104 protein-coding genes and 1 riboswitch (1 of these 105 cut by a window edge) are annotated in these 113845 nt (G+C 57.1%); of the genes, 43 read left to right on the top strand and 61 right to left on the bottom strand.

Features of this window, described 5'->3' with window-relative positions:
• The 3 genes in view from PFY00_RS16365 to PFY00_RS16355 are tightly spaced (at most 56 nt apart) and all read left to right on the top strand, a layout consistent with a single transcriptional unit that may run on beyond the window.
• Window positions 1-47: the 3' portion of a DUF484 family protein gene (locus PFY00_RS16365; RefSeq protein ID WP_271433666.1), read on the top strand. 661 nt of this gene lie to the left of the window's left edge; 47 of the gene's 708 nt are visible here — the last part of the coding sequence; its start codon lies beyond the left edge, outside the window; its stop codon occupies window positions 45-47.
• Window positions 48-103: 56 nt separating this feature from the next.
• Window positions 104-1030, top strand: coding sequence for a tyrosine recombinase XerC (locus PFY00_RS16360; protein ID WP_271433665.1), 927 nt, complete (start codon window positions 104-106; stop codon window positions 1028-1030).
• 51 nt (window positions 1031-1081) lie between these two features.
• On the top strand, window positions 1082-1690 hold the full coding sequence (locus tag PFY00_RS16355; RefSeq protein ID WP_271433664.1) for a glutathione S-transferase: 609 nt from the start codon (window positions 1082-1084) through the stop codon (window positions 1688-1690).
• 37 nt (window positions 1691-1727) lie between these two features.
• Here PFY00_RS16355 and PFY00_RS16350 read toward each other — a convergent pair whose 3' ends face one another.
• On the bottom strand, window positions 1728-2381 hold the full coding sequence (locus tag PFY00_RS16350; protein ID WP_271433663.1) for an outer membrane protein: 654 nt from the start codon (window positions 2379-2381) through the stop codon (window positions 1728-1730).
• A 210-nt stretch (window positions 2382-2591) separates the two neighbouring features.
• Here PFY00_RS16350 and petA point away from each other — a divergent pair, with 210 nt between their 5' ends.
• The 3 genes from petA to PFY00_RS16335 are packed head-to-tail and all read left to right on the top strand — an operon-like array spanning window position 2592 to window position 5322.
• Window positions 2592-3155, top strand: coding sequence for a ubiquinol-cytochrome c reductase iron-sulfur subunit (gene petA, locus PFY00_RS16345; RefSeq protein ID WP_271433662.1), 564 nt, complete (start codon window positions 2592-2594; stop codon window positions 3153-3155).
• A gap of 11 nt (window positions 3156-3166) precedes the next feature.
• Window positions 3167-4513 carry a cytochrome b gene (gene petB, locus PFY00_RS16340; protein WP_271433661.1) on the top strand — a complete coding sequence of 449 codons (1347 nt, stop codon included), beginning with the start codon at window positions 3167-3169 and terminating at the stop codon, window positions 4511-4513.
• A 17-nt stretch (window positions 4514-4530) separates the two neighbouring features.
• Window positions 4531-5322, top strand: coding sequence for a cytochrome c1 (locus PFY00_RS16335; RefSeq protein ID WP_271433660.1), 792 nt, complete (start codon window positions 4531-4533; stop codon window positions 5320-5322).
• An 83-nt stretch (window positions 5323-5405) separates the two neighbouring features.
• Here PFY00_RS16335 and PFY00_RS16330 read toward each other — a convergent pair whose 3' ends face one another.
• From PFY00_RS16330 to PFY00_RS16320, 3 genes are read right to left on the bottom strand one after another with little or no spacing between them, the layout of a single operon-like run.
• Window positions 5406-6110, bottom strand: coding sequence for a thiamine ABC transporter ATP-binding protein (locus PFY00_RS16330; RefSeq protein WP_271433659.1), 705 nt, complete (start codon window positions 6108-6110; stop codon window positions 5406-5408).
• A complete protein-coding gene (locus tag PFY00_RS16325; protein ID WP_271433658.1) occupies window positions 6097-7608 on the bottom strand; it encodes a thiamine/thiamine pyrophosphate ABC transporter permease ThiP in 1512 nt (503 codons plus the stop codon). Before PFY00_RS16325 ends, PFY00_RS16330 begins: the two co-directional genes overlap by 14 nt.
• Window positions 7584-8582: a thiamine ABC transporter substrate-binding protein gene (locus PFY00_RS16320; protein ID WP_408648475.1), complete on the bottom strand. Its 999-nt coding sequence runs from the start codon at window positions 8580-8582 to the stop codon at window positions 7584-7586. The genes PFY00_RS16325 and PFY00_RS16320 overlap by 25 nt, the downstream gene beginning before the upstream one ends.
• A gap of 38 nt (window positions 8583-8620) precedes the next feature.
• A riboswitch (TPP riboswitch) is annotated at window positions 8621-8731 on the bottom strand.
• Between the two features lie 100 nt (window positions 8732-8831).
• On the opposite strand from PFY00_RS16320, the gene aroC reads away from it, so the two are divergent.
• Window positions 8832-9932, top strand: coding sequence for a chorismate synthase (gene aroC, locus PFY00_RS16315; RefSeq protein WP_271433657.1), 1101 nt, complete (start codon window positions 8832-8834; stop codon window positions 9930-9932).
• Window positions 9933-9963: 31 nt separating this feature from the next.
• Here the strand turns inward: aroC and PFY00_RS16310 are convergent, their stop codons facing one another.
• From PFY00_RS16310 to PFY00_RS16285, 6 genes are all read right to left on the bottom strand, one after another.
• On the bottom strand, window positions 9964-10839 hold the full coding sequence (locus tag PFY00_RS16310) for a DMT family transporter (RefSeq protein WP_271433656.1): 876 nt from the start codon (window positions 10837-10839) through the stop codon (window positions 9964-9966).
• 152 nt (window positions 10840-10991) lie between these two features.
• Window positions 10992-12107, bottom strand: a complete 1116-nt coding sequence (locus tag PFY00_RS16305) for a site-specific DNA-methyltransferase (protein WP_271433655.1) — start codon at window positions 12105-12107, stop codon at window positions 10992-10994.
• 89 nt (window positions 12108-12196) lie between these two features.
• Window positions 12197-12823: a ribonuclease HII gene (locus tag PFY00_RS16300; RefSeq protein WP_271433654.1), complete on the bottom strand. Its 627-nt coding sequence runs from the start codon at window positions 12821-12823 to the stop codon at window positions 12197-12199.
• Between the two features lie 165 nt (window positions 12824-12988).
• Window positions 12989-14632 (bottom strand): chaperonin GroEL, encoded by a 1644-nt coding sequence (gene groL, locus PFY00_RS16295; RefSeq protein ID WP_271433653.1) that lies wholly within the window; start codon window positions 14630-14632, stop codon window positions 12989-12991.
• Between the two features lie 69 nt (window positions 14633-14701).
• A complete protein-coding gene (locus PFY00_RS16290; RefSeq protein ID WP_271433652.1) occupies window positions 14702-14989 on the bottom strand; it encodes a co-chaperone GroES in 288 nt (95 codons plus the stop codon).
• Window positions 14990-15167: 178 nt separating this feature from the next.
• Window positions 15168-15839, bottom strand: a complete 672-nt coding sequence (locus PFY00_RS16285) for a DUF2161 domain-containing phosphodiesterase (RefSeq protein WP_271433651.1) — start codon at window positions 15837-15839, stop codon at window positions 15168-15170.
• Between the two features lie 83 nt (window positions 15840-15922).
• Here PFY00_RS16285 and PFY00_RS16280 point away from each other — a divergent pair, with 83 nt between their 5' ends.
• A complete protein-coding gene (locus PFY00_RS16280) occupies window positions 15923-16927 on the top strand; it encodes a TraB/GumN family protein (protein WP_271433650.1) in 1005 nt (334 codons plus the stop codon).
• 20 nt (window positions 16928-16947) lie between these two features.
• Here the strand turns inward: PFY00_RS16280 and PFY00_RS16275 are convergent, their stop codons facing one another.
• The 6 genes from PFY00_RS16275 to PFY00_RS16250 all read right to left on the bottom strand — a co-directional run bounded on the left by PFY00_RS16275 (window position 16948) and on the right by PFY00_RS16250 (window position 23543).
• Window positions 16948-18969 carry a M3 family metallopeptidase gene (locus PFY00_RS16275; protein WP_271433649.1) on the bottom strand — a complete coding sequence of 674 codons (2022 nt, stop codon included), beginning with the start codon at window positions 18967-18969 and terminating at the stop codon, window positions 16948-16950.
• A 96-nt stretch (window positions 18970-19065) separates the two neighbouring features.
• A complete protein-coding gene (locus PFY00_RS16270; protein WP_271433648.1) occupies window positions 19066-20130 on the bottom strand; it encodes a HesA/MoeB/ThiF family protein in 1065 nt (354 codons plus the stop codon).
• A complete protein-coding gene (dut, locus tag PFY00_RS16265; protein ID WP_271433647.1) occupies window positions 20130-20606 on the bottom strand; it encodes a dUTP diphosphatase in 477 nt (158 codons plus the stop codon). The genes PFY00_RS16270 and dut overlap by 1 nt, the downstream gene beginning before the upstream one ends.
• Before the next feature lie 16 nt (window positions 20607-20622).
• On the bottom strand, window positions 20623-21816 hold the full coding sequence (gene coaBC, locus PFY00_RS16260) for a bifunctional phosphopantothenoylcysteine decarboxylase/phosphopantothenate--cysteine ligase CoaBC (RefSeq protein ID WP_271433646.1): 1194 nt from the start codon (window positions 21814-21816) through the stop codon (window positions 20623-20625).
• Window positions 21817-21885: 69 nt separating this feature from the next.
• On the bottom strand, window positions 21886-22668 hold the full coding sequence (locus tag PFY00_RS16255) for a ChaN family lipoprotein (protein WP_271433645.1): 783 nt from the start codon (window positions 22666-22668) through the stop codon (window positions 21886-21888).
• Window positions 22665-23543 (bottom strand): RNA polymerase factor sigma-32, encoded by an 879-nt coding sequence (locus PFY00_RS16250; RefSeq protein WP_271433644.1) that lies wholly within the window; start codon window positions 23541-23543, stop codon window positions 22665-22667. Before PFY00_RS16250 ends, PFY00_RS16255 begins: the two co-directional genes overlap by 4 nt.
• Before the next feature lie 227 nt (window positions 23544-23770).
• On the opposite strand from PFY00_RS16250, the gene PFY00_RS16245 reads away from it, so the two are divergent.
• On the top strand, window positions 23771-24631 hold the full coding sequence (locus tag PFY00_RS16245) for a glutathione S-transferase (RefSeq protein ID WP_271433643.1): 861 nt from the start codon (window positions 23771-23773) through the stop codon (window positions 24629-24631).
• A gap of 124 nt (window positions 24632-24755) precedes the next feature.
• A complete protein-coding gene (locus PFY00_RS16240) occupies window positions 24756-26270 on the top strand; it encodes a YifB family Mg chelatase-like AAA ATPase (protein WP_271433642.1) in 1515 nt (504 codons plus the stop codon).
• Here PFY00_RS16240 and PFY00_RS16235 read toward each other — a convergent pair.
• Genes PFY00_RS16235 through rsmI form a run of 4 tightly spaced genes read right to left on the bottom strand, consistent with a single transcriptional unit; the run spans window position 26236 to window position 29429 of the window.
• Window positions 26236-27138 (bottom strand): alpha/beta hydrolase, encoded by a 903-nt coding sequence (locus PFY00_RS16235; RefSeq protein ID WP_271433641.1) that lies wholly within the window; start codon window positions 27136-27138, stop codon window positions 26236-26238. The two genes, PFY00_RS16240 and PFY00_RS16235, sit on opposite strands and share 35 nt — an antisense overlap.
• Window positions 27135-28070, bottom strand: a complete 936-nt coding sequence (gshB, locus tag PFY00_RS16230) for a glutathione synthase (RefSeq protein ID WP_271433640.1) — start codon at window positions 28068-28070, stop codon at window positions 27135-27137. Before gshB ends, PFY00_RS16235 begins: the two co-directional genes overlap by 4 nt.
• Before the next feature lie 56 nt (window positions 28071-28126).
• Window positions 28127-28534 carry a YraN family protein gene (locus PFY00_RS16225; RefSeq protein ID WP_271433639.1) on the bottom strand — a complete coding sequence of 136 codons (408 nt, stop codon included), beginning with the start codon at window positions 28532-28534 and terminating at the stop codon, window positions 28127-28129.
• 22 nt (window positions 28535-28556) lie between these two features.
• Window positions 28557-29429, bottom strand: a complete 873-nt coding sequence (gene rsmI, locus PFY00_RS16220; protein ID WP_271433638.1) for a 16S rRNA (cytidine(1402)-2'-O)-methyltransferase — start codon at window positions 29427-29429, stop codon at window positions 28557-28559.
• An 86-nt stretch (window positions 29430-29515) separates the two neighbouring features.
• Between rsmI and PFY00_RS16215 the strand changes: the two genes are divergently transcribed.
• Both PFY00_RS16215 and PFY00_RS16210 read left to right on the top strand, forming a co-directional pair.
• Entirely contained in the window at window positions 29516-30700 is a 1185-nt protein-coding gene (locus PFY00_RS16215; protein ID WP_271433637.1) for a penicillin-binding protein activator, read from the top strand.
• Between the two features lie 16 nt (window positions 30701-30716).
• Window positions 30717-33461: a [protein-PII] uridylyltransferase gene (locus PFY00_RS16210; RefSeq protein WP_271433727.1), complete on the top strand. Its 2745-nt coding sequence runs from the start codon at window positions 30717-30719 to the stop codon at window positions 33459-33461.
• Here the strand turns inward: PFY00_RS16210 and PFY00_RS16205 are convergent.
• Window positions 33458-34129, bottom strand: coding sequence for a peptidoglycan recognition protein family protein (locus PFY00_RS16205; protein WP_271433636.1), 672 nt, complete (start codon window positions 34127-34129; stop codon window positions 33458-33460). The genes PFY00_RS16210 and PFY00_RS16205 overlap by 4 nt on opposite strands.
• Before the next feature lie 129 nt (window positions 34130-34258).
• On the opposite strand from PFY00_RS16205, the gene murJ reads away from it, so the two are divergent.
• Both murJ and PFY00_RS16195 read left to right on the top strand, forming a co-directional pair.
• Window positions 34259-35815: a murein biosynthesis integral membrane protein MurJ gene (gene murJ, locus PFY00_RS16200; RefSeq protein ID WP_271433635.1), complete on the top strand. Its 1557-nt coding sequence runs from the start codon at window positions 34259-34261 to the stop codon at window positions 35813-35815.
• A complete protein-coding gene (locus PFY00_RS16195) occupies window positions 35812-37251 on the top strand; it encodes a phospholipase D family protein (RefSeq protein WP_271433634.1) in 1440 nt (479 codons plus the stop codon). Before murJ ends, PFY00_RS16195 begins: the two co-directional genes overlap by 4 nt.
• An 18-nt stretch (window positions 37252-37269) precedes the next feature.
• Here the strand turns inward: PFY00_RS16195 and PFY00_RS16190 are convergent, their stop codons facing one another.
• Window positions 37270-37956, bottom strand: coding sequence for a rhomboid family intramembrane serine protease (locus PFY00_RS16190; protein ID WP_271433633.1), 687 nt, complete (start codon window positions 37954-37956; stop codon window positions 37270-37272).
• 76 nt (window positions 37957-38032) lie between these two features.
• Here PFY00_RS16190 and trpS point away from each other — a divergent pair, with 76 nt between their 5' ends.
• Entirely contained in the window at window positions 38033-39061 is a 1029-nt protein-coding gene (gene trpS / locus PFY00_RS16185) for a tryptophan--tRNA ligase (protein ID WP_271433632.1), read from the top strand.
• Window positions 39062-39104: 43 nt separating this feature from the next.
• Here trpS and PFY00_RS16180 read toward each other — a convergent pair whose 3' ends face one another.
• The 5 genes from PFY00_RS16180 to ruvC form a co-directional block, all read right to left on the bottom strand.
• Window positions 39105-39467, bottom strand: a complete 363-nt coding sequence (locus PFY00_RS16180; protein ID WP_271433631.1) for a SpoIIAA family protein — start codon at window positions 39465-39467, stop codon at window positions 39105-39107.
• Between the two features lie 72 nt (window positions 39468-39539).
• Complete coding sequence (locus PFY00_RS16175) at window positions 39540-40178, bottom strand: hypothetical protein (protein WP_271433630.1); 639 nt, start codon at window positions 40176-40178, stop codon at window positions 39540-39542.
• A gap of 46 nt (window positions 40179-40224) precedes the next feature.
• Window positions 40225-41253, bottom strand: coding sequence for a Holliday junction branch migration DNA helicase RuvB (gene ruvB, locus PFY00_RS16170; protein WP_271433629.1), 1029 nt, complete (start codon window positions 41251-41253; stop codon window positions 40225-40227).
• A gap of 3 nt (window positions 41254-41256) precedes the next feature.
• The gene (ruvA, locus tag PFY00_RS16165) at window positions 41257-41928 is read right to left on the bottom strand and encodes a Holliday junction branch migration protein RuvA (RefSeq protein ID WP_271433628.1); all 672 of its coding nucleotides are present in this window, start codon (window positions 41926-41928) and stop codon (window positions 41257-41259) included.
• Entirely contained in the window at window positions 41925-42413 is a 489-nt protein-coding gene (gene ruvC, locus PFY00_RS16160) for a crossover junction endodeoxyribonuclease RuvC (RefSeq protein WP_271433726.1), read from the bottom strand. Before ruvC ends, ruvA begins: the two co-directional genes overlap by 4 nt.
• Before the next feature lie 318 nt (window positions 42414-42731).
• On the opposite strand from ruvC, the gene PFY00_RS16155 reads away from it, so the two are divergent.
• Window positions 42732-42935 (top strand): DUF1127 domain-containing protein, encoded by a 204-nt coding sequence (locus tag PFY00_RS16155; RefSeq protein ID WP_271433627.1) that lies wholly within the window; start codon window positions 42732-42734, stop codon window positions 42933-42935.
• 77 nt (window positions 42936-43012) lie between these two features.
• Here PFY00_RS16155 and PFY00_RS16150 read toward each other — a convergent pair whose 3' ends face one another.
• From PFY00_RS16150 to PFY00_RS16140, 3 genes are all read right to left on the bottom strand, one after another.
• Entirely contained in the window at window positions 43013-43357 is a 345-nt protein-coding gene (locus PFY00_RS16150) for a hypothetical protein (protein WP_271433626.1), read from the bottom strand.
• 106 nt (window positions 43358-43463) lie between these two features.
• Entirely contained in the window at window positions 43464-44339 is an 876-nt protein-coding gene (locus PFY00_RS16145; protein ID WP_271433625.1) for a 50S ribosomal protein L11 methyltransferase, read from the bottom strand.
• Window positions 44340-44362: 23 nt separating this feature from the next.
• Window positions 44363-45595 carry an MFS transporter gene (locus PFY00_RS16140; RefSeq protein WP_271433624.1) on the bottom strand — a complete coding sequence of 411 codons (1233 nt, stop codon included), beginning with the start codon at window positions 45593-45595 and terminating at the stop codon, window positions 44363-44365.
• A 108-nt stretch (window positions 45596-45703) separates the two neighbouring features.
• On the opposite strand from PFY00_RS16140, the gene PFY00_RS16135 reads away from it, so the two are divergent.
• Window positions 45704-46765, top strand: a complete 1062-nt coding sequence (locus PFY00_RS16135) for a YeeE/YedE family protein (RefSeq protein ID WP_271433623.1) — start codon at window positions 45704-45706, stop codon at window positions 46763-46765.
• 10 nt (window positions 46766-46775) lie between these two features.
• On the opposite strand, the gene PFY00_RS16130 is transcribed toward PFY00_RS16135, so the two are convergent.
• Window positions 46776-47537 (bottom strand): ABC transporter permease, encoded by a 762-nt coding sequence (locus PFY00_RS16130; protein WP_271433622.1) that lies wholly within the window; start codon window positions 47535-47537, stop codon window positions 46776-46778.
• Window positions 47534-48469, bottom strand: coding sequence for an ABC transporter ATP-binding protein (locus PFY00_RS16125; RefSeq protein ID WP_271433621.1), 936 nt, complete (start codon window positions 48467-48469; stop codon window positions 47534-47536). Before PFY00_RS16125 ends, PFY00_RS16130 begins: the two co-directional genes overlap by 4 nt.
• A gap of 109 nt (window positions 48470-48578) precedes the next feature.
• Between PFY00_RS16125 and PFY00_RS16120 the strand changes: the two genes are divergently transcribed.
• Both PFY00_RS16120 and PFY00_RS16115 read left to right on the top strand, forming a co-directional pair.
• Window positions 48579-49556, top strand: coding sequence for a DMT family transporter (locus PFY00_RS16120; protein ID WP_271433620.1), 978 nt, complete (start codon window positions 48579-48581; stop codon window positions 49554-49556).
• A 100-nt stretch (window positions 49557-49656) separates the two neighbouring features.
• Window positions 49657-51402 carry an alpha/beta hydrolase gene (locus PFY00_RS16115; protein WP_271433619.1) on the top strand — a complete coding sequence of 582 codons (1746 nt, stop codon included), beginning with the start codon at window positions 49657-49659 and terminating at the stop codon, window positions 51400-51402.
• 10 nt (window positions 51403-51412) lie between these two features.
• Here the strand turns inward: PFY00_RS16115 and PFY00_RS16110 are convergent, their stop codons facing one another.
• The gene (locus PFY00_RS16110) at window positions 51413-52915 is read right to left on the bottom strand and encodes a D-alanyl-D-alanine carboxypeptidase family protein (protein WP_271433618.1); all 1503 of its coding nucleotides are present in this window, start codon (window positions 52913-52915) and stop codon (window positions 51413-51415) included.
• A 270-nt stretch (window positions 52916-53185) separates the two neighbouring features.
• Window positions 53186-53881, bottom strand: coding sequence for an HAD family hydrolase (locus PFY00_RS16105; protein WP_271433617.1), 696 nt, complete (start codon window positions 53879-53881; stop codon window positions 53186-53188).
• Between the two features lie 97 nt (window positions 53882-53978).
• Here PFY00_RS16105 and clpS point away from each other — a divergent pair, with 97 nt between their 5' ends.
• The 4 genes from clpS (at window position 53979) to hemF (ending at window position 57164) form a co-directional block, all read left to right on the top strand.
• Entirely contained in the window at window positions 53979-54341 is a 363-nt protein-coding gene (clpS, locus tag PFY00_RS16100; protein WP_271433616.1) for an ATP-dependent Clp protease adapter ClpS, read from the top strand.
• Window positions 54342-54358: 17 nt separating this feature from the next.
• Complete coding sequence (locus PFY00_RS16095) at window positions 54359-55354, top strand: methyltransferase (RefSeq protein WP_271433615.1); 996 nt, start codon at window positions 54359-54361, stop codon at window positions 55352-55354.
• Between the two features lie 39 nt (window positions 55355-55393).
• On the top strand, window positions 55394-56194 hold the full coding sequence (locus PFY00_RS16090; protein WP_271433614.1) for an SDR family NAD(P)-dependent oxidoreductase: 801 nt from the start codon (window positions 55394-55396) through the stop codon (window positions 56192-56194).
• A 79-nt stretch (window positions 56195-56273) separates the two neighbouring features.
• Window positions 56274-57164 (top strand): oxygen-dependent coproporphyrinogen oxidase, encoded by an 891-nt coding sequence (gene hemF, locus PFY00_RS16085; protein ID WP_271433613.1) that lies wholly within the window; start codon window positions 56274-56276, stop codon window positions 57162-57164.
• An 87-nt stretch (window positions 57165-57251) separates the two neighbouring features.
• On the opposite strand, the gene PFY00_RS16080 is transcribed toward hemF, so the two are convergent.
• Window positions 57252-57797 carry a pseudouridine synthase gene (locus PFY00_RS16080; RefSeq protein ID WP_271433612.1) on the bottom strand — a complete coding sequence of 182 codons (546 nt, stop codon included), beginning with the start codon at window positions 57795-57797 and terminating at the stop codon, window positions 57252-57254.
• Window positions 57794-58246: a nucleoside deaminase gene (locus PFY00_RS16075; RefSeq protein WP_271433611.1), complete on the bottom strand. Its 453-nt coding sequence runs from the start codon at window positions 58244-58246 to the stop codon at window positions 57794-57796. The genes PFY00_RS16080 and PFY00_RS16075 overlap by 4 nt, the downstream gene beginning before the upstream one ends.
• Before the next feature lie 94 nt (window positions 58247-58340).
• On the opposite strand from PFY00_RS16075, the gene PFY00_RS16070 reads away from it, so the two are divergent.
• The 7 genes from PFY00_RS16070 (at window position 58341) to PFY00_RS16040 (ending at window position 64935) form a co-directional block, all read left to right on the top strand.
• A complete protein-coding gene (locus PFY00_RS16070) occupies window positions 58341-59285 on the top strand; it encodes a pseudouridine synthase (protein WP_271433610.1) in 945 nt (314 codons plus the stop codon).
• Between the two features lie 126 nt (window positions 59286-59411).
• Window positions 59412-59558, top strand: coding sequence for a hypothetical protein (locus PFY00_RS16065; RefSeq protein WP_271433609.1), 147 nt, complete (start codon window positions 59412-59414; stop codon window positions 59556-59558).
• Window positions 59559-59636: 78 nt separating this feature from the next.
• Entirely contained in the window at window positions 59637-60410 is a 774-nt protein-coding gene (locus tag PFY00_RS16060) for a hypothetical protein (RefSeq protein WP_271433608.1), read from the top strand.
• A 175-nt stretch (window positions 60411-60585) separates the two neighbouring features.
• Window positions 60586-61482 carry a 5-bromo-4-chloroindolyl phosphate hydrolysis family protein gene (locus tag PFY00_RS16055; protein ID WP_271433607.1) on the top strand — a complete coding sequence of 299 codons (897 nt, stop codon included), beginning with the start codon at window positions 60586-60588 and terminating at the stop codon, window positions 61480-61482.
• A 26-nt stretch (window positions 61483-61508) separates the two neighbouring features.
• Window positions 61509-62705: a toxic anion resistance protein gene (locus tag PFY00_RS16050; RefSeq protein WP_271433606.1), complete on the top strand. Its 1197-nt coding sequence runs from the start codon at window positions 61509-61511 to the stop codon at window positions 62703-62705.
• On the top strand, window positions 62665-63684 hold the full coding sequence (locus PFY00_RS16045; RefSeq protein WP_408648473.1) for a DUF2927 domain-containing protein: 1020 nt from the start codon (window positions 62665-62667) through the stop codon (window positions 63682-63684). The genes PFY00_RS16050 and PFY00_RS16045 overlap by 41 nt, the downstream gene beginning before the upstream one ends.
• A 132-nt stretch (window positions 63685-63816) precedes the next feature.
• Window positions 63817-64935, top strand: coding sequence for an SPFH domain-containing protein (locus PFY00_RS16040; RefSeq protein WP_271433605.1), 1119 nt, complete (start codon window positions 63817-63819; stop codon window positions 64933-64935).
• Between the two features lie 92 nt (window positions 64936-65027).
• On the opposite strand, the gene PFY00_RS16035 is transcribed toward PFY00_RS16040, so the two are convergent.
• Complete coding sequence (locus tag PFY00_RS16035) at window positions 65028-65534, bottom strand: hypothetical protein (protein ID WP_271433604.1); 507 nt, start codon at window positions 65532-65534, stop codon at window positions 65028-65030.
• Window positions 65535-65669: 135 nt separating this feature from the next.
• Between PFY00_RS16035 and PFY00_RS16030 the strand changes: the two genes are divergently transcribed.
• The 3 genes from PFY00_RS16030 (at window position 65670) to dtd (ending at window position 68166) form a co-directional block, all read left to right on the top strand.
• Window positions 65670-66755, top strand: a complete 1086-nt coding sequence (locus PFY00_RS16030; protein WP_271433603.1) for a TFIIB-type zinc finger domain-containing protein — start codon at window positions 65670-65672, stop codon at window positions 66753-66755.
• 71 nt (window positions 66756-66826) lie between these two features.
• A complete protein-coding gene (locus tag PFY00_RS16025; RefSeq protein WP_271433602.1) occupies window positions 66827-67726 on the top strand; it encodes a carbohydrate kinase family protein in 900 nt (299 codons plus the stop codon).
• Window positions 67723-68166 (top strand): D-aminoacyl-tRNA deacylase, encoded by a 444-nt coding sequence (gene dtd, locus PFY00_RS16020; RefSeq protein WP_271433601.1) that lies wholly within the window; start codon window positions 67723-67725, stop codon window positions 68164-68166. The genes PFY00_RS16025 and dtd overlap by 4 nt, the downstream gene beginning before the upstream one ends.
• A 19-nt stretch (window positions 68167-68185) precedes the next feature.
• Here the strand turns inward: dtd and PFY00_RS16015 are convergent, their stop codons facing one another.
• The 6 genes from PFY00_RS16015 to PFY00_RS15990 all read right to left on the bottom strand — a co-directional run bounded on the left by PFY00_RS16015 (window position 68186) and on the right by PFY00_RS15990 (window position 78797).
• Window positions 68186-69367: an HlyD family type I secretion periplasmic adaptor subunit gene (locus PFY00_RS16015; protein WP_271433600.1), complete on the bottom strand. Its 1182-nt coding sequence runs from the start codon at window positions 69365-69367 to the stop codon at window positions 68186-68188.
• Window positions 69367-71565 carry an ATP-binding cassette domain-containing protein gene (locus PFY00_RS16010; protein ID WP_271433724.1) on the bottom strand — a complete coding sequence of 733 codons (2199 nt, stop codon included), beginning with the start codon at window positions 71563-71565 and terminating at the stop codon, window positions 69367-69369. Before PFY00_RS16010 ends, PFY00_RS16015 begins: the two co-directional genes overlap by 1 nt.
• 20 nt (window positions 71566-71585) lie before the next feature.
• Window positions 71586-72818 carry a TolC family protein gene (locus PFY00_RS16005; RefSeq protein WP_271433599.1) on the bottom strand — a complete coding sequence of 411 codons (1233 nt, stop codon included), beginning with the start codon at window positions 72816-72818 and terminating at the stop codon, window positions 71586-71588.
• 166 nt (window positions 72819-72984) lie between these two features.
• Window positions 72985-76785 carry an Ig-like domain-containing protein gene (locus PFY00_RS16000; RefSeq protein WP_271433598.1) on the bottom strand — a complete coding sequence of 1267 codons (3801 nt, stop codon included), beginning with the start codon at window positions 76783-76785 and terminating at the stop codon, window positions 72985-72987.
• Between the two features lie 203 nt (window positions 76786-76988).
• Window positions 76989-78083 (bottom strand): Gfo/Idh/MocA family protein, encoded by a 1095-nt coding sequence (locus PFY00_RS15995; protein WP_271433597.1) that lies wholly within the window; start codon window positions 78081-78083, stop codon window positions 76989-76991.
• A 12-nt stretch (window positions 78084-78095) separates the two neighbouring features.
• Window positions 78096-78797, bottom strand: a complete 702-nt coding sequence (locus tag PFY00_RS15990; protein ID WP_271433596.1) for a GntR family transcriptional regulator — start codon at window positions 78795-78797, stop codon at window positions 78096-78098.
• A gap of 90 nt (window positions 78798-78887) precedes the next feature.
• Here PFY00_RS15990 and PFY00_RS15985 point away from each other — a divergent pair, with 90 nt between their 5' ends.
• From PFY00_RS15985 to PFY00_RS15955, 7 genes are all read left to right on the top strand, one after another.
• On the top strand, window positions 78888-80045 hold the full coding sequence (locus PFY00_RS15985) for an LLM class flavin-dependent oxidoreductase (RefSeq protein WP_271433595.1): 1158 nt from the start codon (window positions 78888-78890) through the stop codon (window positions 80043-80045).
• Complete coding sequence (locus tag PFY00_RS15980) at window positions 80046-80933, top strand: aldo/keto reductase (protein WP_271433594.1); 888 nt, start codon at window positions 80046-80048, stop codon at window positions 80931-80933. It begins immediately after the preceding gene.
• Between the two features lie 9 nt (window positions 80934-80942).
• The gene (locus PFY00_RS15975; RefSeq protein ID WP_271433593.1) at window positions 80943-81449 is read left to right on the top strand and encodes a flavin reductase family protein; all 507 of its coding nucleotides are present in this window, start codon (window positions 80943-80945) and stop codon (window positions 81447-81449) included.
• Window positions 81450-81503: 54 nt separating this feature from the next.
• Complete coding sequence (locus PFY00_RS15970) at window positions 81504-82163, top strand: TRAP transporter small permease (protein WP_271433592.1); 660 nt, start codon at window positions 81504-81506, stop codon at window positions 82161-82163.
• Entirely contained in the window at window positions 82163-83452 is a 1290-nt protein-coding gene (locus PFY00_RS15965; RefSeq protein WP_271433591.1) for a TRAP transporter large permease, read from the top strand. The genes PFY00_RS15970 and PFY00_RS15965 overlap by 1 nt, the downstream gene beginning before the upstream one ends.
• A 54-nt stretch (window positions 83453-83506) precedes the next feature.
• Window positions 83507-84571: a TRAP transporter substrate-binding protein DctP gene (gene dctP, locus PFY00_RS15960; protein ID WP_271433590.1), complete on the top strand. Its 1065-nt coding sequence runs from the start codon at window positions 83507-83509 to the stop codon at window positions 84569-84571.
• A gap of 160 nt (window positions 84572-84731) precedes the next feature.
• The gene (locus PFY00_RS15955; protein ID WP_271433589.1) at window positions 84732-85745 is read left to right on the top strand and encodes an HlyD family efflux transporter periplasmic adaptor subunit; all 1014 of its coding nucleotides are present in this window, start codon (window positions 84732-84734) and stop codon (window positions 85743-85745) included.
• Between the two features lie 147 nt (window positions 85746-85892).
• Here PFY00_RS15955 and PFY00_RS15950 read toward each other — a convergent pair whose 3' ends face one another.
• Entirely contained in the window at window positions 85893-86288 is a 396-nt protein-coding gene (locus PFY00_RS15950) for a tetratricopeptide repeat protein (protein WP_271433723.1), read from the bottom strand.
• A gap of 111 nt (window positions 86289-86399) precedes the next feature.
• Here PFY00_RS15950 and PFY00_RS15945 point away from each other — a divergent pair, with 111 nt between their 5' ends.
• Complete coding sequence (locus PFY00_RS15945; RefSeq protein ID WP_271433588.1) at window positions 86400-87686, top strand: cytochrome-c peroxidase; 1287 nt, start codon at window positions 86400-86402, stop codon at window positions 87684-87686.
• A 15-nt stretch (window positions 87687-87701) separates the two neighbouring features.
• Here the strand turns inward: PFY00_RS15945 and PFY00_RS15940 are convergent, their stop codons facing one another.
• From PFY00_RS15940 to PFY00_RS15920, 5 genes are all read right to left on the bottom strand, one after another.
• Window positions 87702-88127, bottom strand: a complete 426-nt coding sequence (locus PFY00_RS15940; RefSeq protein WP_271433587.1) for an NUDIX hydrolase — start codon at window positions 88125-88127, stop codon at window positions 87702-87704.
• A 182-nt stretch (window positions 88128-88309) separates the two neighbouring features.
• Window positions 88310-89296, bottom strand: a complete 987-nt coding sequence (locus PFY00_RS15935) for a cyclodeaminase (protein WP_271433586.1) — start codon at window positions 89294-89296, stop codon at window positions 88310-88312.
• Between the two features lie 257 nt (window positions 89297-89553).
• A complete protein-coding gene (locus PFY00_RS15930; protein ID WP_271433585.1) occupies window positions 89554-90357 on the bottom strand; it encodes a sulfotransferase family 2 domain-containing protein in 804 nt (267 codons plus the stop codon).
• The gene (locus tag PFY00_RS15925; RefSeq protein WP_271433584.1) at window positions 90354-94013 is read right to left on the bottom strand and encodes an amino acid adenylation domain-containing protein; all 3660 of its coding nucleotides are present in this window, start codon (window positions 94011-94013) and stop codon (window positions 90354-90356) included. Before PFY00_RS15925 ends, PFY00_RS15930 begins: the two co-directional genes overlap by 4 nt.
• A 13-nt stretch (window positions 94014-94026) precedes the next feature.
• Complete coding sequence (locus tag PFY00_RS15920; RefSeq protein ID WP_271433583.1) at window positions 94027-94965, bottom strand: sulfotransferase; 939 nt, start codon at window positions 94963-94965, stop codon at window positions 94027-94029.
• A gap of 129 nt (window positions 94966-95094) precedes the next feature.
• On the opposite strand from PFY00_RS15920, the gene PFY00_RS15915 reads away from it, so the two are divergent.
• Window positions 95095-95952, top strand: a complete 858-nt coding sequence (locus PFY00_RS15915; RefSeq protein WP_271433582.1) for a shikimate dehydrogenase family protein — start codon at window positions 95095-95097, stop codon at window positions 95950-95952.
• A gap of 260 nt (window positions 95953-96212) precedes the next feature.
• Window positions 96213-97766 (top strand): trimethylamine methyltransferase family protein, encoded by a 1554-nt coding sequence (locus tag PFY00_RS15910; protein ID WP_271433581.1) that lies wholly within the window; start codon window positions 96213-96215, stop codon window positions 97764-97766.
• 41 nt (window positions 97767-97807) lie between these two features.
• Here the strand turns inward: PFY00_RS15910 and PFY00_RS15905 are convergent, their stop codons facing one another.
• The 12 genes from PFY00_RS15905 to hsdR all read right to left on the bottom strand — a co-directional run bounded on the left by PFY00_RS15905 (window position 97808) and on the right by hsdR (window position 113582).
• Complete coding sequence (locus PFY00_RS15905) at window positions 97808-99148, bottom strand: NAD(P)/FAD-dependent oxidoreductase (RefSeq protein ID WP_271433580.1); 1341 nt, start codon at window positions 99146-99148, stop codon at window positions 97808-97810.
• The gene (locus tag PFY00_RS15900) at window positions 99145-100641 is read right to left on the bottom strand and encodes an aldehyde dehydrogenase (protein WP_271433579.1); all 1497 of its coding nucleotides are present in this window, start codon (window positions 100639-100641) and stop codon (window positions 99145-99147) included. Before PFY00_RS15900 ends, PFY00_RS15905 begins: the two co-directional genes overlap by 4 nt.
• A 2-nt stretch (window positions 100642-100643) precedes the next feature.
• Entirely contained in the window at window positions 100644-101561 is a 918-nt protein-coding gene (locus PFY00_RS15895; protein WP_271433578.1) for a dihydrodipicolinate synthase family protein, read from the bottom strand.
• Between the two features lie 7 nt (window positions 101562-101568).
• Window positions 101569-102243 (bottom strand): GntR family transcriptional regulator, encoded by a 675-nt coding sequence (locus tag PFY00_RS15890; protein WP_271433577.1) that lies wholly within the window; start codon window positions 102241-102243, stop codon window positions 101569-101571.
• A 354-nt stretch (window positions 102244-102597) separates the two neighbouring features.
• The gene (locus PFY00_RS15885; RefSeq protein WP_271433576.1) at window positions 102598-104043 is read right to left on the bottom strand and encodes a S1 family peptidase; all 1446 of its coding nucleotides are present in this window, start codon (window positions 104041-104043) and stop codon (window positions 102598-102600) included.
• Between the two features lie 562 nt (window positions 104044-104605).
• Window positions 104606-105022: a hypothetical protein gene (locus PFY00_RS15880; protein WP_271433575.1), complete on the bottom strand. Its 417-nt coding sequence runs from the start codon at window positions 105020-105022 to the stop codon at window positions 104606-104608.
• Window positions 105023-105273: 251 nt separating this feature from the next.
• Entirely contained in the window at window positions 105274-106215 is a 942-nt protein-coding gene (locus PFY00_RS15875) for a GIY-YIG nuclease family protein (protein ID WP_271433574.1), read from the bottom strand.
• A 34-nt stretch (window positions 106216-106249) separates the two neighbouring features.
• On the bottom strand, window positions 106250-106720 hold the full coding sequence (locus tag PFY00_RS15870; protein ID WP_271433573.1) for a DUF6998 domain-containing protein: 471 nt from the start codon (window positions 106718-106720) through the stop codon (window positions 106250-106252).
• Window positions 106721-106835: 115 nt separating this feature from the next.
• Entirely contained in the window at window positions 106836-107987 is a 1152-nt protein-coding gene (locus PFY00_RS15865) for a hypothetical protein (RefSeq protein WP_271433572.1), read from the bottom strand.
• Window positions 107984-109684 (bottom strand): restriction endonuclease subunit S, encoded by a 1701-nt coding sequence (locus PFY00_RS15860; RefSeq protein ID WP_271433571.1) that lies wholly within the window; start codon window positions 109682-109684, stop codon window positions 107984-107986. The genes PFY00_RS15865 and PFY00_RS15860 overlap by 4 nt, the downstream gene beginning before the upstream one ends.
• On the bottom strand, window positions 109681-111126 hold the full coding sequence (locus PFY00_RS15855; RefSeq protein ID WP_271433570.1) for a class I SAM-dependent DNA methyltransferase: 1446 nt from the start codon (window positions 111124-111126) through the stop codon (window positions 109681-109683). The genes PFY00_RS15860 and PFY00_RS15855 overlap by 4 nt, the downstream gene beginning before the upstream one ends.
• Window positions 111127-111131: 5 nt before the next feature.
• Complete coding sequence (gene hsdR / locus PFY00_RS15850) at window positions 111132-113582, bottom strand: EcoAI/FtnUII family type I restriction enzme subunit R (RefSeq protein WP_408648472.1); 2451 nt, start codon at window positions 113580-113582, stop codon at window positions 111132-111134.
• Between the last annotated feature and the right edge of the window lie 263 nt (window positions 113583-113845).

Here is a 113845-nt window from a genome sequence, read left to right as displayed (position 1 = left end):
TTTTTGGCGGCGTTTTCGAACGGGCAATGCGCCGTTGGCTTAGCTGACACGTGTCGGTGCAACACCAGAGCCGGACATTTTGCCCGTGCATCGGTGATTGGTCATGAGCATCGGGATATCACCGGCTGCAGGAGAGGCGCTTGCTGACTGGCTGGAAGCGTCAAGGGCGCTCAAATCCGCATCCGACAACACAATCACGGCCTATCGGGCAGATGTTCTGGATTTCATCGCATTTCTGACTGCGCATCACGCAGAACCTCAGGGCCTTGCACCCCTGTCTCGAGTGACCACCACTGACATGCGGTCCTGGATGGCGCATTTGCGAAATGACGGCTGTGCCCCTCGGTCCATGGCGCGCAAACTTTCAGCTGTCAAAAGCTTTTACCGCTGGCTTTCGGAACGCGAAGGCTTTGAACCCACCGCGGTGCTGTCCGCCCGAGCGCCCAAGTTTCAAAAGAAGCTTCCGCGCCCTCTGACCGAAGAGGCAGCCCGGGCGATGATCGACACAGTAGAGCTGCAATCTTCTGACGGATGGATCGGGGCGCGGGACGCCGCAGTCATTACGCTGCTCTATGGATGCGGGCTGCGCATATCTGAAGCTTTGGGCCTTTGCGGCCGTGATTTGCCAATCGGCCAAACACTTCGCATTCTTGGCAAGGGCCGCAAAGAGCGGATCGTGCCGGTCCTTCCTGTCGCCCAGTCGGCGGTGCAAAACTATTTGCAGCTGTGCCCCTACGATCAGGAAGCCGATGTTCCCATCTTCAGGGGTGCGCGCGGCGGGCCATTGAACCCGCGGCTGATCCAGAAAGTGACCGAAAAAGCGCGTATGCAACTCGGGCTCCCCGCGACAGCGACACCGCATGCCATGCGCCACAGCTTTGCGACCCATTTGCTCGCGGCGGGTGGGGATTTGCGCGCAATCCAAGAGCTTTTGGGGCATTCGTCGCTTTCCACGACGCAGGCCTATACGTCCGTGGACGAAGTGCATCTGATGAAAGTCTACGATGCGACCCATCCAAAAGCTGGCTGACAGCGGTTTTCTGTGCATTGATTGCCAGACATCATCTCAGGGAAGATTGCCATGAAACTCCACTACAGCCCCACTTCGCCCTACGTGCGCAAAGTCATGATGATCCTGCATGAGACCGATCAACTGGCCGACGTAGATTTGGCCGACGCTTCGGGGACACCGCTGGCACCGGCAGACGGGCTGGCCTCGGCCAACCCTCTGACCAAGGTACCCGCCCTTGAACGCCCCGATGGATGCACGCTGTTCGACAGCCGGGTCATTTGCCAGTTTCTCGACGCACGGTCGGGTGCCGGACTTTACCCCGATGGCGCGCGCCGTTGGGAAGTCATGACACTGGAGGCATTGGCAGATGGTATTCTGGATGCCGCGCTTTTGATGACCTACGAGGTCAGATTGCGCCCGGAAGACCGCCAAATGCCTGCTTTCGTCGACTCGCAATGGGACAAGATTGCCCGCGCCTGTTCTGCGATCAACACCCGGTGGATGGCGCATTTGGCCGGACCACTGGACGCATCGCACATCGCAGTTGGTTGCGCTTTGGGATACGTCGATTTCCGCCATGACGCACGGGGCTGGAGAAACGGAAACGATGCACTGGCGGCATGGTACTCCGAATTCAGCGCAAGGGACTCCATGCAGGCGACGCAGCCCCCCGCTTGACACGCAAGCAGGAGGCGGCAGTCGTCATCAGGATGGATCAGAAGTTAAGCGAAAGGCCGAAGTTCAACGCGTTGGTTTTGATTTCGGTCTTCAGCGAACCGCCACCGTCCAATTCCGCTTCGTTGTTGGAATAGGTGAACTGGTATTCTCCAAAGATCGAGAATCGGTCGCTGAGCGGATAGCTCATACCAGCCGTCAATCGGGCCGCCGGACCGGTGACCTGATACCCAAAGGTGGTCGAACCCGACGCAGGATGAATCACATCGACGTGCGGAATGGCAACACCCAAGCCGCCACCGACATATGGGGTAATGTTGCCCCACTGATCGGGCCAGCGGTACATTGCGTTGACTGTCAGCACGTTGTGACCGTCAGTGAATTCCATGTCAGAAAAACCCAAGGCGGTTTTTTCCGCGTCGCGCGCATAGACCTTGGCATGAGTGAATTCGACGCCAAAACCCAAACGCTCAGTGCGCCACCAAGTACCGCGAATCCCGTAATAGGGCGGATTTTCAAAGGATTTTCCGTCCCAACCCATCAGGGCATTGTATGATCCCCCGCCCGGATAGTCCCCGGACACACGGCTGTGAGGCGCAGTTTGCCACCCAGTGTAGAACGAGAATTCCATCTCGGCACTGGCAGGCGAAACAAAGCCCAATACGGCTGCAACTGTTAGAATCAGTCGGGTCATGACTGCTCTCCCTTAGGTCAGGCCTCACATAAGCACTCAGACACCCCGGTTTCAACCGCGACACTTCCGCGCTAATCGCTTTGTTGTCGCGATGTGCGCTGGACGCCTCAAAGGTAGCCCGCTACATACCCGCTCGGTATGGCCGCAGCACGCGCGGCTGAGGAGAAAGTGAGGCTGATTCTGTCAGCCTGGAGCAATGGAGAAAACCTCGTGTCCCACGCAGACGATCACGAAGGAACCCGGAGGGATTTCCTCTACTATGCCACCGCGGGCGCCGGCGCTGTTACAGCAGGCGCGGCTGTGTGGCCTCTGGTCAATCAAATGAACCCCTCGGCTGACGTTCTGGCCCTGTCGACCATTCGTGTCGACGTGTCCGATGTCGCTGAAGGCACCCAGCTGACCGTGAAATGGCTGGGCAAGCCGGTCTTTATCCGTCGTCGGACGCCGGAAGAGATCGAAGAAGCACGCGCTGTCGAAATGGGCGATCTGCCTGACCCGATCGCACGGAACGAAAACCTCGACGGCGCAGCCGACGCGGAAGACCAGAACCGGACCATGGATGAAAACGGTGAATGGCTCGTCATGATGGGCGTCTGCACCCACTTGGGTTGCGTTCCACTGGGCGACGGCGCCGGTGAATACAATGGTTGGTTCTGCCCCTGCCACGGTTCGCACTACGACACCGCTGGCCGGATCCGCAAAGGGCCTGCACCGACAAACCTGCCGGTTCCACCGGCTGAGTTCGTCGACGAAACAACAATCCTGCTGGGATAAGGAGCTAAAACATGGCTGGTATTCCGCACGACCATTACGAACCAAAGTCAAACGGCGAAAAGTGGCTGCACAAGCGCCTGCCCATCGTGGGCCTGCTGTACGACACAATCATGATCCCTACACCCAAGAACCTGAACTGGATGTGGATCTGGGGCATTGTCCTGACCTTCTGTCTCGCTTTGCAGATCATCACGGGCATCGTGCTTGTCATGCACTACACCCCACATGTTGATCTGGCCTTTGCCAGCGTTGAGCACATCATGCGCAACGTAAACGGCGGCGCGATGCTGCGTTATCTGCACATGAACGGCGCGTCGCTGTTCTTTGTTGCGGTCTATGCGCATATCTTCCGCGGCCTGTACTACGGCTCATACAAAGCCCCGCGTGAGATCACGTGGATCATCGGCATGCTGATTTACCTGATGATGATGGGCACAGCCTTCATGGGCTACGTTCTGCCTTGGGGTCAGATGTCCTTCTGGGGCGCAACCGTGATCACCGGCCTGTTTGGCGCGATCCCCTTTGTAGGCGAGTCGCTGCAGACATGGCTGCTGGGCGGACCTGCCGTGGACAACGCCACGCTGAACCGCTTCTTCTCGCTGCACTATCTGCTGCCCTTCGTGATTGCAGGCCTCGTTGCCGTGCATATCTGGGCATTCCACACCACGGGCAACAACAACCCCACCGGTGTTGAAGTGCGCCGCACATCGAAGGCGGATGCCGAAAAGGACACCGTTCCTTTCTGGCCCTACTTTGTGATCAAGGACCTGTTCGCGCTGGCCGTGATCCTGCTGGTCTTCTTTGCAATCGTCGGCTTCATGCCCAACTACTTGGGCCACCCCGACAACTACATCGAAGCCAACCCGCTGGCGACGCCCGCGCACATCGTTCCTGAATGGTACTTCCTGCCCTTCTACGCGATCCTGCGTGCGTTCACTGCGGATGTTTGGGTCGTTATCATTGCGGAAACGCTGACCGGCGGCATCATCGACGCCAAGTTCTTTGGCGTGCTGGCGATGTTCGGTTCGATTGCCGTGATGGCGCTGGCGCCATGGCTGGACACATCCTCCGTTCGCTCGGGCCGCTATCGTCCAATGTTCAAGTGGTGGTTCTGGCTGCTGGTTATCGATTTCTTCGTGCTGATGTGGCTCGGTGCCATGCCCGCAGAAGAGCCCTATGCGACCTTCTCGCTGATCGCATCGGCCTATTGGTTCGCCTACTTCCTGGTGATCCTGCCGCTGCTGGGTGTCATCGAAAAGCCGCTGCCGCAGCCCGAAACCATCGAGGCCGACTTCGACGCGCACTACCCGCCGAAGGATGACGCCAAGGGCGCAACTGCCGCGACACCGGCAGAGTAAGAAAAGGACCGTTCGAGATGATCAAGAAACTTACCCTCTCGGCCCTGACGGCCCTGACCTTCACAGCTGGCGGTGCATTTGCCGCCGGCGGTGCTGGCCATGTCGAGGACTTCCAGTTCTCGTTTGAAGGCCCGTTCGGAACCTATGACCAAATGCAGCTGCAGCGCGGCCTCAAGGTGTACACCGAGGTTTGCTCTTCGTGCCACGGTCTGAAGTATGTCCCACTGCGTGCGCTGGAAGGCGACGGCGGTGTTGGCTGGTCCGAAGCACAGGTTCGCGCCTACGCCGAACAGACCTTTGAGATCTACGACGAAGAGCTGGAGGATTTCCGCCCTGCTCGTCCCGTTGATCACTTCCCGGCAAACACCGGTGCTGGCGCACCTGACTTGTCCTTGATGGCCAAGGCGCGCGCTGGTTTCCACGGGCCATATGGTCTGGGTCTGAACCAGCTCTTCAAAGGCATGGGCGGCGCAGAGTACATCGCATCTCTGCTGACCGGCTATACCGGCGAAGAAAAAGAAGAAGCGGGCACCATCCTGTATGAGAACAAAGCCTTCCCAGGCGGTTGGATCTCGATGGCACCGCCTCTTTACGGTGAAGACGTCGATTTCGACGACGGCCACAGCAATGACCTGCACCACGAAGCAGAAGACCTCGCGGCCTTCCTGATGTGGGCAGCAGAACCCAAGCTGACAGCCCGGAAAGAAGCAGGCTTTATCGGCGTGCTGTTCCTGGCAGTTCTGTCCGTCCTGCTCTACCTGACAAACAAGCGCATTTGGGCACCGATCAAGCGTAAAGACACAGCCTGATCTGTCGACATACCAAAAAGCAAAAGCCCCGCCATTGAGCGGGGCTTTTCATTTTTGAGGTTGGCAAATGCGATTACCCCGGATCAGTCTTCGGTCCCAAGATAGGCCCGCATCGCTTTTGGTGGATTGTCCAGAATGGACTGCGTTTCAACGGGCGGCAGCGCATTGCCATCCGCCACCAGAACCACCTGTTCAGCAAAGGCCCGCGCATCCTTTGGATCATGCGTCACCATCAGCGTCAGCGCGCCCAGACGGCCAGCAACATCTTTTACCAGTTCCAGCATCTCGGTTTTCATAGCAGGTCCAAGCGCAGCAAACGGTTCATCCAGAAGCAGGATCGGGCGCGCTTGCAACAGCACACGCGCCAAGGCAGCGCGACTCTGCTGGCCCCCGGACAAGGTGCCCGGTTTGCGGTTTTCCATGCCACCCAAACCAACCTGCCCCAAAGCGCCAATCAACCTGTCGGTTTGTGCAGAAGATAAACGGCCACCATCCGGGCGCAGCGCCAACCCGAGGTTCCGGCGCAAATCAAGATGCGGGAACAGATTGCCATCCTGAAACAGGATGGACACCGGACGCGCGGAGGGTGGCTCGGAGCTCATGTCAGATTTGTTCCAGTGCACTGCACCGGATGCCAGCGGGCGAAACCCTGCAATCGCATCCAGAAGCGTGGATTTGCCCGCACCCGAGGGGCCCAGCACGGCGACCCGAGCGCCTGGCTGCAAATCAAAACTGGCATTCAGAAACCGGTCATCCATGGCAATGGATGCGTTTTCAAGACGTAGCATTGGCGCGGCCTCCGCGATCAAAAATCCAGAACAGTGCGAAACTGAGCATGAGAAGCAACAGCGCCGCACCTGCCGCTTCCTCCATCTGATAACTGCCCATCAGCCGGTAAACCTGCAATGGCAAGGTGGTGCGATCGGGGTCGGCGAACAGTGCAATGACCCCAAGATCCCCCATCGCCAATGCCGCCGTAAGACCCGCAGCAAAGCCCAAGGGCCGCCGCAGTCTTGGCAGATAAACCAGTCGAAACCACGCCAGCGGCGTCATGCGCAGAGTGGCCCTGAGACGGCCAAAATCCTGTGTCAGGGCTTCGGCCTCTGGCCGCAGGATGCGCAGTGCAAACGGCAGAGCCATGAGCGCATTGACCAAGGCAGTCACTGGCAAAGCCATTGCGAATGGATTGACGAAAGGTCTGAGCATCAGAAAAAGCCCGGTGCCAAGAACCAGCGAAGACACCGAAATCGCACAAAGCGACAACAGCTCACCTCTGCGTGTGGCCAATGGCAATGCCCAGAGCAGACAGAGCGCAGTCGATACCAAAGCGACACCGATCGAATGCAGTGCCGCCTGCAGCGTGCCTCCGGACAGCATCGGTAATCCCGGTAGGCCGCGCAGGATGACCATCCCAAGGGGCACCAGCAAAAACGCAGCCGCCGCGAGGATGACCAGCGTATCCAGCGCTTTCCGGCCACGGCTATCCCAGCGCGGCACCACACGCCCGCGCCCAATGCCAAAGCCTTGTCCCAACGAAACCCGCAACGCGACGACCCCTGCACCCAACCCCAGCGCAAGCTGGACAAGCCCCAATGCCGCGGCACGACCAAGATCGAAATCGAAACGCATGGCCTGGTAGATTGCCAGTTCAACAGTGGTGGCCCGTGGACCGCCACCCAATGTCAGCGCAACGGCAAAACTGGTCAGGCAAATCACGAAGATGATCGCGAAGGCACCCGGCAGAATGCGTACCACCAAGGGCCATTCCAGAATTTTGAAATACGCCCATCTGCCAAGCCCGAGAGATGCGGCCAAACGAAACCGTTCGTCCGGAATCGCAAGCCATGCCTGCAACAGCATGCGGGTTGCCAAGGGTAAATTGAAAAACACATGGGCCAGAACCACTCCGTGTAACCCGTAGACATCCAGCTTTGGCAAACCAATAGCGCCCAACAACTGGTTCAGGATGCCCGACTGACCAAAAACCGCCAACAGACCCAGAATTGCGACGATGACAGGAAGGATGAACGGAGCCCCAAGAAGGGAAATCAAAAGACCGCGGCCACGGAAATTCTGGCGTGCCAGTGCGCGGGCCAGAGGCACCGCCAGCAATACACTTGTACCCGCCGACAAAAAGGCCTGCCAAAGCGTAAAGCGGATTGCCTGATAATCGCCAGCCCCAAGCGCGGCCAAGCCGTTGGCCCGTGCCAGAACGGCAGCAACTGGCCCCAGCGTCAAAAGCGCCAGGGCCAGTCCAGCTATTATTGCGACAACGCGCGGCGCCATGCTTCGATTGCCTCGTCGCGCAGTGCGGCGGCTTCGTCCTCTGAATAGAAGAGCACCTTTTCAGGCAGATCGAGTTGCTGGAAACCTTCAGGCCAGCCGGATTTGTCCAAAGCAGCCGGGATCGACCAGTTGCCGGTCGCGATCATCGACTGGAAATCTGTGGACAGGATGAACGACAGAAACTCGTCCGCCAGTTCAGGCTGATCGGTTCCGGCCAGTTTCGCCGCCAGTTCAACCATGAAATAGTGGCCTTCGGGGAAGATCGCTGCTTTCTTGGTCAGGTCTTCTTCGGCAATAATGTGATAGGCAGGCGACGTGGTGTAGCTGAGCACCATATCCGCTTCGCCATCTGTGAACAGCCCATAGCTTTCCGACCAACCGCGCGTGACGGTCACGATTTTGGGCGCCAGCTTTTCCCAAGCGGCCTGCGCTTCGTCGCCATAGACGGATTGAACCCAAAGCACCAATGCCAGACCCGAGATCGAGCTGCGCGGATCCTGAATTACCAGACGCAGATCGTCGGGTGCATCGAGCAACGCATCAAAGCTGGCTGGCGCCTCGGCGAGTTTCTCGGTGTTATAGATGAATGCAGTATGCCCGTAGTTGAAGGGCAGGAAGGTATCGTCGGTCCAATCCAACGGCAGTGTCAGCGGCGACAAATCCTGCCCATGCGGGCCAAAGAGACCGGATTCGCGGGCTTTCTTTGTGACATCGGTGTTCAGACCAATCACAACGTCGGCTTCCGTGCGATCGCCCTCCAGCAAAACGCGGGGCAGCAGATCGCCGGGCTTGAACTGCAGATCGCATTCACAGCGCGCTTCAAAGAGTTCTTCGATCTTGGGGCCCGGGCCCCACTCGGATACGAAATAGTCAGGGGCATAGACTGTCAGCACGGGTGTTTCTGCCGCCGAGGCAGTTGCAAACATGCCTGCGACAAGGGTGCCCGCTGCAAGGTTAAAGGCTTTCATCAGCATCTCCATTCTTGCGACGGATGGGCAAGATCGGCTTGCGGGATGCGATGCCGTACCTTCCCTCCGCCGGTGTTAACCGGTTCAGGTTCAACGGGTTGATGCGCTCACGCAAATCTCAGCTGGATCAGGCTCCAGCACCCCGAGGTGCGGCAAGACTTAGACCTCAACCCGGTTCGCATCAAGCAAAATAACGCGCGCCCTCTTGAGGCCCCGCGCCCTGTGCCCTAGGACAATCGCAAAGGAGAAGCGCGCATGAGCCTCAACAGTTTTGGACATCTGTTTCGTGTGACCACGTGGGGCGAAAGCCACGGGCCTGCCTTGGGCGCTACTGTCGACGGCTGCCCTCCGGGCGTCGACATTGACGAGAGCGCGATTCAACAATGGCTGGACAAACGCAAACCCGGACAAAACAAATACACAACGCAGCGCCGCGAACCGGATGCTGTGCGAATTCTTTCGGGTGTCTTTGAGGGCAAGACCACCGGAACGCCAGTGCAGCTGATGATCGAGAATACTGATCAACGTTCCAAAGACTATGGCGACATCGCCGAGAAATTCCGCCCCGGTCACGCCGACATCACTTACTGGCAGAAGTACGGCATTCGGGACTATCGCGGCGGCGGTCGTTCTTCGGCCCGTGAAACCGCTGCGCGGGTTGCAGCGGGTGGCCTTGCACGTGCGGCACTGGGTGTTCTTGCGCCGACCATCCAGATCGAAGGATACATGGTGCAGATGGGATCGCATCGGGCCGATCCAGCCAAGTACGATATGGCGGAAATCCCACGCAATCCGTTCTGGTGCCCCGATGCGCAAGCCGCATCGGACTGGGCCGATTATCTCGATCGTCTCCGTAAATCGGGTGAAAGCGTTGGCGCCGTGATCGAAGTTGTCGCGCGCGGTGTGCCTGCCGGTTTGGGTGCGCCCATCTATGGGAAACTGGATACCGATCTGGCCTCTGCGATGATGAGCATAAACGCCGTCAAAGGCGTCGAGATCGGGGACGGCATGGCTGCAGCCGCGTTGACCGGCACAGAAAACGCCGACGAAATTCGGATGGGTCCGGATGGCCCTGTCTACGGATCAAACCATGCTGGTGGCATTTTGGGCGGCATCTCGACCGGTCAGGATCTTGTTGTCCGGTTCGCTGTCAAACCAACGTCATCGATCCTCAGCACCCGTCAGACCATCACGAAATCCGGCGAAGAAACCGAGATTATCACAAAGGGTCGCCATGATCCCTGCGTCGGCATTCGCGCCGTACCGGTTGGCGAAGCCATGATGGCCTGTGTTGTGCTGGATCACCTGCTGCTGCATCGCGGTCAGATTGGCGACGCCGGCGGCCAGATCGGCTAGGCTTGCCCGCCCGGCCTGACATTTGCCTATGTCAGCGCTGCGTGCCTTGGATCTTTGAAAGCTGCACGGCCAGAATACCCGCTGCAATGACGGCCACCCCGACCAGATCCAACGGTCCCAATGCCTCGCCCAACAGCAGAGCCGCAATCGCGACTCCGAAAAACGGGTTGAGAAAGTGGAACGTTGCGGCCCGAACGGCCCCGACGCGGTTGACCAAAATAAACCAGACGAACGTCGCTGCCAAACCGGGCACCAGAGTCGTGTAGGCAAAAGCCAGCACGAGCGTCCAAGACCAGTTGATCTCCAGGGTTTCCAGCAGGCCCGCAAAGGGAAACAGCACTGCGCTGCCTACAAGCATCTGCAAGCCAACCACCATCAGAAAGTTACCGCCGGAAATCGCACCGCGCACGGCCAGGGTCGCAACCGTCAGAGCGACCACGCCGATCACGCACAGGATCAGACCAAAGCCATCAACACCGCCGCCGAACCGCGTCCCCATGATCATGGCAACGCCAATGACGCCCGCAATCAAACCCGCAACGGCGAGCGGCTTGGGCTTTTCGCTGAAAAACGCCCAGCCAGCCAGCGCCACGAGCAAAGGCATGGTCGACGCAATGATCGCGGCCAGCGATGCTTCGATGGTTTGCATGGCGACAAAATTCAGACCCAGGTACAGAGCATTCTGGCAAATGCCAAAGATGATCGTTGCGCGCCACTGTGCCGGAGTCAATTTCCAGCTCTGCCCAAGTGCGCGGGCTATGATTACAGCCAGCAATCCCGAAATCAGAAACCGCAGTGCCAAAGCAGACAATGGCGGCGCCGCAGCGACGATGATCCGCGCCGAGGTGAAAGCCGAGGACCACATCACCGCGAAAGCGAGGCCCATGAAAATTGCACGGATATCCATGCCTTGGGTTTAGACCCGCAGGTGGCGGCTGTGAAGACATCTTTGCCCAGCAACCGAAAAAGCCCCGCCTGACCAGCAGGCGGGGTTAGTTAGTGCCTCTGCATGTGGCGAGGCACCGGCGGTGTTCAGAAAACTTTGGGTGGGGTCGCGGCCTAGTTCGGCCGCTCGCTCATTTCAGACCGGATTTGCTGGCGCAGAACGTCGATCGGCACAGTTTTGCCATCGCGTTTAAAGCACCAGTAGGTCCAGCCATTGCAGCTCGGCGCGCCTTCGAGGGCGGCACCAACCTGATGGATCGAGCCTTTGACATCGTCCCCGATCAGCGTGCCGTCAGCGCGCACCTTGACCTTGTGACGACCATTCATGCTCATCAACTCTTCGCCCGGACGCAGCATGCCGCGTTCAACCAGTTGGCCGAAGGGCACGCGTGGTTCGGCGCGTTTTGATTGCGTGACTTCCAGCGCAGCCTTATCAAAGCGGCGGATGTTATCGATGCGCTTTTGTGCGACCTTGCGATAGGCTTCTTCGCGCTCGATCCCGATCCAGTCGCGACCCAGCATCTTGGCAACCGCACCGGTCGTGCCTGTACCAAAGAATGGGTCAAGAACCACATCTCCGGGTTTGGTGGATCCGACAAGCACACGATGCAGAAGCGAATGAGGTTTTTGCGTTGGATGGGCTTTGTCGCCACTTTCATCCTTGAGCCGCTCGCCACCGTTGCAGATAGGCAGGACCCAATCAGAGCGCATTTGAATGCCCTCGTTGAGCGCCTTCAGCGCCTCGTAGTTGAAGGTGTATTTCGCACCCTCAGACTTCGATGCCCAGATCATCGTTTCATGCGCATTGGTAAACCGTTTACCACGGAAGTTCGGCATTGGGTTGGATTTGCGCCAAACCACATCGTTCAGGATCCAGAACCCTGCATCCTGCATGGCGCTGCCGACCCGAAAGATGTTGTGATAGGAGCCGATTACCCAAATTGCCCCGTCGGGTTTGAGCAATCGGCGTGCCGCTTTGAGCCAGTCCTGGGTGAATCTGTCATATGCGGCAAAACTGGAAAACTGATCCCAATGATCGTCCACGGCATCAACCCGCGAATTGTCAGGCCGATGCAAGTCGCCTTTCAATTGAAGGTTGTATGGAGGATCCGCGAAAATTAGGTCAACCGAACCTTCGGGAAGACTGTTCATCACGTCGATGCAGTCCCCTTCCAGAATCGTGTTGAGAGGGAGCGCTTCGGCGCTCTTCAGCTTGGTCATTTTTGTCATTCTCTGCCTCTGTCCCCGGCGTGTTTTCACGCTCAGTTGTTGAGACGAATCTGATTCAAAGCCGAATCGCGGTCAATTGTTATTTTGAATCAATCAGTTGAGTTTTTCACTTGCCACAAGATATCGTGCACCGGCTTAAAGGAACGTCTATGGTGTGGGGTTACCCCAAGATTTCGAAGTGCAGATTTGTGACATTTTGTAGGATATCCGGCGTTCGTTTCCCAACCATACCCGGGATACTGTTGCGCGTTCATTTTCATGACATGATCCCGCCATGTTTTGGCCACAATTGACGCCGCCGCAATGGAAGGTGATTTGCCGTCACCCTTGATTATGGTTGTAGCGGGACAGGGCAAATCGGGTGGCAATCGGTTGCCATCGATCAACAGATGATCCGGTTTTTGAGACAGACCGGCGATGGCGCGCCGCATGGCAAGATAGGTTGCCTGCAAGATATTGATCTGATCGATCTCTGCCACGCTCGCCTCTGCGATCGAAACAACGGCCTGAGCGTGGATCACCTCGGCCAGAGCCTCACGCCGCGCGGCGTTCAACTTCTTCGAGTCGTTCAGCCCCTCTGGCAGGGCTTCACGGTCCAGAATGACCGCTGCAGCAACGACCGGCCCAGCCAGAGGTCCGCGCCCCACTTCATCGACACCCGCAATCCAGCGCGCGCCCTTGGCGTACTCAGCATCTTCGTAGGCCATGGTGAGCATGGTTGGTCCTTTCGTTGTTCTGCCTGACCCTATGAGGGCCTCAGAAAAAGGAAAAGGGCGCCCGGATCGAGCGCCCTTTCCAAACTTTCTGCGGTTGGGGCCGCGCACGCCTTTCTATCCGAAAAGCGCGAGCAGCCCGCAATCACGACCCTTACGGTGTCGTGATTACATCATGCCGCCCATGCCGCCCATGTCGGGCATGCCGCCGCCAGCAGCCGCGCCTTCTTTGGCCGGCTTGTCAGCGACCATGGCTTCGGTGGTGATCAGCAGACCAGCAACCGATGCCGCGTCCTGCAGAGCAGTGCGCACAACTTTGGCTGGGTCGATCACGCCGAATGCGAACATGTCACCATATTCTTCGGTCTGAGCGTTAAAGCCAAAGGAAGTGTCGTCGCTCTCGCGGATTTTGCCCGCAACAACCGAACCGTCAACACCGGAGTTTTCGGCGATCTGGCGCAGAGGTGCTTCGATGGCTTTGCGAATGATGCTGATACCAACGTTCTGGTCAGAGTTTGCACCTTCAACACCATCGAGCGACTTGCCGCCTTGGATCAGGGCAACACCGCCACCGACGACAACGCCTTCCTGCACAGCAGCGCGGGTTGCGTTCAGAGCATCGTCAACACGATCCTTACGCTCTTTTACTTCCACTTCGGACATGCCGCCGACGCGGATAACGGCAACACCACCGGCCAGCTTGGCCACGCGCTCTTGCAGCTTTTCACGGTCGTAATCGGAAGTTGTCTCTTCGATCTGAGTACGGATCTGGGAAACACGTGCTTCGATTTCGGCCTTCTCACCAGCGCCATCAACGATGGTGGTTTCGTCCTTGGTGATCTGAACCTTCTTGGCGGTGCCAAGCATGTCCATTGTGACGTTTTCCAGCTTCATGCCGAGATCGTCCGAGATCAGCTGACCACCGGTCAGGATCGCGATGTCCTGCAGCATCGCCTTGCGACGATCGCCGAAACCAGGTGCCTTAACGGCTGCAATCTTCAGGCCGCCACGCAGCTTGTTGACCACGAGTGTCGCCAGCGCTTCGCCTTCCACGTCTTCGGCAATGATCAGCAGCGGCTTTTGCGATTGGATCACGGACTCGAGCAGTGGAACCATTGGCTGCAGCGAAGAGAGTTTCTTCTCGTGCAGCAGGATCATGCAGTCATCAAGCTCTGCAATCATCTTGTCAGGGTTGGTGACAAAGTATGGGCTCAGGTAACCACGGTCGAACTGCATGCCTTCGACAACATCGGTTTCTGTTTCCAGACCCTTGTTTTCTTCGACGGTGATAACACCCTCGTTGCCGACTTTCTGCATCGCGTCAGCAATCTGACGGCCGATTTCAGCTTCGCCGTTTGCCGAGATGGTGCCGACCTGTGCAACTTCGTCAGAATCTTTGACTTCGCGTGCGGCCGACTTGATCGCGTCTACGACTTTGGCTGTCGCCATGTCGATGCCGCGCTTCAGGTCCATCGGGTTCATGCCAGCGGCAACCGACTTCATGCCTTCGCGAACGATCGCCTGAGCAAGAACAGTTGCAGTCGTGGTGCCGTCACCGGCCTCATCGTTGGTGCGGGAAGCAACTTCCTTCACCATCTGAGCGCCCATGTTCTCGAACTTGTCTTCCAGTTCGATTTCCTTGGCAACGGAAACACCGTCCTTGGTGATGCGCGGTGCGCCGAAGGACTTGTCCAGAACCACGTTACGGCCTTTGGGGCCGAGGGTCACTTTGACCGCGTCGGCCAGGATGTTCACACCCTTGAGCATCTTGCCGCGGGCTTCTGTATCGAATTTGACGTCCTTTGCAGACATATCGATCTCTCCTGAATTTCAGTATTTAGTTTAGAAAGCAGTGTGACGGGCAAAAAACCCGTCCATCCATCAGGCGATGATGCCGAGGATGTCGCTCTCTTTCATGATCAGCAGCTCTTCACCGTCGACGGTGACTTCTGTGCCGGACCACTTGCCGAACAGAACCTTGTCTCCTGCGGACACAGCCATTGCGATCAGTTCGCCGCTGTCTTTGCGGGCGCCTTCGCCACAAGCAACGATTTCACCTTCTGCAGGCTTTTCCTTAGCGCTGTCGGGAATGATCAGACCGCCGGCGGTCTTCTCGTCGCTTTCCACACGGCGCACCAGCACACGGTCATGAAGCGGTTTGAATGCCATCTTTGTAGCTCCTAGCTCAAAGTTTCTCTAACTGGACCCCTCGCTCCCCGAAGGATCGTTATCACTCACCAAGGGCGAGTGCTAACGGCGCATAGCTAGGGACCACGCGAGGGTGAGTCAACAACCCTTTTAGGGAAATTTTTCGCTGCGCCGCAGCATTATCAGGGTAATGAAGAAGTCAGTCTTCTTCCCAACTTCCGGCCCAGTCGACCAAACCCTGACGTCCGGCCTGTGTCAGCCCGTATATCCCGGTTTCAACCTTTTCAAACCAGCCATAGTGGTTGTCACGCATTATTCGGGTGGCTGCTGGAACGCCCGTCGCTTTTGCGACGATGGCACCTTTTTCCGGCCCTGTTTCGACAAGATACACAGCACAGCGCAAAGCATCCTGCCGATAGGCCGTGACCAGACCATGCCGCGTTGCACCGCCTTCATTGGGATCGCCGCGAAGTCGCTCAAATTCACGCAGCAGTCTGTCCTTGCGGCGTTTATTCTTTCGCGGCGCATATGGACCGGGATCACAATGCACTTCGGCGCGTCCATCAGGTCGCACGGTAATGAACCCGATTCCGAGGCGGCGACATAGTCCCAGATTGTCCTTAAGCGCCCTGCGCGCGGTCTTGCCGGTTGGCTTTGGCACCGCGATATAGACGTCGTCGGTCATGCTCAGGCGGGCCACCGCCTGATGAAACAACGCCAAAGTTATCCGCAGCTTGAGCTCGACAATAACGGGCGGCTGATCATCACGGACCGCCACAAGGTCTGCCGCCCCGACTTCGCCCTTCACAGAATAGCCCTGCGCCTCCAACAGACGCTTGACCGGCCCATAAAGTTCGCTTTCCCGTTTCATTTGTATAGCTTCTCCTGCCAGAACGGGCTTTGCAACGGGGCTTGGCGTGCATAGATTTGCGTCACACTCAGCCGGAGCAGTTCATGACGCCATTTTTACGTATCGCAAGTGCGGTTACTTTTCTTTTTCTGGGCGCGACCAGCCCGGCATGGTCTGTCTGTGCTGGCGATGATCTCAGGCAGAGCCTGACCGAGGCGGAAGCGACAGCGCTGGATGCCGCACTCAAGGACAAACCCTACCCCATTGGGAACCATTGGCGCGCCACGAAAGAGGACAAAGTCGTTCACCTGATCGGAACCATGCACCTGGACGACCCCCGTTTCGACACGATTGTTCCGGGGCTGGCCCCGATCGTGGAAACGGCGGATCTTTTGATGTTGGAGATGACCGACACCGAAGAAGAACAACTCAAGGCATCTCTGCAATCAGACCCCAGTCTCTTGATCCTGCAAGACACCAGCCTGCCCGAACTGATGGGCGACGAAGACTGGGCATTGCTGTCAGACGCCATGCGCGCGCGTTCGATGCCGCCCTTCATGGCCGCCAAATTTCAGCCTTGGTACGTTTCCATGCTTCTCAGCATTCCAACGTGCATGAGCCTGACAGACGCAGAAAGCGGTGGGTTGGATTCGCGGCTCGAATCCATTGCTGATGAGGCCGGTGTTCCCAAGGTCGCGCTCGAACCTTTTGAAACCGGGTTCAAAGCTTTTGCTTCTGTCTCGCTTGATACTCAAATTTCCATGCTGCGCGCTTCGCTGACGGCGCCCGACGCAAACGAGGATTTGTTTGCAACGATGCTGGCGGCCTATTTCGACGAAGAGAATGCGGCCAGCTGGGAACTGTCGATGGTACTCGCGCCACGTTTGTCCCCGCTGTCTGAAACAGAGAACGAGGCGATCTTTTCAACCATGAACCAAATGCTTCTGGTTCAGAGAAACCGAGCATGGATACCCGAAATCCTGAGCGCCCTGGATGGATCACAGGGACATGTGGTGGCCGCGTTTGGCGCGGCGCACCTTGCTGGAAACGATGGTGTATTGGCCTTGCTGGAACAAGAAGGTTTCAGCCTGACCCGGATGCCGTTTTAGAGACGCTTGGGGTTTGGCGGTTAGGCCGCCAGACCCCGCCCTTTCAGCAGCGCGTCGACACCGGGCATCTTGCCCCGGAACTGCATATACAACGCTTCGGCCTCTTCAGACCCGCCTTTTGACAGGATGAAACGCTCCAGCTTGTCAGCCATTTCAGGGTCAAACGCGCCGCCTGCTTCCTCAAAGGCTGCAAATGCATCTGCATCCATGACTTCGGACCACATGTAGCTGTAGTAGCCCGAGCTATACCCGTCCCCGGCAAAGACATGAGCGAAGTGCGGCGTTGCATGGCGCATTGTGATCGCATGCGGCATACCCATCTCGGCCAGAACTTCGGCCTGCTTTTGCATGGGATCTGCGGGTGGATTGCCGGAATGAAACTCAAGGTCAACCATGGCAGAGGCCACATATTCGACGGTCTGGAACCCCATGTCGAACGTCGCCGCAGCCAGCACACTGTCCAGCAAGGACTGCGGCATAGGTTCGCCCGTTTCTGCATGGGTTGCAAATTCAGCCAGCACTTCCGGTACTTCCAGCCAATGTTCATAAAGCTGGCTGGGAAGTTCCACAAAGTCACGGGCGACCGAAGTGCCCGAAACTGAACCGAATTCCACGTCACTCAGCATCTGGTGCAGCGCATGCCCAAATTCATGGAACAAGGTTCGTGCATCGTCATAGGACAGCAACGCCGAACTGCCTTCGGACGGTTTGGCAAAATTGCACACGTTCACCACGATCGGGGCGCGGGCTTTGGGCCGTTTGGCCTGGCTCTGGAAAGCCGAGCACCAAGCACCCGAGCGTTTAGACGCGCGCGCAAAGTAATCACCGATAAAAACAGCCACGTGTTTGCCGTCACGGGTCACACCCCAAGCCCGGCAATCGGGATGGTACAGCGGGACATCCAATGCATTGAATTCCAGCCCAAACAGTCGCCCAGCGCAGGCAAAGCTGGCCTCGATCATCCGGTCGAGTTGCAGATATGGTTTCAGTTCTGCTTCATCCAAGTCATGCAGCGATTTTCTCCGCATTTCCGCATAGTACCGCCAGTCCCAAGGCTCCAACGGAGCTTGCAAGCCGTCCGAACGCAGCAATTCTTCCATCTCTGCCGCATCGCGAAGTGCCGCCGCTCGCGCCGGCTTCCAGACGTCCATCAACAAGGCCCGGACATTGTCCGGCGTGCCCGCCATTTCGGTCTCAAGCTTGAAATGCGCAAAGTCGGGGTAGCCCAGCAGTTCCGCACGCTCTTTGCGCAGAGCAAGCGTTTCTGCTGCCAGCTCACGGTTGTCCGTCTCGCCACCGTTTTCACCACGCATGACCCAGGCACGCCAGGCTTTCTGCCGCAATTCACGCTTTGGGCTGAACTGCAGGAATGGCACGATCAAGGACCGCGAAAGCGTGACAACCGGGCCAGTTTGCTCCAAGGCTTTGCCCGCTGACCGGGCAGCATCGACAACGAAGTCAGGCAGCTCCTCCAGATCATCTTCTGCCAGCGTCATGAACCAGTCGGATTCATCCTTGAGCAAGTTCTGGGTGAACTGCGTGCCCAACACGGCCAAGCGGGATTTGACGTCCTTCATCCGATCTGCTGCCTCGCCGGTCAGCGCTGCGCCTGAACGTACAAACCCACGGTGCGTCAGATAGAGAACCCTGCTTTCCTCTTCTGTCAGACCAAGCGTGTCACGACGCGCCCACAGGTCTTCTATCCGCGCAAACAATGCTGCATTCGAATAGATCGCCGAACTATGCGCTGCCAGTTTCGGACTGAATTCCCGCTGCAAAGCCTGCCGTGCGTCATTGCTGTCCGCCCCGGACACATTGAAAAACACACTCAAAACCTTGTCCAGCGCTTCGCCCGATCCTTCCATCGCCTCAATGGTATTGGCAAAGCTTGGCGTTTCAGCATTGCCAGCGATGGCTTCGATTTCCGCCAGATGCTCTTCAAGGGCGGCCTCGAAAGCAGGGGCAAAATCCTCATCTGAGATCTTCTCGAACGGGGGCAGATCAAACGGCGTATCCCAATCGGACAGCAGAGGGTTGGTCATCGGGTTCTCCTTACGGGTTTTGCCAGACCTATGATATGGCCCCACACGTTTCAATTGCCACCGGACGTCAGGGGACGGCGGGCGGGGCGATGCGCCCTAGGCGCGAGCGCCGTTCTGCCGATCCGCGCACACCGGGCACTCCGGGCGCGGCTTTAAACCGATCTTGCGGGTTTCTCCCCACAGCGCATCGTAGATCAACATGTCACCGCGCAAGGCCTGACCAGCCTCCGCAATGATTTTCACTGTCTCTACTGCCATCATCGAACCAATCACACCCGGAAGCGGGCCAAGCACCCCTGCCTCGGCACAGGACGGAGCCAGTTCAGCGGCCGGCGCTTTTTCAAAAATGCACTGGTAACACGGAGCACCATTGGCCGGATCAAATACGCTGATTTGCCCCTCCCATTGGCTCAAGGCACCGGAAACCAACGGCTTGTCCAGCTCTACTGCAAAACGATTGGCGAGATAGCGCGTATCGAAGTTGTCTGTGCCATCAAGGATGACATCATAGTCCGAGAACAGGTCTTTAGCGATATCATCCGACAGACGGCGTTTGTATGGCCGCACTTCAATATAGGGGTTAATGGATTTCATCCGCTGTTCCGCGGAAAAGACCTTTGGCATACCGATGGCATCGTCACTGTGCACCACCTGCCTTTGCAGGTTGCCGCTGTCGACAACGTCGTCGTCAATCACGCCAATCGTACCGACACCGGCGGCCGCCAGATACATCAAGGCCGGAGATCCAAGCCCACCTGCCCCAATCACAAGCACCCGCGCATCCTTGAGCCGTTTCTGGCCCGGACCGCCCAGTTCGCGCAGCACGATGTGACGTGCATAGCGTTCAAGCTCACCATCGGCGAAGGCACCTGTTTTTTTCTGGGGCGCTTGTTCGGACAGCTTGTGATCGGCTTGCGTGCGCAGTCGTTTGATTATGGCCCCGTATCCTACGGCCAGACCGGTAAATCCTGCCAAGATCAGCCAAAGTGCGGGGCTTTCACCGGTGGCCAGTCGCACGGGGTGTCCATCGGGCAAAATCAGCTGCAAAGCCAGAACAAAGATGAACAACAGGCCAATCATGCAAAGCCGCGCATTGCGCGGGGCCTTCATCAGATGCCCGATGCCCCAAAGCATCGCTGCCAATCCAAGAACCAGGCCCATCAGCTCTTCCCTGTTGAACCGAACCCGCCGGCACCGCGATCAGTATCCGGTAGATTTTCCACGGCCTCAAACTCAGCCTGAACAACCGGCGCCACAACCAGTTGCGCGATCCTATCCCCGTGCTGCACAACAAAGGGGTCCGCTCCTGCGTTCATGACGATCACCCCCAGCGGACCGCGATAGTCGCTGTCGATCGTCCCGGGTGCATTTGGCAGCGTGATCCCATGCTTCAACGCAAGGCCAGAGCGCGGCCTGATCTGCGCTTCAAATCCGGCAGGAATCGCAATCCGCAAGCCCGTTGGCACGAGCGCGCGCGCACCGGGATCAAGCGTCAGACTGCCTTTGTCTGCAAAATTGGCGCGCAAGTCTGCGCCTGCCGCTCCGGCGGTTTCATACTGCGGCACACCAAGGGATTGGTCTGCCCCGTCGTCCCAGACAAACGTAATGGTCGTCACGTGGTCACCATTTCGGAACATGCCGGTTTGTAGATGATCATTTCAGCGCCTCGGCCACTCGCGAGGCCAATCGTTTTGCGACGTCCAGCTTGCCCATACGCGGCCATTCTTCTGCGCCTTGATCCGAAATCAGAACAACCGCATTTTCAGACCCACCCATAATCCCGGTTTCCGGGCTGACATCGTTTGCCATGATCCAATCGCAGCCCTTGCGCTTACGCTTGGCTGTTGCATGCGCAATCACGTCATCGGTTTCGGCGGCAAAGCCGACAACCAGTTGTGGGCGACCCTTTTTGAGCTGGGACACCTCAGCAAGGATGTCGGGATTTTCCGTAAAGGCGAGAGAGGGCAAGCCGTCCTTGGTTTTCTTGATCTTGGAGTCGGAAACACCGTCCACGCGCCAATCTGCCACCGCCGCGGCAAATATCCCGACTTCGACAGGAAGGGCTGACATCACAGCCTCATGCATTTGTTTTGCAGTCTCAACTTCCACAACCAATACGCCCTGCGGCCATGGCTCTGTGGCAGGGCCAGTAACAAAAACAACTTCCGCGCCAAGATCACGCAACGCCTGCGCGATGGCCGTACCTTGCGCTCCGGATGACCGGTTCGCGATATACCGCACCGGGTCGATCGGTTCATGCGTCGGACCGGATGTCACAAGAACGCGTTTGCCCCTCAGCGGACCGTCTTGCAAAGCTGTTTCAATCGCGCCGACTATTTCCATCGGTTCGGCCATCCGGCCGGGCCCATATTCACCACAGGCCATGTCACCCTCGTTTGGGCCAACAACGCTGACCCCATCAGCCCGCAAGGTGGCCAGATTGCGCTGGGTAGCGGGGTGTTCCCACATCCGTACATTCATGGACGGCGCAATCATGACCGGCGTGTCCGTTGCCAACAACAAGGTCGACGCGAGATCGTCAGCCTGCCCCGTCGCCATTTTGGCCATCAGGTCGGCCGTAGCGGGTGCGACAACAACCAGATCGGCAACGCGGCTCAGCTGGATGTGGCCCATTTCCGCCTCATCGGTCAGGTCAAAAAGGTCGGTGTAGACTTTCTCACCCGCAAGTGCCGACACGCTCAGCGGCGTAACGAATTCGGTTGCAGCACCTGTCAGAACAGGCGTCACGGATGCACCGCGCTCTCTAAGGCGGCGGATCAGGTCCAAGCCTTTGAACGCAGCGATGCCGCCGCCAAAGATCAACAATATCCGTCTACCGCTTAGCATCCTGCACTCCCATTTCTGGCATGACACTATGCGCGAGCAGGCACCCGCTGCAAGGGCGGACCGGTGCGGTTATTTGAACGCAGCACAAGGATCGTCGCGTTCAACATCTGACGCGATCTCGATCATATCGAAAGTGCCTGTCGGCGCGCCATGCGCCAACTCACCCTGCCCCAAGGCAGCTATACTCAGCTCAGGTGCGACGCGGCTAAGTGCAACCGGTGCGCCCCAATCGGTCCGCGCATGGCCATTTCCCGTGATCACAATCACCGAGCCGCCAGTTTTTTCACGCGCCTCCACGGCGGCACGTGCCAGAAACGCATCACGCAGCCGTTGAATGTCGACCATGACCGGCAGCATTTCCTGAGGCATTGCATCACAGTGGGCGGCCAGTTGAAGTGCCTCGCGTTCTTCCTGTTGATCGGCGGGAAGCGGTTCGGTCAGACCGTAAAGCCCAGCCTCATCACCAAAGATCGCTGTGACGCTTTCGGACATGACGCGCCGCGCTTCGCGTCGGGGTACCGCTGCGCCGAAATAGGCCGCATCTGGTGCTGCAGCAAATATCGGGTGGTACATCGAAAAATCCGGCCAGCCGGATTCTGACCAGCCCAGCGCAGCCTCGAGCTGGTCCTTATCTGCAATCAGTTCGGGTGTTACACGCGCGGCTTGTTCAGCGGTCAGCATTTCAAACACCAGAGCCGCAGGGCCGACCTCCGACACAATCTCGGCCTGCCGTTCGTGATGTGCGGGGTTGTCGTGCTGTTCCCCTAGGAACAGCACATCAGCATCAAATGCCACTTGCTCTGCGTGAACAGTCGGGGCGATCAGTAGAGCCGCGAGTGCAACATACTTCATGCGAGGAAGTGTTGCACCTCACGCGTCTGAGACTCAAGGGACTTGCGCATCTTGGCAAATGCAGCAGCTTCGAGCTGGCGCACGCGTTCCTTGGACAGGCCGAGCTCGTTTCCAAGACTTTCCAGCGTGCGGGACTCATCCCTCAGCTTGCGTTCGCGGACGATGAAACGCTCGCGCTCATTCAGCGCGCTCATCGCTTCAACAAGCCAATTGCGCAATTGCTCGCGATCATGGCTGTCCTCGACAATCTCGTCCGCCTGCGCGCTGTCATCCTCGAGCGCGTCAATCCATTCGCGGCCTTCATCTTCAGTCGATTGGGTCGCGTTCAGCGAATAGTCAGAACCGGACAAGCGGCCTTCCATCATTTCCACATCGTGCAAAGGCACACCAATCTCGGTCGAGATCATTTGGCGCAGCTGATGCCGATCAAGCGTTTCCCCGGCCGACGCGGCTTCACGCTCGATGCGTGCCTGTACCCGACGCATGTTGAAGAACAGCGACTTTTGGCTGCTGGTCGAACCGGTACGGACCATCGACCAATTGCGCATCACGTAGTCCTGAATGGATGCCTTGATCCACCATACTGCGTAGGTCGAAAAGCGAACACCGCGATCCGGATCAAATTTGTCTGCCGCTTTCATCAGCCCAAGGCCTGCCTCTTGGATCAGATCGTTCATGGGCGCACCATAGCGCTTGAACTTGGATGCCATGGAAATGGCCAGCCGCATGTACGCGGTAATCAGGCGGTGAAGAGCCGCTTCATCGCGCTGATCGCGCCATGCATAAGCGAGCCGCAATTCCGTCTCAGCATCAAGAAGTTCCGCCTTCATAGCGCGGCGGGACAGTGTCTGGTCGTTAAATCCGTCTAGTGCCATGGTCACTCCCCAGGGTTGTCGCCATTACGGGCGGATTTCTTTGGCCCTTTGATTATTCTTACGGAACCAATTGCGATCCGGATCACTGACAGTTCGAAAAACTTGGGATAGCTGGCGGGGCGCCAGACCGGTTCGATCCATGGATGTGATGAGGCAGCGCACAAATCGCGATGTAACTTTTGCGCTCTCAGAGGCTACAGTGCCCCTGTTAATTGTCGGAGCTTTCAATGTCTTACAAACTCATTTTGGGCGACTACGCCTATTCAAGCTGGTCCCTGCGCGGCTGGCTTTTGTTTCACCGCTTCGGGATTCCTGCAAAGATGGAATTTGTCGATTTCAACAGCATTGGCGTTGCCGAACAGCTCAAAAAATACTCTCCGGCTCGGACGGTTCCGACGGCCATCTGCGAGGATGGCGCTATTCTTTGGGACAGCCTCGCGCTTGCCGAAGAGATCGCCGAGCGTGAGCCGCAAGCCGGCCTTTGGCCAGAACAACCAGCCCTGCGCGGTCTGGGGCGTTCGCTTGCTTCGGAAATGCACAGCGGGTTTTCATCCTTGCGGAACGAATGTCCCATGAACCTGCGGGTTGCCTATAGCAGCTTTGTCCCTTCTGAGAGCACGCAGGCGGATGTCGAACGGCTGGATGAGGTCTGGTCCTACGCGCTGGAAAAAAGTGGCGGGCCGTGGCTCTGTGGGCGCTACTCGATCGCGGATGTGTTCTACGCCCCGGTCGCGGGCAGGATCGCTGGCTATGGAATTGGCATGAGCGATACCAGTCAGGACTATGTGGCCCGACACCTTGCGGATCCGGCGTTCAGACGCTGGCGCGCGATGGGTATGGTTCGGGGCGATACGCTGCCTTGGTACGCACGCGACTATGACACCCGCCCATGGCCGGGCCCTGCCGCCAAAGCCGCAATGGCCGTAGATGAAGGTAGGGCGGAAAACGAAACATGCCCCTACTCCGGTGGTAGCGTGAACCATTTGATGGAAATGGACGGACGCATCTTTGGTTTTTGCAACGCCTTCTGCCGCGACAAGACGGTGGCAGATCCCGAAGCGTGGCCAGATTTCATGAAACTGGTGTGAACCAGCCCCCTTCGATCCTAACAGTTTAAAATTCACTAAGAATGGCCGCTGATCGGGCGGCCATTAACCTTTCCTAAACCCCGGCGTCAGACAGTCACATTTGATTTACCGGGATTCAGTCACAATGGTTGCCCACGCCTATACGGTTGCGTTCGAGGGTGTCGAAGCCCGCTCGGTCGAGGTGCAATGCGCCGTGACACCGGGCTTGCCTGCATTTTCGATTGTAGGCCTCCCGGACAAGGCCGTTTCCGAGGCCCGCGACAGAGTGCGAACAGCCTTGTCATCGATGGCCATCGCGCTGCCTTCCAAGCGTATAACCATCAACCTGTCACCCGCCGATCTGCCCAAGGAAGGATCGCACTTTGATCTTCCAATCGCGCTTGGTCTGCTCGCTGCATTGGAGATCATTCCCAAGGACGCCGTTTCGCAAACCTGCGCTTTGGGTGAATTGTCTCTGGACGGATCGCTCGTGCCTGTGATCGGCGCGCTGCCCGCCGCCATGGCCGCGGCAAATGATGACCGGAGCTTGCTATGCCCTCGTGCCTCCGGTGCCGAAGCCGCTTGGGTGGGCGCATGTTCCGTCATCGGCGCGGCCAGCCTCTTGGATGTGGTTAAACACTTTAATGGGCAATCTGTTCTCGAAACGGCCTCACCCGGCGAAGTCACCGCAGACCCGACAGGGCGGGACCTGCGGGACGTTCGCGGGCAAGAGAGAGCCAAACGCGCGCTCGAAATTGCAGCAGCCGGACGGCACCATCTGATGATGATCGGAACACCGGGTTCCGGGAAATCCATGTTGGCCGCACGTTTGCCCGGAATTTTGCCCATACTTTCACCTCAAGAAGCTTTGGAAACCTCCATGATCCATTCGCTTGCGGGATTGCTGGATGAAGGGGGCATTTCGCGGCAACGCCCTTTTCGCGAACCGCACCACACGGCCTCCATGGCCGCGATTGTTGGTGGCGGGCGGGGCGCGAAACCCGGTGAAATCAGTCTCGCCCACAACGGCGTTCTATTTCTGGATGAATTTCCAGAATTCGCGCGCGCGGTCCTCGAGACGCTTCGGCAGCCGATCGAGACCGGAGAAGTGATGGTCGCGCGGGCCAACGCGCATGTGAAATACCCATGCCGCTTCATGCTCGTGGCCGCTGCCAATCCCTGCAAATGCGGCTACCTTCCCGATCCGGCGCGCGCGTGTTCACGCGCCCCGGTTTGCGGCGAAGACTATATGGCGCGCATTTCCGGGCCTTTGATGGATCGGTTCGATCTGCGCGTAGATGTGCCCCCCGTCAGTTTCACCGATCTCGACTTGCCAGCATCCGGTGATACCTCGCAGAGCGTGGCGCTTCGGGTGCAGGCCGCGCGCGATATCCAGACAGCCCGCTTTGAACATATCAGTGGTCTGCGCACTAATGCCGACACGGAGGGTCAGACACTGGAAGAGATCGCGCACCCAGATGCAGAAAGTCGCGCGCTGCTGCTCCGCGCTGCGGAACGTTTCGGCCTGTCTGCGCGTGGGTATCACCGTGTGTTACGGGTCGCCCGAACGATTGCTGATCTCGAACAATCCGCCACGATCCAGAGACCGCATATTGCAGAGGCACTCAGCTTTCGTTTGCCGGTCGGGGCAAGCGGTTGATCCAGTCGCTTACACCTTCCAGCGTGTGCCGCGCCTCCGGCAGGATGTTGTGAAACAGCGGCCAAACGTGCGGCAAATCGTATTCGATGCATTCGGTTACCGTGATACCCTGCGATCGCAGGTGTGATGCCATCCGCCGCGAGTCATCGAGCAGGATTTCCGTTGTCCCTGCACACAGCCAAATTGGTGGAGAGCCGGTGAAATCCGCCTCAATCGGAGAGGCCCTAGGGTCGGCACGGTCACCCGATCCCAGATATTGCTCCGCCATTTCTTCGACGCGTTCAGCAGGCAAAATCACATCCGCCTCCGCATTGTCACGCAGGCTTTCGGACCGAAACCGGAAATCGGTCAAAGGCGAAAAAACGAATGCGCCTCTGGGCTTGGGCAAGCCCAACCGCAATATTTCACCAAGCAAGGCCAAAACCAATCCGCCGCCTGCGCTGTCACCGCCCAGCACCACATCCGAGGGATTTTCAAGTGCCTTGTAGGCCTCAAGCGCGTCGTCTATGGCCGCTGGAAACGGATGCTCGGGCGCAAGCCGATACTGGGGAAGCAGACAAGGCGAACCCAGTTTTTTCGAAAGAACAGCAAGCATCGCAGAATGGGTTCGGGGCGAGCCAAAAACATATCCACCCCCGTGAAAGTACAACACCGACGCGTCGCCCTTTGACGTCTTGGCCGCTACGCGAAGGGCAGTTCGTGAACCCAGCTCGACGCTCTGCATGCGAGTGCCGAAAGGCGCATGAAAAAACAGCTTTGCATCCAGTTCGAGACGACGGCGAAGATCATGCTGTGTCTTGGCCCGCCGCATGTGCGGTTTTTGCGTAAGACGCAGCCAGACATTCAAAGGCCGCCGCATCAGGCTCATGCCAGCTTTGCCTCAATGGCCTGCCAAATGCGTTCGGCGACATTGATGCCGTCAAAGCGTTCCAGTTCCTGAATGCCCGTCGGCGACGTGACGTTGATTTCTGTCAGGTGCGTACCAATTACGTCGATCCCTACAAAAATCTGTCCTTGTTCGCGCAAGGTCGGGCCGATTGCTGCGCAGATCTCTTTGTCTCTCGCGCTCAGCGCCACTTTCTCGGGCCGACCACCCACATGCATGTTCGACCGAACTTCGCCTTTTGCCGGAACCCGGTTGATCGCGCCCACCGGCTCTCCGTCCACGAGGATTACGCGTTTGTCGCCCTCGGTCACAGCTGGAAGGTACTTCTGCACGATCAATGGCTCACGCGAGAAACCAGTGAACAACTCGTGCAGCGAACTGAGATTCTTATCGTCCTGCGTCAGTCGGAACACGCCGGCGCCGCCATTGCCATAGAGAGGCTTGAGAATGATGTCACCGTGCCTGGTGCGGAAGTCACGGATCGCGTCCAGATCACGGGCGATCATGGTCGGCGGGGTCAGTTCCGGGAAATTCAGAACCAACAGTTTTTCCGGGTAGTTCCGAACCCAGAAGGGATCATTCACCACCAGTGCTTTGCCCTTTAGCCAATCAAGAAGATGCGTGGTGGTAATGTAGTGCATGTCGAATGGCGGGTCTTGCCTCAGCCAGACAACATCCATGTCTGCCAGATCGACCTGTTGGGCTTCTTCTAGGATGGCAGGGTTTTGCGGATCGCGCTGGACCGTCATCCAATGGCCCCGCGCCAGAATGCGCCCCTCGTCAAAAACCAGTTGGTCCGGTCCGTAGTAGAAGAGGGTATGGCCGCGCTTCTGCGCTTCTTCAGCGAGCCGAAAGCTGCTGTCGGCGTTGATATCGACGGCTGTGATCGGGTCCATTTGAAAGGCGATTTTCATGACGACTCCCTGCGTTGTGAGCCATAGATGGCGCAACACGGGCGGGGGTGCAATGGTCAGGCCGCCAGTGCGTTTTCGATCACGACGACATGACCGCTGACATCAACTGCGGCCAGATCGAAACGCATGGGCGTCAAGGCACCGCGCGGCTGGGTGCCGAGAAATTCCTCTGCCGCAGCCAGAAGCCGCCGGATTTGTCGAGACCCGAGTGCGGCAACGGCCAGATCGATGCACCGGCTTTTCTTGACCTCAACGAATACGACTTCACCGGCCCTGACAAAGATCAGATCCACCTCACCAGCCCTACCGCGCCAACGATGGTGCAAGAGGTGATGGCCCGACTGGGTGTACTGCGCGATTACGCTGAATTCAGCACTTTGCCCGGCGTGATAGTTGGTTGCCCCGGCCCGGCGTCGTGCAGCGTTTTTTGCAGACCGTTCGGCAGGCTTTGGACAAACTGTCATCAAAGCCCCCTTTCTGAGCTGGCTATTCTTCGTTTCTTCGGGCCGCCGCGGCCATGGCCGCCTGATAAACCACGCGGCGCTTCAGCCCAAGTTTTGGCGCAAGCGTATCGGCAACGTCCCTGACCGACATGTGCTCCAATGCTTTTTCTATCTCGGCATTCATGAATTCTTCGCTAACGACCTCGGCTTCGCCTTTGCCGATCAAAACCACGATTTCACCTTTGGCTGCGTTTTCCTCGTAAAACGCGGCAAGCTCGTCCAAAGACCCCCGTCGCACTTCTTCGAATTTCTTTGTCAATTCACGGCAAACGGCTGCGGGCCGCGCACCGCCCAAAATCGCGGCGCCGTCGCGCAACATTGCCGCAAGCCGTTTTGGGGATTCGTAGAAAACCAGAGTCGCCTGAACATCCGTCAACCCGCGCAAGGCCTTTTCACGTGCGCCACGTGCATTCGGAAGAAACCCGGCGAACATGAATCTGTCGGTCGGCAACCCCGCCAAGGTCAGCGCATCCATCGCGGCAACAGCGCCGGGTGCCGCCGTGACGGGCAAATCAGCCTCAACCGCTGCGCGCAGCAAATCAAACCCGGGATCCGAGATCATAGGCGTTCCGGCCTCAGAGGCGTAGGCAACTGATTTTCCATCCTCAATCTGGCCAAGCAAGCGAGGGCGAACCCGACTTCCATTGTGGTCGTGATAGGCAATCATCGGCCTGTCACCCACCGGAATACCATGGATTTCCATCAATCGGCGCAAGCTTCGCGTGTCTTCTGCAGCGAGCACATCAGCGCTCGCCAGAATATCCAATGCACGCAGTGTTATGTCCCGCGCGTTGCCGATTGGTGTCGCCAAAAGAAAAAGACCCGGCGTCAATTCGCTCTTTTTGTGAATCGTCACTGGACCCCTCATCCCGCTCGTTTATGATTGCCGCAATGCCGCGCGGGTCCTCACCCCGCGTCTGACAACGAGGGAGTAGTTTGTCCATGTTTGCTGTTTTGTCCCCATTGCGCAAGGCTTTGCGCCCCTTTGCCTTGGCTCTTGGCGCTCTTGCGCTGACGGCCTGTGAACCCATTGACCTTGGTAGCCTCGGCGGCACCACCGGTGGCGGGCCACAGATTGACCCGAATGCCAAAGTGCAGGTTGCGCTTTTGGTTCCCAAAAGTGACCCGCAAGCGGGCAAACTGGGCGCGGAACTGGAAAATGCAGCCCGGCTGGCCATTGCCGATCTGGGTGCACAGATTGACCTGCGTGTTTATGACACTGCCGGGAACGCGACCACCGCCGCCGCACAGGCTCAGCGTGCCGTCGACGAAGGCGCAAAGATCATTCTTGGACCGCTGCGTCAGGAAACTGCGAACAGCGCCGGTTTGGCCGTTGTCGATGAAGGCATCAACGTTCTCGCTTTTTCGAACAACCCAACAATCGCCGGCGGAAACGTCTTTGTTTTGGGCCAGACGTTCAACAACATCGCTGATCGCCTGATGGGTTTCGCACGCAAGCAAGGCAAAAACAGTGTCGTTGTGGTGCATTCCGATGATGTGCCCGGACAGGTTGGTCGTAACGCCATTCAACAGGCAGCGACACGCAATGGTATCACTGTTGTATCCAGCCAAGGATACCAGTTGTCTATTGAGGGCGTAAACGCGACGGCCAAGTCAGCGGCTGCTGCGGCGACCAGCGGAAATGCGTCTTTGTTCATCACCACTGATGCAAACAATGCGGCTCTGCCGATGCTTCTGCAAACATTGCCCGACAACGGAGCGCAGCCCGGTGCCGTTCAGTACATTGGTTTGTCACGCTGGGATGTACGCCCAGACCTGTTTGGTCTGCCCGGCGCAGAGGGTGCATGGTTCACATTGCCGGATCAGGCACAGCAGACAGCTTTCACCGCCAAGTACCGCGCTGCACATGGCGCTGCACCGAACCCTCTGACAAGCCTTGGGTATGACGGTATGGCCGCCATTGCCGGTCTGATCAAAGCGGGCCGCAAGGATGCTTTGACCGCAAAGGCGCTGACGCGTCCGAATGGCTTCAGCGGCGCGAATGGCATGTTCCGACTGCTTCCAGATGGAACCAATCAACGTGCGCTGGCAATTGCCACCGTGCGCAACAATCAGATGGTGATCCTTGAACCAGCTCCAAAAAGCTTCGGCGGCGCCGGCTTCTAAAGCGCAAACCGACCAGCTGCCGGACGACCTAATCGCTCCGGCAGCCGAAATTTTCGATCTTCCAGAAATTCGGCAAACCCTGTTTGCGGCCATATCGCCAGACGCGAGTGAGGCTGAGGTACGATCAGCAACGGTCAAGGTTCTGATTGCCGCACAGAAGGAAGGCCGCGCTGCGATCGAGGCCGCCTTCAAAGCCGAACCATTCGGAGCGCGCAGAACAGCGCGTGCTTACACCTGGCTGACCGACGGAATGGTGCGTTTGGTCTTTGAAGTCGCCTCGCAGCGTTTGCACAGATTGCCCAATCCAACCGAAGGCGAACGCATCGCCGTTGTTGCAGTCGGCGGCTACGGGCGAGGGGAAATGGCCCCTTTCTCGGATGTCGATCTTCTGTTTCTGACGCCATACAAAATCACGCCTTGGGCCGAGAGTCTCATCGAGTCGATGCTCTACATGCTTTGGGACCTCAAACTGAAGGTCGGCCACAGTTCTCGCACGGTTCGTGATTGCCTCAGGTTGGGTGCAGAGGATTTCACCATTCGAACGGCAATGCTGGAAAACCGATTTGTGATCGGCCACCAGCCTTTGGCCGAAGAACTGGACGAGCGGCTCCACAAAGAACTTTTCGCCGGAACCGCCCGCGAGTTTGTCGAGGCCAAGCTGGAAGAACGCGATGCGCGTCACGACAAACAAGGCCAGCGTTATATGGTCGAGCCCAATGTGAAAGAGGGCAAAGGCGGGCTCCGTGATCTGCAATCTCTGTACTGGATCACGAAGTACATCCACGGCACGGATGACACATCGGAATTGGTCCGGCTGGGCGTTTTCAGACCCGAAGAATACGAAACATTCCAGACGGCAGAACGGTTTTTGTGGGCCGTACGCAGTCATCTTCATCTGGCTGCAAACCGAGCGGTCGAACAGTTGTCCTTTGATATGCAGGTCGAAGTGGCTTCGCGCATGGGATATTCTGACAAAGGCGGACGGCGCGCGGTGGAATGGTTCATGCAGGACTATTTCCGCAATGCGACGGCTGTTGGCGATCTAACTCGGATTTTCCTGACATCGCTGGAGGCAGACCATACCAAGGCTGCCCCCTTGCTGGTTCGGTTCTTCAAGCGCCAACCCAAGGTTAAACAGGGCTATCAGATCGAAAATGGCCGTCTTGCGATCAGCAACGATGCGGAATTTCTGGCCGACAAACTGAACATGCTTCGCCTTTTTGAAGAAGCGCTCAGAACCGGATTGCTGATCCATCCGGATGCGATGCGTCTGGTGAAGGCAAACCTCGATCTGATCGATGACGATTTGCGGTCAAGCAAAGAAGCGCGGCGTATTTTTCTGGATCTGCTGCTGAAGCACGGGAACCCGGATCGCGCGATCCGCCGGATGAATGAACTGGGCGTTCTGTCTGCACTGATCCCGGAATTCGCCCCGATCGTCGCCATGATGCAGTTCAATATGTATCATCACTACACGGTCGACGAACACACCATCCAGTGCATTTGGCATCTTTCAGAGATCGAGCATGAGAACCTTCTCGAAGAGTTGCCGGTCGCATCCACCATTCTGAAAGAAGGCGTCAATCGCCGCGTTCTTTATGTCGCCCTGCTCTTGCATGACATCGGCAAAGGCCGGGACGAAGATCACTCGGTTCTCGGCGCAAAAATCGCGCGGATGGTGGCGCCACGGCTGGGGCTGAACAAAAAGGAATGCGAGACGGTCGAATGGCTGGTTCGCTACCACCTTTTGATGTCTGACATGGCCCAGAAACGGGACATCGCGGATCCCAGAACCGTCCGGGATTTTGCCAAGCTCGTTCAGACCCGCGAGCGTCTGGACCTGCTGTGCGTTCTCACGGTGTGCGACATTCGCGGGGTTGGTCCTGGCACCTGGAACAATTGGAAGGCGGCCCTTATCCGAGCCCTGTATCGCCAAACCAGACGCGCCCTTGAGGACGGGATGGAGGCGCTCAATCGGGAAAATCGTGGCGCCGAAGCCAAGAAACTGCTGCGCGAAAGTCTCAAGGATTGGGACGGCAAGGACCTGCGCACGGAAACCGGACGCCACTATGCGCCTTATTGGCAGGGTCTGCATGTGACCGCCCATGTTGTGTTCGCGAACTTGCTGCGCGACATCGGCAACGACGAAATCCAAATCGACATCCATCCGGACGAAGACCGTGATGCGACCCGGGTCTGTTTTGCACTGCAGGACCACCCCGGTATCTTTTCACGCCTGTCTGGGGCTTTGGCATTGGTCGGGGCGAACGTTGTGGACGCACGGTCGTTCACAACCAAGGACGGCTATGTCACGGCGGCTTTCTGGATTCAGGATGGGGATGGCGCCCCCTATGACGAAATCCGCATTCCACGTTTGCGCGACATGATCCGCAAAACACTGGCTGGCGAAGTGATCGCGCGCGATGCCATCAAATCCAAGGATAAACTCAAGAAACGCGAGAAGGCATTCCGCGTACCGACGTCCATTACATTCGACAACGATGGTTCCGAAATCTTTACCATCATCGAAGTCGACACGCGGGATCGTCCCGGCCTGCTCTATGACCTGACCCGGACACTGGCCAATTCAAACGTCTACATCGCGTCTGCCGTGATCGCGACATATGGCGAACAAGTGGTCGATACGTTCTACGTCAAAGACATGTTCGGGCTGAAGTTCCATTCGGAAGGCAAACAAAAGACGCTCGAAAAACGCCTGCGCGAGGCGATAACAGCCGGTGTTGAACGGGCGCTGGATTAACCACGCCGCGCCTTGATCGCCTCGATGATCGCCGGCATTTGTCGGGTTAGAAGTTTGCCTGGACAGAGCGTCTGGGCAACGTCGCGATGCCCGCCAATGTTTTCGAGCGGGATATCGAAACGCGCGGACAATTCGTCCAGCAGAGCGATCAAAGCATTCAACTGCTCTTGGGTTGGCTCCGATCGCTCGAAATTGCCATCCAGTACAACTGTGATGTGTTGGGAAATGGGTGTGCTGTACGTCGTGTTGGAATAGGCCGCATACCGCAATTCGCGGCCTTCCCCGATTGAGCCATCGGCCGAGATAAAGAAATGGTATGGCAGGTCGCCCAGAAATATCTGCTTTTCCGTCCCGTTTCCGTAGTCGATCCGATAGGAAAACATCTGCCTTTGAAAGGACTTCAGGTTCTGAGCCAAGGGTTTGGCACTGGCTGTTCTGGCGGTGTGATGGACCGTCAGATACCGCGCTTCACCGCGCTTTGGCATGGCGTTCTCGGCCGCCACGCGCCTTGAACCAGTCGCACGGTTTTCTATGGGCTTCGCACGTTGCGTGACCGCGGGCGCCGCGCCCCATTGGCTGCGGTCCAGAATTTCCAGAGCGTCCGCACGGACAACTCCGACACCATTGACCACCAACAAAACGGCCAATGCCAAAATGCGCAGGATCATGACACTTCCAAATGCATGCAAATAATGTCCACCCTACTCCGCAAATCCCACCCGGGCAAACGCTGCCCGTTTACGGCGAAGGGGCAATAAGCTAGGCAAGGACTACGGGCACATAAAATTGGGCAGTCAATGAAACCCATCCGGCTAATTTCAGGCGTATTGACGGTAGGGTTCTGGACCCTGATGAGCCGAATACTGGGGGTTGTGCGCGAAGTGCTGATCCTTGGATTGATCGGCCCCGGCCCGGTCATGGATGCCTTTGTCGCCGCCTTTCGACTTCCGAACATGTTCCGCCGCTTTTTCGCGGAAGGCGCGTTCAATGCTGCCTTTGTTCCAATGTTTTCCAAGAAACTGGAAGCAGACGAAGACCCGATTGGATTTGCCCGAGATGCCATGAACGGCCTTGCCATGGTTCTGCTGGTTCTGACCGGTCTGGCCCTTGTCTTTATGCCCGCCCTTGTCTGGGCAACCGCAGGCGGATTTGCGAGCGACGACCGATTTGACCTGACCGTTGGCTATGGGCGCATCATCTTTCCCTATATCCTGCTGATATCCTTGGCAGCCCTGTTTTCAGGAGCGTTGAATGCTTCGGGCCGTTTCGCTGCCGCGGCCGCTGCGCCTGTCTTTCTCAATATCTTTGTAATCACCGCCATGCTGATCGCGCAGGCCACCGGAGGCGACGCGATCGTCTGGCTGGTCTGGACCATTCCGGTCGCGGGCATTGCCCAGCTTGCGCTAGTCTGGATTGCCGCTGACCGCGCAGGCATTCGGTTGCGCCCCGGACGACCACGCCTGACACCCGATATGAAGCGGCTTGTGGTCATCGCCATACCGGCGGCGCTTGCCGGAGGCGTGATGCAAATCAACCTTCTGGTTGGTCAACAAGTGGCCAGCCACTTCGAAAAAGCGGTTGGCTGGCTCTATGCGGCAGACCGTCTTTATCAGCTGCCGCTGGGTGTTGTTGGAATTGCCGTTGGCATCGTTCTGCTGCCTGACCTGTCCCGACGACTGAAGGCGCAGGATGATATGGGCGGCAAAGAGGCGTTTTCCCGAGCAGGAGAGCTTAGCCTCGCTCTTACGATCCCCTGTGCTGTGGCGCTGGTTGTCATTCCTTTGCCGCTGGTCTCGGTTCTGTTTGAACGTGGGGCGACCGGCGCAGACGACAGCGCGGCAATAGCGATGGCCGTGGCAATCTATGGACTGGGGTTGCCAGCCTTTGTTTTGCAAAAAGTGCTTCAGCCGCTTTTCTTTGCGCGCGAAGACACCCGCAGCCCGTTTCGCTATGCGGTGTGGGCGATGGCAATCAACGCCATTTTGGCGATCGGACTGGCGCCGGTGATCGGATGGATCGCGCCGGCCATTGCAACCACGGTGGCCGGTTGGGTCATGGTTGCGATGCTGGCCAGAGGGGCCAAGGGCCTTGGGAACGTGGCACAGTTTGATGCCCGATTTTTTGCCCGGCTCTGGCGCATCTGTCTGGCCTCGGCCTTTATGGGCGTTGTTCTATGGTTCGCTCAAAAACTGATGTGGAACTGGCTGATCGCTGACTACATTCGCTATGCCGCTTTAACCCTCTTGGTTGTGATCGGCATGTTTGCCTATGGTGTGTTCGGACAAATCGCAGGCGCTTTCAGTCTTTCAGAAATGCGCAGTGCGTTCCGCAGAGGAAGTCGTAAAAAAGAATGACCCCGAAATCCCTGATCACCGCTGATGAAAGCCTGCCGGCGCTGGAAAGACTGATCGCAAGCGCGCAAACCGAATTGCTCATGTCGTTCCCGGCGCTCGATCCCAATGCGCCGCTGTGCGAACAAGCTCTGCGCGAACGCGGATTGGAAACATGGGCCGATTTGATTGCCTTGGTGGCCCGGCGGGGCGTTCGCATTCAGATGCTGATCGCAGATTTTGATCCACAGTTCGCAAGCGCATCACACCGCAAAGCATGGGCCGCCGCATCGGGTTTTGCCGATGTGGCACAAGGGGACACACAAATTCTGTGTGCACCTCACACACATCGCGCAGGCGCGTTTTGGAACTTGTTCATGGGCAGATCGCTGCGCCGCGCAATCCGCGCAATCAAAGCGGATGACAGCACTGCCCTGACCCCAGTGCAGCGCCGGGTCCTGAGCACCGGACCAGAATTGAGACCGGCATTGGTGCGTCAGAAATTCGCCATTGCAGATGGTCATTCATCCGTGGTCGGTGGCGTGGACATCGAACATCATCAAACAATGCCGGATGACGATGTTTCAGCGCCGACCGAACTGCGGCATGACCTATCTGTATTGATAGAAGATGCTGACTATTGCGGGGCGCTCAGGTCTCATTTTGCAGAATGCTGGAACGCGGCAATCGATGCTGGTTTGAAATCGCTGGCGGCACATCCCACCCGTTTTGATACAGCCAAAAAACCACAAAGCCGCGCTGATCTGCGGCTCGTGCGAACGATGTCACAGCCTGCCAAAGGCTTTGCCCAGCTTGGTCCGAAACCCGTCGTGCGCGACCACGAAACAAACGTGCTGCGGATCGTGGAACAGGCACGGAGATATCTCTACATCGAAACCCAGTTTTTGCGTCATGGTCCAGTCATCGACGCGCTATGCGCCGCAGCCGCGGCCGTACCAGAGCTGCAAGTCGTCATCGTGTTGCCCGCTGCGTCAGCGCAAATCCACCCGGCGAGCGAGGCCGGATGGAACACGAGGCATGGTCACGCGTTGCAGGTTAAGGCGGTCGACAAGCTGCGTGCCAGCTTTGGCAAGCGTATCGCCTTTGTCTCACCCAAACACACTGCCACGCATCAAGAAAGCAAACCCAGTATCGGTTCAGGCGTCCTGATCTGTGATGATCGCCTTGCGATGGTGGGATCGTTCAATCTGAACGGCCGTTCAATGCTTTGGGACAGCGAAGTTTCTGTGCTGGTCAAGGACCCGGGTTTTGCCGCTGATCTGCTGTCCCGTTTGGCTGCAAAATGGATAGGCGATACAGCGTACGATCCACGACTTGCCGTGACTTGGGACACCGCAGCAGGGCTGAATGATCCTGGCGCGACAATCGCACCCTATGCTCACAAGGATGCCAAGCAGCTTGCACGGAAGGCCCGTCTACTGCCTGACGCCTTGTTCTGATCCAAACAGGCGCTGAACTTACTGACGCCGCACACGGCGCAAGAACCGTGTCCAGCCACCATCCACCATAACAACCGCCATCGCAAAGCCGGTGACGAAACCGGCTATGTCGGCCACCCAGTCCGAACCGCCGCCAAACAAGACGCCGAACACCAACTGGATGCCGAGCAAAAATGCAATCAGCGTGAACGCGCGTGTCTGCGGCGCGCCAGTTTCCCCCAAGCGCAGCCACAACTGATACGTAAACGCCCCGATCAGACCATAGACTGGCGGATACCCACCCACGAGAAAGCGTGGGTCATCCAGCAACAGGGCCCATACCAATGCGCCAACTATCCCAGAGATGACAAAGATCACGGCAACACGCAGGCCGCTCATCCCCTCCGAGACGATCTTGCCCATCGCCAGTAGGATAACGGCGGCAAACAGCATGTGATAAAAACTGCCATGAATAAATGGGTAAGTGACGAAGCGCACCAGATGATCCATTGGCCAACTGCCGGTGGTGACCATCCATTCGAACACCGTGTCCGAGAACCCATAGGTTTCGATGACCTGATTGCGCCAACCGACGGCGCCCCGGCCACCGATCAAGCCACGTGCCCCTAGGTTCAGTGCGATCTCGATCCCGACCATGAGCAAAAACATGGTGGCCACGAGCGGATTGATCGGATTGACCGGATTTTCATTGTGCGGATGGGTCATCGCGGGGCTCTTCCTTGACGGCATGTGTGGCCATGGGTAAGCCACCCGAACGCAAACTTCCAGACGGAGAGCTCTCATGACAGAGGCTTCGAATAATTCTGCTTTTACGCCACGCGTGTTTTCGGGCATCCAGCCTTCGGGTGGACTGACGCTTGGGAACTATCTTGGCGCGATTAAACGCTTTGTCGAAATGCAAGGGCAAGGCTTTGAAACCATCTATTGCATGGTGGATTTGCACGCGATCACAACCTGGCAGGATCCCGAAGTATTGCGCAACAACACGCGCGAGCTTTGCGCTGGCTATATTGCGTCCGGCATTGATCCCAAGCAGTCGATCCTATTCAACCAGAGCCAAGTTTCCCAACATGCGGAACTGGGCTGGATTTTCAATTGTGTCGCCCGGATGGGCTGGATGAAACGCATGACCCAGTTCAAGGACAAGGCTGGCAAGAATGCTGAGAACGCCTCGCTCGGGCTGTTTGGTTATCCTGCGCTGATGGCCGCGGATATCCTGATCTATCACGCGACGCATGTGCCCGTTGGCGAAGACCAAAAGCAACATCTGGAACTGACACGGGACGTAGCAGCCAAGTTCAACCACGATTTCGGCGTCGACTTCTTTCCTATGACTGAGCCGGTAATCGAGGGCGCGGCGACGCGCGTCATGAGCCTGCGCGACGGCACAAAGAAGATGTCCAAGTCTGATCCTTCGGACCTGAGCCGGATCAATATGACTGACGACGCCGACAGTATCGCGAACAAGATCCGCAAGGCGCGTACCGACCCTGATGGGTTGCCATCCGAAATTGAAGGCCTGGAAGGCCGTTCGGAGGCACGCAATCTGGTCAACATCTATGCAGCCCTGAACGAACAATCAGTCGAAGACGTTCTGCGCGACGTGGGCGGCAAACAGTTCTCGGAGTTCAAGCCGATGCTGTCTGATCTGGCTGTCAGCAAGCTCTCTCCGATTTCATCGGAAATGGCACGGTTGATGCAGGCCCCAGACGAGATTGACGCGATCCTGCGGGACGGTGCCGATCAGGCCCGTACGATAGCAGCTCCGATCCTCGACAAGACCTATGAAATCGTCGGAATGGTGCGCTAGTCGCGCGCCATTCCACAACGCGCTCAACTACGGGCTTTGAGCATCACGCCTGAACGACCCACTGTCTGGCATCGTCCAGTTCGCCCAATGCGAAGGTCCGCAGTCGTGTTGGCAACAACGCGCCAATTGCTTTGGACATCGGACTGATCCAGCCAATGTCCGACACGATTGCAACGTGGCTGACGTGGGACATGTTGCGAAGGTCAAAGCGGATCCCCGGCATCAGGATCGACTTGTCAAAACCATCAAAACTTTCGATCACTTCGATGACCTTTATGTCGCCCTGACTGTCGATAAAGCTCTGCAATGGTTTGATGATCGCTTCGAAATCATCAACCGTCACGCGGCCGTCCAGATGAATTTCAACGACACCGGTTTCTTCATTTTCCGTATAGCGTACCGTCATAGTTCAATCCTCCTTGGATGATTGAACGCTAGACCCTGCATAGATGCTCCGCCTTGATCCGGATCAGATCAGTTATTGCGTTGAGGCCGCAGAAAGACGTGCGGCAAGGCGCAGTGCATGACTGGCATCATCAGCGACAGCAGGCATCAGCGGGTCATATGCCGCGCGTATGACGCCCGCAATGTCAGGTCTCAGCACCACGCGCCCGTTTTCAAGCTGCCCCAGTGGCGACTGATCTGTGAACGCCTGATCTGACCAAAGCAACATCGTTTGAACAACCTGACTCAGCGCCAGAGTTTCAGCCGGAACGGCGCTGAGGTTCTTGTCCATGCGCAAGAATACGAAACACGCAAGAATGGCGCCCTGCGCATCAAACCGGAATACGCGGTACTGATTGGCATCGGCCTGATGCAAACGCTGTACAAGCGGCTCAAGCCCGTCAACCATCCGCCCCAGATCGGGAACCTCGAGCAGTTCGTGCCAGTCCCGAAAGAAGAAAACCATGACGTTCGCGCCAATCTCGGGATCGGTCTCGGCCATTTGATGCCCCGCCAACGCGCAGACAGCTTCGAAGGCACCCTTGATGACCGACAGGGTCTCATCCTCGACACCGAAAACGATCGGAACGATCGGACGACCCCAGCGTGCGCACAAATAGCTGCCATCCGATCGGGTGAACAAAGTTTCGATTTCAGATGCGGCAAGTGGCATGGCGCTCTCTCGTAACAGTCATGGCATAGAGCCGGACGCGCGGTGGCTAAACCTCAAAAAGGTCCGTTTGTCCGGGCGCTTTTGGCGGAGCAAGCCCCAAGTGGGTCCAGGCTTTTTGTGCCAACATGCGCCCGCGCGGGGTACGCTGGATCAAACCTTGCTGCAACAAATAAGGCTCCACAACTTCCTCTAGCGCATCGCGGCTTTCTGACAGTGCTGCCGACAGTGTTTCAATCCCAACCGGGCCGCCTTGGTAGTTTTCGGCGATCAGCGTCAGGTATCGTCGGTCTGCGCCATCCAATCCCAGAGAATCGACGCCCAACCGGGTCAGTGCGCTGTCTGCGAGCGCGCGGCTGACCACACCCCCGCCCTCAACCACTGCAAAGTCGACGACACGTCGCAACAATCGACCGGCGATACGGGGCGTACCCCGGGCACGGCGCGCGATTTCCAGCGCCCCGTCACCCTGCACTTCGACACCCAGTTTCACAGCGTTTCGTGCGACAATGGTTTCAAGCTCATCCACGGTGTAGAAATTTAGACGGGTCGGAATGCCAAAGCGATCCCGCAGCGGCGTGGTCAAGAGCCCCAAGCGCGTGGTTGCGCCCACCAAAGTGAAGGGTTGCAGTTCAATCCTGACAGTCCGCGCGGCCGGGCCTTCTCCGATGACGAGGTCCAGCTCGAAATCTTCCATCGCGGGGTAAAGCACTTCTTCGACAGCGGGGTTCAAGCGGTGGATTTCGTCTATGAACAGCACGTCGTTGCGTTCCAGATTGGTCAGGATCGCAGCAAGATCACCGGCCTTTGCCAAGACCGGGCCCGAGGTCATCCGAAAACCGACACCCAGCTCTCGTGACATGATCTGGGCCAGGGTGGTCTTGCCCAGTCCCGGAGGTCCGTGAAACAGCGTGTGGTCCATTGCCTCGGACCGCGCACGGGCGGATTGCACAAAGACCCGCAAATTGGCCCGCGCTTCGGCCTGCCCGATGAAATCATCGAGCATTTGCGGACGCAGGGCGCGATCCACGTCTTCCTTCATCGCTTCGGGCCGCAGTGTTGGGTCAGGCTCGGTCACGCGTTACCCTTTCGGTGCCAACAGCTTGAGTGCCGCACGGATCAGCGCCGCAGTATCGGCATCTGGGGCTTCGCCTGCCGCCTGCGCAACGGCGGCTGCAGCCTCACCCGGAGCATATCCAAGGTTGGACAAGGCGGACAGCGCCTCGGCCTGAGCGGCGCCACCAGCGGCTTGGGACGGTGCGGGCGCCGGGGTCGGCTTTGGTTCCATCGGTTCGATCACGGCATCGTCCGCCGTCGCCTGAGCCGGTGCGCCTGCCCCCATCGCCATGACTGTCGGGGCCTTGTCTTTAAGTTCGTTAACCACGCGCTGCGCCGTTTTCGGGCCAATTCCCTTGGCCGCTTTCACCGCATTCCAATCCCCCAGAGCGATGGCGCGGCTTACGCCATCCGGACCCAGCGTCCCGAGTATCGCAAGTGAGGCCTTGGCCCCCACGCCCTGAACGCTCATCAACAGGCGGTGCCATTCCTTTTCCACCAACGTCGGAAAACCGAACAGCTGCAAAATGTCTTCCCGCACGAGCAGATCCGTGAACAAAGCTGCAGCCTCACCTGCGGCTGGCAACCCGGCCATGGTTCTTTCAGAGCAGTAAACAACATAACCGACGCCCCTGACGTCGATCAGCACGTGATCTGTGGACTTGTATTCAATTCTGCCCGCTATACGACCAATCATGCTTTGACCTTCATGCGCTGAACCGATCCATGATGGGCATGACAAATCGCAATAGCGAGCGCATCAGCAGCATCAGGGCCCTCAATCTTGACCCCGGGCATTTGCATCCGGACCATGTGTGCGATTTGTGTCTTGTCGGCATGCCCTACGCCGACCACCGTTTTCTTGACGGTATTCGGAGCGTATTCGCCCACATCCAATCCAAACTGCGCCGGAACCAACATCGCAATGCCGCGTGCCTGCCCCAGCTTCAGAGTGCTGGCCCCGTCCTTGTTGACAAAGGTTTGTTCCACAGCAGCCTGCTGCGGTGCGTGTGTTTGGCAAATTTGGGTCAGTTGTTCATGTAGCGAACAGAGCCGTGCTGCCAGACTGTCACCCTGAGAACGACAAATACCGTTGGCGACATGTGCGATTCGGCTGCCATCGACATCGATCACCCCCCACCCGAGGTTCCGAAGACCCGGATCAATACCCAAAACCCGCATCGCTGCCCGCCATTGTTGCTTTGTCGCCACGACTAGCACGAAACGCGAACAAAGGCCAAGGTTAATGCGCCGCGGCCAAAAAACGACCACCGCTTTTCCACAAGCGACAACAAGGTTGAAAACCGACGTCGCTCATGTCGATTTCAGAACTTTGGAAAACAAGTTTTCGCCATATTTCACAAGGTGTTAACGCCAATCATAGCTATGCATTTTCAGCATAGAACCCATGCGATTTTAGCGCCTTGTTGCGCGTTCAAAGCAGGCCTAAGTGCGGATTCAGAAAGACAACATTCCAAACCCAAATCAAGGAGACCAGAAATGGCCGCTATTGACACGTCCCGCCCCTTCGCTGCTTCCGGCTCCACCGGCCGCATCGGCACTCTGTTCACTTCGATCTTCGCGACTGCTGCCGCGTGGAACGACGCGCGCCTGACCCGCAAGAGCCTCGAAGCACTGTCCGATCGTGAACTGGAAGACATCGGCCTGTGCCGTGGTGATATCGACGGTGTTGCACACCGCTAAAGGCAATTGCCTTACCTGTAAAAACGAAGGCCCGTGTTCACCGGAACACGGGCCTTTATTTCGTGAGAGGAGAGAATTCAGAGAAGAAAAGCCGCTGCCTGCTGCGAAAGCCAGGCTGTGACAGGATCAATCTGCATGAGCCAAGCGCCAGCCCGCTCATAGGTATTTCCGAGTTGCAATACGCTGACACGCTCCATGTAGAGCTCTTCACCAATTCCGGTCAGCAAAAGTACCTTGAAGGCCATGAACGCCAGAACGGCAAGAAACAGAATGCGGCTCAGATATCCGCCGATCTTGCTGTCCGGCTTTTGCATGATGACGCCATTGGCATTCATCTTGTTGCGATAGCCCTTGGCCATCCGCGTGTGTTTACGGCGAATGGCTTTCTGTCGTTTGTCAAAATCACGAAGTGCGCGATCCATGGCAGCCTCTGGTATATCCGGCCCCCACCAGACAAGGCTTTTTCTAGGCACAGATTGTGGCGGGATTAGGGCGAACGCCGCAAGTTTTCCCTAAAACCGCCCCTTATCAAGCCGCTTTGCGAAGCGTTAGCGTCACCCAGTCACCAATGTCGTCCTGCAGCTCAAGATTGATGCCATTTCGTGCATAAACTTCGATGACATCATTGGCTTGCCGCGTAAGAATCCCCGAAAGAATCGCATAACCGCCGGGCGCGAGGTGTCGGGCCATATGTGGGGCCAGATCGATCAGCGGTTGTTTGAGGATATTCGCAAAGACGAGATCGAAGGGCGCAGCGGCACCAATTTCGGGATGATCAAACCCAACCGCTTCGAGACAGGTCACCTTGTCATTCAGATCGTTTGCACGAACGTTCACTTCGGCAACTTCAACGGCAACAGCGTCAATATCCGAGGCAATCACCGGATCAGGCCAAATCCGCGCGGCTGCCATGGCCAAGACGGCTGTACCGCATCCGATGTCCGCCACTTTGGTGCCCTGGAAACCACCACTTGCCAATCGGTCGAGCGCCTTGAGGCATCCAAGCGTGGTGCCGTGATGGCCAGTTCCAAAGGCCATCGCCGCCTCAATGAGCAGCGGCTCAGCGCCTTCTGGGATCTTGTCAGCATCATGTGAGCCGTAGACAAAAAACCGTCCCGCCTCGACCGGGGTCAATTCGCGCCGGACCTTATCGACCCAATCGGTGTCAGGAACTTCGCTAACCACAAAGGGCTGGGCGTTGAACGCCGCCGCCAGCAAGGCCAGTTCGACGTCATCAGGTGCCTCAAGGAAATATCCACCGACTTCCCATGTCCCGCTTCCGTCTTCGATCTCGAAAACGCCGATACCAGTCGGTTCCGGGTCCAGAAGCTCCAATGCCTCGCCGAGCGCTTCGGCCTGCGGCTTTTCAGGAAGTTTGGTGAATGCAGTCCAGGTCGCAGCCATGTGTCGTCCTCTTTGTATCGGTTTTATTCTGCGGGTGCCGCAGGCATGTAACGTGAAAAAACGGTCTCATTTCCGGGCTCCGGATGCCTAGGGATCATCAGCGCCAACACGAGGCTGACCAAAGCCATACCAGCCGCAATAGCAAAGACCGCACCGGGCGATTTCAGCCAAAGATATCCCAGCACAGCGGGTAGGAAGACCGCCGCAATATGGTTTATCGTAAAGGCAACCGCTGCTGTCGGGGCAATGTCGCCCGGATCGGCAATCTTCTGAAAATAGGTTTTCAGTGCCAGAGCAAGCGCAAAGAAAATGTTGTTCGTGACATAGAGGACAGCCCCCAGCATGGCGCCCCAACCAAACCAATAGATGCCGCCATAAAGCGCAAAGACCGTCACCAGCCCAACGTATTCAAACGCCATCGCGTTGCGTTCACCAAAGCGGTGCACAACATGTCCCAACACCGGGGCAAGCACCATGTTCGCCACCAGTGTGACCAGCATCAGTTTGGTGATTTCGTCGACGGAATACCCGAACCGTTCGACCATCATGAAACCCGCGAAGACAACGAAAATTTGCCGCCGAGCCCCGGACATGAACTGAAGCGCATAGTAGAGCCAGTATCTGCGCCGCAGCACGAACTTCGTAACTTGAGGGTGGGGTGAGTCGAAATTCGGGATGACCAGAACGCAATAGGCCACAATCAAGAGCGTCAGCCCACCCGAGATCATGTAGACAAAGTTGTAGCTGAGGTCGAAGGTCCGCCATGTCATCACAATTGCGACGTAGGCAACCAAAGTCGCCGCCGATCCAGCCGCAATCAGCAGGCCAAGCATTTGCGGCGCCCGATCCTTGGGCAACCATTGCAGCTGCAGCGATTGGTTTACCGTTTCGTAGTAGTGAAACCCAAACGAGCTGATCAGCGTGACGAACAGCAGCCCGCCCATCGAAGGGAACTGCGCCGTGATAGCTGTCGCAACGCCCAGCAAAGCCAGCGAAATCATGGCCAGAGTCTGCTCGCGCACAAACAGAATGACGGCGATCACACCAACGGCGAAAAAGCCTGGTATCTCTCGAACTGTGTGCAGCCAGCCGATATCAGCGCCATCAAATTGGGCCGCCTCGATGACAAAATTGTTCAACAGCGCCGACCATGTCGCAAAACTGAGCGGCATGGCGATTGCCATCAAGAACAAGAGCGTCACAGGCCTACGCCAGATTGGCAGGTCACGGGCAGCAGAGAGCGATACCGGTTTCACGGCTTTGCCTTTACGCTCTTTGCCCCGACTTGGCGAGAGCCTGATCTGGATCAAAGTTTCGATGGACAAAAACGCCCATACCGCAACCAGCCAAGAGCTGGAGGCCCCATGGACATTATTTCACTTGTCGAGCGCATCGGCGAAGCACCGACCGCTGCCCTCTTTGGATTGCTTACCGGAATCCTTTTCGGGGTCGCAGCCCAGCGATCTCGGTTTTGTCTGCGCGCCGCCGTCGTTGAATTCGCGCGCGGGCAGATGAAAGACAAGGTTGCCGTCTGGCTGCTGACCTTTTCGACGGCTGTTGTGTGGGTTCAGGGCGCGCAGCTTTTGGGTCTGATCGACACTGCTGAGGCCCGTATGATGGCAGTTCCGGGCAGTTGGTCGGGGGCTGTGATCGGTGGAATGTTGTTTGGCGCTGGTATGGTTCTGGCGCGCGGGTGCTCCGGCCGCCTGCTGGTTCTGGCCGCCACGGGCAACTTGCGTTCCGTGGTTTCGGGTTTGATTTTCGCGGTCGTCGCGCAAATGACTTTGACCGGCTGGCTCGCTCCCGCACGGGACTACCTTGCCGGGCTTTCCATAACCGGCGGCGGTCGCAACACGGACCTCATTGCCGCGGCGCATCTGCCGGAACAGGCTGGATTGGTTTTTGGATTGCTGACCGCGCTGTTGGCATTAGAGCTGTCGCGCCGGAACCGGATTGGGGCAAGACGTTTGGTCTTTGCCTCAGGTGTTGGTTTTGCTGCTGCCTTGGGATGGGGCCTGACTTTCAGCCTCAGTCAGGTCAGCTTTGATCCGGTTCAGATCGAAAGCCTGACGTTCACAGGACCGTCGGCCAACACGCTGATGTTCTTTCTGGATCGGAACTCAGTGCTTGAATTCGATATTGGTCTGGTGCCCGGCGTTGTCATTGGATCCTTTTTGGCCGCTGCCTTCACCGGCGAACTGAAAGTTCAAGGTTTCGAAGGACCAAGCCCCATGCGCAATGCCATGATCGGCGCAGGCTTGATGGGCTTTGGCGGCATGCTGGCCGGTGGCTGCGCCATCGGTGCCGGGGTCAGTGGTGGGTCCATATTCGCCGGAACCGCATGGCTCGCGCTTTTTTGTATGTGGATCGGCGGCATGGCCACTGATCTGGCACTCGGCGGAAGACGCCAAGCCATTCCCGCCTGACGGCCCGGTGTCAGTTGCGAATGCGCCAGCCGGTCTTGAATATCCACCAAATCACAGCAAGGCAAAGCAGCGTGAAACCGCCAATCGCCAGAAGGCTAAGGCCGATGGGAACATCCGCCAGTCCGTAGAACGACCAGCGGAATCCAGAGATCAGGTAGACCACCGGGTTGAACAACGTGACGGTTTGCCAGAACGGCGGCAGCATCGAAATCGAATAGAAGGCCCCACCGAGGAAAACCAAGGGTGTGACGACCAAAAGAGGCACCAGCTGAAGCTGTTCAAAATTGCTGGCCCAGATCCCGATGATAAAGCCCAGCAAGGCAAAGCTGAGACAGGTCAGCAGCAAAAACGCGATCATCGCCAAAGGGTTCTGGATCACCACATCAACGAACAATGCAGCCGTGGCCAGAATGACAACGCCGATGAACAATGCCTTGGTTGCAGCGGCGCCGACATAGCCAAGGACAATTTCCAGAAAGCTCAGGGGTGCAGACAGCAATTCGTTGATCGTGCCGATGAATTTCGGGAAATAGATCCCGAAGGACGCATTGGATATGGCCTGCGTGATGACGCTTAGCATGATCAGCCCCGGCACGATGAAAGCGCCATAGCTGACGCCTTCAACCTGATCGATCCGGCTGCCAATCGCCGCACCAAAGACGACAAAGTAAAGTGATGTGGAAATCACCGGCGAAACGAAACTTTGCGTCAGGGTTCGAAAGAAACGGGCCATTTCGAACTTGTAAATTGCTACGACAGCACCCCAGTTCATGCCTCGTCCTCCTGTTTGGCCGAAACCAGGCCGACAAAAATATCTTCGAGTGAGTTCTGCACAGTGCTGACGTCGCGCACAGCGATCCCCGCATCGGTCAGGCCTGCCATCAACCGCGCGATACCCGTGCGCTCGGCAGACGTGTCATACGAATAGACCAAGGCTTTGCCATCTCTCTCGATCCGCAAATCAAAGCCGTCAAATCCGCCCGGCACCTCGGTCAGCGGCTCGTCCAGCTCTACCCTCAGTTCCTTGTGGCCCATCCGGTTCATCAGGCTGTCTTTTTCCTCGACCAGCAGGATTTGCCCCTTGTCGATTACCCCGACACGGTCTGCGATGGCCTCAGCCTCTTCGATATAATGCGTGGTCAGAATGATGGTGACGCCATCAGCCTTCAATTCATTCACGATGTCCCACATGTCCCGGCGCAACTCGACGTCGACACCGGCTGTCGGCTCGTCTAGAAACAACACGCGCGGTTCATGGGACAATGCCTTGGCAATCAGTACCCGCCGTTTCATCCCGCCAGACAGTGCGCGAATTGGTGTGTCGCGTTTGTCCCACAAGGACAGCTTTCGCAAAATACTTTCGATGCGGGCATCGTCCCGGGGCAAGCCGAACAAGCCGCGCGAAAAGCGGACCGTGTTGATCACCTTCTCAAAGGGTTCAAGCGTGATCTCCTGAGGCACCAAGCCGACAATGGAACGGGCCTGCCTGTACCGCTCGACCACATCATGCCCACCCACCGTGATGGTGCCGGAGGTTGGCAAAGTGATGCCACATATAGCCGAAATAAGCGTTGTTTTGCCTGCACCGTTTGGCCCCAGCAAAGCGAGGATCTCACCTTCTTTGATGTCAAGATTGACGCCCCCCAACGCCTGAAAACCACCATCGTAGGTTTTGAAAACGTCTCTGATCTCGACCATCGGCATAGGCAAACTCCTTTGGCCGCAATCTAAACGGACCAGTTCAGAACACAATGGCCACTCGCATGTCGTTTTTGGAGATGCCTTTACCGCACGAAAGGCGTAGCCAATCGGTATGTCATCCCAACCAATCAACCGGCCCGGAATGGGTATCCTGTTCATCTGCATCGGGATTCTCGCCATTTCAGTCAACGATCTGCTGATCAAAACGCTGTCTGGCGGCTATCCATTGCACCAGATGGTTTTCGTGCGCTCAGCCATTGGGCTGTTGTTCACGCTGGCCTTCGTCAGAATGGAAGGCGGATTGCGCATTCTCAAAACAAATCGCCCCGGCCTGCATTTGATGCGCGGGCTGCTGGTCGTTTTGGCAAACATGACGTTCTACGCGGCAGTCGCGGTTCTGCCACTTGGGCAGGCCACAGCGCTGTTCTTTGTTGCGCCTCTCTTCATCACCCTTCTCGCCATCCCGGTTCTTGGGGAAAAGGTCGGTGCGTTAAGGCTGGGCGCCGTGATCATTGGTTTTCTGGGCGTGGTTGTCATGCAAGAGCCATGGGCCGCCGATACCGAAACGGCACGTGCCGTCATGCTATTGCCGGTGGCCGCCGCAGCCTTTTACGCGGTGATGCAAGTCTTGACACGCCGATTGGGCATGACAACAGCCGCCTCGGCATTGGCCGTTTATATTCAGGGCACTTTTCTGGTGATATCGGCACTGTTCTACCTCGTGGCCGGCGATGGGCGATTTGCCGAAGGCGTTTCGAATGAAAGCCTTGTGTTTCTGCTGCGCGCCTGGGTCGTGCCAGACAGCGGCGATTGGTTGACCTTCCTCGGCTTGGGGCTGTGCGCGGGCGGCGTCGGCTATTGCCTGAGCGCAGCCTACCGCATGGCCAACGCCGCCACGATCGCGCCTTTTGAATACATCGGGCTGCCTTTGGCGATCCTTTGGGGCTGGCTGTTCTTTGGCGAATGGCCATCGGCGGCAACATGGGCCGGATGCGTACTGATCATTGGATCCGGTTTGTTCGTTTTCCTACGCGAACAAAAGCGCAAGGCGCCCCTGCCGGGACGGCGGACACGATGGGGACGTCGCTGACCAGCCTCTGGTTTGAACTGAGGTATTCCTGCCTTGTCTTTATGCCCACTGCTACCGCATTCTAATGGCATTTGACCGTTTGTACCGCCCAAGGTGATTCATGATCCGCTGCTTTCGCACTGCCACCCTTGCTTTGACCCTGATTGCCGGCCTGTTGCCCGCCACGTCGCAGGCACAGGATATTTCAAAGTTGATCAGTCTAGGCGTCTTGGCCGAAACCGATCCCAATGCCGCCTTGCAGGAAACGGATGCCGCCCTTCGCGATCCCGGTGTGCTGGGAACGCCGCCGGATGTGCGCATTCTGTTGGACCTGCTGGAACTGCGGGCAGCGCTACTTGAACAAACAGGTCAGCTGGAAGACGCCGCAAAAGTCTGGGCGCATGTCGGACGCACGCGCCTGTTTGCGCGCGCCGACGTGCGGGACGATCCGGTGCCAGCCTACGAACAGGCTGCTATCTTGTTTGAGCAAATCGGATCGGTCACGGCGGCCCGGCAGACGATTGAGGCCGCCATCGCCGCCGAGGCCGAAACCGGACGCGATGGCGCGGCGATGCAAAGGCTCTACGCCTCACTGCAAAGGCTGGCGGAGTTGGAAGGCGAGACAGAAATGGCCGATGCGGCCCGCGCCGCACTGGAAGAATTGGAAACGCCCAGCTTTGAATTTTCAGGCAAGTCCGAAGACGGTGGCTTTGCCGAGGTTGACGTCTACTATGCAACCGATCGCGCGCGCAGTGGTCGGCAGGATCCGACAGAATTCTACAGCGGCCGTCGCGGTAAAAAACTGGAACTCGGCATTGCGACCGTGACCATTCCGAACACGCATGTGCCGGGCACAGTCGAACGCCCGTCGGTCTGGAGGCTGGATTTCCGCCGCAATGCCTCGCGCCACGTTCTGTTGCAAAAGATTGAACCGTTGGACGACGGGTCCTTCTTTGGTCGCTTGCAGGGCGAATTCCGTGAAGACGCCGGTCGCGACATGTTTGTCTACATCCATGGCTTCAACCATGACTTTGAGTATGCCGCCCAGCGCGCCGCGCAATTGGCCTATGACATGGGCAGCGCCGCTGTGCCTGTGCTGTTCTCCTGGCCATCGCGAAACACGACCGTTGGTTACATCGCTGATGCAGCCGTCGTTCGTCTGTCAGGCCGGCGTCTCGCTGTCTTCCTGGAAGACCTTGTCGCTAAATCCGGTGCGGAAACCATTCACATTATCGCGCATTCCATGGGCAATCGGGCCCTGACGGATGCGTTGGAGATCATGGCGCTGGAACGGCGTGTGCAGCCGCAGGACGATCCGGTGTTTGGACAGGTTATGTTTGCAGCGCCAGATGTGGATGCGCAGCTTTTCGCGGCCATGGCACGCGTGTTCCGCCCATTGGCAAAGCGCATGACACTATACGCATCTTCCAAAGACTGGGCGCTGGTTTCTTCGCGCAAACTGCATGGATCGGCCCCACGCGCCGGGCTGGGAGGCGATGTTCTTTTGGCGGACAATCACTTTGACAGCATCGACATGAGCACCCTTGGCGAGGACATGTTGGCCCACAACTACTTCTCGAACGACAGTTCAGCGCTGGCAGATATGATGACGCTGTTTTGGCGTGATGCCCCACCGGAACACCGATGTGGTCTGACGCCGCGCGTCACAACCAGCGGAACAGTTTGGGAATATCTCGAAGGCCAGTGCCCCACCAACGACCTGATCGGCGTCATCGCCAACCTGAAGTCTCAGCGGCTAAGCGCGCCCGACGACATACGGGCCATGGTTCCAACACTTGTGCCGCAGCAAGCGCGGGCGAATTTGGTGATGCCGGTGCTCGACCGCATCCTGATCGGCGGTCAATAGAACGCGCCGATCAGCTTGGCCCGATCATAAAGCAGGTGACCTGACGGGCCTGCAGCCGCCGGCAGGCCAGATCAGCGCCTTCGCGGGTCAGTCCCATGAAGTTCGCATCAAAACCGCGTTTGCCCTGCACCACTTTGCGCAATGCTCCGCTCAGCGATGTGGTTTCGGACAGAGCAGTCTTCAGAAGGACTTTCTCAGCAGCAAAGCGGCTTGGATATCGACCAATATTCACACCCCAATGGCGGCCACCGGATGTTGACACGCGGGTGATGACCTCGGCCTTGCGGGCTGGTGTCGCAGGTGCGCGGGCCGCCGATGCAGCCAAGACGACCTGTTTGGGACGCACAACGGGCTTGACCGACTTTGCCGGGGCGCGTTGTTCAGTTGCTGCAGCGGCTGCGACAACCTCTTGCTTTGGGGCAGGCTCCACAACCTTTGCCACGACTTCTGGCTTCGCTTCAGGCTTTGTGGCCACCTCTGCCACTTGCTGAAGAACGCTTTCGATATCGTCCTGCACCCCGGCAACCAAGGGCGCAACCTCTTTGGCGGGGATCGGACGGGCCTTGGGACGCAGGCTGCGTTTGACTGCGGCATTGGCCACGCGGATCGATTTTGCCCGAGCGCCCGGTGCAGGGGCGTTGTTCGATGCCACCGTCACTGTCTTTTTGCTGACTTTACCCATGTATGGCGGCTTGCCCGGTGCACGCAGCGCCATACGCGACGGTGCGCGACGGAAACCCAAATCCAGAAGCTCAGCCACCTTAGCATTTCGCGATGCAGTGGACCGCCCGCCGAAAACCGTGGCGATCACGCGTTCGCGGCCGCGCTCGGCCGATGCGACAAGGTTGAAACCGGCTGCGCGGGTGTATCCTGTCTTGATCCCATCGGCCCCTTTGTAGCTGTCCAGCAGGCGCCTATTGGTATGTGCGACAGTACGCACCCCCGCATCAGCGGTGCGGCGAGAGAAGAGGTTGTAGTACTGCGGATAGTCATAGAGCACATGACGGCCCAGTATTGACATGTCGCGAGCCGTTGAAAGATGCCCCTTTTCAGTAAGCCCGTGGGCATTCTTGAAGGTCGTGCGGGTCATGCCCATGGCTTTGGCCGTGCGGTTCATTCTGCGGGCGAACGCCGCCTCTGACCCTGAAATTGCCTCGGCAATTGCGGTTGCGGCGTCGTTGGCTGACTTCACAGCAGCGGCGCGAACCAGATAGCGAAGCTTGATCTTCTGCCCGGCCCGCAGGCCAAGTTTAGACGGTGGCTCAGCAGCCGCCTTCTTGGACACCTTGACCAGGGTATCCATGGAAATCTCACCGTTTTGCACAGCTTCGAAGGCGACATAGAGTGTCATCATCTTTGTAAGCGAAGCAGGATGAAGGCGCGTGTCTGCATTGTCTGCATGCAGGACTTTGCCGTTTCGGGCGTCCATGACCATAGCCGCATAAGGCGCAGCAACAGCGCTGAGAGGTACAATCAACGCTAGCCAAATAAACGTGAATAGATACAGGCCCATTCGGCCCGTCTGCTGCCTGCGACGTCCCGTCACGATCTCTGCCTTTTTCTGCCTCATGCCCCCGAGTTTTCTCGGTGGGCTTATTTTTGTTGCGTTTACGCTAGCATGGATAGTGGATTCAGAAAACCCCGCAGCCGATTGATTTTCCGAAGTTTTTGTCGCAGCCCGCGTCTACATATAGCGCCCCATCGGCATGCCACCCCAAGACCCATGATTATGACTGGAATGTGGCGAATTGTGGCGGAAATAAGGCAGTCCTGTAGGCCATCTTCATCCGATTTCTGCAACCAGAGAGGGCAGCCCGGACAAATCCTGGACTTCCTTGAAGCGCGGGTGCTCCGGCGCTTCGGCATGTTCCAGATCCCAGCCCAGATCATGCGGAACAAAAACGCCCCAACAACCCGCCTCAATTGCCGGCCTCACATCGGATTTCATTGAGTTCCCAACCATCATCGAAGCCCCTGCCCCGCCGGGAACCGTCCCAAAAATCCGCTGGTAGGTCGCAATGGTCTTGTCCGATACGATTTCGACCCCGTCGAAAAGATCCCCCAGACCTGACTGGGCTAACTTCCGCTCCTGATGCAACAGATCGCCCTTAGTGATCAAAAGAACCCTGTGGGTCTGCGCAACGCTCTCCACCGCTTCTTGCGCATGGGGCAACAGCTCAACCGGATGGTCCAGCATTTCGCGGCCAGCGGACAGCAGTTCTGCAATCACGGTTCCGGGAACCCGCCCCTCGGTAACCTCCACGGCTGTTTCGATCATTGAAAGGACAAACCCTTTTACACCAAATCCATAGTGTCCAATGTTCCTGCGCTCGGCTTCCAACAGACGGTTCGACAGGTGATCCGGCTCTGCGTGATCTGCCAACAACTCTGCGAATCGTGCCTGCGTCAGCGAAAAGAACCGTTCATTGTGCCAAAGGGTATCATCCGCATCGAAAGCGATTGTTTGCAGATTTCGCATCCTAAAGCCCCTTTGGTTGCAATGCCCCCCTTTTCGCGGCGCACAGTCAGGTTATATACAAAGGCCAATTCCGCAAACGCAAAGCACCAATGACGCAATGACCAATGCACAGCAATATCGGATAGTTGCCGCAACAGGTGGACCGGACCTGCCCGATGATGGGCAGGGCGATGCAAGCGTGGTCGTGGATGTCAAACCCAAGACCAAACGCCCCCCTTTGTATAAAGTGCTTTTGCTTAACGACGATTACACCCCCATGGAGTTCGTCGTACACGTTCTGGAACGCTTTTTCGGCATGACACACGCTCAGGCCTTTGAGGTCATGTTGACCGTTCACAAAAAAGGCGTTGCCGTTGTCGGCGTCTTCAGCCACGAAATCGCCGAAACCAAGGTTGGTCAGGTGATGGATTTTGCACGGCGTCACCAGCACCCGCTGCAATGCACCATGGAAAAGGAATAGGCTCGAGAGCCGCCGCCATGAGTTCCGATCGATTGCTCTTTGCCCTTGAAACCGGGGGGCTTGCACTGCCGCAATCCGGCACACTCGCGCTTTGGCGCGCGTCCGGCGATATGGCTCTGTCTGGCCTCGATGCTGCGCGTTGTGAAGTCATCCACAGCTTCGCACCAGACTATGACAGCTGGGCACGCCGCGGCATGGCTGTCTCGGTTGCGCCCAAAGGCCCCTATGCCGCCAGCATCGTGTTCCTGCCCCGCGCCCGTGATCTGGCCGAAACCATGATCGCCGAGGCCGAGGCCGCAACACCGGACGGCCTTATCGTAATCAATGGAGCCAAGACCGACGGTATTGAATCAATTGCAAAAGCTTTGAAAAAGCGCGTGACTCTGGACGGCGTTGTTTCCAAGGCTCATGGCAAATGCCTCTGGTTCCGAGCACAGGGCGCGTTTTCAGATTGGGTGCGGCCGGTTATGTCTGCCAACACGCAGGGCGATATGACGGCACCCGGTATCTTTTCGGCGGATGCCGCCGATCCGGCCTCTGTTGCCTTGGCAGCCGCGCTGCCCGAGACACTCAAGGGGCAAGTAGCAGATCTTGGTGCAGGCTGGGGCTGGTTGTCCCGAGAGATTCTGAGCAAAGAGGGTGTGACCGCTCTGCATCTAGTCGAAGCCGAAGCTCATGCATTGGACTGTGCCCGCCAGAACGTAACGGACCCGCGCGCGCAATTTCATTGGGCTGATGCAACCACCTGGAAATCACCGTCGAAACCGCTGGACGGTGTGGTCATGAACCCGCCCTTCCATCAGGGCCGCAAAGCCGACCCACGTATCGGGCAGGCCTTCGTCACAGCAGCCGCACGCCTCTTGGCGCCGAACGGACAGTTGTGGATGGTCGCAAACCGCCACTTACCTTATGAAACCACGCTCGCAGCCAATTTTCGGGATGTTGCCGAAATCGCTGGCAATAATCGTTTCAAGATACTGCACGCCGCGCGGCCCTCTCGCCCGAAGCGGTGAAGTGTCGTAGCGTGACGACGAACCAAACAGGGATTCTCTATGAGCTTTTCCATCGAAGGAAAGACCGCGATTGTCACCGGAGCCGCCAATGGCGTCGGTCTCGCGATCGCGCGGCATTTTGTAAACAAGGGTGCCAATGTCATCTTCGCCGACATGGACGAAGAACAGCTGATCAAGGAATGCGGCGAGGCACAGGACGAAGGCAATGTCCGCTACTTTGCCGGTGACCTACGCGAGAGGCTTACCATGGCCAACCTGCTTTCCGCGACGCTGGATGCCTTTGACCGAGTGGACATTCTGGTCAACGGCTCCCGCCAGATGATGCCATCCGATCCTCTGGATATCGAAGACGATTCCGTGGAACGCATGCTTGGCCAAAATATGACAACAGCCCTGCGCATGACCCAATTAGTCAGCAAACGCATGATCAAACAGGCTGAGGGACAGGAAGAAGGACAGGTTGGTGCAATCGTCAATCTGTCCTCGATCGCAGCGCGGCGCTCTCACCCCTCCTTGCTGGGATATTCGGTGTCCTGTGCTGCACTGGATCAAATGACCCGGTCGATGGCGGTTGTCTTGGCCCCGGAACGGATCCGGGTGAACGCCGTGTCGTTTGGATCACTGATGTCCGCAAGTCTCAAGGATACGTTGCGCGAACACGCGGATTATCGTGACGACATCGAAGCCCACACACCTTTGGGGCGTATCGCCGGACCAAGGGAACTGGCCGAAGCGGTGCAATTTCTGTCAAGCGAGGCGGCCGGTTTTGTCACTGGTCAGATCATGACCATCGACGGTGGGCGCACCCTGCTGGATCCCGTGGCAGCTCCGGCACACTGAATCCCCGCAATAGGCAATCACCAAGTTGCTCTTGGACACAGGCTTGACTAGCATGGTGTCAACCAAAGAGGACACTTCGATGAAAGATATGTTGGACAGCGAACGCAGCCGCGCTGCTGAATGGTTCCGTACGCTTCGGGATGAAATCGTTGGCGCCTTTGAAAAGTTGGAAGACAATCACAGCGACGGCCCTTTCGCAGAGATGGATGCGGGCCGCTTTGAAGTAACCACGACCAAGCGCCATTCGGATGACGGATCAGACGCAGGTGGTGGCCTGATGAGCGTCATGCGCGGTGGCCGGGTGTTTGAGAAGGTCGGCGTGAATGTGTCGACGGTTTACGGGCAACTCGGACCGCAAGCGCAAAAAGCAATGGCAGCCCGCGGCGTTCCCGGCATGGAAGACGATCCCAGTTTCTGGGCCAGCGGCATCAGCCTCGTGGCTCATATGCAAAACCCGCACTGCCCTGCCGTACATATGAACACCCGGATGTTCTGGACCCCCCATGCTTGGTGGTTCGGAGGTGGGTCGGATCTGAACCCCTGCATCGAATACGACGAAGACACTGCCCATTTTCATGCCACGCAAAAGGCGCATCTGGATCCGCACGGAACCGAACACTACCCGCGCCTCAAGGAATGGGCCGACGAATACTTCTATGTTCCGCACCGGGGACGCGCACGTGGGGTCGGCGGAATTTTCATGGACGATCGGAACTCCGGCGATTGGGAAGCGGATTTCACCCTGACACAGGATATCGGCCGTGCCTTTCTTCCCGCCTATGTTCCACTGGTCGAAAAGCGCCGCGTGCAGGCATTCACCGATGCGGACAAGGACACTCAGCTCGTGCATCGCGGGTTGTACGCGGAATACAACCTTGTCTACGACCGCGGCACGAAATTTGGCCTTGCGACGGGGCATGATGCCAATGCTGTCCTGATGAGTCTTCCGCCATTGGCAAAGTGGGTTTGACGCAACCACATACGTGACATCCAGGCCTCTGGGTATTGGCGGGACGGCGGGCGGGGCGATGTTCCGGCCCAGCCGGAACGAGCGGCGTCAGGCGTCCCGCCACTGACCCTGTGCAAGCCCGTCGAGTGACCAGTCACCAACCGACCATCGCACCAGACGAAGACACGGCAGGCCGACATGCGCAGTCATCCGGCGCACCTGCCGGTTGCGCCCCTCGGTGATGGTCAGCTTTATCCAGCTATCCGGCACGGTCTTGCGGTAGCGTACAGGTGGATCACGCTCCCAGATGTCTGGCGGGTCGATTGCCTCGGTACACGCAGGCCGGGTCGGCCCATCCTTCAGCGTAACCCCGGCACGCAAGGCCTGCAGCTGTTCTTCGCTTACAAGACCCTCGACCTGAACAAGATAGGTTTTGGGTTTTTTGAACTTGGGGCTCGCGATCCTAGCCTGCAATCGACCATCGTCCGTCAGAACCATCAAGCCTTCACTATCGCGATCCAGACGCCCGGCCGGGTAAACGCCGGGCACGTCCACAAAATCGGACAAGGTTGGCCGTGGGCTGCCTTGGGTGCCCTTGTCAGTGAACTGGGACAAAACACCAAAGGGCTTGTTGAACAGGATCACGCGGCTCATGTCCGGCGTCCTGCAAAAAATTTGCGCAGTAATTCCGAAGCAGGTTCAGCAGACAGCCCGTCATAAATTTCGGGCATATGATGGCATTGTGCATGGGAAAAAACCCGTGCGCCCTGCGCCACCCCGCCGGATTTGGGATCGGCTGCGCCATAATAGAGCCGCCGAATCCGTGCGAATGAAATGGCGGCTGCGCACATTGGGCACGGTTCAAGCGTCACATAGAGGTCGTGATCAGGAAGACGCTCCTGCCCCAATGCCGCGCAAGCTTCCCGAATGGCGAGGATTTCGGCATGGGCTGTCGGATCATTCAGTTCGCGGGTGCGATTACCCGCCTGCGCGATGACAGTCCCATCGCTCGATGTCACCACAGCGCCCACCGGCACTTCGCCGCGCTGTGCGGCGGCCTGCGCTTCGGCAAGCGCGATATCCATATGGCTGGCAAAAGTCATGGCTGTATCTAGCCCTATCAAACGCCGTGTGAAAGCACCTGTCGCATCAAAGCGCCTTTGACAGCGCGGCGTGATACGTTAGACGGGCCGCATCATGTCCAGTTCCAACACACCAGAATCCCCCTCGAAAACGCCGCCGGGCGAACGCGTCGCCAAAGTGATCGCGCGATCCGGGCTAGCGTCGCGCAGAGAAGCAGAGCGCTTGATCGAGGCAGGGCGTGTATCCGTCAACGGCACAATCATTGATCGTGCGGCTTTGAACGTCACACCGAACGACAAGATCGTCGTAGATGGCAAACCACTGGACGCACCCGAAGAAGAACGGTTGTGGCTCTACCACAAACCAACCGGGCTGGTAACGACGAACAAGGACGAGCAAGGCAGACCCACGATCTATGATGATCTGCCGGACGATTTGCCTCGGGTCATGAGCGTCGGGCGTCTGGATCTCAACTCAGAAGGCCTGTTGCTGCTGACCAATGACGGTGGCGTCAAACGCAAACTTGAGCTGCCCTCGACCGGTTGGCTGCGCAAGTACCGCGTCCGGGTCAATGGCAGACCGAATGACACCATGTTGCAACCGCTTCGGGACGGTTTGGTTGTGGACGGCCAAAGATTTCAGCCGATGATCGTCACTCTGGATCGGCAACAGGGCGCGAATGCCTGGCTGACAGTCGGGCTGCGCGAAGGAAAGAATCGCGAGATTCGCCGCGCCATGACCGACATCGGTCTGAACGTGAATCGGTTGATCCGGGTGTCCTACGGACCATTCCAGCTGGGTCAGTTGAAACAAGGCGAGGTTCAGGAAGTCCGCCGCAAGATCTTGCGCGACCAGTTGGGCTTGGATGGCGCCAAGGCAGACCGTCCGGTTCCTCAGAGACGGCGCAGCGGCGCAAACGACACTAGCAAGTCTTTGAAATCTGGCAACAATCGCTCAAAGCCCAACAGCCAGGGACGGAACGCAGCGTCCGCCAAGCGATCGTTGAAGCCACGTCCCAAGACTGGCAAAAGTGGCGCAAACAAAGGCAGAAACGGCTAATCTGGCATTAACTCTTCCCAGTTTTTCCCGGCACTTGCCGGATTTTCGCCCGGATTCGCTGTCATCTTTGAGAGCATGATGTTTACGCTCATAGCTCTTGCGATCGGTTGTTTGTCGCTGTTTCTGATGCTTGGTGGTCTGCGCATGGCAGCCACCGATACATTCGAAATTTTGTCGAAAATGACGGTACGCGCCCGCAACGACGGGGAACTCGTTCCACGTCTCGCCTTTGTCATGCTCTGGGGCCTGATCTTTGTCCTGAGCTATTTCTGAGGGCGAACACTGATGGCTATGCAAGACATAAACGATCCACCCCCCCCGCTGCAGAAGACAGCTTTTTTGGGGTCCGGCTTGAACATTCTCTTTCTCGCTGCCTTTCCGCTGGTTCTTTGGATGTTCCAAGGATCTGCGGTGCTGATCGCCACTGCGGTATTGCAGTTGTTTCTGCTGTCCTGTGGATTGCGCTTGATAGCGCGCGGCCTGATATCCGAGGCGCGCTACGACGCGGCCATCGCCGCGCATGCACCCAAGTGGCCCCTAAAGCTGATGGGCGCCTGTTTGATCGGCGTGACCGTATTCCTTTTGGCCGGACATCATTTCTATACACTGTTCGTTCCCGCAATGCTGGGATTGGCTTCTGTTGGCCTGACGATTGCCGCTTTCGGGCTGGATCCAATGAAAGACAAGGGAATGGAAAACCGCGAGGAAGTCGCCTGCATGGTACTGGCCTCGCAAATCGATCAACACGAACTGGATTTGGCCAGTGCCGTTCATCGCATCGCCGGACTGGGCGATGCCGATCTGACACGGCGCACTGAAGCCGCCCAAGACCTTCTGTACAACACCATTGAAAGCGCCCGCGAGGACACAGAAATCCTTCAGCGCAGCCAAAAGCCAATCGCCAAGTTCGTCCGGATTATCGAGTCCGAAGTTGACCGGCTCGAAAACAGCTGGGAGGGCGATGACTATCTTTTCGCGCGCCGACGGTTTGTTGCCAAGCTGGACGTTCTGATTGAAAGCTTTGGGTCCTTTGCTCGCAAGAGTGGCGCACTGGAAGACAAGGACTTTCTGGACGATGAGGCCGAGCTTCTCTTGGATCGCATGCCTCAGGAATCCGCCGCCTGACGGCATTTGAGCCGACTTCCCCCTAGCAAGCGCAGAAAATAGCCCTTAAGTTCGCCTCAAAGCCATTGCTTCCGAGGGTATAAATGTCTGGCACTGCCTTGCAGAAGGTTACTTACGTTCTTTTGATCCTTCTATTGTTCGGGATCACCTCTGGTCTCATTGGGGGCCTATAGGCATGTCTCAACGATTTGGTGGCAAATTCAGCCCCGACGGCAGCACCGTGACGCCCGAGGACAGACCTGAGCAATCGGCATTCAAGGGTGCCCGGGTTGATCCTGTCGGCGCGCGCAGCAACGTTATGTTTCTGCCGCCTGTCGTTCTGGCCTTCATGTCTCTGAACGATGGCGCGACGGGCCTTGCGACAGGCCTTGTTGGCGCTGGCGTTCTGATTCTGGGCGCGTGGCTCTTGCGGGACGGCCTGCGGGCCGAAGCCGCTTACAATGAACGCAAGGTTGCTCGGCGGCCCGGAATACCGCGCAAGCTTTTTGCTTCGGCTCTCACAGGTGTCGGTACGGCCATCGCTGCATTTCATCACAGCCCCGATGTCGTTCCTGCGGTGATCTTTGGGGCCGCTGCTGGTGCCCTCCATTTGGGCGCCTTTGGCATTGACCCGATGAAAGACAAAGGCATGGAAGGTATTGATACCTTTCAACAGGATCGTGTTGCCCGTGTGGTGGACGAAGCCGAAGCGCATCTCGGCGCGATGTCTGATGCGGTGAAGCGTGCAGGCGACCGTCAGGTTGAGGCCCGCGTCGAGCGGTTTCAGGTCAAGGTCCGTGAACTGATCCGCACGGTCGAAGAAGATCCGCGTGATCTGACAGCGGCACGGAAATTTCTGGGTGTCTACCTGATGGGTGCGCGCGATGCCGCCGTCAAATTCTCGGACATCTATGCCCGCTCCCAAGATCGGGGCGCCAAGTCTGATTTCATGATGCTTTTGACCGATCTGGAAGAAAGCTTTGGCCAGAAGACCGAAAAGCTCTTGCTGGACAATAACGTCGACCTTTCGGTCGAAATTGATGTGTTGCGCGATCGGCTGCAACGCGAAGGTGTGCATCTCAAAACGAGATAATCGATTACAATCAACGGGGGGTACCCATGTCCGATAACGTTCGTCAAAAGGCTCAAGAAGCTCTGACGCTGGTGGAAGAAGTCAACGCTGTCATCTTGCCAGAGCCAGTGGATGCAAATGCAATTGTGCCGCTCCAAGAGGCTAATCCAGAAGTAGGCGAAGAAATCCGTACACGTATGGATGAAATCGACATGGGTGACACACAGTCCATCGTCGCATTCGGATCGGCCGCTCAGGCTGAGCTGCAGGAAATCAGCCAAGCGATGCTGACAGACGTGCGCAACAAGGATGTTGGCCCTGCCGGGGACAGCCTGCGCGGGATCGTGACCACCATTCGCGGTTTTTCGGTCTCGGAACTCGACGTCCGTCGTGAACGGACATGGTGGGAAAAACTGCTGGGACGCGCCGCGCCTTTTGCCAAGTTCACGGCCCGGTTTGAACAGGTTCAGGACCAGATCGACCGCGTAACGGACAATCTGCTTGAGCATGAGCACAAACTGCTCAAGGACATCAAATCGCTGGACCTGCTCTACGAAAAGACGCTGCAGTTCTACGACGAACTGGCGCTGTACATTGCAGCTGGCGAAGAAAAGCTCAACGAGCTGGACAGCAAGGATATTCCGGCTGCCGAAGCCGCCGTTCAGGCCGCGCCCGAAGGTGATCAGCTGATCAAGGCGCAGGAACTTCGTGATCTGCGCGCCGCGCGTGACGATCTGGAACGCCGCGTACACGATTTGAAACTGACCCGTCAGGTCACGATGCAATCGCTGCCGTCGATCCGTCTGGTTCAGGAAAATGACAAGTCGCTGGTTACCAAGATCAACAGCACGCTGGTGAACACAGTACCTCTGTGGGAAACCCAGCTGGCGCAGGCCGTCACAATCCAGCGTTCCGCCGAAGCGGCCGCAGCGGTGCGCGACGCCAACGATCTGACCAACGAATTGCTGACCTCGAACGCCAAGAACCTGCGCGACAGCAACAAGATGATCCGCGAAGAGATGGAGCGCGGTGTCTTTGACATCGAGGCCGTCAAGCAGGCCAATGCTGATCTGATCGGCACTATCGAAGAAAGCCTGCAGATTGCAGACGAAGGCAAGCGCCGCCGCACCGAAGCGGAGGCCGAGCTGAAGAAAATGGAAGCAGAACTGCGCGACACCCTCGCCGCCGCAAAGGCGCGCAAGGATGGCGTGGGCGACAACGCCGCCACGTCTGTTCCCGGCTGATCCGTCAATGCGCTGGGGCAGGATTGCAACTTCCGCTGTCGTGTTGTCCGCCCTGGCGGGCTGCATCGGCACGGGGCTTGCCCCACGCGAAATTACGGTTTCACCACCAGAAAGACCCGCTGCGGTAGCCCAGCCTACCGCAGCGGCCGTGCCGGTCCAGCCTGCCGGCCCTTCGCAGAAAAGTCGCGAATTGGAAGCCTATTACAAGCGTGTGCAAAGCGATCTGCTCGTGCGGGGGCTGTTGCGGACCGATGGGGGTGGGCCCGACACCCAATTCACCGACACGATGCTGATGCGGAATTTTGAAAAGATCGCATTGGCCGAAGAATACGAACGCGGAGCGGGTCTGAAACCTTCGGCTGGCGGAACGACCGCCATCAAGAAGTGGACCAAACCAATCCGCGTTGTCGCAGAATTTGGTGCATCTGTTCCCTCAGACAAAGCAGCAAAGGACCGCGCCTACCTTGCCAGCTACGTGGCCAAACTGGGCCGGATCACAGGGCACCCGATTTCCATGTCGGGCAGCGGCGCAAATTTCCACGTGCTGTTCATGGGACAGGACGACACAGACACCATTGCTCCGCGCATCCGCCAGATCGTCCCGGATGTGAACCCTACCGCGCTGCGGCTTTTCAACAACCTGCCGCGCAGCATTCATTGTCTTGTCATCGCCTTTTCCGACACGCCCGGCGGCTATGACTATGGCACGGCAATTGCGGTGATCCGTTCAGAGCATCCGGATCTGCTGCGCCGTTCGTGCATTCACGAAGAGGTCGCACAGGGGTTGGGTCTGGGCAATGACGACCCATCCGCACGCCCGTCGATCTTCAACGACGACGACGAGTTCGCGCTGCTGACGAGCCACGATGAACTGTTGCTCAAGATTCTGTACGACCCACGTCTCAAACCGGGTATGTCCGCAGCAGAGGCACGACCGATCGTGGCCGAACGCGCGACAGCATTGGTTGGCGGGCGTTGAACAGTGCCTTCTGTTCCCCGATTTTCGGCACAAAATCGAGGCACTGATTGAACAGCGGCATAGCAATAGGCATATTCAAGCGTAAGACTGCCGCGGGTCACACCCCCGGCGAAATTCGGTAAAGGACAAGACATGGGTATTTTCGATTTCCTCAGCGGCCAGTTCATTGACGTCATTCACTGGACGGATGACACGCGCGACACCATGGTCTGGCGTTTTGAGCGGGAAGGCCATGAAATCAAATACGGCGCCAAGCTGACAGTTCGCGAGAGCCAGGCCGCCGTCTTCGTGCACGAAGGCCAGTTGGCGGATGTGTTCACACCCGGGCTTTACATGCTCGAAACGAACAACATGCCGATCATGACGACCCTGCAGCACTGGGATCACGGCTTTCAGTCGCCTTTCAAATCCGAAATCTACTTTGTCAGCACGAACCGCTTTACTGATCTGAAGTGGGGCACCAAAAATCCGATCATGCTGCGTGACCCGGAATTCGGACCAACTCGCATTCGCGCCTTTGGCACCTATTCCATCAAAGTTGTGGACCCGGCCTTGTTCCTCAAGGAAATCGTCGGCACCGATGGTGAGTTCACGATGGACGAAATCAGCTTTCAGATCCGCAATATCATCGTTCAGGAATTCAGCCGTGCCATTTCAAAAGCGGGCATCCCGGTTCTGGATATGGCCGCCAACACCGCCGAGGTTGGCAAGCTGATCGCACAGGCCATTGATCCCGTGATCAAAGGCTACGGGCTGTCCCTGCCCGAGCTCTATATCGAGAACATCAGCCTGCCACCGGCCGTCGAAAAGGCGCTGGATGACCGGACCAGCCGCGGCATCACCGGAAACCTCGATGATTTCATGAAGTACAAGGCTGCGGAAGCCATGGGCCAAGGCGGTGCCATGGATGATGCTATGGGTATGGGCATGGGCGCCGCCATGGGCATGGCCATGGGCAACCAGATGGGCGGCGCTGCGCCGACCAACCCATGGGCTGCTCAGCCTGCTCAAGCCGCGCCAATGGCGCCTCCTCCGCCACCTGTCGAACACGTTTGGCATATTGCCGAAAATGGCGCCACCAAGGGCCCGTTTTCCAAGGCCGATCTGGGGCGCATGGCAGCGGGCGGAGACCTGACACGCGAAACCCACGTATGGACACCCGGTCAGGACGGCTGGATGAAAGCGGGTGACGTGCAGGAGCTGGCGCAGCTCTTCACCATCATGCCGCCACCTCCGCCACCCGCCGGATAAACGCGGAGCGGAAAACCAGGGCTAACCCGCAAAGCCACTCTTGGTTATGCGGATAGCCTCCTTTCCGAAATTGGTCGCTAGATCTGCGCGCTTCAGTTGCTCAGCAAACTGAGCAGGTCCGGCCCGGTGCAGGCGCCCACTGGAAAGCTGATTGTATCGTCTCGCCAAGCGGGAAACGGCTTGGCCGGAGCGACGCGCGACTCGGCGATGACCTGATTATCCGTGCAAAAATCCTGCCCGAGATTACCCAGATTGAAGCCGAATCCGCCCATCCCGCAGTCCGTTCCTGCGCCGTTCATGTTCCAGGCCTGCGGCATCGGAATGCCGAACCCATCAACAACAAATGCCACTGCGACCGGATCGAAATGCAGCCTCCAAGACGTCAGTTCGTTCAGCATACCCAAAGACCAGCTGCCAATCGGCTCACCGTCTTTGAAACCTTGAATGGCAAAACAAATCATATCGGATTCGTTGATCAGGCGCGTTCCGATCAACGCCTTGTCAAAGCTCATGGAACCCGTCATGCGATAGCCATTCGCGCCCTCCCAGACGAACCCGTAGCGGGCCTCTTGCGCCATCGCGGCGGACGCGAACCCCATACCAAGGACATACAGACAAATTTGGAAAAGCGATCTGCTCATACCCAAAGGGTAACTCAGTCCACCGCGCGCGCAACCCGCTCTTTTCTTTCCCGGTGGTCCGGGTAACTTGTGCACATATGCCAAGAGGCCATTATGACTGACGAACACAGATTTCCCTGCTCAAACTGCGGCGCAGATTATCGGTTTGACCCGGAAGCTGGCCAGTTGGTTTGCGACCACTGCGGCGCACAGGAAGAAGTCACACAGTCCGGGCCATGGGCAGGCGGCATTCGTGAACTGGATTTCAGATCGGCAATGAAAAACCTGCTGCCGTTGCAGGACATGGAAGAAACCCGCGTTTCGCATTGCCCCAACTGCGCTGCAGAAGTCGAATTCAATCCTGATCTTCATGCCGCTGAATGCCCTTTCTGTGCAACACCGGTGGTGACCGATACCGGAACCCACAGACATATCAAACCGCGCGGCGTTCTGCCCTTTGCCATGGATGAAGGCTCGGCTCGGGACGCCATGACCGACTGGCTTGGGTCTTTGTGGTTTGCACCAAACGGGCTGCAGGATTATGCGCGCAAAGGGCGCAAACTGACCGGGATCTACGTTCCTTACTGGACGTTCGATGCGGACACTCGGTCGGCCTACAAGGGCGAGAGGGGCACGATATACTACGAATCCCGCACCGTTCGCCGGAACGGCAAGACCGAAACCATTCGCGTTCAAAAAATCCGTTGGAGCCCGGCGTCCGGACGCGTGCAAAGGTTCTTTGACGATGTATTGGTGCTGGCGTCACAGTCGCTGCCAAAGCGGTTTACCGACGCGCTTGAGCCGTGGGATCTGTCCGCGATGGAGCCCTACAGCCCAGAGTTTTTGGCCGGGTTTCGCGCCGAAGGATATCAGGTCGATCTGGACGAAGGGTTTCACGAGGCCCGCGCGCACATGGAGCGCGTCATCGAGCGGGATGTGAAATTCGACATCGGCGGCGATCGCCAACGGGTCATCCACGTCGATACCGATATGAATGACATCACGTTCAAGCACGTCCTGCTGCCGGTCTGGCTGGCGGCCTACAAATATCGCGGCAAGAGTTATCGGTTTGTCGTCAATGGACGCACTGGGCGTGTTCAGGGCGAACGGCCCTACTCTGCGATAAAGATCACAATCGCCATTGTGGTCGGGCTATTGATTGCCGCTGCAATTGGCTATGGATTAGCGATGAGCCAATGACCGTTGCTTGACGGCAATGCGGACAATCGTTAGCGCTAACCTTAACTATGCGGCGTGGAAAGGACTAAGCAATGATCTTGTGTTGTGGCGAAGCATTGATCGACATGCTGCCCCGTCAGTCGGACGCGGGCGAAGATGCTTTTGCGCCCTACGCAGGCGGCGCCGTTTTCAATACGGCGATTGCCTTGGGACGATTGGGTGCGCCAACCGGATATCTGGGCGGTCTGTCCAACGATCTTTTTGGCAAACTGCTTTCAGAAACTCTGGGGGCTTCGAACGTTGATCATGGGCTTTGTCCACGCAGCGACCGGCCAACCACTCTGGCCTTTGTCACTTTGATAAACGGTCATGCGCAATACGCATTCTACGACGAAGGCACCGCAGGGCGGATGCTGGAGACTTCGGACCTGAAAAGCCTGCCAGACACGGTCGAAGCCCTGTTCTTTGGCGGTATCAGCTTGGTGTCAGAGCCCGCCGCCGATACCTATGCGGCGCTGTGCACGGGTGAAACAAACCGCCCGATCATGATTGATCCGAACATTCGTCCCGGCTTTATCACAGATGAAGCACGGTATCGGAACCGGCTGGCAGGTATGTTGGCAAACTCGGACGTCGTCAAACTGTCTGACGAAGACATGGCCTGGCTTGGATCTTCTCCAGAAGAGCTGCTGGCAGACCGTACGAATGTCGTGTTGATCACGCGCGGATCGGAAGGCGTTGATATTGTCACTGCTGCAGGAACCATACAGATCGCTGCAGAACGTGCCGAGGTCGTTGATACCGTTGGTGCCGGCGACACCTTTAACGCAGGCTTCCTTGCCGGTCTCCAGAAAGACGGGTTGTTGTCGCGCAACGCGCTGAGCCAAGCAACGCCGGATGATCTGGCATCTGCCGCGCAGTTGGGCGTCAAAGCCGCCGCAATCACCGTCAGTCGCGCGGGTGCAAATCCGCCTTGGGCCTCTGAGCTATGAGGGCGCTCATCCAGCGTGTTTCCGAGGCGCGTGTTGCCGTCGACGGCGAGACACTGGGTGAAATTGGACCGGGTCTGCTGATCCTCATTTGCGCCATGCAGGGCGACACCGAAGCCCAGGCCGACAAGCTGGCAAACAAGATCACCAAATTGCGCATCTTCAAAGATGAAGATGGACGCATGAACCGGTCTTTGCTGGACACAGGCGGCAGCGTCTTGGTGGTCAGTCAGTTTACCCTTGCCGCTGACACGGCACGGGGAAACCGCCCCGGCTTTTCAACGGCTGCACCGCCCGCTGAAGGCGAAGCGCTGTATACCTATTTCGCGGATCAATTTGCAGCCAAGGGCATTCAGACCGCCAAGGGCAAATTTGGGGCCGATATGGCCGTCAAACTGACCAACGATGGCCCCGTCACAATCTGGATGGACACCGACGACTGAACACGCGCGTTGTCTGCGTCTACGGCTCCCGGAATGCCTCACGGGATTTGTAGAGCGGCTTCAGCAAGTACTGCAGCACGGTCTTTTCTCCGGTGTGCAACTCGGCCTGAGCCTGCATCCCCGGACGAATTTCGATCATCGCCTGACGATCAGTCATCGACGACATATCAACCCGAATTGAAACACGGTAATGCGGCTGGGCATCCGGGTTTCGCTCGTCCTTGAACGTATCTGCGGAAATTACATCCACCCGCCCTTTGAGCGTACCGTAGATGGTATAGTCATAGGCAGTCAGTTTGATTGTGGCTTCTTGTCCCGGACGAATGTTCGCGATGTTTTCAGGTTTGATCTGCGCTTCGACAAACAGATCCTCGTTCATTGGGATGATCTGAAGGATTTCTTCACCCGGCCGAACAACGCCGCCAATCGTAGTGACGGCCAGCCCATTCACGATGCCATGCATAGGCGAGGTCAAAACTGTCCGGTTCAACTGATCCTGACTGGACTTCAGGTTTTGGCGCAGGGTCGCCAACTCCTTGAGTGTGTCAGAGTATTCTTCGGCCTGCGCCAGCTCTGTCTGCGTTACGATCTCGTCATAAGCCTTGCGGGCATCCGCGTGGGTTTTTCGGGCGCGCGTGACTTCGATCAGGGCAACCACTTTCTTCGACAAGAGCGACTCCATGAGTTCCAGCTCAGATGTCGCTTGGGTCAGGATGCGCTGCGCACCCGCCCGCCGGGATTCATAGTCAGATGTGCGAGCTGCCAAAAGGGCCCGCTCCGAAGCCACCATATCCGGCAAACGCTGCGCCAAAGAGGCGGGGACATCAAAGAACGAAGCCCCCGCCAGTTCGGCCTCGAGCCGCAGGCGGCGGATCTCGAGGGCGGTGATCTGATCGCGCAAATCGTCCACGGATGATTGAAACTGAGTGCCATGCAAACGGGCCAACACGTCGCCACGCATGACTTCGTCACCCTCTTTGACCAGCAGTTCAGTCAGAATGCCCCCTTCGAGGTTCTGAATGATCTGTGGGCGCGATGATGAAATGATCTGGCCTTCGCCGCGTACGATTTCATCAACCCAAGCATAGCTAGCCCAGATGATGAACACCCAGACCGAGGCTGCGCACAGCCAGACCGTCATCGACGGCCCCTTGAGGTCCTGACGCAATTGGGACGCAAGGTTTGTACTGGTTACGGCCATCAGGCTGCTCCTGTTTGAGCGGTACGAAGATGATCAAGAACCTGATCACGTGGCCCGTCGATCGCCATTCGGCCATTCGCCAAGATCAGGGTTCGGGATGCCAGGCTCAGGATCGGAACCCGGTGCGTTGCGATGACAGCGGTTCGGCCCTCCAGCCAGCTTTCCAGACGGGAAATGAGTGTCTTTTCCAATGTCTGATCCAAGGCTGCCGTGGGCTCATCCAACAGGCAGATATCGGGATCCTGAAGCCACAAACGGGCCCAGCCAATGCTCTGGCGCTGACCTACAGACAGGCCTTCGCCACCATCCCGAATTTCCAGATCCAGACCTTTGGGATGCGCTTTGACGTATTGACCGAGACCAGCAAAATCCAAGGCTTCGAACAGCCGGTCGTCGTCACGTTCCAGCATGTTCAGATTGAGATTGTCACGCAGCGTGCCGTGGAACAGGCGTACATCCTGCCCAAGATAGCCAATGCAACGGCGCAGATCGCGCGGGTCGATCTGGCCAATTTCTGTACCATCAATCAACAGCTGCCCGGTTCCCGATGCGTAAAGCCCGGTGAGCAGTTTGAGGAATGTCGATTTCCCAGAACCATTCGCGCCAAGAATCGCCAGGGTTTGCCCCGGTTTGATCGCAAGCTTGGGCAAATCGAGAACGGCGGACGCCTCCGGATCATAGCGATAGCTCACATCTCGCAGTTCGTAGTTCCCCAAGAGCTTTTCGCGGCGCAGATAGGTGCGTTCCTCTGCCCGATCCTGAGCAATATGTGCGATGCCATCCAACCCATCCAGTGCAGCCTTCACATTGCCCCAACGGGCCAGAATGCTGGACAGCTGCGTCAGTGGTGCCAGTGTCCGGGATGACAGAATGCCCACAGCGATAATGGAGCCAACCGTGAATTGACCGGCGAAAACCAGATATGTCCCGGTGATAACCGCAGCCACGTAGGTGCCTTGCTGAACGCCTTGGCTCCAGAAGGTGAGAGTGGCCGCAAGGCGGCGTTGCTGCGACGACTTGAGCGCCTGAACAGCCGTCAACTCTTCCCAATAACGGCGGAACCTGTCTTCGGCACGCTGGGTCTTAATGGTGTCCAGCTCAACGACCGTTTCCTGCAAAAGTCTCGACTGTTTTGCCGTAGCGCCCTGCATCTCCTGCGTCAGGCGGATCATGCGCTTTTGCATAAAAAAGCCTGGGACGACCATCAGCAAGCCACCTGCGATCAAGACCCAGACAACCGATCCTGCGATCGACCAAACAAGCAGGAGAAAGACAAAGATAAACGGAATATCCGCCAAAGCGCCAACCGTGGACGCGGTGAAAAATTCACGGACAGAGCCGAATTCCCGCATGGAAGAGAAAAGCTGCGAAGGCGAACGCCCGGGCAGGTCAGAACGCATGCCCAGCAGACGATCCATCAGGGTTGTTTGCACGCCCAGTTCAATCTGGCGTCCAGCACCATCGAGCAATTGGGAACGCGCAATCTTGAGAAACGCTTCGAGCAAAAGCGCGATGCCAGCACCAGCTGCCAAGACCCACAGGGTGGCAGTGGATTGGTGCGGGATCACGCGGTCGTAGACCTGCAAAGAGAACAAGGCCACTGAAACAGCCAACAGGTTTGCGACGAAGGAACCCAGCGCGACCTCACCGAAATGGCGTTTGAAACGGCCAAACTGCCCCCAGAACCAATGGGTCTTGGCATTGATGCCAGCATGGTTTTCGGACAGCATTTTTACCGGTGCTTCAGCGTGCAACAAGGTGCCGCTGAAATAAGGTGAAAACTCTGCAATGCCGACCTCGGATTTACGATCCGTACCGGTCTCATCATAGATCGTCAGCCCACCTGCCTCTTGCGAGAGCACAAGGACGGCCTGACCGTTGTTCATAAGAGCAATCGCAGGCCAGAGCGATGGTGACAGTCCCTCGGGCTCGCGCACCTCTGCGACCAGCCCGGCAGCTTCGAGACCCGCTTTCATCGCGTCAGAGTCGAAGCTGTCATCTTCGCCGCGCCGCTGCGCCAAGGCCTCCAGCACATCAGAGTTTTTGGCATCCACACCCAGTCTGCCAGCCAACACGCGGATCAGATCTGCCCGTGCTTTCGCCCGCTCAGAATTTCTGGGCGCGCGCTTCACGACATTTGCGGGCTGAACTTTGGTTGGGACTGCGCGCAGAACGGCCTGCCGTGCACGGCCTGCCATCTGGAGAATGGGTGCCGAGGTCAAATCTTTGCTCCCTCAGCCAAACCACCTTTCAGGCGGGCCAATTCCAATTCAGCTCTGGCAGCTTTGAACCGAAGCTCGATCTCGGTTTCCAGTGCGGATGCGTAGGTCTCATAGACGCCGACCACATCCATGGCCTGACGCTGCCCGCCCTCATACTGCGCGCGAAACAAGTCCAGGTTTTGCTTGGCGGAAGCCGTCAGGCTTTTCGCCTCGGTTGCTTGTCTTCGGTATGCCTCAAGCTGGCGCGACTGCGCCGCGATCTTGCGGCTGGCGTCCTCTGCGGCTTCAGCCACACGGCGCTCAGCGATTTCCTTGGTTGCCTCGATGGCCTGAAACTCGGCCATCGTGCCAAAACCAAAGAGTGAATCTGTCGTCACTTCAACGCCCATCGCACCGTTGGTGCTGGCATTGGCGGACAATCCGGGCAAATGGCTTGCGCGGGAAATCCGTGCCTCAGCCATCGCGCGGTCACGTTCGGCGCGTGCGCGGATCACACCCAGCGCTTCGGCCTGAACAGAAGACTTCAAACCACCGATGCCGCGCAGGTCGTCCATCGGACGGGCAGACATCGCGTTCAGTTCTGCAATCGCTGTAATCGTTGCTTCTTGGGCTTCACCAGCCCGGGCACGGATCGATGCCAGCTTTTGCTTTAGAACGTTGAGGTCAGACATGTTGGACACGCCGCCATTCACGCGTTCCTGCATCACCCATTCAAAGTGCGCCATTTCCTTGAGGCCACTGTTGAGATGCGTCCGCAAAACGCGGTTTTCCTCTGCCTTCAGGTACAAGGACAGGGCTTGGTAGACGCGTTCGTTTCCGTCTTCGACCAACGTGACCGCCGCCATTTCGACATTGGCCTTTGCCAGATCGCGCTCGGCAATCTTGCGCCCGTTGTCAAAGATGACTTGTTGCAGCACCAGATCGGCGACGAAGGTTCCGAGCGAGTTCAATGAAACCGACGGCCCGATCTTGGGAAGCCAATTGTATTTGGCGGCCTGCTCGCGCAGTCGGGCGACTTTCAGTTCGGCCTCGGCCACGCGGCTATCAGATGCAATGACGGCCTCGGCTACCCGGCTGTACGGCGTGCCAGAGACCAACACCGAAGGCCGGTGTTGCAAGGTCTTGATGATTTCGGATGCGTCAGATGGGCGGGACACCGCCTTTTGAGCTTTGGGCTCGGCATCAGATGCCACGCCTACCTCGGGCTGAGCGCCCAAGAATCGCGACACCGTGCCTTCCCCGGCACCATTACTCATACATCCGGGTAAAATCGCCAACATAGCGATGATACCCAGGCTCCGCCTGCTCATACTCATTTCGGCCCCCGCAACGGCTCGTTTATATTTATCGGGATCCGGGGCCCGGTTCAGCCGGGCCTCCGGACGGTACTCAGTATTAGACGACGCCGGTGTTTACCCAGACATCTTCGTCAATCAGGACAGTGGCATCGCCCAGAGTAAAGGCGTTGTAGGTATTGCCGTCCTGCGTGGCCGTCCCGGCGCGTTCTGCACCAGTGATGGTCACTGTATCGTCACTGCCACCCTCAATCACGAGGACATCCGTCGTGGAGGAGAGCGCGGTGATCTGGTCTTCTGTGATCGTCAATTCACTGTCTTCTGCGAAATGCAGATCGATTGTTTCGATCTGGAATTCAGACAGTGCGTTGGCGATGCCATCGCTCATTGCGACTGTGTTGCTTGATGGATCATCTGTAACCAACAAGGCACCTGATGTGTTGCCCGCAGCATCGGTCGAGGTGACCACAAGCTGCGTGCCATCAGACACGGCCTCAGAGAAATTGTAGTAGGTCGGCCCGCCGTTCGGGATGGTGAACTGGCTTTCAATGTCCACATCAACGACGTTCGCCGTCGCGCCTTCCACCAGCTGGCTGATGGTCACCGGATCTGCTGTTGTTTCAATGCGGAGTTCATCCACACCTGTGCCATCCCGGCCATAGCCAACCCAGTCCAGCGCCCCGGGCGCTTCTGTGTCGTATTCGACCGTTTGCGTTTCAACCCGGACGTTGCCCGCCGCATCGGTGGCTTCCATCACAATGGTCGCTTCACCGTCGCCTGTTGGCATGGCTTCTGGCGGAATATCCACCGTCCACGAACCATCCGCCGCAACTGTCGCCGCGTGAACCATACCGCCGAAGGTGATGTTCACGGACGAGCCACTTTCAACCTGACCAGTCAGGGTCATGCCGGCCTGGGCTTCTTCGGCGTTGATGACATTGTCGCCACCTGCCAGCCCATCGGCATTGTCCAGCGAAAGTACGCGGACAACCGTGTCGACTTCGAGTTGAGTTGTGGTTTCCGCTTCGTTGCCGACCGCATCAACCGTGACGATCTGTACATCAACAGTGGTTTCACCGTCCGGCAACTCGCCGCTGTCCAGAACGATCGACCAGTTCCCGTTGCTATCCACATCCGCCGTGCGAGACATGCCGCCAACGATAACCTCGACAGTACCGCCTGGTTCTGTGGTGCCGGTCAGCGTGACGCCTGCGCCGCGTTCAACGTTGTTGATGACGTTGTCTGCCGTGACAGGATCAGCGCTTACGCCAAACCCAACAACTTCGGTATCAACCTGAACCGAGTCGGTGCGGGTCAGAACGTTGCCCGCGCTGTCGGTAATTGTCGCTGTGATTTCAGCAAGATACGTACCCTGCTCGACTTCCGCAGCCGAGAATGGTGCCTGCCAGATGCCGTTCGCTCCGGTCTGAACCGTGTGCGAGACACCGTTCATCGTGACGACAACCATTTGACCGGGGTTCGATGTACCGGTCAGAACCACACCGTCAGAGGCTTCGTCGTAGTTTACGATATCATCGCCTTCGACCGGCGCGGGGCTGATTGTCAGAATACCGGCGTCGGTATCAAAACGCACATCCTGCGAGACCTGATCCACGTTGCCTGCGGCATCCGTGGCCGTTGCTGTCATCGTGAAGGTGTCTTCTCCGGATGGCAGCTGCGCCGCGCTGAATACAGCGGTCCAGGACCCATCGGCCGCGACCACTGCGTTGACGCTGGCCCCTGCCAAGGAAACCACAACAGAGCTGCCGGGTTCGACCTGCCCCGTCAAAGTCAGACCCTGATCGGCTTCGGCGCGGTTGACTACCTGATCGGCGCCGCCCGGCGTCGAAGTGATGTCCAGATCACGAACCAGCGTATCCACATCCAACGAACCGTTGGCCGTTGCCATGTTGCCTGCGGCATCTGTCGCGATAGCCGTGACATCCAGCGTTTGCTCGCCGGTTGGGATTTCCGCTGCGCTAAAGTCTGCGGACCATGCACCGTTGGCACCTGCGGTCACCGTGTGGGTCACCGTGCCAAGCGTGACTTCGACCACAGCACCAGCCTGCGCTGTGCCTGTCAGTGTCACACCGTCGGAATGTTCGTCAAAGTTGACCACGCCATCCTGTTCAACAGTGGCCGTGACAACGCTGACCGACGTTTCGGTGTCGATCTGGATGCTGCCAGAGGCCGTCGCCGTGTTGCCCGCCGCGTCAGTAGACGTCGCGGATACAGCAAGGCTGGTCTCGCCCTCGGGAATGAGAGCCGTTGGGATCGTAATGGTCCAGATACCGTCGGCGCCAACAACTGTGTTGATGACAGTTCCGGCGACGGTGACAGCAACAGCTGCACCGGCTTCGCCTTGGCCAGACAATTGGACGCCATCACTACGTTCCGTGTTGTTCACCACTCCGTCGCCGGTGACATTGCCGGTTTCGACGGTCAGCGAAGCTTCGGTATCCACATTGAACGTATGCGTTGTGACGGCACTGTTGCCCGCAATATCGGTCGATGTGATGGTCGCTGTGGTCTCGTACGTACCAGCGGCAAGATCACCACTGCCGAAGACCACGCTCCATGCGCCATCTGCACCGGCAACGGCTGTCTGGCTGGCTCCGTCGATTTCAACAACCACAGTTGCGCCTGCTTCAGCGGTGCCGCTCAGGGTCACACCGGCATTGTATTCGCCATCGCTGACAAGGTTGTCACCGGTCAACGGGGCGTTTGTCAGCGAAACTTCAGTTACCGTGTCGATCGAAATCGTGTCCGTGACTGTCGTCGTATTTCCAAAGCTGTCAGTTGACGTGAGCGTCACATCGACAGTGTATTCACCTTCCGGCAGTACCGTTTCGTCAAAGGTGAACGACCAGCCGCCGCCCTCGGCAACCGTGATCGTTTCAGAATGCTCACCCACGGTGATGGTCAGGGTTGCACCCGCCTCACCCATACCAGACACGGTCACGCCGCCTTCATGGCTAACCGCGTTAAACATATCTCCAACGCTGACAGTGCCTTCGCTGGTTTCAATGATTGGTGGTGTCGTATCGATTTCGAACGTTGGACCGTCCAGTTCGGTCACGGTACCATCCGGGTCCGTAACAATCACTGTAACGTCTTCGTAAACGCCGTCTTCGGGGAAATCATCACCCTCAAAGACCACATCCCAGATGCGGTCATCGCCCGCCGTTCCGGTAACCGTGGTGTCGCCGATAATAACGTCAACCTGGGAACCGGGGTTGGCCGTACCAGTGACGGTGATGCTGGGATCGTCGCCACCGCCAATTTCAAGTTCTGCGTCGGGGTCATCAACGGTCGGAGCAACCCAGTTGTTGCCGCCGCCACCGCCGCCACCGCCGGAGCCGGAACCATTGCCACCAAGCGCAGCCAAACCGGCAAGACCTGCAGCGCCTGCGAGGCCAGCCATGCTTGCGCCACCAGCGCCGAGAAGACCGATGCCAGCGCCCAGCATGCTGACGTCTTCGTCAGCGCCTGCGATATAGGCATCCGCCACAACTCTTGGTTCGTCGAGGAAGATCAACTCGTCCGACGGGCTCCATTTGCCCCATGTCTCGGTCGGCCCGTACTGGGCAAAGAGAGAGCCACCATCCGTTTCAACGAAGCTCACCTCGTTGAGAATACCGTCAGAGCTCAGGAACAGGCGGTTCTCGCCGTCCGGACCTGCATCGAAGTAGCCTTCGAGCACAATTACACGACCATCGGCCAGAGTAATCAACAGGTCGCTGCCTGCGCGATCATAGCTGCGCAGATCAGACTGATTGATATTTAGGGATATGTCGTTTCCGGAGCCAGCATCGATCAGGAAATCCTGATTTTCACCACCTACAGAACCACGCTTAACTGTACCCGTACGGGTACGGACCACGAAATCGATCGCGTTCATAATAACACCGCTCTACCTCTACGACAGCCTGTTTTGGTCGGCCGTCTTTTTTTGCTCTGTTTGCGAGTTACCGCAATTCTGCCCCATTCGCTAGAATTAAATTGTGGTTTGCGCCAAATGCGGCGCTTTTCCCCCCAAAAGGCACCAGATCAGCCACCGAATAAGGCAGAATTGTGGCACAGAAGACTCAGTTAACGCGCCCGTTAAAGGGTAATCATTTGTCCTGTCGCGGCCGATTTTTGGGCCGCCAGCCCCATGCGAACAGCCCAAGCGCCGTCATCCAAAGTCACCTCTGTATCCGCTTCGCCGCGCACAACGGACAGAAATCTCTGGTGTTGATAAAAGGTAGAACCGTTGTGATCGCCCGCCTCCAGCAATGCCGGGTCGACGGGGATCTCAACAGTTTGCGGTCCCTTCGGCTGGCGCGGGCTGACGATGACCTGAGCAGTCGGCGGAACACCCAAATGGGTTGGCCAGAACCGACCCGGCCCCGGAACAAAGGCTTCGATTTTTCCAGAGGGCCCGACAGCCGAAAGCTCTTCCTGAAACTTTGAGCCCTCGGCGTACATGCACAGCTCCAACATAGCGCGCGCGCCGCTCGCAAAGTCGACAATCACATAAGCGCTGTCCCAAATATCCGGAGTCTCGCCTGCGTATGTCTCGTCAAGATGGTTCACTTCCTGCCCGGCACTCGCCATCACCCGCACAGGATCGGACTGCAATGCCAAACGCATGAGATCAAAGAAGTGGCAGCACTTCTCCACCAGCGTGCCACCGGTGTTCCGGTTGAAACGGTTCCAGTCGCCAACTTTAGGCAGGAAAGGAAAGCGATGTTCCCGAATAGTCAGCATCTTGACCTCACCGGTCGCACGGCTGAGTTGCTCAAGGAACGTGGCAACAGGTGGCATGTAGCGATATTCCATCGCCACCCACACGGGCGCAGGATAGCTGGCCTTCAAGGCGTCCAACTGCTTGCTTTGCGCTTCGGATGTATAAAGCGGTTTTTCCATCAGAACCGGCAAGGGCCGAATGGATGCGATCTCCGCCAATTGATCGACATGCATATGATTGGGGCTGACGACCAGCAAACAATCCAAGGACTCTTCTGAAAGAAGATCCGCAATTGACGAGGCCAGTCGAGCATTTGGCGCAATCGCCTTGGCAGCATTCGCCATAAGCTCGTTAGGCTCGTAAATCGCACCGACCCGGGCCCCGGGCAGCAAGGCGATGTTTCGCAAATGCTCTTGGCCCATCATGCCACAGCCAATGACACCATAAGTGATGATATCTTTGCTCACAGGTTTATTCCTTCATGCGATCCGCGCCACATAGGTGGCCAGATTGGTGTCTATCCAGTTTCGAGATACTTCGGCACGCGTTCCATCCTGAGACCAGCTGATACGCGTTGCCATGACTGTTTGGGTATTCGGCCGCAGACCAAAAGACGGCGGAGCCCAATCCGGAACCGGCGCCATGCCCAACCGATCCTCGGCCCGGGTAATCCAAAGCCCCAAAGCCTCGCGATAGTAGAGGTACAGCGACTCGGACATGTCCTGGGGCGTAATGGCATCGGCATAGCTGGCATCCAGCCAGATTTCCTCCAAGACAGCCGGTTTACCGCCAAGACTACGCAAACGCCGAATACAATGTGCGTCGGGAGCGGTTCCAAAAGTCGGAAGGTCTTTGTCTTTGGTGCGCTTTTCAACGGACAACAATTCAGCCGTTGGCAATCCACCCCCTTCCAGCAGTTCGACCCGAAAGAAGGCATAGACGGATTTCGCGTCTGTCCGGGCGCGAATGTAGTTTCCCGAACCCTGCACCCGTTCAAGCATTCGCTTTTCAGTTAGATCAGCAAGCGCCCGCCTGAGTGTGCCAACCGAGATTCCCAGATTTTCCGCCATGATTCTCTCTGGTGGCAGCCGCTCTCCATCAACCAGACGCCCGGCATGAATGTCCCGGATCAGCATTTCGCTAATCTGGATATGGAGTGGCAAGGCGTGTGGATCGGCCATGGACGAGAACCAAAAAGAGAATTGATACACTATTGATCTACATCAAGCGTGGTGCTACGCAATAGAAAAGTCGCACTCGAAAGGCATCTTATGACCATCGTGCCCATCACCTCCCCGGATCTGGACGGAGTCGAAGTGTCGTGGTTTTCGGCACTGTGTTCGGATGACTACGAATTCCTGGGTGTTCCCGATGGCAAGCTCCGCTCCAGCTGGGCGCATTGTTCTTCGATCGTGCAGGAAGCGGAAAACCAAGGCTTCAGAAACATCCTGTGCCCGTCCTCTTATCAGGTCGGACAAGACACCTTGAGTTTCGTCGCTGGCTGCGCGCCGATCACGGACAAGATCAATCTGCTTGCTGCGGTTCGCTGTGGTGAAATGCAGCCAATCATGCTGGCCCGCACAGTCGCTACGTTGGATCACATGCTGGAAGGCCGACTGACTGTGAACATCATCAGTTCAGATTTCCCCGGCCAGAAAGAACCCTCGCCCTTCCGATACCAGCGGTCGCGCGAAGTGGTCGAGATTCTCAAACAGGCGTGGACACAGGACCAGATCACTTACAAGGGCGAGGTCTATGACTTTTCCGACGGCCTGACGACCGACCCCGCCCGCCCCTATCAAACCGGCGGCCCGCTTCTCTATTTTGGTGGATACAGCCCTGACGCTCTCGAACTGTGCGGCCAGCACTGCGACGTCTATCTGATGTGGCCCGAGACCAAGGACATGCTGGCAGAGCGTATGCGCGCGGTGAACGCGGTCGCCGAAAAATACGAGCGCACTCTGGATTACGGACTTCGGGTCCATGTGATTGTACGCGACACCGAAAACGAAGCGCGCGAATACGCTCAGCATCTGGTTAGCAAGCTGAACGACGACCAAGGAACCGCGATCCGCGAACGGGCCCTTGATTCGAGTTCACTGGGTGTGTCGCATCAGGCAAAAAACCGGGAACTTGCGGACATGGAGGGTTTCATCGAACCCAACCTTTGGACCGGAGTTGGCCGCGCACGATCCGGATGCGGCGCTGCGCTGGTTGGTTCGACCGATCAGGTTTTGAGCGCGCTGGAAGACTATCAAAAGATGGGCATTCGCGCCTTCATCCTGTCTGGTTATCCACACATTGATGAATGCCGCCATTTCGGCAGCCGCGTGCTGCCTCAGATGAAAACCGTACAACTGAACGAAGCATATGGCCGCAAGCCGGGCGCGACACCGTTGACCCCGCTTGGCGCAGGAGAACGACGCTAAATGGACCGCATCACACTGAATGACGCCCTCGAAGTCAGCCGCCTTGTTTATGGCATGTGGCGTCTTGGCGACGACACGGACACCAGCGCAGACCATGTCCGCAACAAGATTGCGGCCTGCCTGGATCAGGGCATCACAACGATGGACCAGGCAGACATCTATGGTGGCTATGAGGCCGAAGAGGTTCTGGGCAACGCGATGACGTCCGAGATCCGCAACAAGATCGAGATCGTCACCAAATGCGATATCGTTGCGCCGGTTGGCCGATATGCCGATGCGCGCGTCAAGTATTACGATACATCGCGCGCACACATTTTGGCGTCCGTGGACCATTCTCTGCGCCTTATGAAGATTGACCATATTGATCTGTTGCTGATCCATCGCCCGGATCCGCTGATGGATCACCATGAAACCGGCGCTGCCCTGGATGAGGTCGTGGCCAGCGGCAAGGTTCGCGCGGTGGGCGTTTCGAATTTCCGCCCATATGACTGGGATCTGCTACAGTCAGCTATGAACACCAAACTGGCGACGAACCAGATTGAAATGAGCCTGCTGTGTCACGAACCCTTTGTGAACGGCGATCTTGCGCACCTTCAGCGCCTTGGCGTGTCACCAATGGCATGGTCCCCCTTGGGCGGCGGAGCGCTGTTCGATGGATCAAATGCTGGCCTGCGCTCCAAGCTTCAATCAATTGGCAAAGCCGCTGGCGTAGAAGATTCAGCCGTTGCCATCGCTTGGCTATTGGCCCACCCCGCAAACATTCTACCTGTCCTCGGCACCAATAATCTGGACCGGATTGCCAGCATCAGCGATGCTGCAAAGGTCCAAATGGACCGGGAGACATGGTTTGAACTTTACACCGAAGCGCTTGGCCGCGAAGTCGCTTGAGGCCACACAATGAACGCCCAACCACAAAGTTTTGATCCAGCCGAGGCCGATCCCCGCGCATTCCGCGAGGCATTGGGTCGGTTCGGAACGGGCGTGACGGTTATCACCTGCAATACGCCGACGGGCCCAATGGGGATCACGGCCAACAGCTTTGCGTCTGTTTCGCTGGATCCGCCGCTGGTGTTGTGGTCCCCGGCGAAAGGCAGTTCGCGCTATCCATTTTTCATGGCCGCCAAACACTTTGCCGTTCATGTCATGGGCGACGAACAGTTTGGACTGTGTGGCGGTTTCGCCCGGTCTGGCAATGCCTTTGACGACTGCGACTGGGAGACCAGTGATGCTGGAGTGCCTTTGCTAAATGGTTGCCTGTCCCGCTTTGAGTGCGAGACCACAGCGACCCACGATGCGGGCGACCATTCAATTATTGTTGCGCGGGTGTCCCGTGTGACCACACGGCAGGGTGATCCCCTGCTGTTCTTCGGTGGAAAATACGGAGGTTTCACCGAAACGACATAAGCCGCGCCCAAGTAAAACAGAAAACAGGGCGCAAAAACGGGAGGAGGACGGCCGATGGCCGCATTGCTGATGCTTTTGCGTCCCTTGCAATGGTTCAACGACGTAGTGCTGCGCTTTGGGCGTCGGTTTGCAACCGTCGCCATTGGGCTGATGGTGGTTGCCATTCTGGTGCAGGTCTTTTTTCGCTATGTCCTGAACAATGCGTTGCCATGGCCCGAGGAACTGGCCCGTTTTCTCATGTTGTGGATGACAGGGATGATCGCGCCGCTGGCCTATCGCCGGGGCGGTTTCGTGGCGATCGACATGCTCGAGGCGGCCTTGCCCAAACGCGTCGCGGCGCTGCTCGGCCTTGCTCTTCTGAGCCTTTCACTGATCGTGCTGATCGTGGCTACGCAGCTTGGGTACAAACATGTCTTCTCGGGTTGCCTGTTCAAAAGCTCAACCCTGTGGGTTCCGTTCAAGTTTGAATTCAACATGCCAATCCCTTTGACGGATTTGAACCTGACCCTTTGCACGCGCAAACCCGGGATCGGTTTTGAATTTGGCTGGACCAAGATGCCACTGGCTTTGTCCTTCCTGTCTCTGTGGATCGGCGTTTGGCTGCTTTTGGCGGTGAACATCGAACTCATTTTGCGCGCCGTGGTTACTTTGATGGGCGGAGAAGACCGCCTGCGTCCGCAAATGGATGCAGATCTTCCGGTAGGAGCTGACTGATGCTTGTATGGTTCCTTCCCCTGTTCCTCGTCTTTTTGATGATCGGTTTGCCGGTCTTCTTTGGTCTGCTGGCCGCGCCCGGTATCCTGCTGTTTCTGAACGGTCAGGAACGCGAACTCTCGCTGCTCTATCGCAATGTCTACAACGGCATGGACAGCTTTCCGCTGATGGCGATCCCCTTCTTCATGCTGGCCGGCGAACTCATGAACCGCGGCGGGATCACCGAGCGTCTTGTTGAGTTTTCCCAAGCCATGATGGGGCACCTGCGCGGCGGGCTGGCCCACGTGAACGTACTGTCTTCGATGCTGTTTGCAGGGCTGTCCGGGTCGGCTGTCGCCGATACTTCCGCGCTTGGATCCATGTTGATCCCCGCGATGGAAAAAGAAGGCTACAGCCGCCGTTTTGCGGCTGCGATCACCGCGGCCTCGTCGGTGATCGGCCCGATTATTCCGCCCTCGGGCATCATGATTATCTACGCCTATGTGATGGGTGAAAGCGTTGCTGCGCTGTTCCTGGCGGGCATCGTACCCGGCATCATGGTTGGCGTGGGACTGATGGTCATGGTCAAGTTCATGGCCGACAAATACGACTTCCCGGCTTCCCGCTCCAAGGCGACATGGGGCGAACGCGGGCAGGCCAGCCTGAAGGCATTCTTCCCGCTGCTGACGCCGGTCATTATTCTAGGGGGCATTCTGGGCGGTGTCTTCACCCCAACAGAAGCCGCCGCGGTTGCTGCCGCCTATGCCATCGTGGTCGGCATGTTCATTCTGGGTACTCTCAAGACCCGTGACCTGCCGGACGTTCTGATGCGTGCGGCGATGACCTCGGCAGTGGTGCTGCTTTTGGTAGGGGCCGCCATGGCCTTCAAGACAGTGGTATCGCTGTCCCATGCACCGGAACAGTTGGCCGAATTCATTCTGTCACTGTCTGAAAATCCGCTGGTCCTGTTGTTCCTGATCAACCTGCTGCTTTTCATAGTCGGCATGTTCCTCGATGCCGGGCCAGCGATCATCATTCTGGGGCCAATCCTCGGGCCGATCTTCACCAGTCTTGGCGTCGATCCAATTCATTTCGCGATCATCATGTCGGTGAACCTGACTGTTGGCCTGGCAACACCGCCAATGGGGCTGGTGCTGTTCGTTGCCAGTTCGGTCAGTGGCGAAAAGGTTGAATCCATCTCCAAGGCAATCCTGCCGTTCCTCGCAGTCGAGATCATCGTGATCTTCCTCATCACCTTTATTCCGGAAATTTCCATGACCATTCCGCGCCTTACCGGTTTCGCAGAATAATCCGCCGGGCTCCGGCCCATAACCGACCTAAACGAAAAGCTCAGGGAGAACCAAATGCTCAAAGGTCTAATCAAAGCGTCCATGACAGCGGCGCTTCTGGCAGGCAGCGCCATCGCTGCTTCGGCACAGGAATTCACAATCCGCGCCACGGCCAACTCGAATGAAAACGACGAAGACTATGACGGTCTGATCGTTTTCAAAAACTACGTTGAAGCGGCCTCCAACGGCGCAATCGGCGTGGAACTCTTCATCGGCACACAGCTTTGCTCGAACGGCACCGAGTGCCTTCAGGGCATCGCGGACGGCTCGATCGATGTCTACATCTCCACCTCCGGTGGTGCTGCTGGCATCTTCCCCTTCGTTCAGGTTCTGGATCTTCCTTACCTGATGGCAGATGACCGTGTGGCCGAAGCAGTTCTGGCAGGCGGCACCGACTTCATGAAAACCATGCAGTCCATGACACTGGAAGCATCCGGTGACGCGATCCGCCTGATGACCGTTGGCAACACCGGCGGCTGGCGCAACTTTGCCAACACGCAGCGCCGTGTGGCGTCGCCCGGCGACATGGAAGGCCTGAAGATCCGGACTGTTGTTGCCGATCTTCCACAGGAACTGGTCAAGGCACTGGGTGCCTCCCCGACCCCGATTCCATGGCCTGAACTGTTCACCAGCTTCCAGACTGGTGTTGTCGAAGGTTCCAAAAACGGCATCACCGACATCATGAACATGAAGTTCCCAGAAGCTGGTCTGCAGTATGTAACCCTTGATGGCCACGCGTACATGGGCGCTCTGTGGTTCATGAACAACGAAAAGTTCATGGGCATGCCAGATGACATGAAGCGCGTCGTTGTTGACGGTTTCTACCAGCTGCAGCAGGCTACCTTTGCTTCGCCAAAGCGCAAGTCGATCCAGGCCTACGAAGATTTCGTAGCCGGTGGCGGCGATCTCTATGTTCCAAGCCCTGCGGAAAAGGCAGCTTTCAAAGAAGCGGCTGCGCCTGTGTTTGACTGGTTCAAGAGCAACGTCGATGGCGGCGCAAAGATCTTTGACGCCATGAGCGCCGAAGTTTCGAAGGTCGAAGCCATGATCGAAGCGGCACGCGCTGCTGACATGCAGTAAGGCCTACTTGGCAAATCGAACAAAGACGAGGCGCGGTTCATCCGCGCCTCGTTGCATTTCCGGCATGGTCATTTGGTCATTCCGAGATACCTGATGGGTTATCAAAACCGGTTTGTGATGTATGTTTTCTCAAAGGCCGCACCAAAACAGGGATCCAGCGATGCATGTAACGGCAAGAACGGTTTCAAGAACAGCATTGGCCTTGGCGTTGTGTATCGGCACTGCGCAAACGGCTTTTTCGCAGGTCCGCACCACGCCTGATGGCAATACCATCTATCTGGGAACAGTCCGGGCCAGTAATATGCATGCGTTGTCCTACGGCGCGCGCGGCTGCATTCAAACCCTGTCCGAAGAGGCAAAGCGTGCACAAATGGCGCAGGCCGGTCAGGAGCTTGTACGTCTAGACGATCAGTCAGCGGTGCTGGCGATGCGCACCGCCGAAGCCCGCGTTCTCGATCTGGAGGCCGCACTGGCTGAGCGGCAACTAGCGGTGGATGCCGCTGTCGCGGATGATGTGCGCCGAAAGAAAGAGCTGGATTTCGTCGGGGACGAATTCAAACGCAACAGCACCCTGTTCCGCCGCGGCCTGATCAATGAGACAACACTTGAAGGCGTAGAGCGCCGGATCATGGATGCCGAATTCGCGGCTGAACGCGCGCAAGAGGCGATTGCCAGTGCTCGCTCGGCCAAGACGCGGGCAGAGATCGCATTGGAAATTGGCAAGCTTGATCTACAGGCCGCCGAAAACACGCTGCAGGATCTCTTCCTCACCACGCCGTTTGACGGCGTTCTTGTGAACTTTGACGAAAATGTCGGTGACTGTGTGCAAGAGGGCGAGCTGGCTGCCCAAATCTATGCACCGCATGAAAAAGCCGTGGATATCTTTGTCCCGATCTCAGAGCTTTCCGACGAAACGGAACGCGGGATATCTCTGGGTGCCGAGGTCACAATACTGCGCAGCAACGGTGCCACCTGTTCCGGGCTCGTAACCCGTGTCGATACCGAAGCCGATCTGGAAAGCCAGTTCGTTTCAGCAAGCATCGACATCGCACAGGAGTGTGCACCCGACCTGTTTTTGAATGAAGCCGTCGAAGTCGGAGTCGGATTAGACCGTGCTGATGCTGGCGAAGGCCTTGGGTATCCTGCCCGGGACCACGCCGCAGCCGACCAATAAAGACTGGCTCACTCCCGGATGAAAACCGGACAATAAGAACCAATGACCCAAGATAATCCAAACCGTTTCACTGATGGAAACAATGGCCACCGCGCGGCGGCTGGGCGGTGGTGTTCACAGTTGCGTGATCACGCGGCGCGATTAGACTTAGCGGAATGGATACATCCATACTCGATAGTCATTTACCAATTGGTTCGCATGCTCAATTTCATCAGGCGTCATTTTTTTGATCACTTCTTCTTGGCTGATAGCAGCGTCGGGATCGCCTCCGATTGCGCTAAGCACATACCACATATAGGCCCGCACAAGATCCGGCGACGGCATACCCAAGCCAACCTCATAGTACCAACCAACACCGGACTGAGCGCCAGGATGCCCTTTCATGGCACTGCGCAAATACCAGTCAAAGGCACGAACATGATCCTGCTCCACACCGAGGCCCAGCGCGTACATGACACCGATCAGCTCTTCGGCATCGGCATTTCCAGCGCGCGCAAGAGGCCAGAAAGCGTCTTTGGCTTCGGCAAATCGACCTTCCTCCATCAGGTCGCGCGCATCTTCCAACGCGTCCGCTTTCAAAAGCCCTGCAGGCAGCACAAGAGACACAGCCAACAAGGCAATTGGCAAAAAAGACTGGCATGTGCCGCGCATGTCTTGATCCTTTTGTTTTCCCTGCCCGGCCCCATTCAGGCCGAGACGATAAAGCCAGAAGACTTTCTGACATTTGATGCCAAACAAGCAAAGCTGGGTCAGCTTTTGTTCTATGATAAGATCCTGTCAGGCAACCGCAATATCAGTTGTGGCACCTGTCACCATCACAGTCTGCACGGAACCGATGGCGTGAGCCTTGGCATCGGTGAAGGTGGGATCGGGCTAGGCACAAAACGGGTATCCGAAGACGGAACAAACAGGATCATCAAACGCATCCCGCGCAACGCGCCCGGATTGTGGAATCTCGGCCACCGCGATGTGAAGAATGTTTTTCACGATGGTCGCATTTCCGTGTCCGATGTCTATGGAAACGGGTTCGACACCCCCGCGGAAGAATGGCTGCCGAAAGGATTGACCTCGATCATAGCTGCCCAAGCTCTTTTCCCGATGACCTCTGGCGCCGAGATGGCTGGAACACACGCGGAAAACGAAGTCGCAGGTGCCCTGAAGGACCGTATCGACAAAGGATGGCCAATCATTGCCAAACGGGTTCGAACAATCCCGGAATACGGTGCGTTGTTTGTCGACAGTTTTGAACACATCAACAAACCCGAGGACGTCACGATTGTCGAAATCGGTAACGCAATCGCAGCCTTTATCGGCTCTGAGTGGCAAAGCTACGACAGCCCCTATGACGAATGGCTGACCAAGGGCACTCCGCTGCCAGAGGCTGCCGATCGTGGGCGGAAGCTGTTCTTTGGAAAGGCGAATTGCGCACAATGTCACAATGGGCCGCTTTTCACGGATCAAGGTTTCTATGCGATTGGACTCCCAGCTTTCGGCCCGGGACGTACCAGAAAGTTCGACCCCATCCCCCGTGATGTCGGACGGATGGGCGCAACGGACCAGCTCGAAGATGCATATCGGTTCAGCACGCCAACGCTTCGTAACGTGGCATTGACCGGCCCCTACGGACACAACGGCGCCTACAGTGATCTGAGCGATATGATCCGGCACATGGCCGATCCAGTCACTGCCCGCGAGCAATGGACACGAAACAAGCCAACGCTGCCCAATGTCCCGTGGCTGCAAAAGGCTGATTTCATCATTCAGGAAGACCGTTTGGAGATGGCCAGGCAGGCACGCGTATTGGATGTGGTCCCCGTGGCCTTGTCCGACGCAGAAGTCGCTGACATTGAGGCCTTTTTACATGCGCTGACAGGCAAGACAGCAGCAACGCGCCCCATGGGCAGGCCGGACAAGGTTCCGAGCGGTCTGCAAGTCGACTAATCCATAAAGGTGGCCTTATGAGGCCATCTTTAGCAAATTTCGAATGATCGGGCGTTTCTTGGGCTTGTCTTGCAAGCTCTTGAGCATATCCGAAAGTTCCTGTTCATCGACCCGCTTGGCCGCGCCTTTTGGTGAAAACCATTTGCGCTTTCGCTGCTTGCGCTCTTTCCAATCCCTCTTCAGCTTTTCAACGATCATCGGAAAAACGCGTACTTCGCAGGGAATGATGCGGCCATCATCGAGCGTCTTGGGGTATCGGTATGTACCGATGCATTCCTTGGAAATGTAACCCTTGGCGCCCGCCTCTTCGAGCGCCTCGATCTCGGCGGCGCGCCACGGTTTCTTGCCGTCCATTTCCCAGCCTTTGGGCATGACCCAACGGCCCGATCCCCGGGACGTCACCATCAGGATTTTCAGCTTGCCATCTTCATCCCAGCGCATAGGCAGCGCTGCTATCTGCTCACCAACTTTGGGCATATTTGATACCTTCTTTGCCTTGATAATGGCATCAATGCTTTAAAACTTAAAGGTATCTGGGAAAAATCCCTTTTATCCTGTTTCTTTTTTAGACTCTTTTCGACAACCTTCGGGACCGAAAAGTCGATTAAACCCTCTGAAGTTATTCAGGCGGCGACGATTGTCCCAGCGCTGCCCAGCTGACGGTACACGTGGTTCGCGATGGCCGTGTCCTGTGCGCCGGTGCCTGTCAAATCGCAGATAGTGATCGCCTCTTCTGTTTCCCGGCCCGGATGGCGGCCCGTGATGATGTCGCCCAGTTCCGGAGGCTGAACATCCAGCATTTCACCAGCCGCACGCGCAGCGGAAAGTTCGCCAGCGATTTCGCATTGGCTGACGCGGTCACAGACATAAAGATCCGCCGACGCGAGCGCATCAGCGGCGATTTCGTTTTTTCCAGTCTGGTCAGATCCTACGGCGGTAATATGCAAGCCCGGATGCAGCCAAGCTGATTTGACAAGGGGCGTTTTGCTGGGGGTCGTGGTAACAACCAATTGCGATTCACGCACCACGTCACCGGCACTGGTCATGACTTCGACCTCGACGTCCAGATCACGGCCCAGATCCGCCGCGCAGGCGGCGGCTTTGGCAGTGTCACGGCCATGTACCAAAAGCCGTTTGTATGGCCTGACCAGATGCGCAGCGCGCATCTGCAACCTAGCCTGAACACCGGTTCCAATGACACCAGCGGTCTCGACCTCTTCGATCGCCATATGGCGTGCAGCCACGGCGCCGGCTGCCGCTGTCCGCAAGTCGGTCAGATACCCGTTGTCCAGAAAAACCGCTTCCACCAAACCTGTTTTGGCCGAGAACAGGATCATCAGGCCATTCAAACTTGGCAAGCCGAGCTTTGGATTGTCGAAAAAGCCCGGAGAAACCTTGATCGCAAAACTGTCAAACCCCGGCAGGTAGGCGGTTTTGACATCAACCTCGCCATTGGCGTCCGGAATATCCATAGACAGGATTGGGGGCATGACCACATCGCCCGTGGCCAGTGTTGCAAATGCCTTTTCGATAACATCCACAGTTTCAATGTTCAGCCCTGCCACGCGCCGCAGATCAGATTCAGTCACGATTTGAATATCATTGGGCATGATCACGCTTTCTTACTCGCACCGGGGGTCAGAAAATACATTTTCTGATCCAACACATTACAGTCACGGTCGGCAGTGTGCGTTTCCGCCAAAGTGGTTGGCTGAAACATTAGTTTTCCTTCCCCGAAGCACAGAAAGACGCCTGTTGGCGCGCTCGTCGTGCGAATTTGCGCACTATAGCGCCAACTTCGCGCAAAACCCAAGGAACCACTCTGTATGCAATGCCGAAACAGCGAAACGGTATTGCCCGAACGCGCTTATTGTTCGGATAGTTTCGCGGGTTCGCTGTAGCCAAAAGCCTCGGCTTCGCGTTGGAACAGCTGTCCGACGATATCTGCCAGCTCAGCAGTGTAGACGGCAGCGTTCTTTTGTTGTCCGGACGCATCTGTCTTGCGCTTCTTGGCCCGGGGCAACCATCCGTCCCATGCCACTCCAAGGTCAGACAGAACAGCATTTAACTGGACTTGCATGTCTTCAAAGCGGATCACATCGTCCACCGCAAATTGATCATCAATGGTGTAAAGAGGCCAGTTATCAGGTTCGCCGGGCACAATCCCACCCAGCCGATCCCCATCGCGGATGGCTTTGACGAACTGCTCGAAACTGGGCGGCTGATCTGTATCACGTGTTCGCCAGTGGTAGTCTGAAATGACTTTGTCCCAAGGGTTTCGGACAACACAGAATTTTCGATATTCCCGCCATTCGGTGGGAAAGGCATCGGCAATCGCGGATGCACGCGCGTGATAGGGATAGTCCCCCAGAATATCCTTGTACCGCCGATGGATCAGCTTGCGGGCCCGTTCTGCCCGGCGTTCAGACCCCAGCATGCCCGACAAATGCAACCGATCTTCGATCCGTTTTGCGCCAGCCCGGTCATGCAGTTGCAATGCTTCGCGCATGACCCGACGTGTATAGGCTATCCCGGCTTGGTGCGTTTCCTTCAGGCCGCTCAATTGCAGGTCGTCCGGTCCCAAATCCCGGGCCAACGACACACTGATCGAGCTGCCCGCGGTCTTGCGACAATGAAGAAAGATATACCGATGCTTGTGGCTGAGGATCACGTGCCCGACCCTCTGGTCAACGACGCAATGGCATGCTGCATCAGTTGTTCAGTCAGCGCATGCATCCCCGGACCGGGAGACATATGGTTGATATTCAGGAACAAATCGGCGCCCAGACGCAATTGCTCAGGGCGAACAACACGAACATCTGCCTCAGCTTCGCAACGCGCCAATGCGTCTTCCAGCAACCCACCCCCGACATGACCCTCAGCGAGCGGATGCACCCATCCCAATACAGGCGAACCCAGAGCGCATAGCGTTTGGGTTGCAGCAATCCAATGATCGACGGCTTTGGCATCAAACGCTGTTTCACCGCGATAAACAGAGGCGATTTCGTGATCTCTTTCACGCTCCCACAGCGGCTTTTTCTTTTTGGTCGGCGCGCCTTGGCGCGCCGCAAGCGTACCATGCAAACCAGAATCCCAGTCTAGTTCGGTTCCGCCCGATTTGGGCCGGTGCAATGTACCCGGTGCCGCATGAAATACGGCCTCGTCCAGCTCCACATCGCCCTTTGGCGGCACAACCGAAAGCAAGACAGGATCAAATTCGTGCAGGATCGCCCCAATATTCGCATTGCCCGCGAGGCCCGCGATGTGTTCGGCCATTCTGGCCAACCCGGCAGACGTCAGCGCCGGCAGACCAACATTTAACACGCGCACCGGCAATCCGGCCGTTTTCGCGACGCCTTCACCAAAAGCACTGTGAACGCCGCGCATCGTTCCGGATGAACCGAACGCCAATATAGTCTGAGGCTCAGATTTCGAGAACACGCTTGGCGCCGCAGCCAGAAAGGCGATGGCCCGGTTCGCTCGGACCATCCGCTCCTCGGGAATGGCTGCCAAGGCCGCATTTGCGTCGACGCCGCGCTCCAGATTGTCCACCAATTCGTCGAAACGCAGATTGGCGAGCAGGGCAACGCGGGTTTCGTCGAGCGCAACGCCAAAGTCTTCGGAAATCACAATGGTCAGATTGACAAAGTCGAGGCTGTCCAATCCAGCCATCAGCAGATTATCAGCCGTGCGGACTTCGTCCTCGGACAGAGTCGGTTTGATCTGCAGGATCGCCGCCATAACCTTGGAATCGAAACCATCACCCACCGGGGCCTCTCTGGCGTCGATCTGCGCGGCGATGGCTTTGGCTATGGCCTGCCGATCCACCTTCCCGCTCGCATTGGTTGGGAACGCGGCCAAACCAAAAAGCGTTGATGGGATCATGTAGTCAGGCAGCTGTTCCTGAATAGCGTTTCGATCCAATCGCGGATTGGACTGATCCGTCTGAACCGCCGCCACAACATGGGTTGCTGTCACTTCACCGGGTGGCCAGGTCAGGGCGACAACCTCGGCCCCGTTCATTTGACCTCGCAGCACGGTTTCAATTTCGCCCAACTCCACCCGGTAGCCGCGGATCTTTGCCTGAAAATCCCTGCGCCCGTGAAAATGCAAAACATCGCCATTGCGTGAAGCAAGATCGCCGGTGTCGTAGAACCGTTCTGAGCGCCCCGGCAGTGTCACAAAGGCCGCCGCAGTTTTTTCAGGATCATTGAGATAGCCAGCGGCGACCTGAGGACCGCCAAGGTACAAGGCCCCTATTTCGCCATCTGGTTTTTCCGTTCCGTCTTCACCGATGACCAAAGCGGTCATGTTCCGAAACGGCATTCCGATTGGAACCACGCCATCCCCCGCGTCCCTTGCTATATCGTGACGCAGGCACGCAATGGTGGCCTCGGTCGGCCCGTACCAGTTCTCTGCACGGGCCTTCGGGGCGGCCAACATCCAATCCCTTGCCACGTCGCTTGGCAGGGCTTCTCCACAGAACAATGCGCATCGCAGGCTGGCAAACGCGCCGGGCTGCAAAGCGCCAGTCCGACGTGCGGTGGCAGCCAATGTCGGTACCGAAAACCACTGCGTGATCTGCTCACGCTCAAGATAAGCGCCCGGCGCCGCCAAATCTTCGGCGGACGGGACACAGAGGGCAGCGCCGCTCGACCACGCAACAAACAGATCATGCACAGACAAATCAAACGTTAGATCAAAGGTTTGGGAGAACCGATCCTGCGGTTTTGGTTGCAGGATGCGCAACGCGTTATCCAAATAGGCCCCAAGGTTTGACTGGCTGATTGCAACCCCCTTGGGAATACCCGTCGACCCAGAGGTAAAGAGGATGTAGGCGTCGTCCTGTTGCCTTGCCCGTGCAGGCATCCATCCGTCAGGCACGTCGCTTTGTGGGGCATCTGGCAGGTAGAGTGGCGCGACACTGGTCCCTTCGACCAAACGTTCGATCGCATCAGAAAACCGATCTGCCCCCAGAATGCAAACAGCGCCCGACCGAGCAAGGATGTCGCGATTGCGAGCATCCGGGAACCGGCAGTTGATTGGCACATACGTGCCCCCGGCCAAAATCGTTGCCAGTATCCCGATGTAAGAAGACGCATGCCGAGCAGCGTAGACCGCCACGACGGGTTTCGGCCCTGGCAGTCGTGCAGCCAGAGCTGCCGCAGCGCCAAACAACCTGTCGTAAGTCCACGTCTCGCCAGCGATGCTCAGGGCTAGGCCGTCGGGGTTTTGGCTGGCAGCGGTCGTCAGGCGCGTCGCAAGGTCCGGCACCTGCTGGCCCGGCTCAAGCTGCGCAGTTGATCGCCCCGCATAAGACAATGCGATGGGCGCGGCCTGTTTATCCAAAGCAGCATGATGCTTGCTGTTCGCGACGGTGAAAAACGGTGTCCACGCTTTGTTGGCGCGTCGTTCAAACGGTTCGGTCAGCGATGGCCAAACCAATGAGAACCGGCTTGTCTCCTTGGCAAAGTCACGGCGATATCCCAGCCGGTCCATCAAGGGGCCCAACATCGCTTCGACTGCACGGATTTGGCGGCGCGTCAGACTCTTGCGGTACTTGTTAAAGTTTCCGGACATGACCGGTTTGGCCAGGTTCTTCCATGCATCCTTTCGGGCAGAAAAATCCTGAACGTTGTCCCTCTGGTGAAATTCCAGCATCTCAGGTGCAAAGGGCAGCCCCGCAAAAGCGCACAGATCGCGCAGAACACCCTCAGGGTCCGCGACGAGATCTTCGTAACGTTGGAAAAACACCCGGTCCGGCCCAAAATGACCCAGCATCCGAAGCCCGAACCGCTGGTCAGCTGACCAAATCTGCATTGCATTTCTGAACGATCCGAACTTGTTCCCGAACCGGCCCGACTTCAGCGCGACTGCCGAGGCCAGATAGTCCCGCGGATCGCGGGTTTGAAAAACGAAGCGCGCATCCGGAAAGGCATCGATGATCTGGCCAGCCGCTTCGTGCAGTTCGTTTTCTTTGACCATAACCAGCGTTGCGCCGGTTTGTTCTGCAATCCCGTCATAGAGCGCACGCATCATGTTGCGCGGCGTGAACGGTTCGACCTGTTCGACCCCGTTGGCAATTTCGTCTGCCTGATCTGCCGGGAACTGTTTGTGCAGGCTCGTCCGAACCAGATCCAGCATCCGGTTGGCGACAGCACTGTCGCGCTGCCCAAAATCCATCGCATCCGCGCGGGCAATCACGTCGCGGATCAGGTGCAATGGTTGCGGCGCGGCAATCTGCGGATGCGCATCCATCATGGCCCGGATCAAATTTGATCCAGAACGCTCGGAACAGATCAGGAAAAGAACAGGTTTCTGTTTCATTTCAATGACTTTCTCAGGCGCGGCCAAATTTTAGAACGTAGGCCAACCCTTGTGGGAAGCTGCGCAAAAGCACACGCAGATGTAATGGCCAGTATTTCATACGCCGCCACTCTGTCGGTGCAGCAATTGTTACCTGCTCGCGTTTTTCGGCAAGAACCGTTTCATTGGACGGCGGGAAGAGATGTTGATCCTCCCAAGTGACCTGCGCCTGAGTGTCCGTCACAAAGACACCGTCTGGCAGCGTTTCATTCACCCATTGCAGCACGGCCGCGCTATGCTCTGCCGGGGCAGCGACAAAATCTTCGTACCGAAGAACCCGGTGATGCAACGAACCGATGTCGTGCCAGCCCGTCAAACGTTTTTGCCGGTTGGTCCACGCATCAATCCGTTGATTGATTTTCCCGGGCTTTTTGCGAACCCAGCTACAGGCGACCGCCCGAGGGTCGCGCACGAGATTGAGAACAAACAAATCCACAAGGCCAGTCAGGTGCACAGCCAGCGCAAACTCCGGTGACTTTGAACTGTCCACCAAAACGGACGCCCCGGACAGTCGAAGAACGGTTGCCACAACCGATTTCAGGCGGGCCAGAAACGCGGCATGCGTGTCTGCAAGGGCGCGTAAAGCCAAGGCGTCATTCCAGTCTCGCAATACATTGGCGTCCGCCATGAACTGCCGCATTTCTTTGTCGGTCTGCCGCAGATCATCCGCTGTTGAATCGGCAAACGTCTGTTGACGCACTGCGCCCCAAAAGGCGCACCCGCAGACGCCTTGCCCGCAGGTGCAGGATGCGTCACCAGCCCAAGCCAGCCAAATATCCCGCAGCTGGCCAATGTTCATGACATTTTCACCTTGCGACAAAAGCACTGACAAAATTGTGGTGCCCGATCGCCCAGAGCCGGAAATCATCAGGCAAACAGGCGATTTGGGTGTCAGGGTTTGTGCGTCGGTCATGACGCAGGCTTATGCCTTTGATGCAGCATTTTTTGAAGAGCAAACTTATATGCGGGTTGCGCAAACCTGCTGGTTGCACATTCTTGCCGGGATGCCACAAAAGGCTGGAAACCTCATCATAAGTCGGCCATGCAAGACACACGACCAACAGATTTGAAGCTGGGCCTTATCGGCGACAAGATCGCCACCTCGAAAGCGCCCCTTTTGCACCGCTTGGCCGGACAGCATGCAGGCATCACCGTGCAATATGATCGGTTGGTGCCCCCGGATATGGATTTGTCGTTTCAAGGCGTGTTGGAGCACGCCCGCACATCCGGCTATCGCGGTGTGAATGTGACCTATCCGTACAAAGAACGCGCTGCTGCATTGGTGCATGTGCCGGACCCGGCCGTCGCACAGATGGGAGCCGTCAACACCATCGTTTTCTCTCCCTCCGGACCGGTCGGGTACAACACCGACTACAGCGGTTTTGTCCAGGCCTTTGAACACATCCGCGACATCAGAGAGCCCGGCACAGTTTGCCTGATTGGCACAGGGGGCGTTGGCAAGGCAGTAGCCTTTGCTCTGGTCACGTTAGGGGCCAACAGCATCCGCTGTGTCGATGCGGATATCGCAAAGGCAAGGCTCCTTGCCACTAGCCTCAAGGCTTTGAATAAAAGAGTAAAAGTAGAGGTTTTCGATCACGCAGAGCATGCTGCAAAGGGCGCTGACGGGCTGATCAACTGCACGCCCCTCGGCATGGAGGGTGATCCGCGCAGTCCGTTGGAACGAACCGCCATGTCAGCCGCCGACTGGGCTTTTGATGCGGTATATACACCTGTTAAAACACCGTTTTTAACCAATGCCCAAGCCGAAAACCTCAAGACAATCTCAGGATTGGAACTGTTTTTTGGCCAGGGCTTTGACGCGTGGCATTTGTTCTCTGGCCGGATGCCCGATCGTGAAAAACTGCGTGCAGACGTTTTGGTGCAAAGCCCAAGTTTCTGACCGAGACGTGCAGGCCGTATGTTGGCAAGCTCCACGTAGCGCAGCCTGAAAAACGCGCGTCCAGTGCGCCTAAAATGACCAGCGGTGAAGGCGCTATGTCTAGCGGTCCGCAACGGAACCGGACATGGCCTTTGTCAGGCCGTTGCCAAGGGCGAAAAGCGGCCCGTGAACAGGTGTAATGTCGCAATCAGAACAGTCATTTTCTGATGCCTATGGCCTTGTGTTTATTGACTTTCAGAAAAATTGAAAGGTGGCCGGAGATGACTGACGCACCCCGCACAAAAGGCCGTTCTGGTGGCCGCATGGCACGCCGCGCAATTCGCACTGCACCCAACTTTGAAATGCTTCCCGGACTGGTCGGAAAATTGCCGCTTTGCGAAGTTATGGATAGTGCCCAGATCGAACAAATTGACGACGCATCCATGCGCATTCTGGAAGACGTCGGCGTGCAGTTTCGGGACCCGATCGCACTGGCAGACTGGAAGAAAGCAGGCGCAAAGGTCGTCGACGAGCGCGTGTATCTTGACCGTGGGCTTGTGCGGTCACTGATCGCAACAATTCCGTCAGAATTCACTTATCATGCGCGCGATCCAGACAAGAGCCTGCGTCTCGGCGGACGCCATTCGGTTTTCGTTCCGATGACCGGCGCTCCATTCCTGCGGGATTTGGACGACAAACGCCGAAACCCGACGCTGGATGATCTGGCGATGTTTCACAAGCTTTCGCACATGCTGCCGGCGATGCATTCCAGCGCCCATCACATCGTGGAACCGTACGATCACCCGATCAGTCAACGGCATCTGCGGATCACCTACTCATCAATGAAGCATTCAGACAAAATGTTCATGGGCATGACCACCAGCCCAAAGAACGCCGAGGATGTCATGCAGATGTGTGCAATCCTGTTCGGCGAGGACTTTCTGGAAACGCACCCGGTCACGACCGGTAACTGCAATGGAAACAGCCCGCTGGTCTGGGACGAAACCATGCTTGGTGCATTGCGCGCCTTTTGCCGCCGCAACCAACCAGTGCTTTGCAGTCCCTTTGTTCTGGGGGGCGCCAACACGCCCGCAAATGTTCCAGCAACGGTGGCACAACTGAATGCCGAGGCCCTGTCCGCGCTCGCCTATACGCAACTTATTCGTAAAGGTTGCCCGGCGATTTACGGTCACTATCTGGCTACAGTTTCGATGAAGTCAGGCGCGCCGATGGCGGGCACGCCGGAAATCAGTCTGATGAATTTCATGATTGGTCAGATGGCCCGGCATTACGGCGTGCCTTGGCGTACCTCGAACACACTGGGCGGATCAAAAGTGCTGGACGCACAGGCGGGATACGAAAGTGCATCAACACTGTCCGCAGTGATCCACGCAGGTGCGAACTATATCTGGCATTCCGCCGGATGGAACGAGGCCGGAATGCACTGCTCTGTGGCTAAATTTGTCGTGGATGCAGAACAATGTGCGATGGCACATCGCATGGGGTCCGGTCCCAATTGGAACGGTTTCGACGATGCGATCGCCGCCGTCAGCGATGTTGGCCCCGGCGGACATTATCTGGGGCACCCGCATACGCAAGAAAACTTCCAAACTGCGTATTTCATGCCAGACCTGTTCGACAATAATTCCATCGAACAGTGGATGGCAGAAGGCGCAATCGAAACGACCGAGCGCGCGCTGACGTTTGCCCGCAAGCTGTTGGCAGAATATCAGGAACCCGTGCTTCCGGAGGACAAGAACGAAGCACTTCTGGATTTCATCGCGCGGCGGGAACGTGAAATCCCGGCCGCGGACGAATTGAACCAACACTATTGATCGCTTGAAACACATTGAGGCGAGCCAAGTCGCAACAGAGCCTATTCGGACTTGGCCCGCCACTCCTTGAACCGGATCACGGCATTCGCGCCCATGTCCCTGAAGGTTTTTGGTGGAAGTGGTTTCGGCATGACCTGCGCACCAAAATGGCGCGTGATGTCACTTTTCTGACCGCAGGCCATCTCGGCAGCGCCAATTCCAGTCAATGTGCCGCGTGCGGTACCAAGTCCGTTTTGCACACAGCCCGAAAACACGCCCATGTCGATCTCTTGCATATGGGCATTGGCGTTTGACGTCAGGCACAAATGACCAGCCCAAGTATGCTCCATTTGCATGCCTGCAAGCTGGGGGAAACGGCTATCGAACTTGCGCTGCATAGTCCGTGATGCACGGCGCATGTCTGCCGTTTTCGCCACCATGCCCGATCTCAAGACAGCGCAGGTTCGGGTGACGATCCGGTCGCCACCTTGGGCTGTATCGATCCGGCGCACAGTGGTTCCCATCGGATCCGACGGCGTTATCCCCCAGCGGGATTTCCCGCCCAGTTTTTTGCCAACACTTTCATCCAGTCGTGGTGTCATCGTCGCAAACAAGAAAAGGTGCATCAAACGCCCTTGCGCCAGCCCAAAGCTTTCGAGATGTCCGTTAACCGTCAGAATGACACGGCCAGTTGAAAGCGTCGCCTTGGGTGTTTGAACCCGCCAGCTTTGCCTCTGCTGGGTGAAACTTGTGACCGGGCTTTTTTCGTAGATCGAAACACCATCAGCCCTAAGCCCGTCCGCCATTCCCCGGATAAACCCGGCGGGTTGCAACAGAACCGTCCCCGGCGTGTAGAGCCCGGAATGATAGTAAGTGCTGCCTGTCAGCTCCTTCATTTGCGCGGCGTCCAAGATTTCATAGGCTTCGCCCAGATCCTCAAGGTGCCTGGCATAACTGAGGTTATGCGCTTCGGCCGCCGGGCCACCTGCTCCGTTGATTTTGCCGCTTGGATCGAAAAACGCCGGGTTGATGCCAAACGCCTGCACCGCCTCTTGCGCAAAGGTCTGGGCTTTTCGGTTGAGGCTAATAAGAGCCCTATCATCGCCCATCCCAGCATAGTCATCGCTGGTCAATTCATGCGGCAGATCAATCATGAAGCCGGAGTTTCGGCCAGCCGCGCCTTCAGCCAGTTGCCCCGCTTCGAGAACAGCAATCCGGCTGTTTGGAACCAGTTGCGTCAAGCGGCGGGCCGCGGCCAACCCAGCAAAACCGCCACCGACAATGACAAAGTCAACGGATTGATCTTCTTCCAAAACCGGACCCGCCGGGCGTGATGGCAAAATCGCGTCCCATGCCGCCGAACCGAGATGCCGCGGCAGCTGTCGCGCCGTATAGCGCGTCAATCGACAGCCTCGTCTTCGTCATCGGCCAGATCGACCCAGATGGTTTTCAACTGGGTGTATTGATCGTGAGCATGAATGCCGTTGTCACGGCCGCCGAACCCCGACTGTTTGTACCCCCCAAACGGTGTCGCGCTGTCCCCTTCACCATAGCTATTCACCGTCACCGTGCCTGCCCGCAGGGTGCGCGCGCCGCGAAGGGCCCGCTTTATATTGGCGGTGAAAATCGAGGCGCACAGCCCATATGGTGTGTCGTTGGCAATCTCGATTGCTTCGTCAAATCCACTGACTTCGATCACCGACAGGACAGGGCCAAAGATCTCTTCTTGGGCGAGAGTTTCGTCATTTCCAGCCAGCGCAACAATCGTCGGCGCGACGAAACCATCTTTAGCCTGACCGCCCAACAATACGGTTTTGGCCTGTTCGAGATAGCCGCAAACCTTGTCAAAGTGATTTTGGCTGATCATTGCGCCGACCCGCGTTTCCGGGTCCAACGGGTCGCCCACATTCCATTGCTCTGCATGATGCGAGATCCGCGCCAGAAGATCGGCTTTGACGGACTTATGCACGATCAGCCGCGACACGGCTGAGCAATTTTCCCCCATGTTCCAGAACGCACCATTCACGATGTGCTGGGCAACGCGATCGAGATTTTCGGCATCTTCCAAAACGATCGCCGGATTCTTCCCGCCCATTTCCAACGTGACTTCCTTTGCGTTGCTTTCGCCTGCGTAGGTCAGAAACCGTTTCCCCGTCGCAGTCGACCCTGTGAAGGAAACCGCGTCGATATCCATGTGCCGTCCAATCGGTTCACCTACTTCAGCGCCACCACCGGGAAGAATGTTCAGCACACCCCGCGGCAATCCAGCCTCCATGGCAAGTTCAGCCAACCGCAGCGCTGTAAGTGAGGTTTCCATCGCCGGTTTAACCACAACCGAACACCCCGCAGCCAAGGCCGGGCCGATCTTCCATGCCAACATCAGCAGTGGAAAGTTCCAGGGAAGAACCAGCCCAACAACGCCAATGGGTTCACGAACCACCATCGCGATATGGTCGTCAGACGCGGGCGCCGTTTGGTCATAGATTTTGTCGATCAATTCGGCATGCCACTTGAGACATTGGATCGTCTCGGGGACATCCACGGTCGCGCAGTCATAAATCGTTTTTCCGGAATCCAGGCTCTCCATCACCGCGAGCTCATCGGCATTGCGGGTGATCAGCTTGCAAAGACGGATCATGACGTCCTTGCGGTCGGATGGATGGAGCCGCGCCCAGCGCCCATCGTCAAAGGCTTCGCGGGCCTTTTGGACTGCGAAATCCACATCATCTGCACCACAGGCCGCCACCTGTGCCAGTACCGCGCCCGTTGCCGGATTGACCGTATCGAAGGTGTTGCCCGACAGCGATGGCCGGAACCCACCATCGATGAACGCACCTGTGCGGAAATCCATGTTGGCGGCAATGGCCTGATACTCGTCCTTGGTCAGCAATGTCATGATCAACCCTCCGCCACGATATCGGCAATTGTCCGTTTCAACACACGCACCACCTGTTCCAAAGCGCGTTTGTCATCTTTGTTCAGGCCGCGCAGGGGCGCGCGCATTGCGCCGGCATCAATGCCCGTCATGGTCACGCCGTGTTTAATTGTCTGGATGAACTTGCCGCCCTGCTCCAGCACCCGCATCAAAGGAAGCATAGCGCTCATGATACGGCGCCCTTTGGCAAAGTCGCCCTCTAGAACACAGGCTTCATAAAGGGCGATATGTTCCAGCGGCAAAAAGTTGGACCCGCCGCAAACCCAGAACGGCGCGCCCCAGGCAAAGAACTCAAGGGCCTGATCATCCATGCCACAGCCCAGCGCGATATGCGGGTAGTCACGGGCCAGCAAGTGTACGCGATTTATGTCGCCGGAACTTTCCTTGATACCGCAAAAATTACGACTGCGCCCGACGCGGTCCAGAAACTCTTCGCCCATCATCGTGCCCGTGCGATGAGGGTAGTTATACAGCATGACGGGCAAGCCCGCTGCCTTGTCGATCGCAAGAGCATTCAGAGCATTCTCACGGTCGGTCGGAACCGCATAGGGCGGGCTGGCGAGCAAGATCGCATCAGCGCCCATGTCACGCCCGGCCTCGGCCAGCGCGATAGAGTCGCTGGTCAGCATCGCACCGGTTCCCATTACAAAAGGCAGCCGCCCATTTGCTCTTTGGTGCGTAAAGCGCGCGACCTCGACACGCTCGGATACACTTTGTGCGTAGTTCTCTCCAGTTGATCCGCCGGAGATCAGACCATGCACACCGCTGTCGATCAAAAAATCGATCACGTCAGCCAGAGCATCCCAGTTTGGTCGTCCATCCTCGTGATACGGGGTCACGACCGGAGTGTAGATGCCTTCGAATTTGAACAATGGAGTCATGACAGCCTCAGGCGATTGACTGGGGAAGCGTGCCCAGGGGCACGTCCAGCGAAGTGGGCATTACAAACATCTCGATCTGATCCCGGGACAGTTGCCAGTGTTCATCGGCCAGTGCGCCAGCCACATGGGCATCCCCTTCTGCAATGGCCGTGATGATTGCGTCATGCTGGTCACTGGCCGCGGTCAGGTTGTCCGCCATCTGATTGTTCTGCGGCTCGTAGAACGTCATGCCAATGCGGGCATGATCAATAAGCAGGCGGCGGAAGGAGGGCAGCAGGTAAACGTTGTGCGCCATCTCACCCGTGATTTCATGAAACCGTGTGTTCGCCAAAGCGCGTTCCGCCGAGGATCCGGACCGCAGTGCCTGCTTGAACACTGTCTGTGACGTCCGAAGTTGTTCGATTTGCCTTGGCAATGCATTGTCCGCTGCAAGTCGGAGAACCGCGCCGTAGATCATCGGAGCCGCAAGAAAGAACTCTCTCAACGTGGTGTGGGACATTTCAGCAACCCGGGCGCCCCGCCCTGAACGGATTTCCAGATACCCTTCTCCCGCAAGCTCTCTGAAGACTTCGCGCAGCGGTGTCCGCGACAAGCCAAAGACATCCGTCAACGCGGTTTCGTCCAAATCTTCACCCGGAGCCAAGCGCAGCGTCAGGATCGAAGTCCTGAGATGATTGGCCAACGCAATCTTTGGAGGTTCGGAGGTTTTGGGCAAAGCGAATCTCGAAGGTATTTTTGATATACAAGGTGTATACAAAACGGATCAGCAAAATTTATCAATCACGACATCCTGCTGCCAGAGGATGTCGGTTTAAGGCTTCGATCGAAGAATGCCCCTAGAAACTCAATGCGTGGGCTGCGCAAAAACACATCTGCTCACCTACACAGTAGAAGGCGTCGCATCTTCGGTTTTTTGGGAAGTGGCGGACCGAGGAACCGCCTAATTTTATAGATAAAATCATGTTAATAAACAATTTTTCATTTATACAAAGAGCAACAAACCACACTTCATACCACAGTATGTCGATCCTCCCCCTTATTTGCACTCTACAAAAACAGTAAAGCGAGAGACCTTGTTAGCGAGTTCTTCAGGCGCAATAGCATCGTCTGCAAAGCTTAGTTTGGGGTCAACTTGATTTTGGCTCAAAAAAAGCTTGGCGATTTCCCCGCGCACCGCAAAATTGATATTCTGAGGGATGTCACCAGTCACTTCCTCCACAACGTTCGCATCCAGTTTGGAGACTACGACCCCGACCACCTCTCCGTCAGAGGCCACCAGAGGCCCGCCTGAATTTCCGCTCTGGACCGGAGCAGTGATTTGCATCCGGGTTGCATCACCTAAAAGACCTTTAAGCGACGAAACTGAACCTCTGGTCACATTCAGTCCCCCAAGGATACCAGCATATGGAAAACCTACTGCTGTAACATCAGAGTTTAGCTTAGCGGGCTCCGCAGCGAAAACAGCCGCCGCTTTTCCATTCGGCATCTGAGTCTTTAGAAGAGCCAGATCGGCATCATTCGTCCTGTCAATTAAAAAAGCGGCATTGCCATCTACCGAAATGCTTTTGCAACCATCGATGACATGGGCATTGGTCAAAACATGCCCAGCGTCAGACACAATTAGTCCGGAGCCATAGCTTGCGGCTCTCTGCCTTTTTGTTTCGGACAAAGCTGCTGAGCGCCCCAGCTCGCTCTCTTCGCGAGATTCCAGAAAAGCGAAAATATCTTGGATAACCGCCCAGAGCTTTCCGTCCTCATGCAATCCAAAGGACTGCTCTCGGCCAATAGAAATACTGGAAGTGACTGCGGAGAGTAAGTTCTTATCCTGTCGCCGCGCAGAAACCATTACCGTTGACCACAAACCATTCAAAAAATTCGAACGAGTGTAGAGTACCGTTCCGTCACGAAGGGTCGCTACAGTAACAGCAAAATTGTCTTTTCGAACGCTGTATGGGCGCTTGCTATTGCTATGCGAGTCTTGAGTGAATTGGTGAACGTTATTTGCTACTGACTGCGTTAGCACACCGATAGAAACTGCCAACGAACTGTTTACATGCCGGAAGTTCACGAAGTTTTCAGATGGAGGGTCCCTTTGCAACTCCTTAAGAGGCAACATCACGCTGATATCCGCCACCGGAAAATACCGCGAATCCCAGCCCGCTTTGTCGTATTTTTCAAAAAACTTAAACGCAAGTACGGCCATATGCCATTCTTCGGCTTGAGCACCAAATTCCTTCAATGAAAATCGGCTTATCGCCTCTCTGCTTAATTTACCCCAATCACCATCCAACAAGCCGACATAGTGCCCCTCAAACGCAAGAGCCGCTTGCAGATATCGCTTTTCGTTACGCGTAAGCTGGCTCGCTTCAAAATCTCGAAATAGATGCTCGTATTCTTGGGCTTGAGCCAGAGAAGGAAACTGAAGGGCGAGAGAGACGATAACGACGAACAGCTTCAACCTACTCCAAATCCAATCACTCATTACAAAGTCACTCCAAATTCTTAGCTTTATTCTCGAAGCGTCTTTCGGCCGCAGCGTAGACCCGCCCGCGCTCGCGCTATTTCATGACGTTGTTCTGCACCACCAGACCCGCATCCAATACTGAATACGTCGAACGATATCCCAGCATTTGCTTTATGATTTTGTAGAGGATCCTGGACCCATGCAAGCGAAATGCGGGCACATGGAGGGGACCCGGACGTTTCTCTACGTTAGCCTCAAATTTTTTGCACAGATGCGCGCTCAATTTGCACTATTCATTCACAGCCAGTTTATAAAACTCAAGCTAGCAGACCACTCAGATTGACGGTGGCAAAGCACGCACATCTTCGCGCACACCGGCCAGCGTATTCAGTACCACATTCTCCAACCGCGCCATCATTGCCTCACACTCTACCGCCGAGATTCGGTAAAGACTGGTCCGTCGCGGTTGAGAATAGCCAGAAACGCCACAGCGTGGAAGGACCACGCCAAGAGCCACCAGCGGCCACGCAGAGGGTATTGCGTTAGGGCCAACATGCCCCAAACGCCACCGCTAATTTCCTCAGTGGCGCGTCGGGCCGTCCTTTCGCTTGGGGAAAATCTGTGCCAGTAATTCAGGGGTCGCCGCGTCCGGATGAACAATCACCATACCCGCCCCTGAAGCCTCGCTGAGGTGGGTCACTTCGGTCTTGGCTGTAGGTGCAACCCCGTTGATTGCTGCCAGCCACTCGTTCGCACGCATGGCAACGCTCAAGTTTTTCCGCTGGTTTGCCAAGTCAACGATGTTATGGATGGCACGTTGCCCTGCGTTTTCTCGAAACAGGCGGACAAGGGTTTTGGCCAGCGTTTTCCCATGTTTTGAACGGCGAGAGCGCGAAAAGTTCTCCTCTGTAACTCCAGCAGCCTTTGCTGCTTCGCGCGCAAAGCGTGCCTCACCTGTTGCCATCAAGCAGAGGGCGGCAATTGTTGCACCGGACATGCGGGAACCGCGCGGTTTGTGTTCTTGGGCGGCCTCAAACAATGCAAAAGCTGCAGGGAACGTGTCAGGATTAAGCGGGCAATGGGCTAAGTGTGTCATGACGAAACAATCACTTGATGAAGTAGTTTGTCAAAAGCACCGACAGTGCATTCCTACCGTTTATGACGCGCCCCCAACGTTGCGCTACGGTTTTTCTCAGGAGACACTCGTCATGAGCGCGCGCGGTTGACATAGTTTTCAGTAGCAGTGAACTAAAACCGCGACATGCCGGGCAGCGCCCAAAACAAGCATTCGGCGGTATCCTGGCTGCCCCAGAAAAATTCGCCACCGAGGCTTTCCAGTGTCTGCGCTGCCTGCTCTTTGAAAAGCGCCTCCACCTCTTCGGCTTCTGCCTTGTTAGGGAAAGGCTGGGACGTCATCATTGGTCCCCACTTTCCGACTGCAGCCGGCGGCAAGCCAGCGTTGAGCTCGGAAAGGCGGCGGTTGGGGTCATTCGTCACGCCGACTTTCAACGCGACCGATTTGTCTGAGAATGATTTCTTGCGTCCAAGCAGAGCATTGCTGTCGCCTTGGAATATCGACAAATAGACAAAAGTCTCGCCATTTTCAAAGGTTGATGTCCTCTCCCCAAAACTGCCCGGGAATGCGCGTGACGGTTTGAAGACATCTGCGAAGGGCAGAACAATCGCGCGCTCTTCCGAGACCGGCGGCTCCCCAAAAACGTTCACCTCACGCACGCGGATCTTCAGGGCCTGTCCGATTTCATCAGCATCCAAGGCTGCACCGTGAACCGCCAGCGCTTGACCTGCCTCAGCGCGGTAGGAATTGAATGCGATCCGGCTGATCATCATCTTTTCCTCGGCCCGCCACGCGCGGCGGACGGGCATCGCATAGCTCCATTTGTCGTCCCAACCGGCCTGCCGCTTGCGAGCCATCCCAAGGTCGGAGGCTTTGTCGACGTCGCGGATCGGGGTAGCGTCAATCTGGACGAAACCAAGCACATAGGAGCGCAAAGCGGCCTCGGTCTCGGCACTGGACGCGCCGTAGATCATCAACAGATCACCGTCGTTCAACTGTTCAAGCTTGCGATCGCGCGCGGACTCCTGCGTCCAACCCACATAGCCGTCTTCTTCGGGCGAAAACCCGTAGAAAGAGCGCAGCCAAATCTGGGTCCCTTTGGGCAATTCAGACATTCGTGCTTCCTTCCGCATTTTGTTCAAAACGGCGTCAAACAACAGCCTCGCGTTTCCTTGGCAACCAAGCTTCTTTGGCTAAAATTGCATCAAGTTTGCTGAGGCGACCGAGCGAAAAAGGCCGCTGACCATTCCTCTGCATCTCGCCCGCCGCCTCCCAGACCTCAGCACTCGGGCCATTGTACACCGTACGGATCGGACCGCCTTTGGGTCTGTGCAGCACGATCAGGTGTTCTGGTTCATGGCGTATGGCCACTCCCTTGCCTTGGGTCAGCTTGATTTCGACACTCCTGCCATCGGCCGCGGTTGCCTCATGACCAAGGGTTGAGGCGGGATTGAGGATCAGATCGAACATATGGGCCGCAACCACTTCGCCGATGCTGCCGACCAAATGACCATCGAGAGTGAACTTGCGACCGGGGAAAATCCGTTTAAGCCCATCCGACGAGGTGTAAAGATCGTCGAGATGCTGCGTAGCTTTGGCCCAGTCCACATTCTCGCTCATTAGGTGGCCTCGTTAGGCGCAGAAGTCGGGCTTATAGTGCTCCGGTCAAACGGAATGCCGTGCCCACTTACTTTCTCCAATGATTGGTGTTTTTCAGGGATTGGTGAGTCCAAAATCATTGTTCTTCCCCGTCTATGTCCCGGACCACATTCAGCAACCGCCTAAACTCGCCATCATCAGATGCTTGTTTCCAGAAGTTGATGAAACGGCAAACGATTTGCAGGTTGTCGCGTTCATAGTGTCCGTTGCTATCGATCCTATCGAGAGAGGGCAGCATGTTCTCGTCGGAGTGAGCCCCCCGAAATTGCAGCGGCAAACCCGTGATGGCGCAACGGTCACCTTGGATTTCCAACAATTCAGGCAGCAGGTCGTCCAGCTCTGCGTCGGTCATGCGGAGTTCTTTGTTTTTGACTTTTGTCGGGACCACCTGGCCATTCGAATTGAAGACCGTCTTACCGACCGAATATTTCATCTCCGCAATCGATTTATGCCGAGCCCCGAGGTATCGTTCAGTAGCTGTGGCGCCGTCCGACAGTTCGCCCTTCGCTTCCATCTTCAATAGGGTTGAGAACACCCACAGCAGGGAATGCGCGTCGATCAGCCGAACATGTTCCAATCCGGCTGCTTGCTCTATCGGCCTGCGAAGATCATTCAACAGAGCGTTGAACTCCGAATAGTTGGACCAAGTGCAGTTTCTCAGAGTGCGGAATTCAAACCCGGTCTCGGCAAAGACGCGGTCGAACCCGGTGGGCTGGATCGGCATGAACCGGTCCATATCCTTGAGAAAGAACAGGTAAGCCATCAACGGGTATTTTGCCCCGGTGGACTCGCTCAGCTCTTCGAATACATCACCGTCGGGCCTGTCGCCTTTGTAGAGCTCAAACAGCAGCCTTTCGAGCGACGCGAGGCCCGTTCCAGTTGTGGCAGCTTCGATCAGGGCGCGGTGGTCGCGGTTCGCATGGCCGAAGCGGTTCTGCCAGAACACCATATTGTTGGTGAGGTCGCCGTGGGTTGCTTGGATCTCGATGGCGTCGATGACCTTGGCGATTATTTCGCCGGAACCGATCTGGTCTTGCGTCCAGCTGTCTGCTTGCAAACGCGTTAGCGCGACATCGCGAACCTTTGGCTTGTAGCTCTCCCACGCAGCGATAAGCCCCTCGTCGAAACGGGTGAAGGGCCGGTCGTAGCGCGTGATGAGGTCCTGAAAGCGGGCATAGGCGGCCGGGAAGTCGATGCTGTCCAAGAGGTTTGATTGCCCGGTCGTCATTCCGCGGCCTCGGGGATGGGGGTGGCGGGGGTGAGGGCTTCGTGGAGCAGCGCGTTGAGCAGGCGGGTGCGGGTGGTGTCGGCTGTGGTCAGGGCGGCCTCCAACCTGCTGCAGAGGGCCATGAGGGCGTCGACCTTGGCCACGATGCGGTGTTGTTCGGCGAGGGGTGGGAGAGGGATTGGATAGCCTCGCACAAGGGACATGTTCACGCGCGGTGCAGCTCCACCTGTAGTCTTTTTAGCCGCAAAATCCGCAATCCAAGGTGAGTTCAGACAAAGCTCGAGAAAGATAGGCGCAATGGAATTGTTTGTGCGAATAAGCATCAGCCGCTGCCCCATACAAAGCCTTGTGTTCGGAGGAATCCTGCATCCGACACCGAGCACGCCGCCTTCTCGAATATAGAGAATATCTTCCGCTTTCGGTTCCAGGCGCTCAATGCGGATTTGGTATGTCTCCTCGCTCACATATGTCGGCGCCGATAGGTCGAGTATGCCAGCACGCACTTGGTTTGTCTTTATGCAAAGGACTCCCTTCTCAGTCCATTTCGGCGTCGTATGCGGACAATCCACGATCCGCCCAGCAACACGCGAAAGCGGCTCTATTGTCCAATTTGATGGCAGGTCAAAGCTTTCCGCGCGTTCAGCAAAACTCCGCTGATCATAGTTTTCGGCCTCTTTATCCGGACGTAGCGAGGACTGGTTGTTCCGATCATCTGCCGAATCCTGTTCCACCAGTTTGCCGCGGACGGCGAGGTTTAGGATGGTTTGGCGGAGAGTTTTGATTTGGTCGGGGCGGGATGTGAGGGCGGATAGTGTATCGAGGGCGAAGCGGGCGTGGGTTTGGAAGGCGATTGCTGTGGGGGTGGTGCCTGTCGCCCCGCTTGCCTCGGTGACCTGATCGGGGATGTCCGTGCTGCCCACGTCCGGGGCCGTCAGACGGGCGAGGCTGGCGGCGGTGAGCTTGTCCCGCACCTCCTCCCGCGCCGCCCGCGCCGCCTCCAACCGATCACACAGGCCCATAAGCTCATCGACCTTCGATTGCGCGCGCGCCGTCAAAAGCGGGACAGGAACCTCAGCTATGCGACCGATTGTGAGCGTGACATTTGCTGTGCCTGTCATTCGCGAAACGAGCAGTTCCTCTTTGAAGGCCGAGAGGTATTCGAACAGAAAGCGCGCTGAGGTCAGCGTTGGATCGTGCGGCAGAACCGCCACAAGAATTGTGCCAAGAGCAAACTGACCGTCCTGGTAGTGAAGCCTATTGATACTTGCGTTCCCGTGACCGGTGGACGAGACCAATGGAATGATCGCCGCGGCAGCATCAAAGTCGTAGTGATCACAGGTTTCCCGAGCCGCCGCCGTAACAACCAGTGGGTAATCGCCAGGCTTTGCTTGTTTGATCCCGGTTTTGCCCTTCTCGATTTTCGCTACTTCCCCCAAAGGAACAAAGCGTTCTGGATCGCCAAAAGCATCCGGCAAGTGCTCCTTCAGAACCGCCAATGACGTCTTCTTTTTTGGAAGTTTTCCCTGACCACGTAGTGTCGCCTTGGTCTCTTCGAGATGATGGAACAGACTTTCAATTGATTGGTCGTCGTCACCGTCGAAGACACCACCGATTGCGAATGCGACCGCGAGTTTTCTCAAGCCGGAGATGTGATCTGGTGCGTCTCCAATCGCTCGAAACAGCCCTTCCGCGTTCATCGAAGGAGCGCCTCTTCCAGAATGGATTTCAACTCTGCCCGCAGGTCCGCCACGTCACGCTCTGCCGCGGTCAGCTTTTCCAAAAGCTCCTCGGGTTTGCCGAGGTCTTCCTCCACCACATGGGGGTTCTTGATGTCGAGGTTGAAGCCGCGTTCGCGCACGGTGTCGATGGACACTTTCCACGCGCGGTCGCTTTCCTCGCGCCCCGCCCGCTCTGGCCCGCCCCACCATGCGGCGCAGTCCGACAGATGCTCCAGCCTTATGGGCTTGGTCATGGAATAGGCCTTTTGCGTCTCGGGCACGCGGTGTTCCCAGTACCAGATGTCCTTGGTGGGCGTGCCCTTTTCAAAGAACAGCAGGTTGGTGCCGATAGAGGCGTAGGGTTTGAAGACCGAGTTCGGGAGGCGGACGATGGTGTGCAGGTTGCACTCTTTCAGCAGGTGTTCCTTGAGCCGTGTCTTGATGCCTTCGCCAAAGAGCGATCCGTCCGGCAGGACGACAGCGGCGCGACCCTTTGGTTTGAGCAAGCGGATGATCAGGGCGAGGAAGAGGTCAGCGGTTTCGCGGGTCTTGAACTGGGGAAAGTTGTTTTCGATCCCGTCCTCTTCCTTACCGCCGAAGGGCGGGTTGGTGAGGATGACGTCCACCCGTTCATCCTTGGTCCAGCTGATCAGCGGGCGGGCGAGGGTGTTGTCATGCTTGACCCATGCTGGTTCCTCGATGTTGTGGAGCAGCATGTTGGTGGTGCAGAGCATGTGGGGGAGCGGCTTTTTCTCCACCGCATGCAGGTTGCCCTGCATGGTCGCCTCATCCTCGGGGCGTTTGACATATTGCTCGCGCATGTGGCGCATGGCGCAGGTCAGAAAGCCGCCGGTGCCGCAGGCGGGGTCCATGAGGCTTTCGGTCGGTTTGGGGTCAATCTGCTGGACCATGAAGGCGGTGACTGCGCGGGGCGTGTAATATTCGCCCGCGTTGCCCGCGTTTTGCAGATCATTCAGGAGTTGTTCGTAGAGGTCGCCGAAATGCTGGCGTTCGGTGAGGGAGTTGAAATCGACCTCGGAGATCTTGTTGATCACCTGCCGCATGAGTTGGCCGGATTTCATGTAGTTGTAGGCGTCTTCAAAGACGGACCGCACGACGCGGGCGCGGGCATTGGTTCGGGGCAGCTCCTTTAGGGTTGGGAAGAGCTGATCGTTGATGAAATCGAGCAGGTCGTCGCCGGTAATGCCCTCCGGGTCCGCGGCCCAGTTGCGCCATTGAAGGTGCTCCGGGATCGGGGAGGCATAGTCGTCGCGGGTGAATTCGAGCGCCTCATCCTGGTCATCGATGATCTTGAGGAAGAACATCCAGACAAGCTGCGACAGGCGCTGTGCGTCACCGTCGACGCCGACGTCTTTGCGCATGACGTCCTGGATGGATTTCACGAGGGTGCGGGTGCTCATTTTCGTCAGGCGCTTTCGTCGTAGAGGGCGTTTTGCAAGTCACGGACGGCCTGCAGATAATCCTGCTTTTTGCCGAAGGCGCGCATGAGTTCAACCTGTGTGCCCATTTGCGAGAAGGGGTTGATCTGCAGGATGTTTGTATCGTCGAAGTTGAGGACACCATCGTCGGCATATTTGTCGAGTAGCGCTTCGAGAACAGCGCGGGCCTGTTCGCCGTAGCGATTGAAGACGTCGCGTTTTTTGACGTTGTTGGCACGTTCCTGGCGGGTGAGTGGCTTTGCGCCGAACGCCACGTGGCAGACGAGGTCGAAGGGATCCCAATCCTTGCCCAGTTCCTGCCCGATGAGATCGAGGTCGAGGCCCTCTTCGCGAAGCTCATCCACAATGGCTTGCTTGCGATCTTCGTCGGACCATCGACGCAGGAAATCGTCCAGTGTTGCAAAGCGCCTTGTGAGGTGTTTGCTGGTGAAGTCTTTGAGGCTTTCGGTCACCAGCTTGCCGTCGGCATCGAGGTATTCGACCCGCTCTTTGACGATCGTCGCCCCAATGCCATCGACGTAGATCTTGGGCTGCGGGCCAGTTCCACTGGGTGGGGTAAGGCCGGCTGGCTCTTCGATGCCGGGCTCTGGACCGCCACCGACGATGGTCGTTTCCTCGCCGTCATCTTCGGTAACTGTCGGCGTCGGATCATCTGGCGGCGTCATTGGGTCGTCTGGGCCCGGCTGATAAATCTGCACGGGATCACCATCGAAGTCGGGGTCGGCGAAATGGCTGGTGGCTCCTCTAAAGTCCATCAAGGTGAAGTAATACTTTCCAGTGTCTTCATGGACACGAGTGCCACGACCGCAGATTTGCTTGAACTCGGTCATGGAGCCAATTTCGCGGTCTAGTACGATCAGGCGACAGGTTTGTGCGTCCACGCCGGTACTGAGAAGCCGAGATGTCGTGATTATGACCGGATAGGGGGCCTCTGGGTCGATAAAGTTTGCGAGTTCGTCCAGCCCTTCTTTGTCGTTGCCGGTAATCCGCATGACATATCGGGAATCTTTGGCAACTTCGTCGGCGTTTTCGTTTATCAATGCTTGGCGCATGCGGCCGGCATGTTCCTGGTCGACACAGAAGACGATAGTCTTCTGCATGCGGTCTCCACTTTCTTTGAGAAACTGCGTGACCCGCTGCGCCACAAGTTTGGTACGGTCATCGATCACCAGTGTTCGATCGAAATCTTTTGTATTGTAGAGCCTGTCTTCTACCTCATTGCCATCGCGGTCAGTTTGGCCGCGTTCGGGCCTGTAGCCTTCGATGTCTCGATCTATGTGGCACTTTATGACCTTGTAAGGGGCCAAAAATCCATCATCGATGCCTTCTTTGAGAGTGTAGGAATAGATCGGGTCACCAAAGTAATGGATATTCGAGGCGTACTCCGTTTCTTTTGGAGTCGCCGTCAGACCAATTTGGGTCGCACTCGAAAAATGCTCAAGAATTTCGCGCCAGGCTGAATCCTCCGCGGCGCTTCCACGATGGCATTCATCAACGATGATCAGGTCAAAAAAATCGGGGCTCAGTTCCCTGAAGATCTTCTGGTGATCTTTGGGGCCTGTAAGCGCCTGGTATAGGCCCAGATAGATTTCGTACGCTGTGTTGATGCGGCGCTTGGAGTCCATGGCGAGCGTCAGATCTTCTTTTGTGCCATCTGCCCGCTCAATCGTCTTCGCATTCGTCGACAGCTTGGCCATCGACCCGATGAAGGGGCGGAAGTCATTCACCATTGTTTGGTCGACCAGAACATTCCGGTCTGCCAGAAACAGCACGCGCTTCTTTGTCTTGGACTTCCAAAGGCGCCAGATGATTTGGAACGCTGTGAAGGTTTTGCCGGTACCGGTTGCCATAACCAAGAGCAAGCGATCTTGCCCCTTGGAAATGGCCTCAATCGAAGCGTTGACCGCGTTCATCTGATAGTAGCGCGGTGTTTTTCCATCATCATAGTATTCGTGAAGGGCCGTCTTCTGAGCTTCGGGTGTGAAACCGCGCCAAGTCTGGTATCTTCTCAGCAATTCGTCCGGAGATGGAAAGCTATCTATCGGTAGGTTAGTTTCAACATTCGGCGACTGCCCGGTCATGTCGTGAAAAACGAAGCCATCACCATTGGACGAAAATGCAAATGGTACCTGTAGCATTTTGGCGTATGTGATGGCCTGCTGAATACCATCTCCCACGGCATGCTTATTGTCTTTGGCCTCAACGACAGCAATCGGAATGTTCGGCTTTAAGAAAAGCACATAGTCAGCGCGCTTGTTCTTGCCGCGAACAACCAGCTTGCCGCGCACAATAATGCGACCTGCCGTTAGGTGCCGTTCTTCCCCGATCTGTGTTTGCAGATCCCAGCCGCTGGCTTGCAACGCGGGCGTGATAAACTTGCTTCGAATGTCTTGCTCAGAAAAAGTTTTCTTGTCCAACGTACCCACTCTCCTACCCAGTGACATTAAGGGTTACGGCGCCAAGGACAACGTTAATATAGTAATCAGAAGGTCCGCTTGGAGTGCTTGCTCACTTTCTGGCTGCGCTGAAGAAGCCTGCTACCACATTTTTTCCAAAAAAACTGACCCAGCCCCCTGAAATCAGGCCACTGAGGTGTTAGCAATCCGTCCAAGCAAAGGATGGACTATGAAACGCAGATTTAGTGACGAACAGATCATCAGCATGATCAAAGAGTACGAGG

The sequence above is a fragment of the Thalassococcus lentus genome (assembly GCF_028023555.1).
GTDB classification, from domain to species: domain Bacteria; phylum Pseudomonadota; class Alphaproteobacteria; order Rhodobacterales; family Rhodobacteraceae; genus Thalassococcus_A; species Thalassococcus_A lentus.
This window is presented reverse-complemented; position numbering and strand designations above follow the sequence as displayed.

What these genes read in the sequence shown, in the direction of transcription:
- PFY00_RS16050 (WP_271433606.1), top strand. Translation starts at nt 61,509, where the DNA reads ATGTCCGATAACGTTCGTCAAAAGGCTCAAGAAGCTCTGACGCTGGTG.
- PFY00_RS16135 (WP_271433623.1), top strand. Translation starts at nt 45,704, where the DNA reads ATGGACATTATTTCACTTGTCGAGCGCATCGGCGAAGCACCGACCGCT.
- PFY00_RS16290 (WP_271433652.1), bottom strand. Translation starts at nt 14,989, where the DNA reads ATGGCATTCAAACCGCTTCATGACCGTGTGCTGGTGCGCCGTGTGGAA.
- PFY00_RS16310 (WP_271433656.1), bottom strand. Translation starts at nt 10,839, where the DNA reads ATGGATATCCGTGCAATTTTCATGGGCCTCGCTTTCGCGGTGATGTGG.
- PFY00_RS15865 (WP_271433572.1), bottom strand. Translation starts at nt 107,987, where the DNA reads ATGACGACCGGGCAATCAAACCTCTTGGACAGCATCGACTTCCCGGCC.
- PFY00_RS15975 (WP_271433593.1), top strand. Translation starts at nt 80,943, where the DNA reads ATGAACGCCCAACCACAAAGTTTTGATCCAGCCGAGGCCGATCCCCGC.
- PFY00_RS15860 (WP_271433571.1), bottom strand. Translation starts at nt 109,684, where the DNA reads ATGAACGCGGAAGGGCTGTTTCGAGCGATTGGAGACGCACCAGATCAC.
- PFY00_RS16175 (WP_271433630.1), bottom strand. Translation starts at nt 40,178, where the DNA reads ATGCCACTTGCCGCATCTGAAATCGAAACTTTGTTCACCCGATCGGAT.
- PFY00_RS16255 (WP_271433645.1), bottom strand. Translation starts at nt 22,668, where the DNA reads ATGAAGTATGTTGCACTCGCGGCTCTACTGATCGCCCCGACTGTTCAC.
- PFY00_RS15895 (WP_271433578.1), bottom strand. Translation starts at nt 101,561, where the DNA reads ATGACTCCATTGTTCAAATTCGAAGGCATCTACACTCCGGTCGTGACC.
- PFY00_RS15985 (WP_271433595.1), top strand. Translation starts at nt 78,888, where the DNA reads ATGACCATCGTGCCCATCACCTCCCCGGATCTGGACGGAGTCGAAGTG.
- PFY00_RS16350 (WP_271433663.1), bottom strand. Translation starts at nt 2,381, where the DNA reads ATGACCCGACTGATTCTAACAGTTGCAGCCGTATTGGGCTTTGTTTCG.
- PFY00_RS15855 (WP_271433570.1), bottom strand. Translation starts at nt 111,126, where the DNA reads ATGAGCACCCGCACCCTCGTGAAATCCATCCAGGACGTCATGCGCAAA.
- PFY00_RS16110 (WP_271433618.1), bottom strand. Translation starts at nt 52,915, where the DNA reads ATGGGCCTGTATCTATTCACGTTTATTTGGCTAGCGTTGATTGTACCT.
- dut (WP_271433647.1), bottom strand. Translation starts at nt 20,606, where the DNA reads ATGTTCCGAAATGGTGACCACGTGACGACCATTACGTTTGTCTGGGAC.
- PFY00_RS16250 (WP_271433644.1), bottom strand. Translation starts at nt 23,543, where the DNA reads ATGGCACTAGACGGATTTAACGACCAGACACTGTCCCGCCGCGCTATG.
- PFY00_RS16240 (WP_271433642.1), top strand. Translation starts at nt 24,756, where the DNA reads ATGGTTGCCCACGCCTATACGGTTGCGTTCGAGGGTGTCGAAGCCCGC.
- PFY00_RS16055 (WP_271433607.1), top strand. Translation starts at nt 60,586, where the DNA reads ATGTCTCAACGATTTGGTGGCAAATTCAGCCCCGACGGCAGCACCGTG.
- coaBC (WP_271433646.1), bottom strand. Translation starts at nt 21,816, where the DNA reads ATGCTAAGCGGTAGACGGATATTGTTGATCTTTGGCGGCGGCATCGCT.
- PFY00_RS16025 (WP_271433602.1), top strand. Translation starts at nt 66,827, where the DNA reads ATGATCTTGTGTTGTGGCGAAGCATTGATCGACATGCTGCCCCGTCAG.
- PFY00_RS16065 (WP_271433609.1), top strand. Translation starts at nt 59,412, where the DNA reads ATGCTTGGTGGTCTGCGCATGGCAGCCACCGATACATTCGAAATTTTG.
- PFY00_RS16075 (WP_271433611.1), bottom strand. Translation starts at nt 58,246, where the DNA reads ATGACTTTTGCCAGCCATATGGATATCGCGCTTGCCGAAGCGCAGGCC.
- dctP (WP_271433590.1), top strand. Translation starts at nt 83,507, where the DNA reads ATGCTCAAAGGTCTAATCAAAGCGTCCATGACAGCGGCGCTTCTGGCA.
- PFY00_RS15970 (WP_271433592.1), top strand. Translation starts at nt 81,504, where the DNA reads ATGGCCGCATTGCTGATGCTTTTGCGTCCCTTGCAATGGTTCAACGAC.
- PFY00_RS16090 (WP_271433614.1), top strand. Translation starts at nt 55,394, where the DNA reads ATGAGCTTTTCCATCGAAGGAAAGACCGCGATTGTCACCGGAGCCGCC.
- PFY00_RS16355 (WP_271433664.1), top strand. Translation starts at nt 1,082, where the DNA reads ATGAAACTCCACTACAGCCCCACTTCGCCCTACGTGCGCAAAGTCATG.
- PFY00_RS15870 (WP_271433573.1), bottom strand. Translation starts at nt 106,720, where the DNA reads ATGAGCGAGAATGTGGACTGGGCCAAAGCTACGCAGCATCTCGACGAT.
- ruvA (WP_271433628.1), bottom strand. Translation starts at nt 41,928, where the DNA reads ATGATTGGTCGTATAGCGGGCAGAATTGAATACAAGTCCACAGATCAC.
- PFY00_RS16205 (WP_271433636.1), bottom strand. Translation starts at nt 34,129, where the DNA reads ATGATCCTGCGCATTTTGGCATTGGCCGTTTTGTTGGTGGTCAATGGT.
- PFY00_RS15925 (WP_271433584.1), bottom strand. Translation starts at nt 94,013, where the DNA reads ATGAAACAGAAACCTGTTCTTTTCCTGATCTGTTCCGAGCGTTCTGGA.
- PFY00_RS16245 (WP_271433643.1), top strand. Translation starts at nt 23,771, where the DNA reads ATGTCTTACAAACTCATTTTGGGCGACTACGCCTATTCAAGCTGGTCC.
- PFY00_RS16115 (WP_271433619.1), top strand. Translation starts at nt 49,657, where the DNA reads ATGATCCGCTGCTTTCGCACTGCCACCCTTGCTTTGACCCTGATTGCC.
- PFY00_RS15885 (WP_271433576.1), bottom strand. Translation starts at nt 104,043, where the DNA reads ATGAGTGATTGGATTTGGAGTAGGTTGAAGCTGTTCGTCGTTATCGTC.
- PFY00_RS16045 (WP_408648473.1), top strand. Translation starts at nt 62,665, where the DNA reads ATGGCGTGGGCGACAACGCCGCCACGTCTGTTCCCGGCTGATCCGTCA.
- PFY00_RS15935 (WP_271433586.1), bottom strand. Translation starts at nt 89,296, where the DNA reads ATGCCCAATGATATTCAAATCGTGACTGAATCTGATCTGCGGCGCGTG.
- PFY00_RS16300 (WP_271433654.1), bottom strand. Translation starts at nt 12,823, where the DNA reads ATGCTCACCATGGCCTACGAAGATGCTGAGTACGCCAAGGGCGCGCGC.
- clpS (WP_271433616.1), top strand. Translation starts at nt 53,979, where the DNA reads ATGACCAATGCACAGCAATATCGGATAGTTGCCGCAACAGGTGGACCG.
- PFY00_RS16275 (WP_271433649.1), bottom strand. Translation starts at nt 18,969, where the DNA reads ATGACCAACCCTCTGCTGTCCGATTGGGATACGCCGTTTGATCTGCCC.
- PFY00_RS16030 (WP_271433603.1), top strand. Translation starts at nt 65,670, where the DNA reads ATGACTGACGAACACAGATTTCCCTGCTCAAACTGCGGCGCAGATTAT.
- PFY00_RS16105 (WP_271433617.1), bottom strand. Translation starts at nt 53,881, where the DNA reads ATGCGAAATCTGCAAACAATCGCTTTCGATGCGGATGATACCCTTTGG.
- PFY00_RS16015 (WP_271433600.1), bottom strand. Translation starts at nt 69,367, where the DNA reads ATGGCCGTAACCAGTACAAACCTTGCGTCCCAATTGCGTCAGGACCTC.
- PFY00_RS16335 (WP_271433660.1), top strand. Translation starts at nt 4,531, where the DNA reads ATGATCAAGAAACTTACCCTCTCGGCCCTGACGGCCCTGACCTTCACA.
- ruvC (WP_271433726.1), bottom strand. Translation starts at nt 42,413, where the DNA reads ATGCGGGTTTTGGGTATTGATCCGGGTCTTCGGAACCTCGGGTGGGGG.
- PFY00_RS16095 (WP_271433615.1), top strand. Translation starts at nt 54,359, where the DNA reads ATGAGTTCCGATCGATTGCTCTTTGCCCTTGAAACCGGGGGGCTTGCA.
- PFY00_RS16040 (WP_271433605.1), top strand. Translation starts at nt 63,817, where the DNA reads ATGGGTATTTTCGATTTCCTCAGCGGCCAGTTCATTGACGTCATTCAC.
- PFY00_RS16330 (WP_271433659.1), bottom strand. Translation starts at nt 6,110, where the DNA reads ATGCTACGTCTTGAAAACGCATCCATTGCCATGGATGACCGGTTTCTG.
- PFY00_RS16080 (WP_271433612.1), bottom strand. Translation starts at nt 57,797, where the DNA reads ATGAGCCGCGTGATCCTGTTCAACAAGCCCTTTGGTGTTTTGTCCCAG.
- PFY00_RS16360 (WP_271433665.1), top strand. Translation starts at nt 104, where the DNA reads ATGAGCATCGGGATATCACCGGCTGCAGGAGAGGCGCTTGCTGACTGG.
- PFY00_RS16125 (WP_271433621.1), bottom strand. Translation starts at nt 48,469, where the DNA reads ATGCCGATGGTCGAGATCAGAGACGTTTTCAAAACCTACGATGGTGGT.
- PFY00_RS15955 (WP_271433589.1), top strand. Translation starts at nt 84,732, where the DNA reads ATGCATGTAACGGCAAGAACGGTTTCAAGAACAGCATTGGCCTTGGCG.
- PFY00_RS15880 (WP_271433575.1), bottom strand. Translation starts at nt 105,022, where the DNA reads ATGTCCGGTGCAACAATTGCCGCCCTCTGCTTGATGGCAACAGGTGAG.
- PFY00_RS16305 (WP_271433655.1), bottom strand. Translation starts at nt 12,107, where the DNA reads ATGACAAAAATGACCAAGCTGAAGAGCGCCGAAGCGCTCCCTCTCAAC.
- PFY00_RS15900 (WP_271433579.1), bottom strand. Translation starts at nt 100,641, where the DNA reads ATGACATTGCTGACCAAGGACGAGTATCAGGCCATTGCCGCCAACATG.
- aroC (WP_271433657.1), top strand. Translation starts at nt 8,832, where the DNA reads ATGAGCCTCAACAGTTTTGGACATCTGTTTCGTGTGACCACGTGGGGC.
- hemF (WP_271433613.1), top strand. Translation starts at nt 56,274, where the DNA reads ATGAAAGATATGTTGGACAGCGAACGCAGCCGCGCTGCTGAATGGTTC.
- PFY00_RS16325 (WP_271433658.1), bottom strand. Translation starts at nt 7,608, where the DNA reads ATGGCGCCGCGCGTTGTCGCAATAATAGCTGGACTGGCCCTGGCGCTT.
- PFY00_RS16010 (WP_271433724.1), bottom strand. Translation starts at nt 71,565, where the DNA reads ATGGCAGGCCGTGCACGGCAGGCCGTTCTGCGCGCAGTCCCAACCAAA.
- PFY00_RS16225 (WP_271433639.1), bottom strand. Translation starts at nt 28,534, where the DNA reads ATGACAGTTTGTCCAAAGCCTGCCGAACGGTCTGCAAAAAACGCTGCA.
- PFY00_RS16120 (WP_271433620.1), top strand. Translation starts at nt 48,579, where the DNA reads ATGTCATCCCAACCAATCAACCGGCCCGGAATGGGTATCCTGTTCATC.
- PFY00_RS15920 (WP_271433583.1), bottom strand. Translation starts at nt 94,965, where the DNA reads ATGACCGACGCACAAACCCTGACACCCAAATCGCCTGTTTGCCTGATG.
- PFY00_RS16195 (WP_271433634.1), top strand. Translation starts at nt 35,812, where the DNA reads ATGACCCCGAAATCCCTGATCACCGCTGATGAAAGCCTGCCGGCGCTG.
- PFY00_RS15875 (WP_271433574.1), bottom strand. Translation starts at nt 106,215, where the DNA reads ATGTCTGAATTGCCCAAAGGGACCCAGATTTGGCTGCGCTCTTTCTAC.
- PFY00_RS16150 (WP_271433626.1), bottom strand. Translation starts at nt 43,357, where the DNA reads ATGGATCGCGCACTTCGTGATTTTGACAAACGACAGAAAGCCATTCGC.
- PFY00_RS16270 (WP_271433648.1), bottom strand. Translation starts at nt 20,130, where the DNA reads ATGGGCCTGGTTCTTGGATTGGCAGCGATGCTTTGGGGCATCGGGCAT.
- trpS (WP_271433632.1), top strand. Translation starts at nt 38,033, where the DNA reads ATGACAGAGGCTTCGAATAATTCTGCTTTTACGCCACGCGTGTTTTCG.
- PFY00_RS16155 (WP_271433627.1), top strand. Translation starts at nt 42,732, where the DNA reads ATGGCCGCTATTGACACGTCCCGCCCCTTCGCTGCTTCCGGCTCCACC.
- PFY00_RS16285 (WP_271433651.1), bottom strand. Translation starts at nt 15,839, where the DNA reads ATGAAACGGGAAAGCGAACTTTATGGGCCGGTCAAGCGTCTGTTGGAG.
- PFY00_RS16190 (WP_271433633.1), bottom strand. Translation starts at nt 37,956, where the DNA reads ATGACCCATCCGCACAATGAAAATCCGGTCAATCCGATCAATCCGCTC.
- gshB (WP_271433640.1), bottom strand. Translation starts at nt 28,070, where the DNA reads ATGAAAATCGCCTTTCAAATGGACCCGATCACAGCCGTCGATATCAAC.
- PFY00_RS15980 (WP_271433594.1), top strand. Translation starts at nt 80,046, where the DNA reads ATGGACCGCATCACACTGAATGACGCCCTCGAAGTCAGCCGCCTTGTT.
- PFY00_RS16215 (WP_271433637.1), top strand. Translation starts at nt 29,516, where the DNA reads ATGTTTGCTGTTTTGTCCCCATTGCGCAAGGCTTTGCGCCCCTTTGCC.
- PFY00_RS15950 (WP_271433723.1), bottom strand. Translation starts at nt 86,288, where the DNA reads ATGGAGGAAGGTCGATTTGCCGAAGCCAAAGACGCTTTCTGGCCTCTT.
- groL (WP_271433653.1), bottom strand. Translation starts at nt 14,632, where the DNA reads ATGTCTGCAAAGGACGTCAAATTCGATACAGAAGCCCGCGGCAAGATG.
- PFY00_RS15915 (WP_271433582.1), top strand. Translation starts at nt 95,095, where the DNA reads ATGCAAGACACACGACCAACAGATTTGAAGCTGGGCCTTATCGGCGAC.
- PFY00_RS15965 (WP_271433591.1), top strand. Translation starts at nt 82,163, where the DNA reads ATGCTTGTATGGTTCCTTCCCCTGTTCCTCGTCTTTTTGATGATCGGT.
- PFY00_RS16070 (WP_271433610.1), top strand. Translation starts at nt 58,341, where the DNA reads ATGTCCAGTTCCAACACACCAGAATCCCCCTCGAAAACGCCGCCGGGC.
- PFY00_RS15990 (WP_271433596.1), bottom strand. Translation starts at nt 78,797, where the DNA reads ATGGCCGATCCACACGCCTTGCCACTCCATATCCAGATTAGCGAAATG.
- PFY00_RS16180 (WP_271433631.1), bottom strand. Translation starts at nt 39,467, where the DNA reads ATGACGGTACGCTATACGGAAAATGAAGAAACCGGTGTCGTTGAAATT.
- PFY00_RS16320 (WP_408648475.1), bottom strand. Translation starts at nt 8,582, where the DNA reads ATGCTGATGAAAGCCTTTAACCTTGCAGCGGGCACCCTTGTCGCAGGC.
- murJ (WP_271433635.1), top strand. Translation starts at nt 34,259, where the DNA reads ATGAAACCCATCCGGCTAATTTCAGGCGTATTGACGGTAGGGTTCTGG.
- PFY00_RS16035 (WP_271433604.1), bottom strand. Translation starts at nt 65,534, where the DNA reads ATGGGGTTCGCGTCCGCCGCGATGGCGCAAGAGGCCCGCTACGGGTTC.
- PFY00_RS15940 (WP_271433587.1), bottom strand. Translation starts at nt 88,127, where the DNA reads ATGCGCTGGGATGAAGATGGCAAGCTGAAAATCCTGATGGTGACGTCC.
- PFY00_RS16000 (WP_271433598.1), bottom strand. Translation starts at nt 76,785, where the DNA reads ATGAACGCGATCGATTTCGTGGTCCGTACCCGTACGGGTACAGTTAAG.
- PFY00_RS16130 (WP_271433622.1), bottom strand. Translation starts at nt 47,537, where the DNA reads ATGAACTGGGGTGCTGTCGTAGCAATTTACAAGTTCGAAATGGCCCGT.
- PFY00_RS16280 (WP_271433650.1), top strand. Translation starts at nt 15,923, where the DNA reads ATGACGCCATTTTTACGTATCGCAAGTGCGGTTACTTTTCTTTTTCTG.
- PFY00_RS16145 (WP_271433625.1), bottom strand. Translation starts at nt 44,339, where the DNA reads ATGGCTGCGACCTGGACTGCATTCACCAAACTTCCTGAAAAGCCGCAG.
- PFY00_RS15910 (WP_271433581.1), top strand. Translation starts at nt 96,213, where the DNA reads ATGACTGACGCACCCCGCACAAAAGGCCGTTCTGGTGGCCGCATGGCA.
- petB (WP_271433661.1), top strand. Translation starts at nt 3,167, where the DNA reads ATGGCTGGTATTCCGCACGACCATTACGAACCAAAGTCAAACGGCGAA.
- dtd (WP_271433601.1), top strand. Translation starts at nt 67,723, where the DNA reads ATGAGGGCGCTCATCCAGCGTGTTTCCGAGGCGCGTGTTGCCGTCGAC.
- PFY00_RS16235 (WP_271433641.1), bottom strand. Translation starts at nt 27,138, where the DNA reads ATGAGCCTGATGCGGCGGCCTTTGAATGTCTGGCTGCGTCTTACGCAA.